The 97430-nt window shown below is 38.4% G+C and carries 92 protein-coding genes and 1 pseudogene (1 of these 93 only partly in view); 21 read left to right on the plus strand and 72 right to left on the minus strand.

Translation table 11 applies throughout. The features are described 5' to 3' along the window. The 16 genes from AB3I34_RS11910 to AB3I34_RS11985 all read right to left on the minus strand — a co-directional run. Nucleotides 1-90 carry the beginning of a KDGP aldolase family protein gene (locus AB3I34_RS11910; protein WP_010712844.1) on the minus strand. The gene continues 651 nt to the left of window position 1, outside the view, so the window shows 90 of its 741 coding nt (coding positions 1-90); the start codon lies at nt 88-90; its stop codon lies off the left edge, out of view. Between the two features lie 3 nt (nt 91-93). Then, nucleotides 94-1197 (minus strand): DgaE family pyridoxal phosphate-dependent ammonia lyase, encoded by a 1104-nt coding sequence (locus AB3I34_RS11915; RefSeq protein WP_085444075.1) that lies wholly within the window; start codon nt 1195-1197, stop codon nt 94-96. An 11-nt stretch (nt 1198-1208) separates the two neighbouring features. Then, nucleotides 1209-2060, minus strand: a complete 852-nt coding sequence (locus tag AB3I34_RS11920; protein WP_002359140.1) for a PTS system mannose/fructose/sorbose family transporter subunit IID — start codon at nt 2058-2060, stop codon at nt 1209-1211. Then, nucleotides 2060-2809 (minus strand): PTS sugar transporter subunit IIC, encoded by a 750-nt coding sequence (locus AB3I34_RS11925; RefSeq protein ID WP_002355079.1) that lies wholly within the window; start codon nt 2807-2809, stop codon nt 2060-2062. Before AB3I34_RS11925 ends, AB3I34_RS11920 begins: the two co-directional genes overlap by 1 nt. A 23-nt stretch (nt 2810-2832) precedes the next feature. Next, entirely contained in the window at nt 2833-3327 is a 495-nt protein-coding gene (locus AB3I34_RS11930) for a PTS sugar transporter subunit IIB (protein WP_002355078.1), read from the minus strand. Between the two features lie 19 nt (nt 3328-3346). After that, nucleotides 3347-3748 carry a PTS sugar transporter subunit IIA gene (locus tag AB3I34_RS11935; RefSeq protein WP_002365282.1) on the minus strand — a complete coding sequence of 134 codons (402 nt, stop codon included), beginning with the start codon at nt 3746-3748 and terminating at the stop codon, nt 3347-3349. Nucleotides 3749-3819: 71 nt separating this feature from the next. Next, entirely contained in the window at nt 3820-6633 is a 2814-nt protein-coding gene (locus AB3I34_RS11940; protein WP_105223179.1) for a sigma 54-interacting transcriptional regulator, read from the minus strand. 120 nt (nt 6634-6753) lie between these two features. Continuing rightward, a complete protein-coding gene (locus AB3I34_RS11945) occupies nt 6754-7281 on the minus strand; it encodes a histidine phosphatase family protein (RefSeq protein ID WP_010712849.1) in 528 nt (175 codons plus the stop codon). A 65-nt stretch (nt 7282-7346) separates the two neighbouring features. Beyond that, a complete protein-coding gene (locus tag AB3I34_RS11950) occupies nt 7347-8795 on the minus strand; it encodes an amidase (RefSeq protein WP_010712850.1) in 1449 nt (482 codons plus the stop codon). A gap of 96 nt (nt 8796-8891) precedes the next feature. Next, nucleotides 8892-9557: a helix-turn-helix domain-containing protein gene (locus AB3I34_RS11955; protein ID WP_010712851.1), complete on the minus strand. Its 666-nt coding sequence runs from the start codon at nt 9555-9557 to the stop codon at nt 8892-8894. A 382-nt stretch (nt 9558-9939) separates the two neighbouring features. After that, the gene (locus AB3I34_RS11960) at nt 9940-11148 is read right to left on the minus strand and encodes an ABC transporter permease (protein ID WP_010712852.1); all 1209 of its coding nucleotides are present in this window, start codon (nt 11146-11148) and stop codon (nt 9940-9942) included. Further along, the gene (locus AB3I34_RS11965; RefSeq protein WP_002365285.1) at nt 11145-11819 is read right to left on the minus strand and encodes an ABC transporter ATP-binding protein; all 675 of its coding nucleotides are present in this window, start codon (nt 11817-11819) and stop codon (nt 11145-11147) included. Before AB3I34_RS11965 ends, AB3I34_RS11960 begins: the two co-directional genes overlap by 4 nt. Beyond that, the gene (locus AB3I34_RS11970; RefSeq protein WP_002361088.1) at nt 11812-12978 is read right to left on the minus strand and encodes an efflux RND transporter periplasmic adaptor subunit; all 1167 of its coding nucleotides are present in this window, start codon (nt 12976-12978) and stop codon (nt 11812-11814) included. The genes AB3I34_RS11965 and AB3I34_RS11970 overlap by 8 nt, the downstream gene beginning before the upstream one ends. Before the next feature lie 170 nt (nt 12979-13148). After that, the gene (locus AB3I34_RS11975) at nt 13149-13448 is read right to left on the minus strand and encodes a rhodanese-like domain-containing protein (protein WP_010712853.1); all 300 of its coding nucleotides are present in this window, start codon (nt 13446-13448) and stop codon (nt 13149-13151) included. Next, nucleotides 13441-15090 (minus strand): FAD-dependent oxidoreductase, encoded by a 1650-nt coding sequence (locus tag AB3I34_RS11980; RefSeq protein ID WP_010712854.1) that lies wholly within the window; start codon nt 15088-15090, stop codon nt 13441-13443. The genes AB3I34_RS11975 and AB3I34_RS11980 overlap by 8 nt, the downstream gene beginning before the upstream one ends. Next, on the minus strand, nt 15091-15405 hold the full coding sequence (locus AB3I34_RS11985; RefSeq protein ID WP_002365287.1) for a rhodanese-like domain-containing protein: 315 nt from the start codon (nt 15403-15405) through the stop codon (nt 15091-15093). A gap of 168 nt (nt 15406-15573) precedes the next feature. Here AB3I34_RS11985 and AB3I34_RS11990 point away from each other — a divergent pair, with 168 nt between their 5' ends. Then, nucleotides 15574-15834: a metal-sensitive transcriptional regulator gene (locus AB3I34_RS11990; protein WP_002355063.1), complete on the plus strand. Its 261-nt coding sequence runs from the start codon at nt 15574-15576 to the stop codon at nt 15832-15834. Between the two features lie 48 nt (nt 15835-15882). On the opposite strand, the gene AB3I34_RS11995 is transcribed toward AB3I34_RS11990, so the two are convergent. Both AB3I34_RS11995 and AB3I34_RS12000 read right to left on the minus strand, forming a co-directional pair. Next, a complete protein-coding gene (locus tag AB3I34_RS11995) occupies nt 15883-17142 on the minus strand; it encodes an MFS transporter (protein ID WP_002368361.1) in 1260 nt (419 codons plus the stop codon). 97 nt (nt 17143-17239) lie between these two features. Continuing rightward, nucleotides 17240-18448, minus strand: a complete 1209-nt coding sequence (locus AB3I34_RS12000; RefSeq protein WP_002355061.1) for an alanine--glyoxylate aminotransferase family protein — start codon at nt 18446-18448, stop codon at nt 17240-17242. A 171-nt stretch (nt 18449-18619) separates the two neighbouring features. On the opposite strand from AB3I34_RS12000, the gene AB3I34_RS12005 reads away from it, so the two are divergent. Then, complete coding sequence (locus AB3I34_RS12005) at nt 18620-20245, plus strand: PucR family transcriptional regulator (protein ID WP_085444072.1); 1626 nt, start codon at nt 18620-18622, stop codon at nt 20243-20245. A 117-nt stretch (nt 20246-20362) separates the two neighbouring features. Here the strand turns inward: AB3I34_RS12005 and allE are convergent, their stop codons facing one another. The 6 genes from allE to sylA form a co-directional block, all read right to left on the minus strand. Further along, complete coding sequence (allE, locus tag AB3I34_RS12010) at nt 20363-21148, minus strand: (S)-ureidoglycine aminohydrolase (RefSeq protein WP_085444071.1); 786 nt, start codon at nt 21146-21148, stop codon at nt 20363-20365. A 21-nt stretch (nt 21149-21169) separates the two neighbouring features. Beyond that, on the minus strand, nt 21170-22393 hold the full coding sequence (gene allC, locus AB3I34_RS12015) for an allantoate deiminase (protein ID WP_010825522.1): 1224 nt from the start codon (nt 22391-22393) through the stop codon (nt 21170-21172). 181 nt (nt 22394-22574) lie between these two features. Then, a complete protein-coding gene (gene allB / locus AB3I34_RS12020) occupies nt 22575-23939 on the minus strand; it encodes an allantoinase AllB (RefSeq protein WP_002367359.1) in 1365 nt (454 codons plus the stop codon). After that, nucleotides 23940-25436, minus strand: a complete 1497-nt coding sequence (locus AB3I34_RS12025; RefSeq protein WP_002375657.1) for a putative allantoin permease — start codon at nt 25434-25436, stop codon at nt 23940-23942. 594 nt (nt 25437-26030) lie between these two features. Continuing rightward, entirely contained in the window at nt 26031-26543 is a 513-nt protein-coding gene (locus AB3I34_RS12030) for a GNAT family N-acetyltransferase (RefSeq protein WP_162784113.1), read from the minus strand. 18 nt (nt 26544-26561) lie between these two features. After that, on the minus strand, nt 26562-27014 hold the full coding sequence (gene sylA, locus AB3I34_RS12035) for a transcriptional regulator SylA (RefSeq protein WP_085444318.1): 453 nt from the start codon (nt 27012-27014) through the stop codon (nt 26562-26564). A 192-nt stretch (nt 27015-27206) separates the two neighbouring features. Between sylA and AB3I34_RS12040 the strand changes: the two genes are divergently transcribed. Next, nucleotides 27207-27899 (plus strand): hypothetical protein, encoded by a 693-nt coding sequence (locus AB3I34_RS12040; RefSeq protein WP_104807237.1) that lies wholly within the window; start codon nt 27207-27209, stop codon nt 27897-27899. Between the two features lie 164 nt (nt 27900-28063). Here the strand turns inward: AB3I34_RS12040 and AB3I34_RS12045 are convergent, their stop codons facing one another. Continuing rightward, entirely contained in the window at nt 28064-29725 is a 1662-nt protein-coding gene (locus AB3I34_RS12045; RefSeq protein ID WP_162784114.1) for a SulP family inorganic anion transporter, read from the minus strand. 176 nt (nt 29726-29901) lie between these two features. On the opposite strand from AB3I34_RS12045, the gene AB3I34_RS12050 reads away from it, so the two are divergent. Further along, on the plus strand, nt 29902-30969 hold the full coding sequence (locus tag AB3I34_RS12050) for a choloylglycine hydrolase family protein (RefSeq protein ID WP_002367364.1): 1068 nt from the start codon (nt 29902-29904) through the stop codon (nt 30967-30969). Nucleotides 30970-31020: 51 nt separating this feature from the next. On the opposite strand, the gene AB3I34_RS12055 is transcribed toward AB3I34_RS12050, so the two are convergent. Continuing rightward, a complete protein-coding gene (locus AB3I34_RS12055) occupies nt 31021-31677 on the minus strand; it encodes a glucose-6-phosphate 1-dehydrogenase family protein (protein WP_002387340.1) in 657 nt (218 codons plus the stop codon). 269 nt (nt 31678-31946) lie between these two features. Further along, on the minus strand, nt 31947-33605 hold the full coding sequence (locus AB3I34_RS12060) for a PucR family transcriptional regulator (RefSeq protein WP_162784115.1): 1659 nt from the start codon (nt 33603-33605) through the stop codon (nt 31947-31949). A 127-nt stretch (nt 33606-33732) separates the two neighbouring features. Here AB3I34_RS12060 and AB3I34_RS12065 point away from each other — a divergent pair, with 127 nt between their 5' ends. From AB3I34_RS12065 to AB3I34_RS12085, 5 genes are all read left to right on the plus strand, one after another. Then, entirely contained in the window at nt 33733-34599 is an 867-nt protein-coding gene (locus AB3I34_RS12065; RefSeq protein ID WP_010817665.1) for a DUF2877 domain-containing protein, read from the plus strand. Beyond that, complete coding sequence (gene fdrA, locus AB3I34_RS12070; protein WP_010817666.1) at nt 34577-36136, plus strand: acyl-CoA synthetase FdrA; 1560 nt, start codon at nt 34577-34579, stop codon at nt 36134-36136. The genes AB3I34_RS12065 and fdrA overlap by 23 nt, the downstream gene beginning before the upstream one ends. Then, nucleotides 36123-37547: a DUF1116 domain-containing protein gene (locus AB3I34_RS12075; protein ID WP_085444176.1), complete on the plus strand. Its 1425-nt coding sequence runs from the start codon at nt 36123-36125 to the stop codon at nt 37545-37547. The genes fdrA and AB3I34_RS12075 overlap by 14 nt, the downstream gene beginning before the upstream one ends. A 42-nt stretch (nt 37548-37589) precedes the next feature. Next, nucleotides 37590-38771, plus strand: coding sequence for a hypothetical protein (locus tag AB3I34_RS12080; RefSeq protein WP_002372884.1), 1182 nt, complete (start codon nt 37590-37592; stop codon nt 38769-38771). Nucleotides 38772-38871: 100 nt separating this feature from the next. Further along, nucleotides 38872-40311, plus strand: a complete 1440-nt coding sequence (locus AB3I34_RS12085) for a helix-turn-helix domain-containing protein (protein ID WP_002396642.1) — start codon at nt 38872-38874, stop codon at nt 40309-40311. A gap of 5 nt (nt 40312-40316) precedes the next feature. On the opposite strand, the gene AB3I34_RS12090 is transcribed toward AB3I34_RS12085, so the two are convergent. From AB3I34_RS12090 to gst, 9 genes are all read right to left on the minus strand, one after another. Next, nucleotides 40317-42869, minus strand: coding sequence for a cation-transporting P-type ATPase (locus AB3I34_RS12090; protein WP_085444177.1), 2553 nt, complete (start codon nt 42867-42869; stop codon nt 40317-40319). Nucleotides 42870-43018: 149 nt separating this feature from the next. Beyond that, complete coding sequence (sstT, locus tag AB3I34_RS12095) at nt 43019-44281, minus strand: serine/threonine transporter SstT (RefSeq protein WP_002355037.1); 1263 nt, start codon at nt 44279-44281, stop codon at nt 43019-43021. Nucleotides 44282-44409: 128 nt separating this feature from the next. Continuing rightward, nucleotides 44410-44793: a potassium channel family protein gene (locus AB3I34_RS12100; RefSeq protein ID WP_002355036.1), complete on the minus strand. Its 384-nt coding sequence runs from the start codon at nt 44791-44793 to the stop codon at nt 44410-44412. Between the two features lie 116 nt (nt 44794-44909). Continuing rightward, a complete protein-coding gene (locus AB3I34_RS12105) occupies nt 44910-45869 on the minus strand; it encodes a restriction endonuclease (RefSeq protein ID WP_002395860.1) in 960 nt (319 codons plus the stop codon). A 23-nt stretch (nt 45870-45892) separates the two neighbouring features. Then, nucleotides 45893-46633 (minus strand): tRNA pseudouridine(38-40) synthase TruA, encoded by a 741-nt coding sequence (gene truA, locus AB3I34_RS12110; RefSeq protein ID WP_002355033.1) that lies wholly within the window; start codon nt 46631-46633, stop codon nt 45893-45895. A 111-nt stretch (nt 46634-46744) separates the two neighbouring features. After that, the gene (locus AB3I34_RS12115) at nt 46745-48526 is read right to left on the minus strand and encodes a DNA-binding protein (protein WP_085444178.1); all 1782 of its coding nucleotides are present in this window, start codon (nt 48524-48526) and stop codon (nt 46745-46747) included. A gap of 151 nt (nt 48527-48677) precedes the next feature. Then, a complete protein-coding gene (locus tag AB3I34_RS12120; RefSeq protein ID WP_002406041.1) occupies nt 48678-49604 on the minus strand; it encodes an anti-sigma factor in 927 nt (308 codons plus the stop codon). Between the two features lie 2 nt (nt 49605-49606). Next, entirely contained in the window at nt 49607-50071 is a 465-nt protein-coding gene (locus AB3I34_RS12125; RefSeq protein ID WP_002355030.1) for an RNA polymerase sigma factor, read from the minus strand. A gap of 137 nt (nt 50072-50208) precedes the next feature. After that, a complete protein-coding gene (gene gst, locus AB3I34_RS12130) occupies nt 50209-50718 on the minus strand; it encodes a DinB family glutathione transferase (RefSeq protein WP_002370068.1) in 510 nt (169 codons plus the stop codon). A 329-nt stretch (nt 50719-51047) separates the two neighbouring features. Here gst and AB3I34_RS12135 point away from each other — a divergent pair, with 329 nt between their 5' ends. Continuing rightward, entirely contained in the window at nt 51048-52451 is a 1404-nt protein-coding gene (locus AB3I34_RS12135; RefSeq protein WP_002387350.1) for a dicarboxylate/amino acid:cation symporter, read from the plus strand. Nucleotides 52452-52520: 69 nt separating this feature from the next. Here the strand turns inward: AB3I34_RS12135 and AB3I34_RS12140 are convergent, their stop codons facing one another. Both AB3I34_RS12140 and rlmH read right to left on the minus strand, forming a co-directional pair. Next, nucleotides 52521-57272 carry a polysaccharide lyase family 8 super-sandwich domain-containing protein gene (locus AB3I34_RS12140; protein WP_105223226.1) on the minus strand — a complete coding sequence of 1584 codons (4752 nt, stop codon included), beginning with the start codon at nt 57270-57272 and terminating at the stop codon, nt 52521-52523. Between the two features lie 582 nt (nt 57273-57854). Beyond that, complete coding sequence (gene rlmH / locus AB3I34_RS12145; protein WP_002355021.1) at nt 57855-58334, minus strand: 23S rRNA (pseudouridine(1915)-N(3))-methyltransferase RlmH; 480 nt, start codon at nt 58332-58334, stop codon at nt 57855-57857. A gap of 400 nt (nt 58335-58734) precedes the next feature. Here rlmH and AB3I34_RS12150 point away from each other — a divergent pair, with 400 nt between their 5' ends. Further along, nucleotides 58735-60033, plus strand: a complete 1299-nt coding sequence (locus AB3I34_RS12150; RefSeq protein ID WP_002368406.1) for a S1C family serine protease — start codon at nt 58735-58737, stop codon at nt 60031-60033. 45 nt (nt 60034-60078) lie between these two features. On the opposite strand, the gene ytpR is transcribed toward AB3I34_RS12150, so the two are convergent. From ytpR to pepA, 10 genes are all read right to left on the minus strand, one after another. After that, entirely contained in the window at nt 60079-60699 is a 621-nt protein-coding gene (gene ytpR, locus AB3I34_RS12155; RefSeq protein WP_002407823.1) for a YtpR family tRNA-binding protein, read from the minus strand. Nucleotides 60700-60802: 103 nt separating this feature from the next. After that, nucleotides 60803-61627: a PTS system mannose/fructose/sorbose family transporter subunit IID gene (locus AB3I34_RS12160; protein WP_002385250.1), complete on the minus strand. Its 825-nt coding sequence runs from the start codon at nt 61625-61627 to the stop codon at nt 60803-60805. Beyond that, entirely contained in the window at nt 61611-62381 is a 771-nt protein-coding gene (locus tag AB3I34_RS12165; RefSeq protein ID WP_002359088.1) for a PTS sugar transporter subunit IIC, read from the minus strand. The genes AB3I34_RS12160 and AB3I34_RS12165 overlap by 17 nt, the downstream gene beginning before the upstream one ends. Nucleotides 62382-62402: 21 nt before the next feature. Next, nucleotides 62403-62876 carry a PTS sugar transporter subunit IIB gene (locus AB3I34_RS12170; protein WP_002359087.1) on the minus strand — a complete coding sequence of 158 codons (474 nt, stop codon included), beginning with the start codon at nt 62874-62876 and terminating at the stop codon, nt 62403-62405. Between the two features lie 2 nt (nt 62877-62878). Continuing rightward, nucleotides 62879-63622 carry a BtpA/SgcQ family protein gene (locus AB3I34_RS12175; RefSeq protein WP_002359086.1) on the minus strand — a complete coding sequence of 248 codons (744 nt, stop codon included), beginning with the start codon at nt 63620-63622 and terminating at the stop codon, nt 62879-62881. 11 nt (nt 63623-63633) lie between these two features. After that, on the minus strand, nt 63634-64044 hold the full coding sequence (locus AB3I34_RS12180; RefSeq protein WP_002359084.1) for a PTS sugar transporter subunit IIA: 411 nt from the start codon (nt 64042-64044) through the stop codon (nt 63634-63636). Between the two features lie 14 nt (nt 64045-64058). Then, nucleotides 64059-64790 (minus strand): GntR family transcriptional regulator, encoded by a 732-nt coding sequence (locus AB3I34_RS12185; protein WP_002359083.1) that lies wholly within the window; start codon nt 64788-64790, stop codon nt 64059-64061. Between the two features lie 103 nt (nt 64791-64893). After that, nucleotides 64894-65349, minus strand: a complete 456-nt coding sequence (locus AB3I34_RS12190) for a universal stress protein (RefSeq protein WP_002385249.1) — start codon at nt 65347-65349, stop codon at nt 64894-64896. Nucleotides 65350-65496: 147 nt separating this feature from the next. Then, nucleotides 65497-65811 (minus strand): thioredoxin family protein, encoded by a 315-nt coding sequence (locus AB3I34_RS12195; RefSeq protein ID WP_085444060.1) that lies wholly within the window; start codon nt 65809-65811, stop codon nt 65497-65499. Nucleotides 65812-65822: 11 nt separating this feature from the next. Beyond that, a complete protein-coding gene (pepA, locus tag AB3I34_RS12200) occupies nt 65823-66899 on the minus strand; it encodes a glutamyl aminopeptidase (RefSeq protein WP_002355013.1) in 1077 nt (358 codons plus the stop codon). Between the two features lie 306 nt (nt 66900-67205). Between pepA and AB3I34_RS12205 the strand changes: the two genes are divergently transcribed. Together AB3I34_RS12205 and AB3I34_RS12210 are read left to right on the plus strand one after the other, a co-directional pair. Then, nucleotides 67206-67547 (plus strand): PepSY domain-containing protein, encoded by a 342-nt coding sequence (locus AB3I34_RS12205; RefSeq protein ID WP_002355012.1) that lies wholly within the window; start codon nt 67206-67208, stop codon nt 67545-67547. 318 nt (nt 67548-67865) lie between these two features. Continuing rightward, nucleotides 67866-69521 carry a peptide ABC transporter substrate-binding protein gene (locus AB3I34_RS12210; RefSeq protein WP_085444061.1) on the plus strand — a complete coding sequence of 552 codons (1656 nt, stop codon included), beginning with the start codon at nt 67866-67868 and terminating at the stop codon, nt 69519-69521. Nucleotides 69522-69587: 66 nt separating this feature from the next. Here AB3I34_RS12210 and AB3I34_RS12215 read toward each other — a convergent pair whose 3' ends face one another. The 7 genes from AB3I34_RS12215 to AB3I34_RS12245 all read right to left on the minus strand — a co-directional run bounded on the left by AB3I34_RS12215 (nt 69588) and on the right by AB3I34_RS12245 (nt 75474). Beyond that, nucleotides 69588-70424 carry a PTS system mannose/fructose/sorbose family transporter subunit IID gene (locus tag AB3I34_RS12215; protein WP_002387358.1) on the minus strand — a complete coding sequence of 279 codons (837 nt, stop codon included), beginning with the start codon at nt 70422-70424 and terminating at the stop codon, nt 69588-69590. Beyond that, complete coding sequence (gene agaW / locus AB3I34_RS12220; protein ID WP_002365326.1) at nt 70396-71169, minus strand: PTS N-acetylgalactosamine transporter subunit IIC; 774 nt, start codon at nt 71167-71169, stop codon at nt 70396-70398. Before agaW ends, AB3I34_RS12215 begins: the two co-directional genes overlap by 29 nt. Before the next feature lie 24 nt (nt 71170-71193). Further along, the gene (nagA, locus tag AB3I34_RS12225; protein ID WP_002409180.1) at nt 71194-72345 is read right to left on the minus strand and encodes an N-acetylglucosamine-6-phosphate deacetylase; all 1152 of its coding nucleotides are present in this window, start codon (nt 72343-72345) and stop codon (nt 71194-71196) included. 45 nt (nt 72346-72390) lie between these two features. Beyond that, nucleotides 72391-72867, minus strand: a complete 477-nt coding sequence (gene agaV / locus AB3I34_RS12230; RefSeq protein ID WP_002355007.1) for a PTS N-acetylgalactosamine transporter subunit IIB — start codon at nt 72865-72867, stop codon at nt 72391-72393. A 26-nt stretch (nt 72868-72893) separates the two neighbouring features. After that, nucleotides 72894-73331 (minus strand): PTS sugar transporter subunit IIA, encoded by a 438-nt coding sequence (locus tag AB3I34_RS12235; RefSeq protein WP_081115800.1) that lies wholly within the window; start codon nt 73329-73331, stop codon nt 72894-72896. Nucleotides 73332-73477: 146 nt separating this feature from the next. Continuing rightward, nucleotides 73478-74572 carry an acyltransferase gene (locus tag AB3I34_RS12240; protein ID WP_002370074.1) on the minus strand — a complete coding sequence of 365 codons (1095 nt, stop codon included), beginning with the start codon at nt 74570-74572 and terminating at the stop codon, nt 73478-73480. Between the two features lie 86 nt (nt 74573-74658). Next, a complete protein-coding gene (locus AB3I34_RS12245) occupies nt 74659-75474 on the minus strand; it encodes a carbohydrate deacetylase (protein ID WP_162784116.1) in 816 nt (271 codons plus the stop codon). 144 nt (nt 75475-75618) lie between these two features. Between AB3I34_RS12245 and AB3I34_RS12250 the strand changes: the two genes are divergently transcribed. Further along, the gene (locus AB3I34_RS12250; protein ID WP_002365331.1) at nt 75619-76371 is read left to right on the plus strand and encodes a MurR/RpiR family transcriptional regulator; all 753 of its coding nucleotides are present in this window, start codon (nt 75619-75621) and stop codon (nt 76369-76371) included. 68 nt (nt 76372-76439) lie between these two features. Here the strand turns inward: AB3I34_RS12250 and AB3I34_RS12255 are convergent, their stop codons facing one another. Beyond that, complete coding sequence (locus AB3I34_RS12255; protein ID WP_002378947.1) at nt 76440-76991, minus strand: DNA-3-methyladenine glycosylase I; 552 nt, start codon at nt 76989-76991, stop codon at nt 76440-76442. A 76-nt stretch (nt 76992-77067) separates the two neighbouring features. Further along, a complete protein-coding gene (locus AB3I34_RS12260; RefSeq protein WP_002372856.1) occupies nt 77068-77844 on the minus strand; it encodes a peptidase C39 family protein in 777 nt (258 codons plus the stop codon). A gap of 216 nt (nt 77845-78060) precedes the next feature. On the opposite strand from AB3I34_RS12260, the gene AB3I34_RS12265 reads away from it, so the two are divergent. After that, nucleotides 78061-78423 (plus strand): hypothetical protein, encoded by a 363-nt coding sequence (locus AB3I34_RS12265; protein WP_002354999.1) that lies wholly within the window; start codon nt 78061-78063, stop codon nt 78421-78423. A 119-nt stretch (nt 78424-78542) separates the two neighbouring features. Here the strand turns inward: AB3I34_RS12265 and thiT are convergent, their stop codons facing one another. From thiT to AB3I34_RS12280, 3 genes are all read right to left on the minus strand, one after another. Then, a complete protein-coding gene (gene thiT, locus AB3I34_RS12270; protein ID WP_002354998.1) occupies nt 78543-79118 on the minus strand; it encodes an energy-coupled thiamine transporter ThiT in 576 nt (191 codons plus the stop codon). Between the two features lie 162 nt (nt 79119-79280). Beyond that, on the minus strand, nt 79281-79934 hold the full coding sequence (locus tag AB3I34_RS12275) for a PepSY domain-containing protein (protein ID WP_002398897.1): 654 nt from the start codon (nt 79932-79934) through the stop codon (nt 79281-79283). A gap of 77 nt (nt 79935-80011) precedes the next feature. Continuing rightward, entirely contained in the window at nt 80012-80797 is a 786-nt protein-coding gene (locus AB3I34_RS12280) for a hypothetical protein (protein WP_002354996.1), read from the minus strand. A 233-nt stretch (nt 80798-81030) separates the two neighbouring features. Between AB3I34_RS12280 and AB3I34_RS12285 the strand changes: the two genes are divergently transcribed. Next, nucleotides 81031-81765 carry a class A sortase gene (locus AB3I34_RS12285; RefSeq protein ID WP_002354994.1) on the plus strand — a complete coding sequence of 245 codons (735 nt, stop codon included), beginning with the start codon at nt 81031-81033 and terminating at the stop codon, nt 81763-81765. A 47-nt stretch (nt 81766-81812) separates the two neighbouring features. On the opposite strand, the gene AB3I34_RS12290 is transcribed toward AB3I34_RS12285, so the two are convergent. From AB3I34_RS12290 to rpsO, 8 genes are all read right to left on the minus strand, one after another. Beyond that, the gene (locus tag AB3I34_RS12290) at nt 81813-82043 is read right to left on the minus strand and encodes a hypothetical protein (protein ID WP_002385239.1); all 231 of its coding nucleotides are present in this window, start codon (nt 82041-82043) and stop codon (nt 81813-81815) included. A gap of 88 nt (nt 82044-82131) precedes the next feature. Further along, nucleotides 82132-82602, minus strand: a complete 471-nt coding sequence (locus AB3I34_RS12295) for a low molecular weight protein-tyrosine-phosphatase (RefSeq protein ID WP_002365336.1) — start codon at nt 82600-82602, stop codon at nt 82132-82134. A 40-nt stretch (nt 82603-82642) separates the two neighbouring features. Beyond that, entirely contained in the window at nt 82643-83212 is a 570-nt protein-coding gene (locus AB3I34_RS12300) for a TetR/AcrR family transcriptional regulator (protein ID WP_002354991.1), read from the minus strand. 177 nt (nt 83213-83389) lie between these two features. Next, nucleotides 83390-84811 carry a CHAP domain-containing protein gene (locus AB3I34_RS12305; protein WP_002394023.1) on the minus strand — a complete coding sequence of 474 codons (1422 nt, stop codon included), beginning with the start codon at nt 84809-84811 and terminating at the stop codon, nt 83390-83392. A 331-nt stretch (nt 84812-85142) separates the two neighbouring features. Beyond that, a complete protein-coding gene (mreD, locus tag AB3I34_RS12310; RefSeq protein WP_002354987.1) occupies nt 85143-85652 on the minus strand; it encodes a rod shape-determining protein MreD in 510 nt (169 codons plus the stop codon). Beyond that, on the minus strand, nt 85649-86509 hold the full coding sequence (gene mreC, locus AB3I34_RS12315; protein ID WP_002383273.1) for a rod shape-determining protein MreC: 861 nt from the start codon (nt 86507-86509) through the stop codon (nt 85649-85651). The genes mreD and mreC overlap by 4 nt, the downstream gene beginning before the upstream one ends. Before the next feature lie 181 nt (nt 86510-86690). Further along, the gene (gene pnp, locus AB3I34_RS12320) at nt 86691-88805 is read right to left on the minus strand and encodes a polyribonucleotide nucleotidyltransferase (protein ID WP_002367402.1); all 2115 of its coding nucleotides are present in this window, start codon (nt 88803-88805) and stop codon (nt 86691-86693) included. Nucleotides 88806-88991: 186 nt separating this feature from the next. Further along, the gene (rpsO, locus tag AB3I34_RS12325; RefSeq protein WP_002354983.1) at nt 88992-89261 is read right to left on the minus strand and encodes a 30S ribosomal protein S15; all 270 of its coding nucleotides are present in this window, start codon (nt 89259-89261) and stop codon (nt 88992-88994) included. A gap of 288 nt (nt 89262-89549) precedes the next feature. Here rpsO and def point away from each other — a divergent pair. Beyond that, nucleotides 89550-90023: pseudogene (gene def / locus AB3I34_RS12330) on the plus strand (peptide deformylase); the annotation flags it as partial. A gap of 4 nt (nt 90024-90027) precedes the next feature. After that, nucleotides 90028-90078, plus strand: a complete 51-nt coding sequence (locus AB3I34_RS12335) for a hypothetical protein (RefSeq protein ID WP_349832524.1) — start codon at nt 90028-90030, stop codon at nt 90076-90078. Nucleotides 90079-90150: 72 nt separating this feature from the next. Here AB3I34_RS12335 and AB3I34_RS12340 read toward each other — a convergent pair whose 3' ends face one another. From AB3I34_RS12340 to AB3I34_RS12350, 3 genes are all read right to left on the minus strand, one after another. Further along, the gene (locus AB3I34_RS12340; protein WP_002361040.1) at nt 90151-90927 is read right to left on the minus strand and encodes an HAD family hydrolase; all 777 of its coding nucleotides are present in this window, start codon (nt 90925-90927) and stop codon (nt 90151-90153) included. Nucleotides 90928-90936: 9 nt separating this feature from the next. After that, nucleotides 90937-91590 carry a DNA alkylation repair protein gene (locus AB3I34_RS12345; RefSeq protein WP_002354978.1) on the minus strand — a complete coding sequence of 218 codons (654 nt, stop codon included), beginning with the start codon at nt 91588-91590 and terminating at the stop codon, nt 90937-90939. A 71-nt stretch (nt 91591-91661) separates the two neighbouring features. Continuing rightward, entirely contained in the window at nt 91662-92465 is an 804-nt protein-coding gene (locus AB3I34_RS12350) for a formate/nitrite transporter family protein (RefSeq protein ID WP_002375588.1), read from the minus strand. 323 nt (nt 92466-92788) lie between these two features. Between AB3I34_RS12350 and rpsD the strand changes: the two genes are divergently transcribed. The 3 genes from rpsD (at nt 92789) to lepB (ending at nt 94706) form a co-directional block, all read left to right on the plus strand. After that, nucleotides 92789-93400 carry a 30S ribosomal protein S4 gene (gene rpsD, locus AB3I34_RS12355; protein WP_002365342.1) on the plus strand — a complete coding sequence of 204 codons (612 nt, stop codon included), beginning with the start codon at nt 92789-92791 and terminating at the stop codon, nt 93398-93400. Nucleotides 93401-93559: 159 nt separating this feature from the next. Next, nucleotides 93560-94108, plus strand: coding sequence for a biotin transporter BioY (locus AB3I34_RS12360; protein WP_002354975.1), 549 nt, complete (start codon nt 93560-93562; stop codon nt 94106-94108). Nucleotides 94109-94169: 61 nt separating this feature from the next. Next, a complete protein-coding gene (gene lepB, locus AB3I34_RS12365; protein ID WP_033657886.1) occupies nt 94170-94706 on the plus strand; it encodes a signal peptidase I in 537 nt (178 codons plus the stop codon). 68 nt (nt 94707-94774) lie between these two features. Here lepB and AB3I34_RS12370 read toward each other — a convergent pair. Further along, a partial coding sequence (locus tag AB3I34_RS12370) for a WxL domain-containing protein (protein ID WP_262231405.1) occupies nt 94775-97430 on the minus strand: 2656 nt, incomplete at its 5' end.

A 97430-nucleotide genomic window follows, 5' to 3' on the forward strand; every position in this document is an offset into this window, starting at 1 on the left:
TGCTTCATAACAGGCTTGGGCATTTTCTACTGAATTGGCTAAGACGTTTAAACAAATGCGTTCTTCTAAATAATTAGGTTTTAATGACATGGCTTATTTCTCCTTTGTGTCCATAATTTCTTGTAATCGTTGCACGATTTTGTTCATTTCTTCTTGATTGACAGAACGAATGTCAAACTCAATAATGCCATTGTTGGCTTGATATTCTCGCGTATAAATGGCTGGACTTTTTGCTTTTAATGCTTGGATGACTTCCTTGGCAGTTTTTCTGCCGTCCACTTTAACACTGGCGCGATAAATGTCTCGGCCAGCGCCATCTTGGACGATTTTGGCGGTTAAATCTGACAAGTTGTTGATGGCTTCAACAAACGGTTTTAAGCGTTCTTGCATCGAAGCCCCTGACTCACTGCCATGCGCCAAGTATTCTTCCACTGCTTGCGTAAAGCCCAGGATATTGTCTTTGCCAATTTTCATTGCTCGACCAATGCCTTTTCCTTGTAGGCGCACCCAGTCAATGTATTCTTTTTTCCCGACCACTAAACCGGCACTTGGCCCTTCAATTGCTTTGGCGCCGCTGTAAATCACCAAATCAGCGCCTGCTTCAGTGTATTTGAAAAGATCTTCTTCTGCTGCCGCGTCAACAATTAGCGGCACCTTGTGGCGTTGCGCCACTTTAGCCGCTTCGGCCACCGTCAGCATACTTTTTTGCACGGTATGATGGCTTTTGATGTATAGAATGGCCGCTGTTTTTTCAGAAATCATCATTTCCACGTGTTCTGGACTACACATGTTGGCGTAGCCAGCTTCCACCACTTGGCCGCCACCTTGCGCTACCATAACTTCTACAGGCGTGCCGTAGTCCACGTTGTGCCCTTTAGGTAAAACAATCTCTCGCTGTTCAATTTTTTCTGTATAAGGATGATACGCGTGGTACAAGCTGCCTTTTCCAATCAAGGCAGCCACCGATTGGGCAATCCCCGCCGAAGCCGAGGAAACGATTTGGGCATCTTCTACCTTCAACAAGTTGGCTAAAAAGGCCCCTGTTTGCACACTAAGTTCACTCATTTCAAAGAAATGTTCGCCGCCGAATCGTTGAGCCGCGAGGACTGCCTCCGAAACTTTGGAGACACCTAGAATGGTCATTTTGCCAGAAGCATTGATGACTTCTTTTAAGTGAAATTTTTCGTAACTATTCATTATTTTCTCCTTTATAACAAACCAAAGAATGAAGTGACCAAACTAACTAAGACAATCGTGCCGATAATGATACCGTAACGTGGGCCTTTTTTTACCATGAAGAAATAAATAGCCATGACTGCTGCTAAAGGAAGTAACCCTTTCATAATTTGATCTAGAATATCTTGTAAAACAATCGTGGCACCGCCAGTAACTTTAAACGTCATCGGGCTAGCAATTTTAACATAACTCGCACTTAAAGCGCCCATCATCATCATTCCTAAAACATTCGCTGAATAAATGACTTGCTTAATTTTGCCGTCTTTTAACAAACTTAAGATTGAATTACGCCCTAATGTATAGGACTTATTCACTAACGTCCAACTGATGTATAATGTAATGGCTGTGTACAGAACCAACGGACCGATACTTCCAATCACGTTACCTCCTTTAGCCATTGGAATAAAAATGGAAATGATTAACGGCATTAATGCTGCCCAAATAATTGAATCGCCAATCCCAGCCAGTGGACCCATCAGCCCAGTTTTAATCGATGTGATCGCCGTATCAGAGATCGCTGCACCATTGGATTTTTCTTCCTCCATAGCAATTGCAATCCCTTGAATTGAAGCCCCTACTGTTCCTTCAGTATTAAAAAAATTCAAATGACGTTTCAGAGCTTCTCTTTGTTGTTCTTCATCGTCTGCGTAAAGTTTTTTAATTGCAGGAATCATCGATGCACAAAAAACTAAACTTTGGAGACGTTCATAAGAATTTGATAATTCACAGCCTAGTTGATAAATCCAAAAGGCTTTGGATAATTCTTTTTTAGTAATTTTTTTCTGTTCCAATTGTTGTTCATTTGCTTGTGTCATTTGTTCCATTATGCTGCCTCCTCACTCAATGCCTTATTTCTAACTAAAAAGGCAATACAGATTCCTAAAATAGCGACGGCCATAACTTCTGCGCCAAAATATACTACTGCAACAAAACCAATTAAAAAATAAGGAATCAAATTTTTCTTGCCAATTACCATAATTGTTAAGGCGAATCCTAACGCTGGTAAAATACCACCCATTACTTCAAAGCCGTGCATCAACCATGCTGGGATAACTTCTAAGACTTTATTCACCACGGATTGACCAAAAAAGTTCGCCGCAAAAACCAACGGAAAGCGAATTAAAAATCCCGCTAAAGCTGGATAAACAAACGCAGCTCGGTAAATCCCCCCATAATTTAACTCTTCTGCATATTTATCAGCCATATGCACCCAAGTCGCATTGATGGTCCGCCGTAATTGATCCATAAAGACGCCTAACACACCAAAAGGAACAGCTAGTGCAACAGCCGCCTCGGCATTCATTCCCACACCTAAAGCAATCGGAATCGCGATTGCTGAAGCTAAAGCCGGATCACTAGGCACATTGCCGCCCGGTGTGGAGGTGACTCCTAGATAAACAAGTTGAATCCCCGCACCTACAACCATTGCTTCACTAAGTTTTCCTGTTGCTAAACCAGCCACCAACGCTGCACCTAATGGCTGAGACAGCATGCCTGAAAATGTGTACCCAAAACGCAAACGTGCAAACCAATAATAAAGTCCCATAATAATTGAAACACCTAAAACGCCCATATGATTCTCTCCTTTTTCTCTGATTATAGTGATTGATATTTTTCAATTAATTTTTGAATTGGTAGGGGATTTTCTTCGGGAATCGCTTGGAAGAAAACATGGATGCCCTTCGTTAAAAGTTCAGTCAAAATTGCAACATCTTCTTCAGATAAATTGATATTTTTTAAAACATTTTTCCGATTTGGTCCGCCACCTAAGCCACCAACTTGAATCTCCTCTTTAATAATTTCTTGGTCCACCATCGCTTTTAAGGTCGTTAAATCTGGCACTAAAAATAACACCTTTTTCTCTTCCTTTTCTTGCGATTCCCAATATTCTTTGGCACTTTCAATCCCTTTAATTACTACAGAAACCCCTGGAGGCGCCGCCATTAAATAAATACTTTGTAAAAATTCATCTTGCTCTAGTTCATCACTCACTACCAAAATTTCATTTGCACCTGATTGTTGTAACCATTTAGTCACTACTTGTCCATGGATTAAACGGCTATCGACTCTTGTTAATACGATTTTTGACATTCTGTTCACCTGTACTTTCTTATTTTGGAATTTCTAAAATTTGACAACTGTCTACTGCTGCTTGTTGAATCATCTCTGCATCTTGTAAACGAAACCCAGGACCACTTTGTTTCATGACGGATTCTAATAATAACGATGTGCATAATCCTGACACAATCAGGAGGTCATAATCTTTTGATAAACGTAATGCAACGTTACTAGGTGTGCCGCCTTTAACATCTGTTAAAATTAGCAACTGGTTGTGCCACGTTAATTGGTCAATTTTTTCTGTGACTCGTTCTAAATAATCCCCCAGTGAATCCTCTGCTTGTAATGCAACTTCATGTACATTTGTGACTTCTCCAACAATCATCTGGACGCTTTTGACTAATTCCAAGCCCCAACCATTGTGTGTTAAAAGTAAAATTGGTTCATTTTCCATAAACAAACTCCTTTGCTAATTAATCATTTTATTAAAAGCAATAAGTGTGCCAACTTTCATTTCCGTTTGAATTAAGCCTTTTCAAAGAGCAATTCATAAATATAGCGCACTTCCAAAGGTGGAATCAACAGATTATAGGACACTTCAAGCGGTCGAAACGCCATTTTTATGACAGATACAGCTTCTGGCAACTCTCGATATGACACTTCATAAGCTGTCGGGTCATATTCTGGATTCAACAATTGCCGTTCTAACATACAAGCACAATGAATGATAAAACGAAGTAAAATCTTTTCGTCACTTTTTATTTTAGTTTGCAAGCAAATGTCTGAATAAATCTTAGCTAATTCGATTGAAATGGTTGTAGGATTCAAAACCGTTAGTAAGTCTGTAATAGCTTCGATTGATAATCCTTGAATATATTTAGCTGAAACTTTTTTTAGTAACTCTTGGTTTTGTTTTTCTTCTAAATGATGGCCTAATAATTCGAAAACTAGCTGAATGCCCCGCTTCGATAGTAAATCTTGTAAAGAAATAAACGGAATATCTGGCACTTCTGTCTTTACGGTGCCAATGATGCCAACGATTTTCTCTTCTTTCCGAACAAAAGAATGCAAGCGATCAATGTCTTCCACTTCTCTTTTCTCTAAAGTAATGATGCGTACATTCGTTAGTAATTCATTGGGAAAAGTTTTTAGTAACAACTGTTCAATTTTAATAGCAGTCCCCATGCCAGTTAGACAGGAAATAATGAGAACTTTTGCCTCGTTGAAGCGACCTTTACTGCAAATCAAGGCGCGATGATTTTTTTCTTTTAAGACTGGTAATAGATACTCAAATGCCGTCGATTCATAAATGACTTCTCGGGCCACTTCTAGCAATGTTAAGAGATTGATATTGCTAATTAGCAGCACTTCCATTTGAAACGTTTGACTGATAGCATTACCAAAGTAAACCAGGGAACCGATGTCCACCATTAAAATAATTTTTTTATACTGATTTTGCTTTACAATTGCACGGACTTTTTCTAATGTTTCTTCCACTGATTGATTAATCGGCATATCAACTGCACGCATGACCGTTGTTGAAAACAGAAGGTTGGTGTACTCAACCATGCTGCTGGCCGTCGCGGCACCATGTGCAACGACGATAACGCCACAGTTTTCTTCAACTGAGTGCGCTCTTTTTTTAGCTGTGACTTTACGAATAAATAGATCAAAAAAGAGGATTTCCGTATCAGCAAAAGAAATCCCAAACAATGTTTGTAGAAAGTCCACCATGGTCTTAGCAGCTTGATACTGGGTTACTTTGCCAGAATAGATATTTTTGGTATCTGAATAAAATGTTTCATTCATTTGTGCAGAATAAAAAACAGCAGAATAAAGGTGGACAATTAAAATATTCTGGAAATCCTCTGTCAATTTTTCTTGGATTAATTGTTCAAAAAAGACAATGGCTTCTTGAATTTTTGGCTGCAATGTTTCGTCAATGGCCTCTATGGCTAGCGGTTCTTGAGCAAAAATATCCATATCATAAAGTTGCTCGACTTTGTTTTGCATGATTGCTAGCGCATCCTCTGTCGAAAGAGTTAATTTTTTCAAATCCGCATATTCTTTCAATAGAAAATTATAAAAACGATCATTTTTCAGACTTTCCGATTTGAGTAACTCTTGACTGCTTAAATAAAAATGGTTGTATTGAATCGTGAGGCCATCGTTAGGTATCCACTCATTAAAAGCCAGCAGACTTTCTACATCAGGTTGCTCTTTGACTGTTCCCTCGTTTGCTTCAATGCAAATAGTTTCCGTTAATTGATCGAACACTTCTAAATAGGCTTGTGCGCTCATAAATTGAATCGCCGCTTTCAATTCGCCAACGTTGGCTTCAAAATGAGTAAATGTTAATTGTTTCAACGCCTCATAACGAATATGGATATTCTTTTGAATCCGTTGACTTTCTTCTAAGAAAAAGGACAAAATCAATTGAATTTTTTCTTTCAAAGAGCGCTCGGCTAAAGCTGGAATGGCTAATGTCACAGGGATCCTTCTTAAAAACGTTTTCAAAAAATGTTGATTGACGGCTTCGGTTGTTGCAAAAATAAATTTTATCGATACATTTCTTTGTTTTTCGGCTTCGCCCATCCGTGTAAAATACCCTTTATCCAAAACTGTAAACAATTTTTCTTGGCCTTCGCTCGTTAATCGATGGACTTCATCTAAAAATAAAAAACCGCCATCTGCCAACTCTACTAAGCCTTTTTGGTCATTGGCGGCACCAGTAAAACTGCCTTTTTTATAGCCAAACAGATGCGAAGTTAATAATTCTGGATTGTTGAAATATTCTGCACAATTAAAATAAATAAACGGGACTTCTTGGTTCATTTTAACTTGATAAAATTGGTGTAATTGTTCTGCAATTAAGGTTTTGCCCACCCCAGATTCTCCAGTAAGTAAAATATTCAAGCCATTAGGCGGATATAAAATAGCGGCTTTCAACTTCTTGATGGCGTCTGCTAAGCTCCCATCAAAACCAATTACGTTCGCAAATGGATTCATTTTCAGTAACTGCTTTTTCTTATGTATCTGTTCTGTCTGTTGATAAATGTCCTCTTGCAGCGAAGTGAGGGAATCGTAGCACGTGCTACTTTTAAAAAAAGGAAACTGTTCCTCTAAGTAGTCTTTATCAAAAAATAACACCGGTCTTGATTTAACTTTAACGACTTGGTCTTTTCTCACTAATTCTGAAAGCTCTTCACTAACAGCGGTTCGGGTATAACCAGAGGCCTGACTTAATTGCGAAGCCGTTGCGGGCAACAAGGTTGCTTTGCTACTTGGATTTTGTACGTGAAACTGTTTTAACGCTTGATGAATATTATCAATTCTCATAGTCTTTTCCCCATTTCTTTTTTGATCCAAAAGTTAATTTATTATACATTAAAACGGAAGCGGTTTCTTATTTACCATAAAAAAATCAAGTCTTTAACCAAAAGATTAAAGACTTGATTTTTATTCTCCGTATTGTACAAGTTGTGTATTTTCACAATGAAAGTCCAAGAAATCTTGGATTTTTTTACCATTGAAGTAGTTATCAATGACTCGCATGACCGCATTGTGGCAAACAAATAGGTAAGTTTCCTCTGAAGCCACGGCTTCCTCAATCAAGGGATAAATTCGACCCGCAACATCTAGGACCGATTCCCCTTCTGGAAACGGCAAGGAAATCTCAGAACGATTTTCTTGGAAAGCCGTTGTTTCAATCGGTTCACCATCATAAATGCCAAAATTCATCTCAATTAAACGAGGTTCTGTTTCAATCGTCAATTGATTTCGTTCCGCAATTTTACGTGCTGTTTCTTGCGCCCGTTTTAAAGGCGACGCCAGTAAACGGTCGATTTGAATTCCTTGTTTGGCAATTTTTTCAGCTACCAATTCCGCTTGTTGATAGCCTTTTTCGGTCAATTGCGCTTCCGCATGACCACAAATTCTACGGGCCACATTATAATCTGTTTCACCATGTCTCACTACGTACAGCATTTTTCCACCTCAGTTTTTTGTCTTGTGTCTATTTTATCTGAAATTTGGTCACAATAACACCCTATTTAGCGGTAACTTTCTGGTAATTTAAATTTGCCTTCTTGCTCAAACTGTTCGCCAACTTGGAATAAGAAATCCTCGCGGCCACGAGCAGCCATTAATTGAATACCTAAGGGCAACCCAGCTGCCGTAATATGTGTGGGCAAGCTGATGGCTGGTTGTCCTGTCAAGTTCGCTAGTTGAGTATAAGGTGTTAGCTGTAAACTTTTATCAAAATAATCATAGATTAATTCAGCCAACTCTGCTTCTGTTAATTCAGCTGCCTGTTCCATTCGTTGACGAATGTGTTCACTTTGCAAATCTTCGTTAATTTTTGGTGCTGAAAAAGCCGTTGTTGGTGATAAAAACAGATCAAATTTTTGAAAAAGTTCTTCCATCGTTACTGCTGCTTGATCCCACAACTGCAATGAATGAACATAGGTGGCTGCTGGAATCTTTTGGCCAAATTGATGCATGGTCCATGAAAAAGGTTCGATTTCTTCTTTACGAATTGGGCGCCCGAGCCCCTGTTGAATGCTGTTCATCATCGCTGTAGTTTCTGCGCCGTTCATTTGATAATAGGAGCGAATCAGCGCTGCACCATCGACTGGATAAGGAATCTCAATGATTTCATGGCCAGCGGCTGCCAGAAAATCAGCCGCTTGTTTCGCCGCTTGTGTTGCTTCTGGCGAAATCAGTGAGCCGATAGGCGAAGCGGTACACAGAGCAATTTTTAGCCGTTGTTTTTTAGGGTGTGTTTGCCATTCTGCCAAGGGTGCTTGGTATGGGGCGCCACTGTGGCTACCACGTAGGCCATAAAATAACGCTTTGGTGTCTCTCATAGAAATAGTCAACGCAAAGTCAATCGAGGCACCTTGCCAGCCTCGCCAGCCTTCTGGGCCGACAGGCATGGAGCCACGGCTAGGTTTTAAGCCAATTAAGCCACTAAAAGAGGCGGGAATTCGGATGGAGCCACCGCCATCGCTAGCGCCGGCTATAGGAACAATCCCGCTAGCGACAACTGCGGCAGCGCCGCCACTGGAACCGCCTGGCGAATGTTCCAGGTTCCAAGGATTGCAGGCTGGCCCGTAAAGCGCAGGATCCGTAATATTTTTAAAGCCAAACTCTGGGGCGTTGGTTTGTCCTAAGGGCATCAAACCAATCGTTTCTGCTTGTTTGACAAAGTTAGAGGTCGTTGTTGCAGTACTATTTTTAAAAAGTTGCGAACCAGCCGTTGCTGACCACCCCGCTTTTTCTTGGCCTAACATTTTCAAAGGAAATGGCAAACCAGCAAATAGTGTGTCCTGCTGTTTATTTTTTTGATAAGTTGCTTCTGCTTCTTGGCTGTCAAAGGTTACAAAGCCATTGATCTTTGGATTTAACTTTTGGACTTTTTTCTCAATATCCTTTAAGAGTTCTGTGTGACTTACTTTCTGTTCTTTTAATTGTTGTACCCAATATAGTCCGTCTTTCATACAGACCCACCTCCTATACTATTCCTTATTAGTATAGCATGGTTTTTAGGGGTCATCCTGTGATGGTGATTTTCATTCGTCAAGTGCTTCTCTATTTTAAGTAAATAATTCGCCAATGTAAGGAAGCAACTGCGGATGCAGTTTGTAGCCTTTATACCGTGTATTTTGGATACCTTGTTTTTTAAAGCCCCCTACTTGAATTTTTTTATTTAATTTTGTCAGCTGCTTGGTCATTTTTTTTCGATTATTGGCTGTTTCTTCTGTGTCATATATTAATTTACAAAGGCGCTCCATTGGTAAGTGTTCTTTCGGCGTACTATATAAGATAGCGAGTAGTGCACGTTCTGTAGCTGTTAGCTTTATCCCCTCTACATCTAACTTTTCATCTTCTCGTTGGATGGGTTTATTTAATTCCGCCAAAAGGAGATTTTCTCTTAATGTATCCAAAGTCGCATCCAATCGTAGCCAATTGAGAATGCCATATTGATAGCTAATGTTCAATTCTTCCGAGGTAGGAATGTCTTCGGAGCGAAGAAACAACGGCGTTTTAACTCTGGCTAATTCCTTTAGATATAAATATTGTTCTTTGCGAGGAATCGTTTCGCTGAGAATGATGGCATCAAATTTCCGATAAAACAAATGACTTTCCTTAATTTCACCAATCAGACACGTCGTACAAAAAACTTGGTGATCTAAATGCTGTAAGCGGTTTTGAAAAGCAGTTTCTGCTAAGATATTTTTTGTGATGACCATTATTTTCATTCTTGATTCCTCCTTAATTCTTTTTTGGTTCAAAATTTTCTCAATTCTCGTGTTTTGTTTTGATATATTTAGTATACTGGAATTTTTTCGAATTAAAATTTAGAAATTTACAATCAAATCAGTCATTAACAGTCATTCCTGTAATCCCCGATTTATAAAGGATTTCCAATAGTCTTATTTAAAAAAATATTTGTTATTTAATCCTCAACATGCTATTTTTTTAATTTTTTCTTTTTTTATTTAGCTAACAAACATCAAAAGGTTGGTAGCTAATATCAACCTTTTGACGTTTGTTAGCTATTTTCTCTTGAAATCTTTGGATTTTTTTCTACTTTTACTAAAAAAAAACAGCCAAAAGTGGCTGTTTCTTTGCTATTTATATTTATTTCATAATATCGATTAAGTCTTTTTTTGAAGCGGCCGAGGCAGGGAAATAGCTAAATACAACCCCGATAAAGACAGAAATCCCGATGGCTAATGTAACCGTCATTAAATCTGGACGAACAGAAAACGGTAGTGCCATTGATGCTAAGTAGGCAATAATCATTCCTAAAAGATAACCAGTAATTCCGCCGATTAAGGTCAAGGCAATTCCTTCTGTTAAGAATTGCTTTTTAATATCACTGGCTGTCCCGCCCAATGCACGGCGGATACCAATTTCCTTAATCCGTTCTGAGACCGAAATGTACATCATATTCATAACGCCGACCCCAGCAATTACCAGTGAAATAGCCGCAATTGCGGAAATAAACAAGGTTAAATTATTTAATAAAGAGCCCATTTCTTTGATGGTATCTTTAACATTATATTCTTGATACGTCCCGCTGTTTTTCATGGTTCCTTGTTGAGAGAGAGTTTTTATTGTTTCTTTCAATACTTGATCTGGTTGGTAGCCAGGTGCTACTGTTAGCTTCAACGTAGATGTATCTTTTAGCTTGCCGAAATAATGTTCATAGGTCTTTTTGGGAAAATAAAGCAATGAGTCATCATTACCTGGACCAATGGCACCGCTGGTATTGGTTGTCACGCCAACAATGGTAAAAAGTTGCTCTTTATATGGAAAAGTTCGATTAACTGCTGCAGTCGGGTCTTGGTAGAGTTCTTTGGCAACCAGTTCATCCACCACCACTGTTTTATCCAGTTTTGCATTGTCTCCATCATTCAGTTGGCGTCCCGCCAACAATTCTTTGGTGGTTTTGTCGGCAAGTTCATAGGTTACAGAAAGATTTTTCGGTCCTGCTTGAAAATTCAGTGTACCTTTTTGGGCGCCATCAACTTCTCTTTGATCAAAATCAATTTTTTCTACGCCAGGAACCATGCGCACGATCCCTAAATCATTGTCGGTAAACATCGCTTGGTCACTAAACATATCCGAAGTGTTGTAGGCCGAAAAAGAAATCTTTTTCACATTTTCTTTTTGTTTTTCAGCAGATAATTTATCGACCATGTCTTCTTTAAAGCCGTTACCGATAGCCACGATGGTAATCACCGAAGCTATCCCGATGACAATCCCTAGCATCGTTAACAAGCTGCGTCGCTTATTTTTCAAAATGGAACGGAAGGCGGTTTTCCAAATAATTGAACGTTTCATGTCAGCACCTCCTCTAAAATCTTTCCATCACGAACTTTAATCAAACGATTGCAGTATTCAATTGTTTCTTCATCATGTGTCACTAAAATAATGGTGACACCTTCATTGTTTAATTGCTGAAAGAGCGTTAAAATTTCTTCCGATGTTTTACTATCTAAAGCCCCAGTTGGTTCATCTGCAATAATAAAACTTGGCCGATTGACAATCGCACGCGCAATGGCAACACGTTGTTGTTGTCCGCCCGAAAGTTGTTTTGGATGCTTCTTGCCTTTATCTGGCAAGCCGACTTTTGTCAGAACTTCGTGGACACGATCTTTGGCTTCTTTTGGGGTTAACCCACTATATAAAAGAGGCAATTCAATGTTTTCTTCAACTGTTAGTGTTTCAATTAAACTAAAATTCTGAAAGACAAAGCCGACTGCTTCATTTCTAATTCGGGATAGTTCCTTATCAGAAAAGTCGCCAATTTCACGGTCTTCAAATAAATACGTTCCTTCAAACTTTTTATCAATAAAGCCTAGCAAATTAATCAAAGTCGATTTTCCAGAACCAGAAGGACCCATAATCGCTAAAAATTCTCCAGCATCTACTTGGAGGTTAATATCATCTAACACATGCAGTGTTTCTTCTTCGGAATAATAATATTTATGAATATGGGCTAGCTTAATCATTGGCAGCTACCTGAACATCTTGATTATCTTTCAATTCTTTATTGGGATTGGCAATCACTTGGTCTTTCCAGTTCAAGCCACTTTTGACAACTTTACGACCTAAATTTGTTTCTGTTTCAATCGGTGTTTTTTTCGCTTTGCCCGCTTTGTAAACATAGACAAATTCTTTTTCGCCTTCTTTTTGGATTGCTGCTGTCGGTATAATCATTTGCTTTTGCGGCACAGCGATACTAGTAGACAAGCCTTCTGCCCAAGGAAAATCACCTTCTACTGTAAATTGATAACTCACTACTGGATTGCCTTCATTTTTAGCTATTGGGGTTTGCGCAATGGAAACAATTTTGCCTGGCGCTGATTTGCCTGAACCAACGGTCGTCACTGTTACTTCTTCCCCTGTCTGTAATTTATCGTAATCATATTCGGTTACTTTTCCTTGAATATTTTTCTTTTGTGTTGCAATTTTAATGACTGGTTTGTCAGTACTACTCATGGCACTAGCATCAACAGTGACTTGGCCATCAATTGGTGCTGTAACGACTGTGTTGACTTTGCCACGTGTTTGTTCAAGCGTGTTTGCTGCTCCGACGGCATCACTGTTGGCTAATTGAAGGGCTTGGTTAGCTTGGGCGACTTCACTATTCGCAGCACTAACAGCTTCATTCAATTGCTGAATTTCCGCATTTAGTGTTTCTTTCTCTTCAGCCTCTTTTGCGGTGTTTAATTTTTGCTTGGCTGCAGCAACTTTGTTTAAGGCTTCATTGTATTTTTGAGTGGCTAAGTTAACGTTCTCTTGTGCTTGTTGGACTTGAAGATTATTCCGATTAACGGCATTCGCTTGTTCTGTTTCTGTGGCTTGGATGTCTGAGTTATTGTACGTTAACAATGGACTATCTTTCTTGACTTCTTTACCATTTTCAACATTTATTTCGGCAATTTTTCCTAAAGAAGGATCAAAGAAAATATCCCGAGTATCTAGAAAACTCACTTGACCATCTAATTTTAATGAGGCCATTTCTGTAATGGTATACGTTGTGTATTCAGGTTCAACTTCTTTTGAAGAAAAAACTGTTTTTGCTCCGATAAATCCGACGACGACCACTGCGGCACCAATACCGAACCACACTTTTTTATTTCGCTTCTTCTGGCCTGACTTTTTCATTTATTTGTTCCTCCTGATTTCTGTTGACGAGTTTGTCATTTTATTTAGTATATAATGAATAAAAAAATCGGTCCCTTCATCTTCCTATCATTCCTCTTACAGTTTTGACACATCTTTATCTAACAAAAAAACGTTTATCCTGTGTAAAAGGATAAACGTTTTTTGTTATTTTATTGTTCTAATTGACCCAACCAGCCAGATGTACCACCTAGAACATTGGTTACTTGATACCCTTGTTGACTGAGAAACGCACATGCTTGTGCGGAGCGCGATCCCATTTGACAAATCAGATAATAGGGTTGTTTTTTATCTAATTGCTGATAATTTTCGGTTAAAGTACTTAAAGGTAAGTTGATGGCCTGGGGGACATGCCCCAGTTGGTATTCCATTTCTTCTCGTACATCAATAATCGGTAATTTTTTTCGTTTTGCTTCCTGATAAAATTCAGGCATGCCAATCGTGTTATACATTTTCTAGTTCCTCCGGTTTTACCATTCTATATAGCGCAAAAGCACCATCTAAATTTTTGGCTGATATGCCCGCTTGTTTTAGCATCCGTTCTGCGATATAACTACGCAAACCGCTGTGACAACTAACAATGTACTCCGTTGACTTGTCTAATTCCTCCAAACGTTCTCTTAACTCATTTAAAGGAATAGACACAGCATTTTTAAATTGACCATTGGCTCGTTCGGCGGGATTACGGACATCTAATAAAACAGCCCCATTAGCTAATTCGTTGGATAACTCATACCATTGAACGTTTTCACTCAATCCTTCTACAAGGTTCATCGCTGCATAGCCTAACATGTTCACAGGATCTTTCGCTGAACCAAACGGCGGAGCATAGGTAAACTCTAATTCAGGCAAATCAAAAATAGTTAACTGTCCTTTAATAGCGGTCGCAAGAATATCAATCCGCTTATCTACGCCCTTTGCCCCAATTCCTTGTGCGCCATAAATTTCCCCTGTCGTAGGATGGAAAATTAATTTTAACTGAAGATCTGTCGCGCCAGGATAATACCCCGCATGGTCTTTTCCACTGATATGCACAACAGCTGTTGTTAGTCCAGCAGCTTTAGCAGCCCGTTCGCTTAAACCAGTTGAAGCAGCGGTTAAATCAAAGACTCGCACAATGGCGGTCCCAATGCTTCCTTGATTTTTTCTCTCTAACCCAGCAATCACATCCGCTACTTGACGTCCTTGGCGATTGGCAGGAGAAGCTAAAGAAATCAGCGCATCTTCTTGAGTGATTTGTTGTTTCACTACAATAGCATCCCCAACCGCATAAATATCGGGTTGATTCGTTTGATAGTGTTCATCAACAACAATACCGCCACGTAAACCAGTTGCTACACCTGCTTCAACTGCTAAGGTATTTTCTGGTTGGACCCCCACCGACAAAATGGTTAAATCAGAATCTAATGTTTGACCGTCTTCTAAGCGAATCACTTGCCCTTCTTCTTCAAAAGCAACCGCAGATTGTCCCGTAATTCCTTGAACATTGTTTTTGCTTAATTCAGCTTTGACAAAAGCGGCCATTTCTTCGTCTAATGGCGGTAAAACATGGGGTGCCTTTTCCACGAGAGTGACTTCTAATCCGCGTTTTTGTAAGTTTTCTGCCATTTCCAAGCCAATGAAGCCTGCGCCAATCACGACGGCTCGTTTTGTTTCTGGCGTCAGGGCTGTCATAATTTGATCTAAATCAGGAACATTTCTTAATGAAAAAACATTTTTGGCTTCTGCCAATCCTGTAATTGGTGGCACAAAAGGTTTCGCCCCTGGTGATAAAATTAATTTGTCATAGTGTTCTGTTAAAATTTCTGTTTCATGTTTCACTGTGATCACTTTTTCTATTGGATCAATCGCCACGACTTCATGGTGAGGACGAACATCTAAATTAAACCGTGCCTTTAACGCTTCGGGTGTTTGAACAAGCAGTTGCTCTCTTTCTGCGATTTCGCCAGAAACGTAGTAAGGCAAACCACAGTTTGCAAATGAAACAAAAGGGCCTTTTTCCATGACAACAATTTCAGCATCTTCCATTAAGCGACGTAAACGTGTCGCTGCTGACATGCCACCAGCTACGCCTCCGATAATTACAATTTTCATTTATTTTCCTCCTTTAATTTGACCAGACCATTGGGACATCCCACCACGAACGTTAATCACGTGATAGTTTTTTCTCGCTAAAATTTTGGCCGCATTTTTACTGCGCATGCCGGACTGGCAAATCACATAGACCTCGTTAGCGGATTTGTTGTAGGCGGGAATTTTGTTAAGTGGGACATTAATCGCTTGTGGAATATGCCCTGCGCGGTATTCGCTAGGTGTTCGGACATCTAATAACGTTATCTCTTTAGATAAACGTGACTGCAATTCCTTTGTTGAAATACTTGGCGTTTTTTTAAACAATTGAAATAACATCTTTTTCTCCTTCTCTTATATACCTTATGGGGTATATTTAACATGAAAAAGTTAGACTTGTCAACTGAAGAGATTTCTGCCATTTTTAGATTCAAAGAAAAGATAGTTGACAAAAATACCTAGTGTAGGTATATTTTAAACCAATCACTACTCTTAAGGAGGGGCAAAATGACTGAAGAAAAAAAGAAAGTGCTGAATCGTTTACGCCGCACAGAAGGTCAAATTCGCGGGATTCAAAAAATGATTGATGAAGAAAAAGAGTGTATCGATGTTATCACTCAGTTGAGTGCGGTCCGTTCTAGTATTGATCGCGTAATGGGGATGATTGTTGCGGAGAATTTAAAGCATTGCTTTGAAAATCCTGAAAAAGATCCTAAAGAACAAGAAGAGCGATTAGCACAAGCGATTAATATGATTGTCAAAAAGTAAAACAACGCAAACTTATTCAACGAAAGATAAGTTTGCGTTGTTTTATTTTTATTTATTAGAGGAATCTGCCCCGCGTTTTTTTAAATTGACAAGCATAAAAAGAATCGTGCCAATTAGTAAAATCACGACGGCGATATAAAAGCCCATGACTTTCGAACCAGTTGTGTCAGAAATTTTCCCAGTTAAAGCTGGGGCGATCACAGATGACATCATGCCGAAAAAGTTAAACACACCCAAAGTAGTACCAATTCCAATTTTTGGTGCATTTTCACCTAGCCAAGAAATAATAATCGGTTCTACAGCTAATTTCCCTAAGAACCCATACATAATTAAAGCAATTAATAACAACGTTGCATTACTTACTTGTACAGTTAACAAAAGCATGGCTGTTGCTAAAAATTCTAAAACAACGATGAATTGAACTTTTTTATGCATGTACTTATCCGCCAACCGACTAAAAAATAACGCTCCTGGAATAGAGGCAAATGCGACCAGCGAAGAGGACAATCCAATTGCCGCTCCTTGGAAACCACGTTCGGTACTTAAAAAATTAGGTAACCAAGTCACAATCATATAATATGCATAACAAGTGCCAAAATATAAAATATACGCAAATAGCATATGTGGCGCAAACAGTTTTTTAAAGGGCACTTTTTCTTTTACCGCTCCGTTATCTTTTTCATCAACAACGGTTGGCTGAATCAAGGCCATGTCTTCTTTATGATTGCGAATAATCACTTGAAAAGCCACTAACATACAAATAATCATAAAGGCGGAAATGTACATCATCACTTGCCAAGGTAATCCTTTTTGGGCAACTAAATAACTAGATAAAATCATTCCTAAACCTGAACCAACTGCTGAACCACTGTTGACAATAGCTGTTGCAAAACTTTTTTTGGCTTGAGGAATGTTTTGGGACGTCAACGAGTAAGCCGAGCCATAGAAAGAACCACATCCTAAGCCTGCCAATAAGCTACCTAAGTAAATTGTTCCAATCGTTTGTGCTTGGGCAATCAGTAACGCTGCCAGCGCAAACAAGATAAAGCCTGGAATTAATACACGTTTTTTCCCAATTTTGTCTACCAAGAAGCCTGCAGGAATCTGCATGACTACGTAACCGAGAAAATAAAAGCTAGAAATGGACCCTAGGGCCGTATCGGAAGCGTTACCATTTAGAGACGCACGAATTTGCGGATAAACAGGAGAAAGCGCGGAACGATAAATCCAGATTGTTACCCAGCCCATACATAGTAAAATAACGATTTTTTTCCAATAAGCCAACGAACTTTTTGTCTTGTCTGTCATTTTCTTTTCCTCCACCAATCATTTTTTTGGTTAACGTTTCACAAGGAACAAAAGCACTACGCTTTTTTACGTAGTGACCTTTGTCCTACCTTCTTTTTTAGTTTAAATACTCAGCCAATGCATGAGTACTACCGCTACCGCCTTCAAATTGATAACCTTGGTGTTTCAATACAGTCTCAAAGGCACTCAAGAAATGCAACACATTGTCTTCGCGACTGCTGTACCCCATATTACCGACCCGCCAAATTTTTCCTTTTAAATCACCGAAGGAAGAGGCAATTTCAACTTTAAAATGATCCAGTAATAAGCTTCGCACCTTTTCACCATCAATTCCTTCTGGAATGACCACAGGAATGACTGTTGGTGTTTTTGTGTCTAACTTCCCGAAAATTTCTAAGCCCATTTTTTGCAGACTTTCAACTAAAATACGATCGTTTTTCCGATGGCGTGCGTAGACATTTTCCATGCCTTCTTGAAGTAACAAGCGTAGCCCTTCATGTAGCCCATAAATCATTGTAGTCGCTTCTGTATGGTGATTTAAGCGCTCTGGTCCCCAATATTTTTCTAATTGCGATAAATCCAAGTAGTTACTTTGAATGAACCGTTCATTCCGCGCATCTGCGCCAAGTCCTAACTCTTTTTGGTAACGGCCCGCCAGATAATCGGCTACACGTTGGTTGTAGGTAATCAAAGAAAGGCCTGAAGGTACGCTGACACATTTTTGAGTGCCTGCTACCGCAATATCAATCTTCCAATCATCGACCTTTGTTTCGACACCGCCGTAAGTCGCCACCATATCTACTACGAAGAAAATTTCATTTTCCCGACAAAAGGCGCCAATTTGATCCAGTGGTTGCATTTGTGCATTCGCCGTTTCGCCGTGGACCATCGCAACAATTTTTGGTTGATGTTCTTTAATCGCTTCAATCACCGTTGTTTGTTCAAACGGTGCGAGCCAGTCCTTTTCTAAATAAATGACTTCGGCCCGGGCGCGTTCGCAAATTTCACCTAATAAATAAGCAAACCGGCCATACGCAGGCACAAGCACTTTGTCGCCTGGCTCAATCAATGCAAATAACCCCGCTTCCAAGCCTGAACGTGACGTGCCATCAATGGCAAAGGCTTGTTGATTCTTTGTGGCAAAAGGTACTTTAATCATTTCCCGAACTTCATCCATAATTTGTAGAAATTCTGGATCGAATTGCCCTAAAATTGGTTGACCCATTTGACGAAGTACCGATGGATGGGCTTCGACTGGTCCCGGCGTCATGATTGTTCGCCGTACAAAATTTGGTTGTTGATACATAGTAATCCCTCACTTCATTTTTAATTCTTCTCTTTTATTATCTTTGGAAAAACTCAGAAATTCATTGTTCAATTTGCACTATTTTGACTTTGTTTTTTAGACATATTCAATAACTATCTTTTGTACTCCTTTTTATTCTTCGCTATACTATAAAAAAAGGAGGTTGTTGTGATGAAAATATTAGCTGAGGTCTTGGCTTTACCAAGATTTTCTGACTTACAATTATTATCGTCTCACTCAAACTTAACACAGCCCTTGGAAAGTGTAGAAATCACGGAAACACCTGATGTGGCTGATTTTATCCCTAAAAATGTCATGATTTTAACAACGGCAATGATTTATAAAGATGATCAAGAAAAATTGAAACCTTTTATTGACTCGCTAAAACAAGCAGAGTGTGCGGCTTTAGGAATCAAAGTTGGGCGGTTCCTTGACGAAATTTCACCAGAAATTGTTGCCTATGCCAGTGCCGTTGATTTGCCCCTGATTAAAATTCCTAGCACACAGCCACTAGGCGGGTTGTTGCATGAAATTGTAGGCTATCTTCGTGATAGCAAAACCGAACAGATGTCTGTAGCATTTGACATCCAAAAGCGTTTTTCAACATTATTAATGCAAGATGTTGATGCTACGCGTTTCATCGCTGAATTTGCGAAAATTTTAAATGCGCCAATTATTTTATTAAGTCCTTGGCAACAGGTGATTGCCCACTCGAATTATTTTTATGGCAATCAAAAATCGGCGGAGTTTTTCATCGAACAATTATCAAAAGACCACTTTCAACAATTGGCACAAGAAAAGAAAATCTTTCGTTTACAGGATGAGCGACAAGAAAACATTCAAGTAGCTGGCTTTCCAATTCGTGTGAACGATTATTTTCCCTATTATTTATTGGTCTTATCTCCTGAACAGATTCCTTATCCTATTTCTGAATTTGCCATTGATCAGGCCATTTTAGTTTTGACTTTTATGTTATTTAAAAACCAGAAAATTGCTGAATCTTTTGAGCATCTCAAAACAGACTTTTTGGACCGCTTGCTTGATACACATCAAGAAGCGCTGAGTAAACATCAAAATTGGTTGGAACTTTGGAAAAATTATCGTTTAATCAACAGCGATTATTATCAAGTAGCGATTGTCTACGGCGTGACTAAACCAGAAAATGAAACCCATATTCGTTATCAGCAAGCGGAAGGGCAACTAATTTTCCAATGGCTCAAAGAACAATTGCCGGAAATCCTGCCAGATGTCGCCTTGTTTAAATTAAAAAATCAAAATAAAAGTATCTTGATTTTTCAATCTAAGAAAAATGACCATTTGATGATTTTGCAAAACCTCGCTGAACGTTTGCAACAGGCTTTGCCTATCACCATTCGCTTTGCTTTAGGCAATGCTTATGAAAACCTAGAAGATTTGCCTAATTCTTATATTGAAGCTTCCTCGACATTAGAGGCTTCTTTACACGCTCAAAAACCAGCGACTGTGCAATTGTTCCATCCCAAAGGCCTAGCTGGACTTTTTGAAAAGATTGGCACTGAAGATGTTGAATACTTTTGCCAGCAACAATTGAAAGAGTTGGCCTATCCGACGGAACCGACGTTACAAGAATTACGAAAAACCTTGAAAGTTTTTTTAGATTTCAATTGCGAAATTACTAAAACGGCCAACGCTCTTTACATTCACAGAAACACCATTAAATATCGCATGAATCAATGTGAAAAATTATTAGACACCTCTATTCAAGAGCCTGAGACGAGTTTACTCTTACGGGTAGCGCTAGAGCTTTCAGAAAAATAATTAACAGGAAAATAGCCGAATAAAAGTAACGTCTACCAAGAAAAAGGACTCTACCGTTCACCACTGCGTGTTCAAATCCTATTGTTCCGAGGTCATTACTTTACATTCGGCTTTTCTTTATAATTCTGGTTCACGATTGGCATCTTTGGAATAAACGTACATTAGCGGTTCTTCACGGCCAACCGCATAGGCTGCTTGTGGCACATAGGCACTCATGAAAATATAGTCCCCTTTTTCCACTGGATACCATTCATTGTCCAAATTGTACATCCCTTGGCCACTAATTAAATACGCACCATGCTCTTGGACATGCGTTTCAATGTAGGCATGACTAGCACCTGGTTCAAAAGATAAGATATGCATATTCATATCAAAGTCAAACTCTTTCGGCAATAAACTCCAAAGTAAAACGTCTGTCATTCCTTCATATTCTTCGGGTTGTTGGTCATGAATTGACCCAACCACTTTATAAGGTTGATGGCCTGCCAACGGCTGATAGCGTTTTTTATATAAGAAAACTTCTGTGTCCGCTTCCTGTGCGTTCGCTAAATACATTTTCATTTCAGGCGTAAAGTAGGCATAGCCCCCGGCTTCAAGCTCATGGGTTTCTTGACCATCTGAAACGTGCAAACGACCGTCAATGACATAAACCAACGTTTGGATCCCGTCGCCACCAAAACCGGTTGTTTGTTGACCATTTTTATGAAACGTAGCAATGTAGTCCACAAATGTCGCACCTAATTTAGGCGATCCCAAAATGGAAATATCGACATTTTCAAAACCAGGTACTGCATTTTGCACCAAACCATCATGGGGAATAATGGCGTAATTGTCTTTTTTTATCACAGCTCTTGATGTTAACAATTCTTTTTGGTAACCAACTCGATTATTTTTATAACCCATCACAATTCTTCCTTTTCTATCTTATTTATACGCTAATTCATATAAGGTATCTGCTAAAAGCTTGACGCCTTCAACCAAATCTGGAAATGCCGTTGCTTCTGCTGGATTATGACTAATCCCACCAATACTTGGCACAAATATCATCGCTGTCGGGTAATGGGGCGCAATAATTTGCGAATCATGCCCAGCGCCACTATGCATCATACGATACTGATACTTGCCTTCTTTGGCTTTTTGTTCAATAACTTCTACAATTGCTTGATTCATCGGTACAGGGGCTTCATCCATCCAACGGTCAATTGCAATCGTCAAGCCTAATTCTTGAGCAATTGTTTTCATCCGTTCTTCTAATTCACCGGTAAAATGTCGTAAAAAAGCAGCGTCGGTATGACGGCAGTCAATTGTAAATTCCACTTCTCCAGGCACCACGTTGACTGTATTGGGTTTCGGAATAACTTTGCCGAATGTTAAAACTAACGGATCCCCAATTTCGTTCGCACGATCAATGGCTTCTGCACAAATTTTAGCAAAGCCATATACCGCATCATGACGGTAACTCATTGGCGTAGTGCCTGCATGATTGGCTTGCCCTTTTAAGTTAACCGTGTAGCGACGTTGCCCTACAATACTATGAACAACACCGACTTGGAGCTTTTCGTTCTCTAAAATATTGCCTTGTTCAATATGAATTTCGACAAATGCTTCAATGTCCTCACGTCTAGTTTGCTCCTGCCGAAAATCAAAGCCTTGGCGATGCATCTCATCAACAAACTTTTTACCTTCGTTGTCAGAGATATCGACTACTTCTTCACGTTTGGCTTCACCAACGACATTTTTGCTTCCCCAGAAAACCGTTGGAAAACGACTCCCTTCTTCTTCAGCCATGGAAAGCACTTCTAAAGAACGCCGTGGTTTCCCATATTTGTCTAATAAATATTGAACAGCCGTCATGGAAGCAATAACACCATATTGACCATCTAAGGTCCCACCATTAACCACGGTGTCGATATGTGACCCAGTTAAAATCGTTTCCTGAGAAAATTCCGTTCCTGCCACTCGACAAAACAGATTCCCGACTTCGTCAAATTGCGTTTCCAGTCCAAACGCCTCAGTTTGGCTTTGCACATACTTTTGTGCTGCCAACCACGAATCTGTATAAAGTAAGCGTGTCATCCCTCCTGCAGGATCACTCCCAATTGCTGACAACTCTTCGATTCTTTGTTTTAAAACTTTTTCCAAGTCCATCACAAAACCTCCTGACTGATTACACTCTGATTGTAAACGTTTCCCTAGTTATCTTCATTGCACTTATTAAACAAAATTAAGCCTTTTTTTGTGCAAAACAACCAATGAACATCCTCTAACTCGTGGACAGAGGCGCTAATTCAATCACGCTTCTGTCCCTTTTCATTTCTAAAATAGGTGTTTAATTTTTGATAAATACGCCGTTAAACGCCTCGGTTACCCCAGTTTCTTGTGCGTAAATTGTTTCGCCTCTTAAAATTGTTTGAATCACTTGGGCCCCAATTTCACGACCAATGTAAGGACTAATTTTATTTCGGTATTCTAAATCTTCTGCTTTTAAGATATACGGCGCATTAGGTTTAATTAGTACAAAATCGGCATCCTTACCAATGCTGATGCGGCCCTTTTGTGCTAAGTGATAACGGTCAGCTGGGTTTGCTGCAATCATATCCGCGAATTGTTTCAAGGATAAACCACGTTTTTGGACGGCTTCATCGAATAACACATCGACGTTATTTTGAACACCAGAAATGCCGCCCCAAGCTTCAAAAGCATTGGTTGTATCTTTTAAGTCTGGCGTACAAGGAGAATGGTCAGAGGTTACAAACGCGATTCCGCCTGTTTGCACGTGGTTCCATAAGGCGGCTTGTTGGTCCGCGTCACGAATCGGCGGCGAACATTTGACAACTGGACCAATGGCATCAAGTTCATCCGTGGTAAAATATAAATAATGCGTACATGTTTCACAAGTCACATCTACCCCTTCTGCTTGGGCTTTTAAAACTTCTTCCACGCCTTCTTGACAAGCCACATGACAAATATGAATCCGACAACCTGTTTCTTTGGCAAATAAAATGGCTTTTTGAATCGCTTCAACTTCGGTAAACACAGGACGTGTAGCTACATATGCCGCTAAAGTCGTTTCACCATTTTGATAAGCTAACGCGCCTAATTTATCCGTAATTGGCGCATTTTCTGCATGGATTGCTAGCACTTTGCCAGTCTTGGCGACTTGTTTCATTCCTTCATATAGTGAATAATCGTCGACATTTTGAAAATCTCCTTCAATTGAACGATCGCCGCACGTTCCTAAAAAGCATTTATAGCCGGAAACGCCTCCTTCATCAAGTTCCTGAATCCCGCCAGCCAAGTTGGTCGGGACCACGCCGCCAAATGACCCTACATCTACTTTTAGTTTATTTTCTCCTGCCTTGTATTTGATCTCAAGAGAGGTCTTATCCACGGTTGCTGGAATCTGATTTAAAGGCATTTCCATAAAGGTCGTCACGCCCCCTTTGGCACAAGCGGCCGTTCCTGTGACATACCCTTCCCATTCATCGCGGTAACCACCACCAGGATCGGTAATATGAACATGGGCATCCACCATCCCAGGACTAACGACTAAACCCGTCGCATCAATCACACGTTCTCCTGACAAGTCTTGCCCAATCGCTACGATTTTTCCTCCTTGAACGGCGACATCCGTAATGACTTCTCCAGTTTCTAAAATAACTAACCCGTTTTTAATCACTAACTCTGCTTGCATTTATTTTCCCTCCTGATAAGCTGTTTCTTTCACTTTTTTTGAATCCCAAGTCCATTTTTTTAACACTAAGTACAGCACAAAACCTGTGGCAAAGCCCACAAACCACGAAATATCAGCAATGATTTTAACCTGTGGAATAAATTGACCACTTAAGGAAAGAGCCAACGCCAGAATAGTAGCGACATATGCCGGCTTGTTTAATCCGTAAAAAGGATTGGCTTCCTCTTTTTTGTGTTTATCTACGTATAAAGCATTTAAGTCAATTTGTTGCTTTTGAACAAAATAATAATTCGCAATCATCACACCAGCGACTGGTCCTAAAACAGCCCCAATTGCGTTCAGAAAAATAAAAATACTATCGGCGTTTTCCATCAGTTTCCAAGGCATAATAAGAAAGCTAATAACACTGGCAATCATGACGCCTTTTTTATACGTCATTTTTTTAGGAAACAGTGCTGCCAATTGATAACCTGCCGGAATGATGTTCCCTGTTGCATTCGTTGAAATAGTCGTTAATAAGAAAACCGACATGGCTAAGACCACCACCGCCACATTATCTAAACGATCAATAATGTTTAAAATATTCCATTCTTGAATCCCAAAATACAGCGAACCACCTAACAGAATAACCACACTGGAAAAAGCGAAAATCCCATAACCAACAACTAAACCTGCTGTTTGCCCCACAACCTGAGCACGTGTCGAGCGCGCATTCTTAGTAAAATCCGCCACACTCGCACCAGGCGCTGACCAAACGGCCACAACCGAGTTAAAAATAATCAGATACGCCACCAGTGGATTGACTGAACGAATCGCACCAGAAACTTGATAGGACAAAATTGGTGTTAAACCGCCCCCAGCTCGAATGGCCCAAATCGTTAATCCAATAATAACGACATAAATCAACGGACTTAAAATGGCGGTAAAACGGTTCAAAATTTTGCTACCACCGAAACCTATTGCCACATTTAAGAGCCAGAAAAGAGTAAACGCCATTAATTCAGGTAGCCTGAGACCAAAAAACTGGAATGACCCACCAATTTCTAAAAAGTTCGGCCAAAATTTCCCGAGAATAATTAATAAAGCGAGCGATCCTGTAAATGTTTGCAGACCAAACCAAGCAATCGCGGCCACACAACCTCTTAAGAACCCTGGCAGTTTTGCCCCGAGACTGCCGTAAGTAGACTGTAAGTGCATCGCAAAAGGAATGCCATATTTAGAGCCAGCCACGCCATTCAAATTCATAAAAGTTGCTACAATGAATGAGCTTAACACAACTGCCAACATAACTTGCAGCGGCGATAAACCTAAGAAAATAAAGCCGCCCACTGCTGCATAATTCGGGATATTATGAATCGAACCCATCCATAATGTAAAAAAATTGCGCGCGCCCATCGTCCGTTGTTTCGGGCTACTTGGCAACAAATCCTCATTGTAGCCACGTGCTTTCATCGCTGTTTCTTCTTGAGCTGTTACTTGAGACACATTTTTCTCCACGACAAACTCTCCTTTTTATTAAAAAATTTTTTCTATTAAAACACCCTGCCTTCTCTTTTTTGTCACTTTTGCACAAACATGCGTACTACTCTCATCACACGAATTGTAAGCGCTTTTTATAACAAGAATCATTAGTTACCCCAACTAAATAACAAACGATTCTTTGTTCACTTTGAACGAAAAAATAGCAACCTTTTTTATATCGCCCTCTCACTCTAGAAAATAAGAAACAAATCTTTTTATTCACATATTATGTACAACTTCTCTTTTCAAATGCTAAAATACGCTTATTATTAAAAATGACATAAATAAATTATACATTTAAATGAAACCCAACACAACATTTTTTAATCAAACACACACAAAACAGATAAACTGAAGTGGATTTTCAGGAAGAGACCCATCCTGAAAAAAGACACTGACAAAAGAGTTTTCTCACAAGATCGACAACTTTTCACAGATTCAAAATCTTCTTTTTCAATTTTTACGTTTTTAAAAATAACATTTTGAAAATTAAAAAATGCTTAATTTTAATCAAAAAAATAAACAAAGATTTCTGATTTTATCAGAAATCTTTGTTTCTAAATTTTCTTGCTATAATTCCTTTAACAAAATAAAATCCGTCTGTTCATCGTCTCCCATAAAAAATGAATGTTGACTATAATAGCGGTAGCCAATCGTTTTATAAAATGCCCGCGCCGCATCATTGTGTTCCCAGACACCTAGCCACAGTGCGTTTTTACCAAATTCACGAGCTTTCTCTTCCGCCAGTTCTAACAATTGTGTCCCCAGCTTCTTTCCTTTAAACGTAGGCAAAATATACAATCGCTCAACCTCGAGCTTTTCTGACCCCATCGGTTCCGTTTGTGCCCTCTCACGATTTAATTTCATGTAGCCAGCCAATTGATTATCGACCAAGATAAAATAAAAGTAAGAGTGGGGATTAGCTAATTCCTTTTGTAATTTTTCTAAATTGTAGGCGTCTACTAAATAGGCTTGCATATTTTCTGGCGTATTGTACGGTCCAAAAGTATCTGTATATGTTTCAATGCTGATTTCTTGTAACGCTGGTGCATCTTCTATTGTTAATTGTTTTATTTCTCCCATCAATCAGTCGTCCTTTCCTTAATAATTTCGAGTGTTCCCTTTTTTGACAAATTCCCAATCTTCACTGACATTTTTACGCATCCGGACTAAGTACTCTGCCAATTGTGAAATTTCCACTTCTGACAAGCCTTGCAAAGCAACTTGATTCGAGTGTTGATTTTCGCGCACAATGATTGGATAAACGTTTTTCCCTTTTTCTGTGGCATAAATCCGCTTAATTTTTTTGTTGCTTGCATCTTCTTGACGATAAATAAAGCCTTGTTCTTCCAAACGCTTAATCGCCCGCGCCGCTGTGGTTCGATCAACTTTAATCAGTTCGGCGATCTTTTCTTGGATAATCCCAGGATTTTCACAGATCCTGACCAAATAAAGATATTGTCCTCGTGTTAAAGATAATTCCTTAAATTCGATATTACTGATTGAATCTAAGGCCCGCGCAATCATGCCAATTTCTCTTAAAATATCTGTCACTAGGACACTTCCTTTCGCTAATATTTTATGATTGTCATTACTTTAACTCATTTTTGTTGCAAATGCAACAAAAATGAGTATAAAAACTACAGATTTAAACAATTTGAGCATTCGTGAAAATAAAATAATTATTTCTTTTGTTATATTAACAAGTAAGATAAAATTAGTTATAGCGTCTATAGGAGGAATAGTATGAAAAAATTAGTTTGTGTTATTTTAGTTATTTTTTTAACAGGTTGTAGTTCTCAGAAAGCGAATGAACCTAAAAAACAAGAAAATTCTACCAATCATACAACATCAATAAAAAGCAGTACTAATCATTACAGTTCTAGCACAGAAACAAGCTCTAATAATAAACTAAAAGAAACTTCAGAAAGTGCCAGCACCACTCAAACTTCGTCAAAGTCGAAAAATGAAGTATCTACAAATGTCGGAGAAACAAATTCTTTAGAAGCAACACCTTATGCTGTCGATCTTAGTAGTTTAAACAATCCACTCGTATTTAATTTTAAAGGAATGAATGTGCCAACTTCAATTACGTTAGAGAACTTAAATTCAACACCAACTGCTACCTTCCGAACTAAATTGTTTGGGGCTGAAAATGGTCAAGTGAAAGAAGCCATTAATAAATATGAGCTATCTATAAATACAATTCCTACAAAAGAGATTAGAATATTTTCGGCGGGCGATAACAGTATTCGCACCGTTAAAGTAAATACAGAATTAATTTTAGGAACTAATATTTCTTCAAACGATGAACAAAATAGATCGGGTACTTTATACTTATTCAACAATAAAAATGGTTCGATATCTTTAATCACTCCTAACTACGCTGGCAATGTTACGGATGATCAAAAAGACGTTATGCTAGAAGTAATTCAATAAATAACCTAAAAAAATAATAAAGAGAAAACTTCATACTTAGAAGTTTTCTCTTTATTATTTTTTAGGAACTCCTCTAGAAACTCGTTTTAGTCCCCACTTATTTTTCTTATTTCTTCACACATTAAGCCCGCAATAGAAAATAGAACATTTCATTTGAAAATGACTTATTGTTCTGCAACATGCACCGTTTGTAAAAATTCTGCGACTGAGAAATGGTATTCCTTCTCATGATTTCCTTGAATGGTTCGAATCATTTTTTCAACTTCTGGTTGCAGAGCGGCAAATTGAACTTGTTGTCCACGACCTTCTGCTGCGAGACAAAATTCTTCTAAAATATCTAACGCTGTACTATCAATGCTAGGAACTCCTCGCATTGAAAATACTACACCACTTTTTGTTTCCAATTGCAGTAACGTTTGTTTCAATCGTTCAGAAGACATGAAAAATAACGGGCCACTCAAATAAACTACCACCCAATTTTCCGTACAATCGGTCGGTACTAGCCCCATTCTTGACCAATCAACTTCCTCGACATTAATCGTAATCACGGCACTTTTCGCAATGAAAAACAGGCAACCAGCTAAGACCCCTAAAACAATCGCTAAACTCAAGTCAAAAATAACGGTCGCTATCATCGTTAAAAAGAATAAACATAAGGCTGTGTGGAAACGTTTCTGGAAGAATTCTTTAATCACCGACCATTCATTCATTCGCCACGCTGTCACCACTAAAACACCAGCTAACGCAGGCATGGGAATTTTAGACATGACTGGCGATAAAAGCAACATCGATAACAATAAAAAGACCGCATGAAAAATACCCGCTAAACGTGTTTGCGCACCAGATTTAATCACTACGCTCGTGCGGGCAATCGCTGCTGTCGCAGGAACGCCACCGAAAAATGGCAAAATTAAGTTACCAATTCCTTGTGCCACTAGTTCCTGATTACTGTCTAATGGCTTCCCTGTCATGCGACCAGCCGAAGCGCCACAAAGCAAACTTTCAATCATACCTAACATAGCAATGCTAATCGAAGGCACCAAAATATCCTGAAACGCACTTAATTGAAGCGAACCAAGTTCCAAACGTGTATCACTAAAAATACTTGTCGGAATTTTCCCTACAGTGGCCACTGGCAGTTGAAAAACCACTGTTGCTAAAGTAGCTAAAATAATCATTACCAATGAAGCTGGTATCATCGCATTCCACTTTTTCGGAAAGAATACTAATCCAAGCACCACTAAAATCGACATAACCGTCGTTGGTATACTTAAATCAAAGCCCAATGAACGATAACTGCTGATTTTCTCAATTAAATTGTGGCCTTCTGAACGAACCCCAAAGAAATTATCAAGCTGCCCCAACGCAATAATAATAGCAATTCCTGAAGTAAACCCGGTAATGACCGGTGACGGAATAAAAGAAGTCAAGCTCCCTAAACGCAAAATCCCTGCCAAAAGCAAGAAAATTCCCGCCAAAAAGGTGGCCAACAAAATCCCTTGCATGCCATGCACTGCCGCAATTGACATTAAAATAGCTGCCATCGCACCTGTTGGTCCTGAAATTTGATAAAACCCACCTGAAAGGCTTCCAATCACAATTCCAGCGATAATCGCCGTGATCATGCCAGCTGCTGCAGTGGCGCCGCTAGAGACCCCAAACGCTAACGCTAACGGCAACGCGACGGCTGCGACAGTCAAACCTGCCAAGAAATCTTTTTTCAATTTTTTTTGATTATACCCTTTAAATTCATCCCTTATCATTTGTGTGTACTTTTTAAACATTCGCATCCTCTTTTCATGAAATTTCCATTCTAAAGATATCATATTTTCGGAAAGATAATAAGGTGTTTTGTGAAGGAAATCGCTAAAAAATTTTTTTCACCTCATTTAGACAAAATTGTCTAATATTTTAGGAATTTAGCCACCGCTGTTTCCTAGAGTATGATATGCTTAACTAGTAAACAGGCTTCACAAACTTACATTAATTGGGGGAAACTATTATGTGTACAGGCATCAAGATTATTTCCAAAACAAATGATATTTTTTATGGACGTACGATGGATTTTACGTTTGACTTTTTTGGCAACGAAGATCCAATTGCACCAAAAATCCCTACTCTAATTGCTCAATTTCCAAAAGGTACCGTTCTAAATAGCCAACTAAATCCTTGGACGGCAAAATATGCCTTTATGGGACTAGCAATGTCAGGCACAGATCAACCAGCGAACGATGGTAAAACCGTCAGCCTTGCTATCACAGATGGTATCAACGAAGCCGGCTTATCTGGTGATATTCAATATTTAATGGAATCTTCAACAGCACCTGCTGAAAGTTTAGCAGATCGTGGTTTAACACCTCATATTGCAGAAGAAGTACTTGCTTATATTTTGAGTAATTTTGAAAGCGTTGACGAAGTAAAAGTAGCTTTTGAAAAAATCGGCCTGTTAGATCAAAAATTCCAACTTGATTCATTGGGGGAAGTTCATTTCACCTTACACTGGACCATTAATGATAAAAATAATAATAGTATCGTTTTGCAACCAACAGATAACGGAGCGTTCGTCATTTATGATTCGATTGGCGTAGTCACAAACAGCCCAGAATACAATTATCATTTAACCAATGCACGAAACTATATCGGAATGCGCAACTACGCTATTAAAGAACCTTACACTTTAAAATCAGGCGCAACACTTGACCCAATTGAAGGTGGGACTTCTTACGGACTACTAGGAATCCCAGGAGACTTCACTTCGCCGTCACGCTTCATTCGTGCGTTATACTATTCTGACAATCTCCAAGAATTTGATAGCTCTGAAGGGATTATGCAACTCTATCGCGCCTTCCAAACAGTGATGATTCCTCGGGGGATTGGCCATTTAGGTCAAAGTAATTCTCTGTCTGATTTCACACATTATTGGTCAGGATATGATGTGACTAATCTAACCATGTATGTCCAACCAGAAAGTACTACCTCATTTACAAAATACACTTTGGATCCAGCTTTAACAGAAGTTACTACTTTTGCTGTTTCTAACGAGCTACTACTAACAGATTTAAATCAATAAAAACACAAACAACGTCTCTGACCAGGTCCTTGGTCAGAGACATTGTTTCGTTCATTTTTCAGATAATGCGTTATACAATGGCGCTAATTCTTGAAGCGCCTGACAACTTTTTTCTTCAATCGTTTCAAGCTTTTCCGTCGCAAACCACAACTTACCGATCTGAAATGAGCGATTGCCTATCCGCTCTTCTAAAATTTTCCGTTGTTTTTCATCTGCTAAATAATCTTTTAAAGGCAAATGGTCCACTAGTTCATGCTCTTCCTGCGGCCAAATATAATAGCCTTCGCAGTCGATGGTTTGACTCCAAGCTTCTAAACGATTAAGCAATTGATTGTAAGCGACGACTGAGCCTGTCCGCTCCTCACTTTTGTAATGTTGAAACATCAAATATACTTGAAATTGCTTTTTATTTAATAACAACGCCAGACAAGCATTTTCCGCTTGGCGTTGCTCACTGCGATACGCAGCCCAGAAATGACTGCGTAAATTCCAGCCGTTGGTCCAGCTTTCGATTTTCGGCTTAGTGATGCCGAGTTCAGCTGGTAAACCTTGAGCGATTGCGAGGTTTAAGGCTTTCCACTTTTCCCAATGTTGCTTGTAGGTTTGCTTTAAGGCATCGATTTCTGCTGATGTTTGTTGCTCTTTGAGTTGTTTAAATGTGAAGATTTCTCGGTTGAATAGATTGAAGTCTTGATGGGTTAGGTTCATTTTTGGGCTTCTTTCTAGATGATTTTTTTGTTGTAGTTGTTGGTTCTTATTATATATAGCATGATGTAATTTTTGATTGTATATAGCAGAGGTATTTGTATAAAGACGAGTGGGAACAGTGTAAGTGTAATGAATTACCCCAACTTTTTCAATAAAAAATGGAATCTTTATTGAAAAGATTCCATTTTTTATTGATTAAATTATCCTTCTTGTATAATCGTTTCTTTTATATATTCTATTAAATTAAAAACCACCACTTATATTGCATCTTAAGTTCCCACAAACAACGCCACTTCCAGCGCCAACAAGTCCACTTCCTTATCAAAATCCAACAGCACTAGCTGTTCAATTTTCTCCAATCGTTGTAACAAAGTATTACGATGAATAAAGAGCTTTTTGGCTGTTTGAGACAAGTTTCGTTTTGATTGAAAATAGACATTCAGTGTATGGACAAAGTCGGTATGTTGCTGTTGATCACTTTTCTGCAATGGTTGAAGATATTTTTTTCTGAGGGTTGCTTGTCCTTCTTCTAAAAAATAACGTTGTAGTGTCTGTCTAAAATGAAAATTCGCGTAGGAAGCAATCCTCATTTCAGGTTTTTCTGCAACGAATTGGCGTTGAAAGGCTAAAACGTCAATCGCTTGTTGATAAGATTCATGAATCTGGGTCAGACCCTGAATCTTAGGTCCTATTGTTAGGAAAAGTTCCACATCTTCTTGTACTTTCATTAACTGATTTATGCTGCTTTTTGCTAGGCGTTGCATCATTTTCAGATAATCGCCTTCTTTTTCAGGTGGATCTTCAACTAATAAGACAAAGGAACTGTCAATTTCAATACAAACAATTTTTTGTTTGTCCCCTAAGATAACTTGGTTTAGCTGGTTGCCTAAAATAGACATTCTTTCTTGCCTTTGGCGTTCATTTAAGGTTAATGAAATTAGCAAAATCGCATAGGGCTTATCTATTGCCAAGCGATAATATTGTTGAAATTGTTGGAAAACAGCTTGGTCCCTCTTTTCATGCGCAATCAGCTTAAAAAATAATTCGTTTCGTTGTTGGTATTCTTCAAATTTCCGTGAGTATTCCAATTGCAATTGTAAAAGTAAGTAATGGGCTGTGATTTTAAAATGAGCCACGTCGACTGGTCGTAATGGGGCCAAGGTGTTCCAGACGAGTAAATAATATAAAATAACATTTTTCTTTTTAATTGGATAAATTTCAATTGGCACCACTTGGTTCTGGAGTTTCAACTGTAAATGAATCGGTTCTTGATAAAAGCGTAATAATGGATGACTTTGTTCTAGTAATTGTTTTTGGAAATCTGAGGTTTCTTGTCTATCTTCTAAAATGCTAGAAATACGAATTGGATTTTTAGGCAAGTCAAAAAAATTAACTCCTTCAAAGTGGTCATCCAATAACAAGACAGGATTTTGAATGGTTTCTGCTAGATCCTGCAGCAAATGAAAACTGCTACTTCCCGTTTCTAAGATTTGATAAATTTTATTATGCAATGCGGTTTCTTGCGCATTCATGTCAAATTGTTCTAACGTGACACGACTTTTCAACACGTCAGCAATTTGCGAAAAGGTGTAATTGTAAGGAATTGCTAAAATAGGTACATTCATTTCATTTGCTAGTTTGATTAAGTCTGGTGGAACTTCTTCAAAATAACGTTGGGTTTTAAATCCTAAGGCAGCACAATGGTGTTTGGCTAGTTCTTTCAAAAAATTTTTCTGTAATTTCCGATCATCTTTAAATATGTACCCTGTCGTTAACAGCAGCTCACCTGCTGTTAGCCAATCTAAAATATCAGGATTTTCTAAAATATTGACTTTTAAAATCGGTTGGTCCTGATTTTTATGTCCTGCCACTAAGGTAATGCCAGGTAATTCTTCTAACGTTAATAAATCACTCACTTTTAACATCATTTTTCCTCCCAATGTACAAATTGTCCATTCAAACTTGTAAATCAATGTCATTTTTAGCAATTGTTTAGCGTGCTGGATTCTTTTATTATGAAGTCGTGAAAGCGCTATTAAAAAGGAGGTCGTTGGAATGACAAAAATTTTAGCTTATGACCAAACGATTTTATCGAAACTCCCTCATCAAACATTGACTAGTTTGCAATGTTTTACGCACGCTATTAATTATGGTCATGTAGACACCCAAGAAATTCTCTTGACCATTTCAACGCATCCCGAACATATAGCACCTAACACGATTATACTCGATGAAAAAAAACTTAGCCATTTCGCTGATTTACCTGTCCAAATTGAGCCCCTGTTTATCCGGTTAGGCCGACGACAATTAACCCTAGCCGATGCCCAAATTTGGCAACCAACGCCACTTTATTTAACACCCAGTAAAACAAAGATAGCTATTTTTTTAACGTATATTCAGCAAACTCGTTTCAATCCTTGGCAAGCGCTTTTTCCTGCTTCGCCGTCAACCTTTCTTTTTGATTCTTATAGTCGGACCCAGATTCAAAAAGAAATGATTCATTTTCAACAGGCTTGGGCGCAAAAATCTTTTAAAATAGCTCTTGATTGTTTAACGAAGATTTTGGGATTGGGGATTGGTTTAACCCCCACTGGCGATGATTTTATCACAGGATTACTTGCTAGTTTTTCTGCATTACAGCAACTTCCCTCGAATTTCCAACAGCTGGCTGTGCTAGCCAAGGAACGAACGAATGCGGTCAGTTATGCGGAAATCCATGAAGCAGTGAACGAACGGTTTTCTCAGCTAGTTCAGCGTGTTTTTTTATCAATTGAAAGTGGAAATACAAACGAAATGGCTCAAGCGGTTTCAGCTTTAGAGGAGGTGGGCTCAACTTCAGGAAGCGACATACTTTGCGGCATTATTTTTGGTTTAAAACTATTTTGTGAGGAGAATAATCATGACAATTCAAACAGTAATTAAAGAGAACGCCTATTTTGATTCAGTTACTTTAATGACCATTTCAACACGAGCCAATGAACTGGCTGGAGTTAAAACTGCAATGATTGGGATGGGAACCGACATGAATCTTGAAGTGATTCGGAATGTTGGTTTATATACACCCGCCTTGGATCATGTTACAACGGGTGATTTATTAATTGTTTTAGATCTTGATGACCAAGCGAACTCAGAAGAAATTTTACAGCAAGTCGACGAGTTATTTACGAAGAAAAAGAAAACCGCTTCTTCTGAAGTAACCTATAAGACGTTAGATTCAGCCCTTCATGAAGAGCCTGATGCCAACTTAGTTGTAATTTCTGTCAATGGAAAATTTGCTGCACGAGAAGCGCATAAAGCTTTAGATCAGCAAAAACACGTCATGCTCTTTAGTGATAACGTGACGGTTGACGAGGAATTAGCGTTAAAACAAAAAGCACACGAAAAAGAACTGTTTGTGATGGGCCCTGATTGTGGAACAGCGATTATTAATGGCGTTGGGTTATGTTTTGCTAACGAGGTACGTTCAGGAGATATTGGAATTGTCGGCGCTTCTGGTACAGGCAGCCAAGAAGTTAGTGTTCAAATCCATAAATATGGTTATGGGATTTCACAATTAATCGGTACTGGCGGCCGTGATTTGTCTGCTGAAATTGGTGGGCTGATGATGCTTGACGGGCTGGATGCTTTAATGGCTGACGAACAAACTAAGGCAATTTTACTTATTTCTAAACCGCCTGCTCCAGAAGTAACAGAGAAAATTTTAAAAAAATTAGCTGTTTCAACTAAACCAGTTGTTATTTACTTTATCGGCAGTGAACAAACGGAACGAAAAATAGACAACGTCACTTTTGCTACTTCTTCTCTGGATGCAGTTCAAAAGGTGATTCAATTTAGTCAAACACAGAAAGCGGAAACCAGCCTCTATCAAAATCCGACAGGTGCAACGTTAACAGCCATCCAACAGCAACAAGCCCCTTCTCAAAAATTTGTTCGTGGGTTGTTCTGTGGTGGCACTCTTTGTGATGAACTTTTATATGCTTTAACAGAAGTCTCTGATGATGTTTATAGTAATATTCATAAAATTCCTGAACGGCAATTAGCAAATCCTGACCACAGCCAAGCACATACATTGATTGATTTCGGTGATGATCGTTTCACAGAAGGCCGCCCACATCCAATGATCGATCCGACTTCTCGGATTACTCGCATTCTTCAAGAAGCCAAAGATCCTGAAGTGGCAGTTTTAGCGTTAGATTTTGAATTAGGTTATGGTTCTCACGAAAATCCTGTTGGCGTGTTAGCTGAGGCGTTAAAGGAAGCCAAAGCAATAGCGAAAGCAGATGGTCGTGAGTTAGCCATTATTGGCTATGTTTTAGGGACCGAAGAAGATCCACAAGATATTCATGAACAGCGGAAAATTTTAGAAGATTTAGAGGTTCTCGTTGTCGACAGCAGTCATCAACTTTGCGAAGCCACCAAAACTTTTGTAAAAGGAGCGAACGAACATGAGCAGAAATGATCTTTTTAAGCAGCCTTTAGATACGATCAATGTAGGCATTGACTTTATACATGAAGATATGAAAAAACAAGGGATTCCTTCACATCAAGTAAATTGGGCACCGCCAGCCAATGGTGACCCAGAGCTATTGAAATTATTGGATCAATTAAAAAATCCAACACTTTATGAAAAAATCCAACAAGCCAACGAAGAAGCGGTTACCCGCATTATTCAATCAAAACCTATTTTAGTAGGATTTGATAAAGCAATTAATGTCATGCCCGATATGACTGAAACGACCATTTTACATGCTGGGCCACCCATTACTTATGAAAATATGTGCGGACCGATGAAAGGTGCCGTTCAAGGAGCGCTTGTTTTTGAAGGATTAGCAAAAGATCTAGCTGATGCTGATCGGGTTGCTCGTTCTGGCGCGATTACGTTTTCTCCTTGTCATGAACATGATGCCGTTGGTTCTATGGCTGGCGTGACTTCTCCGAATATGTACGTTCATATTATCAAAAATGAAACGTACGGCAACACGGCTTTTACTAATTTAAGTGAACAATTAGCGAAAGTTTTACGATTTGGTGCAAATGATCAATCCGTCGTGGATCGCCTGATTTGGATGCGCGATGTTTTAGGTCCATTACTTCATGATGCCATGACTTTTTGTCCAGAAGGCATTGATTTACGCTTAATGCTTTCGCAAGCCTTGCATATGGGCGATGAGTGTCATAATCGCAATGTAGCTGGAAGTACGTTGTTAGTCCAAGCATTAACGCCTTACATGGTTCAAACTGATTTTTCTCGTGAACAATTAAAAGAAGTATTTGAATTTCTTGGCAGTTCTGACTATTTTTCTGGTCCAACTTGGATGGGCGCCGCTAAATGTGCGTTAGATGCTGGGCATAATGTGGAGAATAGTACAATTGTCACCACCATGTGTCGCAATGGGGTCGAATTTGGAATTCGTGTCAGTGGGATTGGCGGAAATCACTGGTTTACAGGGCCTGCCCAACGGGTGATTGGTCCGATGTTTGCTGGTTACACACAAGAAGATGCTGGTTTGGATATGGGCGATAGTGCTATTACAGAAACGTATGGTGTTGGCGGATTTGCCATGGCAGCTGCACCAGCAATTGTCCCATTAGTTGGCGGAACAGTGGCAGAAGCATTGAATTATTCAAAAGAAATGCTGGAAATTACTACGAAAGAAAATCCCAATATCACGATTCCTGTTTTAGATTTTATGGGGATTCCTTCAGGCATCGATGTCTTAAAAGTCTTAGAAACAGGGATGCTGCCTGTCATTAATACTGCTATTGCTCATAAAGAACCGGGGATTGGTATGATTGGCGCTGGATTGACTAATCCGCCAGCAAATGTCTTTAACGAGGCACTAAAAGCTTTAGTAGCTAAAATAAACTAATTTCAAAAACTTAGTAAAATGTCATTTTTTTGGAGCGATCATATGAAAAATAAATCGATCAATTACGAAGCCGTTTTAGCTCTTGTTGTAAAAATTTTTTTGGGAATGTTCCTGTATTGGATCATGAATGGCTTTCGACATGTGTCTAACTTTTTTCCTTACAATGACGTAGTTATCAAAGTGAATCAGCAGGGATTTTACAAATTTATCTATTTTGTTATGAACTTCACGGAAGGGGAATTTTACGGTGGACTTTTTACAACGCTTTTCTTACTAATCGGCGGTCTGATTGCTTGGCAACTTTATCGGAAAAATTCAAAATGGCAGGGATTTGCAATTGCTGGTGGCTCTGGTGCTTGGCCTTGGGTACTTGCTTCTCAGCTACTTTCCCTCTTTTTAACTATTTATGTTTTTGATTTTACACGCTTTTTTACAAAAGAAGTGTTGTGGTTACCAACGTTTATTGTGGTGGTCGGCACGCCGCCAGCTTTAACGCTCGTTTATGGTCCTGGCTGGAAAAAATTAGGAACGATTTCTCTGTTGAGTGCGCTTTTCACCTTTCCGTTTGCCAATTGGCTGAATGCGCAATTGATGCCCCTTTTAAATGTACCTGGGACAGTTTCCAACGTTACCACAATGGCTTTTGTTGGCTGGATTGTTTCAGCCATCTGTCATCAACTTCCTTGGATGGTTCCTTCTGTTGCACCAATCGCTCAGAAGCGGCAAAAACAACCTAAAATTGAAAATACGCAAACCTTTCAATGGTCAATACGACGCACTTTTGCTGACTTCTCCGAAGCTTGGTTTTATGGAAATGAGTTAGTTGGGGGTTTGGTAATTCTAGGCGTTTTAACAGATTGGTTTGTCAATATTAATCATATTACAAATGGTTCTGGCTTGGTTCCTGACATTTTAATGGGACAAATGATTGCTTCGGCTGTTGGTGTTTTTCTTTATCGAAAACATTTCGCTGAAGAAGGTTGGTATCCAACGTTTATGCCACTGGTCAGTATTGTTCCTGGTGTGATTTTAATGATGGGTGGTGGCTTTTGGCTTTCCCTGACCATCGCTGTTTTAGCAGGAATCAGTGCGGCCCCTGTCGGTAGCTATATTGCTAAACGATTACCTCCGTTTGTTCCTGGTGCTGTCGGCTTTGTATCAGGAATGGCTGTTGTAACCATTTTATTGTCAGCCGTTTTGCATACATTTGATATTTTTGTATAGTGAATAAAAAGAAGCGAATGACGATTCGCTTCTTTTTTTAATTGACCAATCCCCTTTTTATCCGTATTCTTAAGCAAAAGGAGGTTTTGCCATGTACTCCATGTTAAAACGTGTGATAACGGAAAAAGATTTGCTTCGGCAAATTCGTTTGTTGGAACAGTTATTAAATGTTCCTCAGCTGACAGCCAAGCGTTTAGCCACGCAAATCCAGACGACAGAGCGAACCGTTTTTTCGGATTTACAGTATATTCGCAGTCAATTACCCGCCGACTGGTCCATTGAAACCGATAGCAGTGGTATTCGGTTACGTAATCAGGGGAATGCGCAAACCAATGAGCTTTGGTCATTATTTTTACCTCAATCCATTAGTATTCAGCTATTAAAAGAGCTACTATTTACGAAAGAGTTAGTAACAACTTCTTTTTTGAGCACTAGTGGTGTTTCTTATGAAACTTTGAAGCGACATATCAAAAAAATGAATCAGGCCTTACGTGATTTTCATTTAACGATTCAATTAACCACAACGACCATTCAGCTAATCGGGGCAGAAAGCAATATTCGGATTTTTTATCACCGTTTGTTGGTGCCTTTTACTCATAATAATTATTTTTTTGACGATTATTCTATTCATGAGGAGCATTATTTTCAATTTTTGAAACAAGTTTACAGTAGTGAGTTGACGGTGGAAACGGAAGAAATTTTTGGCGCTTGTTGGTTTTTTATTAACACGATTCGCAACAAAGCCAATTGCCGAGTGAGTCAATTTTCTTTTGACTCAAAAGATGTCTTGTTTCAACTTTATCAACCATCCTTGGCAAAGCTTTATGCTTCTGAAGGCATCTATTTGCAAGGAGAAGAAAGTTTTTTTGCCTTCTTTTGTTTCTTAGAAAGCTGGAATTACGATAATGTCTATGGCGAAACGTTGGCTTCTGCGCTCCACACTCATTACAGTCAGCTGCGAAAGTCGTTACAACAGTTTGTCACTAATTTGTCCACTGAAGAAGCCCGGCCTGATTTAATCCAAACAAATTTATTGGATAATCTGTTATTGTTATTCATTAAATATACCGAGTCCCCAACACTTTCTGAGCAATTTCAATTGGAATATCAAGAATTAATGACCGAACAAGCCGCGGAGGACCTTGCGTTATCAAAGAGCAACCAAGAACTTTTGGAGATTTTATCTCGCTACACCACGATTGAAGAACCGACTTATTTTCTTAGTTTGGCTTCTTTGTTAGAAAAACAAGCCAGTTATTCCATTCAGGCGCAAACGATGACTGCCTATTTCCTCTTTCAAGGGGAACCTGCTTGGAAAGCTTTTTTGCAACAAGAATTAGCTGCTTATTTAGGTACTCGTGTGAAATTACAAGCTATTGAATATGTGGAACTAAGCCAGTTGACGTTAAATGAAGCCGACATAATCATTTCCAATTTTCCCTTGGATCATCTTGATCTTCCTGTCTTTTATCTCTCTTTAATACCAACAAAAAATGAACTCCGCCGACTAGCAGAGCTCACTCTTCATTCTTATTTTTAAAGGAACTAGCGAGGACATTCGCTAGTTTTTTGGCTTTCTTTCGTCATGAATCGTTTGGTTATATATTTTTCCCCTTCGACAAGGAAAAACAGACTCACAACATGGACGAAAATCATTGCTAATTGAAGGCCATTTAAAGAAGTTGTACCAATTAATTGCTGCGCTACTGGCCAGTAAACTACTAGCGCTTGTAGTAAAAAGAGGATTCCTAATGAAGCAAACAACACTTTATTTTGGAAAAAACCTGTGCTTAACGACGGATCAACCAACTTACGACAGTTGATCATATACGCTGCTTGCGCTAAGACGATACTTTGTAAGAGGAACGTTTGCTGTAAGGCTTGGCCCTCAAATTGTAACGCCATGAGGTAACCTGGTACCATAATGAGTACCGACACATAGACGATTCTAAAAATACTGTACTTTGTTAAAATGCCTTCATTGACATCTCTTGGTGGTCGTTTCATAGTATCAGCACTCGCTTTTTCAAAACCTAATGCATAAGACAAAGTAATCGTAGTTACCATGTTTACCCATAATATCTGGACAGGTGTCAGCGGTAGAGGATGATTCATTAAAAGCGCCCAGACAACAATTAAACCTTGTGCTAAAGAGGTTGGCAAGAAGAAAGTAATCGTCTTTTTCAAGTTATCAAAAATGCGGCGTCCTTCTTTCACGGCCTTAGCAATCGTATGGAAATTATCATCTGCCAAAACCATATCTGCGGCTTGTTTGGTTACTTCACTTCCTTTAATTCCCATGGCAATTCCGACATCAGCTTTCTTTAGTGCTGGCGCATCGTTTACACCATCGCCGGTCATTCCGACAATTTCGCCATTGTTTTGTAACGCCGTGACAATTCGTAATTTATGTTCTGGCGTCGTTCGTGCAAATACATCGACTTTTTGAACATGCTGAGCTAATTCTTCATCTGACATAGCATCAATTTCTAATCCTTCAAGGACTTTTTTCGTATGCTTTAAACCAACTTGCTCGCCAATGGCTTGCGCTGTATCTTTATGGTCTCCGGTAATCATTTTGACGGAAATACCTGCTTCTTGAGATTCTTTGACGGCTTGAATGGCACTTTCTTTTGGCGGATCGATGATGCCTGCCAGTCCAGCAAACGTCAATCCTGACAATACTTCATGTGTCAGTTCCTGTTGTGACGTAACTGTCTTATAAGCGAAACCTAATACCCGTTGTCCTTTTTGCGCTAATTGCGCAGCTTGTGCTTGCCAATCACCTTTTTGATTATCAGATAACGTAGAAAGTTGTAACAATACTTCTGGCGCACCTTTGACATAAATAATTGAACCTTCTGCTTGCGGATGGCGAGTGGCCATGTATTTGTAACTTGAACTAAACGGAATTTTCTTTTCTACAGGGCGTAAAGACAGTTGATCCTGATCAACATATTGTAATAAAGCTAACTCGGTAGGATTCCCTTGTAAGTCGGCGATTTTTTGTTGGTCTTGTAATTTCAATTCTTGACAGTTGGCCATAATCTCTTTGACAATGGTCATTTCTTCAGTCACTACATCCATTACCGTCATTTCATTTTTAGTTAGCGTTCCTGTTTTGTCTGAACAGATAACTGTCATTGAACCTAATGTTTCAACGGAAGGCATGCCTTTAATAATCGCATTTTCTCTAGCCATCTCATGAACACCCATCGATAAAATCATCGTTAACACAGCAGGTAAGCCTTCTGGAATCATTGCTACAATTAATGCAATCATCGCAGAAAATAAGAGGCTCCATTCCATGCCATGACGAAAAGTGGTAAAGAAAATCAGAAACACGATCAAGACCATAATCCCTTGGAAAATTTGCTTGTTTAATTGGTGCATTTTCCGCACGAGCGGCGTTGTTTTTTGATCTACTGACTGCAACGCGTGATTAATTTTTCCAACTTCAGTGGAATCTCCTGTTTCTACTACAACACCTAAGGCTGAGCCCGCTTGGACAAGTGTTCCTGAAAAAGCCAAATTCTTTTGATCGCCTGTTGGCAATTCCTCATTCAAGGAACCGGTAATTTTCTCCACGGCTTCTGATTCACCTGTCAAAATTGATTCTTCAATCATCAGATTATGAACATCAAATAAGCGCAAATCTGCTGGAACTACATCGCCAGCTTGTAACGTGACTACATCTCCCAGAACCAATGTTTCAGAAGAAACGGTTGTTTTTTGTCCATCAATTAGAACGACTGCCTCTTGGCCCATCATCTGTTTAAGGCCGTCTAATGATTCTTCTGCTTTACGCTCTTGCCAATAACCGACAAAGCCATTGACAAGCACCACTAGAAAAATGATACTTCCTTCGACCACTTCGCCTGTGGCAAATTTTAGAATTGCGGCAGCGAGTAAGACCATCATTAGTAAATCTGTAAAATGTTTGGCTAGCTTTTGCCACGTTTTCAGTTGTTGTTTTTCTTCAATTTTATTTGGACCATTCGTTTGTAAACGTTGCTGACGTTCTTCGCTAGAAAGACCCGTTTGCTTCGTCTTAGTCTGCTCGATTACTTTTGTTGAGGAAAGTTGATACCATTTCATTTCGTGTACCTCCTATTTACTTGATACCTTTATTATAGAGAGGATTTTCTTCACAAAATGGTCGATAATTTCAGTGGCCCCTGAAAAAAATGGGGCCGAGATTATTAAAGAAAAGAACAACCAGCATTTTAGCGGGTTGTTCCTTTCTTTTAAATATTTTCTTGTTCGACCACCAATTGACTTTTGCCAATTAATGCTTTGACATCAATAATTTCACCATTTTTACGTCGGTCTGCTAACTCAACTGAGGTGGTAAACAACAAGTCACTAGAAGAGTTCAACGCTGTTTCAATGGAATCTTGGACTACGCCGACGATAAAGCCAACGCCGACGACTTGCATGGCAATGTCATTGGAAATGCCAAACAAACTACATGCAAGCGGAATTAACAACAAGGAGCCGCCAGCAATTCCTGAAGCCCCACAAGCAGAAACAGCGGCGATGATGCTCAACAATAAGGCTAAATAGATTGGCACGGACATGCCTAATGTGTGGACTGCCGCTAATGTCATAATGGTAATCGTAATGGCTGCGCCACCCATATTAATCGTTGCGCCTAGCGGAATAGAGACCGCATAAGATTCTTCATTTAAATCCATTGCTTTCGCCAATTCCATATTAATGGGAATATTGGCCGCAGAACTGCGTGTAAAGAATGCGGGAATCGCACTTTCCTTTAATACAAAAAAGACTAACGGATACGGATTTTGCCGAATATTCCAAAAAACAATCGCTGGATAAACGACTAAAGCAACCACGGCCATCGTACCAATTAACAATAATAGTAACTGACCATACTTGGCTAACCCTGCAATGCCTGTTGTTGCCACCGAATGAAACACCAAACCTAGAATTCCAATTGGCGCAATGCCGATAATCATTTGAACGACCGTGGTAATCCCTGTTGAAAGATTGGCAATCACATCCTTGGTAGCGACCGAACTTTGACGTAACCCAATACCGATTAATGAGGACCAAAATAAAACAGATAAATAATTGCCTTCAATCATCGCTTGAATCGGATTTTGGACAACGCTTGTTAACACATTGCTTAAAACATCACTAAGTTGCGTTGGGGCTGCTTGCGCTTCCTGCGCCGCCTCCAAGACAATCTTAACGGGAAACAGATAGCTTGCCGTGACGGCAACAACAGCTGCCAAAAATGTCGCTAACAGATACACAACTAAAATTGATCCAACATATGTTTTCGCCCCAGCCTTTTGTTGGGCTAGCGACGCAATAATTAAGACAAAAACTAAAATCGGCGCAATTGCTTTTAAGGCGCCCACAAACAATTCACCAAGAACGCTGATGAAGGTCCATTCTGGCACCAAGAAACCCAAGGTGGTTCCAATCACAATCCCTATCATGATTTTTTGAATTAACGATAATTTCCGAATCGCTTTGACCATTCACTTCACGCTCCTTTAAAATAAAATACAGTTTGGGACATACTACCATAATTATTAAGATAAAAAAAGAGTGTTTCTCAAAAAACTTTCATTTTTCGAGAAACACTTGGTCAACTCATCAATTTCGTCTATTTTTCTGAAGACTTTTCCGCTGAATGCTCTTTGTTTTTATGGTGATGGTGGTGATGACTTTGTTTAGAATACAAGTAGGATTTTGCTACGACCGAAATAAACATAGCCATAATCCCCAAGCCTACTGTAGCATAAACCATAGTGAAGATTTTTCCCAAGTCAGTAACTGGATGAACATCTCCATAACCAATCGTGGTTAACGTCATGAAACTTAAATATAACGAATCTAATGGCGACAATTTTTCCACTGTTGAATAAAAAATAGTCCCACTCAACAACGTGGTTGCCAGTAAAAAGAACAAGGCACGAGTGTCTTCTTTTTTTAAGATACCTAAAAAAGATGAAAATAGTTTTTTGACAGAAATAAGTAAAGATAGCAAAAAAATGACCTCTTTCTATTGTTAATCTCTTCTTAACGTTAGCACTTTTTAGATAAAGTTCAACTTTTTAATTGGTGTGGTTAAAGAAAATTTATTTTTTTGTTATTTATAATAAGCTAAAGCTCATCTTCAAAGTAATCATTATCAATTCTAAATAGCTTGTACGTCTTGGCTATTTCTACACCAACACCAAACTCTAACATGAGCTCTGTTAATTTAATACCATCTATTAAAACTATCCCTTGATTTTTGGCAAATTCGTGCGCATTAGCACTAAAACTAGAAGTTGTTATAAAAACTCCTCTATCTGCATTTACAGCAGCTAAAGCGCCATAAAATCCTTGTATAGCAGGGCGACCAATGGTATTAGTTTCGTGATATCGCTTTGCTTGAACATAAACAGTACTAGTTCCTAATGGATCCTGATTGATGATACCATCTATTCCACCATCATTTGATTTGGATGTAACAACTGCCGTTCCGTGTTTTCCACTATATCCCATTGTCTCCAATAAATGTATAACTAGCTTTTCAAAAAATACTGGCTCCACTTGTTGAACTTTATTTAATAGTTCAATCGCAATTTGATTATTTTGATTGTTGATCATATCCTCAATGTCTATTTTAGCACTTTCAATTGGTGCGCTTGCTTCGATAGTAGTCGTTCCAACACGATTATTCCGTTCGACTAATTCTTGCATATATTTTTGATATGCAGGTTGTTGTTCCAAAAGTTTTCTATTGATTTTTTCACCATAATTATTTAATAAATCCAAACCTAGTTCTGTTATTTGATACATACCTCGTTTAATCCGTTCAACAGCTCCAGCTTTATACAAATCGCTGATAGCAAAGCTGAAACGATTTGCTAAAATCCCATCTCCTTGAGGGTAGTTTGGATACATCATTGAGGCAATTTCATCCGGAATATCTAAGAACTGAATAATACGCTTTAAAATGATCTTTCTGTTCAGTACATCTCCATCTTTCAAAACTTCTAAAGTATATGGCATTAATGATTCAAATGTTGGAATACCTTCATTAGACGCTTTTAGTTTTCTCCAATCTTTATTCACTTTTCCCCCACCTCTAAAGTTGTTTATTTATAATACACTTCATCTAAAAACAATCCTTGTGCAGGAGCCGTTTCACCTGCGCCTTCTCGGACTTTTGTTGCGAATAATTCGTCAATTATCGCTAATTCTTTGGTGCCTGCACCAATTTCTAAAAGTGTCCCAACGAGGATGCGGACCATTTTATGCAAGAAACCATTGCCCACAAAAGTGAACTGTAACATTTCGCCGTTTCTTTCAATCGTAATCTTTTCAATCGTTCGAGTAGTCGATTTTTTGGTTTTTTTCAATGCTGAAAAACCAATAAAATCATGGGTCCCTATTAATTTTTGGCAAGCTTGTTCCATTTTTTCTTGATCCAACGCTTTGGGAAAGTGAAAACTATGATACCGTTCAAAGGCATTAGGAATTGGGCTATTCCAAACATAGTAGCTGTATTGTTTGCCTGTGGCGTTATACCGTGCATGAAAACGTTCAGGCATTTCTGTAACTTCTTTAACAACAATATCGCCAGGTAAATATCGATTTAAAAAGGATAACATTTCGGTTGTTGTTAGTGAACTAGTCGTTTTAAAATTCGCTACTTGACCACGTGCATGTGTGCCGGCATCCGTTCTGCCTGAGCCAATAATTTCAATCGGTTCACCTGTCATTTGTGTTAAAATACTTTCAATTTTCCCTTGAATCGTTTTCTCTGAATTACCTAGTCGTTGCCAACCTGAGTATCTTTTACCATCATATTCAATGGTTAATTTTATGTTGCGCATGGGCGAAGCTCCTTCGTATTCTTTTTCTCTCTTATCATAGCAGAAATAGGTGGATTTTTCTTCTTTTCCAAGAATAAAACACCTCTTTTCCATAGAAAAGAGGTGTTTTATTTAGTTTAATCCTGCAATTTTCAATTCTTCAACATTCGCTGCTTTAGCATTTTCAGTCACTACGGCTTTAAATGTCACTTGGTCGCCCTCTTTTAAGAATAGCGCCAGCGGACTGTTATTAGTCGTTACGCTAAAAATGGTTTTTTCATCTTCTAGTAAAAATGAAACTACCGTTTGCGCTTCCCCAGCTACTACTGAGACACGAGCTACTTTACCTTGCATCGTTTTCAAGTTGGCTTTGTCTGTATTTTCATTGTTACTTCCTTTGGTTACTAACTCAATTCGATAAGCGTCTAATGCGCCTTGTGCCGTGTCTGCATCAATCACAATATCATTATCTACGGCGTTTATATAGACATATTTTTTGAAAATCCCTTTACTGTCCATTAACGAAACAATCCACGTTGGCACGCCATCAATGTTATAAAGGACTGGCATACTAGCTTTCCATTTCTTTTCTGGATAAATTTTTGAGGCGATAGAAATGGCGCCATCACTATCCATAATGCCGACTTTAGTATCACGATAATACGTAACTTGACCTGTTCGGGCATTGATTAAGGAGTAACCTAAAGCGGAATCTTGGTCTTTTTCACTACTTGTAAAGTCCGTAAAATAAAGCAACTGATTCCCTTCCTTGTTCATCATCGGCGTAATTTGTCCTGATGCATAAATACCATTTTCAGTTGGAATTTTAACATCTTTTTTGGCACCAAACATTGTCTGGTTCCACCAGCCTTGACTGTAACGACCAAAGAATTCATTTAAGCTATTCGCCGCTGAACTAGTAATCGGCGCATCAACGAAACTTGGGGCTTTTTGACTGTCATAAACGTTAACTTCTCCTGTTGTAGCATTTAATACCGCCGTTTTAAATTCATTATAGTGCATGCGACCAGAAACCCCATACTCTTTGTAAAGCGTTTGAATATAATAAGGATTCCCTTGGTCGTCCAGCTCTAAATTGATTGTGCCAGTTGCTGCATAACCTGGATAAGCGGAATAAATTTTTCGTGCAGCATCTTTGCCAAAGTAAGCTGAAGGAGTATAAACAATTGGTTTTTCTACAAATTCTGGCTGTGCGTTGATATCTGTCGCACTAATGATGAAATAGCCAGGTACTTCCCCCAGTTTTAGCCATTTAAAGAAGCCATTAAATTCGACTGTTGCTACATATACATACTCGCCATTGACAACTTGTGCCGTTATACCATCCAAAGTAAACATATTGGAATTGGGAATGACAGAAAATTTCTGTAACATTTTTCGTTTCGCCGTTTGTGGTGCAATCGCAATGGGTGTTTCTTTCGCCGAAGTTAAAACTTCAGCTTTTTCTTCCGTTTTTAAAGGAATTGTTTGATAAATTTCATCAATGGAAGAAATTCTGGTAATACTACTGACAATGGTCAACAAAATCATTGCCAAAACGGCAACACCCAAAATTTTGCCAGACCAGTCTTTGTTAGCCGTTTTGTTGGTATTCTTGCCTACTTCTTTGCGGCCCTTTTGGATACCAGGAACTTCGACTTTACTAGCTAAGCGTGTACTTAATAACACCCCACTAGCAATCACTGCGCCAATCAAATTAATCCACAACACAGTTGAAAGATTTTTACTTGGCAAAGTCACAAATAAAAAGATACCTAACAAGAGCAGTTCCATCACCATTAATAGAATAGTCCCTTTACTCTTTTTCCCTTTATTCGCTACAATGTTGGCGCCATTCGCAACTAAGATCCCGATACCAAAAAATAACGTTAACCCAATAAAATTAAAAAACATTCACTTGCCCTCCTCATAGATAAGTAAAAAAAGTGCTCCCACGCATTGTAGAAGCACTTCCTGTGATCCATTCTATTATAACGTTTTCTATTTTTACTGACAATATCGTTGAAGCAAAATCAGTCGGAAGGCTTAGAGTTCTGAAGAACATTTATTTCTCTGGCTGAATATAAGGAACGATAGGTGCGGTCACGCCAATTGAAGCACCACGAACAAAAGGTTCATTTTGTAAGGCTTTGAAATTTTTGGTTTGTCCGGTGAGCATGACTCCCCAAATAGGTAATTTTTCGACTTTTTTATTTTTATTTTGTTGGATAAACTTTTGGCCTTCTTGGTTGTCAGCAAACAACGGGGATTTTTCTAAGGTTTCAAAAAAGTGTTGCTTGTTATTTTCAGGATCAAATATTTCGTTGTGATCGTCCATGCTTAATTGAAAACCATAAGGCAGCGTACCAGAAGGACCTTCTGCTTCATTAACCGTTTCGGAGTAAACATAGAGCCAAACTAAGTTGACATTGCTCGGTAACATTTTGCGGACTTCTTCATATGGATAAGGTTTATCAAAAGAAATCGCCACTTCCGCTACTTGGTTTTCCATTTTATCTAATTCACTTAATTCGTTTTTGATACCACCATAGTAATTGGTAATCGCTGGGTTATAAAAAGATGCTACTTTCTGCTTGGTTTGTCGGTTGTATTCATAAAAATTCTTAGAAGAATAATAGCTACCAGGATAGACTTCATTCCAGTCAATCGAATTTCTGAAAAAGCTATATCTGCTACGTAAATTACTCCACTCCACCGTGTAACCATCAATATTTTTTGAACGATTAGTTACAACTTCGCCCCCAAAAGGCGAACTATTAGCAATTACTTGGGAATCTAATTGAGTGTTTGGTGAAGCAATCATTTCTTGATCATTAATTACTTCTAGTAGGGTATGATAGTTTTTCGTCGAAAGTTTATCCATTCCCACAAAAAAACCGACAAACAATACAGCAAAACTAACAACGGTTATGGCACCAATCACGATAAATTGTTTTCTTTTCGCTTTACGAATACTTTTTTTTAAATCCACTTCTATTCCTCCAGTTCTTTTTTTAATTTTTGACGTGTGCGATACAATTTTTTGCGAACATTTTCAACAGATAATTCTAAAATCAACGCAATCTCGGCATACGATAATTGATAATAATATTTCAAAAGTACTAGTTCTTGTTCCTCATCTTTTAAGGAATCGATCAATAATAATAACTCTTGCCCTTCCATTTTTTCTATTGATTGTACAGGATGGCTGTTTGCCACAAAAGTGCGTTCTCGTTTCTTTTTTCGATACATCGTAATGTAGTAATTAAATGTTACTCGAAAAAACCACGGGCGTAGATTTTCTGATGTAATTTCAGGTAATATTGAAAAAATCGTTGTATACGTTTGCGACACTGCATCTTGTGCATCTTCAAGACTTGCTCCTCGGCGAATCAAGACTTGGATGACTTCTTGCCCCAAAGAAAATAGTACTTCGTCAAAATTTGCCTCCTTTTTCATCTGATTTCTCCTTTCACTTATACAACGTTTCAACTAGGGAAAAAGTGGACAGTTCTTCGTTCATTATTTTTATGTATTTTTCTCTCAATAAAAAATGCTCCTGCTTAAGCAGAAGCATTTTTGTTTTTACTTATTTATCATTTTCCAATGACTAATCTTCGTGTATAAACGGCTTGCCCAGAATGCATCACTGCATCATCAATCACTGAAACTAAACGCACTTGTCTAGTCACCGGCGGGGTCCAATTTTTATCAATTACGTCTGACAATTGTTCTTCTTTGATTTGGTCTAAATAGCTTTTGGTAAGTGCCACACTAGCAGCCAAATAGTCACTAAGCAATTGCTTTTCTGCCACCACGACTTTCGCCGCTTCTTCTGGTGTGTGATGCCAGTCTTCTGTCTCATCTGGCAAATCCAAGGCAAATTTTTCTGTCCAGTGTTGGCTAAGCCATAACGGCTCACTATGATTAAGTGCGGAAATTTGTAGGTCTAATTCTCTGGCTGTGTGCCACATCAGCCAAGTAACAGACTTGATTAATGGAGCGGGCATCGTGTTTGCTTCGGCAACGGTCATTTGCGCAAGTGTTTCTTCAAAACGTTCATGCGCTCGGTCAAGGGTTTCACTAGAAAGTTGAGTGACTTTCATAAAAATACCTCCTTTGTGTTGGTGCCTGTTCTTTCGTTTCTATTTTCTATTATACTGCAAAAGAATCCGTTGTAGTTCTTTTTTGGCTGCGGTATCTGCGGAAAGGGTAAAGATCACTTTCTTTCTTCAAAAATAACCCCCCTAAGTAAAAAAGAATTGACAATTCTCGTAGTTTCCCTTAGTATGTGGAAAAGTACCTTTAAGATAGTCCGAGAGGCTAACAAGGCAAAGTTCTGTAAAATTCTGTATTTTTGTATAGTGAATGATACGAGACGTCTTGCCCTTTTTTGTGTGCAAGGCTTTTTTTGCGCGGTGCTTAATCAATTTATTTGGGAGGCAACAAAGTGGAAAAGAAAAAACGTGAAGTGAAAGGTATCTCATTTACCAAAAAAATGGTGATTTCATTGGTGGGAGGATTAATCGTTGGGCTCGGCTTTTTATTTTTAAGAGAGCACCTTATTCGCAGCAATCAAGGCGCCGTGTGGCAGACAATCAATCAGATTCTTTTCCAAGATATTTCAGATCCTGAAAAAGGACAATCTGCAATTGGACTTTTCTATATTATTGGTCAACTATTTATTAACGGCCTACAATTAGTGATTGTGCCGATGGTCTTTACTTCAATTACTTTAGCCATTTGTCATATTACCGATACGCAAAAATTAGGACGAATTTCCTATAAAACAATTTTCGGCTTTTTATCGATGTCACTGATTGCTCTATTAACGGCTGGAATTGTGGGCTATAGCGTATATTTAACTGGCGCTTTTAATGTGTCGTTATCTGAAACGCTAGCTCCTGTCGAAGTAAGTACGAGCGGCAACCCATTAATGGTGATTGTCAATGCTGTCACGAAAAATATTGGTTCTGCATTTAGCGACAATGGTGCGATTTTAGCCGTTGTTGTGTTGGCAGTGATTACTGGTTTATGTATTAATGCATTAGGAGATAAAATTCGTGTTTTCAAAAAATTAATTGAAGAAGTCAATGCGATGGTCACGTTATTTTTAACCTTTGTAATTACTAAATTTGCTCCTATCGCCGTCTTTATGTTGTTAGTTCGGACGTTTGCTTCTTACGGGATTGATTATTTAAAACCAGCGTTAGTCTACGTCGTAACAACGACAGCGACGCTCTTAGCCTTTTTGATGATCGGTTACCCATTATTTATCTTATTTGCGACAAAATTAAATCCTGTTCCTTTTATTAAAAAGATTATGAAAGTTGTGGTCTTTGGATTTTCTACTTCTTCTTCGGCGGCCACTTTACCGTTAAATACAAAAACAACGGTTGAAGAGTTAGGTGTCGACAGCGATGTTGCCGCCTTTGTCTTGCCGTTAGGAATGACTATCAATATGAACGGCACAGCGATTATGCAAGTAATTGCGGCTATTTTTGTGGCGGGCGTAGCTGGTTATGAAGTGACACCAGCTAATATTGCCTTGATTGCCATTTTAGCTTTAATGTCATCCATCGGTACACCGGCGGCACCTGGCGCTGGCGGGATTATCCTTTTCACTATTTTAACTGGTTTAAACTATAACAATGAGATTGCGATTGCGACGTATTCATTGATTTTAGCCATTAATCGTCCAATCGAAATGCTCGTTACTAGCCTAAACGTGGTTGGTGATAGCGCCACTGCGATTTATGTCGCACATTCGGAAGATTTGTTGGATGAAGCCACTTATCTGACTGATGTCGCTGACTTGCAAAACGCGGAAGCGGAGTAATTAATGAAAAAGCAGACTTCTTGTATGGAAGTCTGCTTTTTCTTATGTTTTTAGTGACTCCGTAATTTTTTACTTCTTCGATTTACTTTTACGAAAAACTAGAAGACACCCACTGGCTATAACTAGAAGGCCAATAATCACAAGCGCGATCGATTTCTTTTCTCCTGTGCTCGGTAAAAATTGGCTAGCTTTTCTGAAACCACCTTGGCTTGATGGCTTAACTTGTTTCGTACTAGTTTGATCAACTCCCGCACTAGTATTTAAGTGTCCATTATTCCCCCCATTTTTTTGCTCCTTTTTATTTTCCCCACTATTTTTCAATGTTAATTGCTTCACTGCCGAGCGTAGTTTTGCTTCTGCTTGGTCTACTTCTGCTTGCGTTGCTGTTGTTTGATCTGCCACAGTTTTCGCTTGCTGCAATGCTTCGCTGTAGACTTTCCAGCTGCTTGCGGTGTAGTCTTTTTCTTGATGTTTCTCGTTTTCTTTGATGATTTTCAACAAGTTGGTTTTATCTACTTCTTTAGTTGGCACTTTTACCAATTGCTTCACCGCCGAACGTAGTTTTTCTTCTGCTTGGTCTACTTCTGCTTGCGTTGCTGTTGTTTGATCTACCACAGTTTGTGCTTGCTGCAATGCTTCACTGTAGACTTTCCAGCTGCTTGCGGTGTAGTCTTTTTCTTGGTGTTTCTCGTTTTCTTTGATGATTTTCAACAAGTTGGTTTTATCTACTTCTTTAGTTGGCACTTTTACCAATTGCTTCACCGCCGAACGTAGTTTTGCTTCTGCTTGGTCTACTTCTGCTTGCGTTGCTGTTGTTTGATCTACCACAGTTTGTGCTTGCTGCAATGCTTCACTGTAGACTTTCCAGCTGCTTGCGGTGTAGTCTTTTTCTTGATGTTTCTCGTTTTCTTTGATGATTTTCAACAAGTTGGTTTTATCTACTTCTTTAGTTGGCACTTTTACCAATTGCTTCACTGCCGAGCGTAGTTTTTCTTCTGCTTGGTCTACTTCTGCTTGCGTCGCTGTTGTTTGATCTGCCACAGTTTGCGCTTGTTGCAATGCTTCGCTGTAGACTTTCCAGCTGCTTGCGGTGTAGTCTTTTTCTTGGTTTTTCTCGTTTTCTTTGATGATTTTCAACAAGTTGGTTTTATCTATAGTTGGTACTTTTACCAATTGCTTCACTGCCGAGCCTAGCTCTGCTTCTGCTTGGTCTACTTCTGCTTGCGTTGCTGTTGCTTGATCTACCACAGTTTGTGCTTGTTTCAATGCTTCGCTGTAGACTTTCCAGCTGCTTGCGGTGTAGTCTTTTTCTTGGTTTTTCTCATTTTCTTTGATGATTTTCAACAAGTTGGTTTTATCTACTTCTTTAGTTGGCACTTTTACCAATTGCTTCACTGCCGAACGTAGTTTTTCTTCTGCTTGGTCTACTTCTGCTTGCGTTGCTGTTGCTTGATCTACCACAGTTTGTGCTTGCTGCAATGCTTCACTGTAGACTTTCCAGCTGCTTGCGGTGTAGTCTTTTTCTTGATGTTTCTCGTTTTCTTTTATGATTTTCAACAAGTTGGTTTTATCTACTTCTTTGGTTGGTACTTTTGCCAATTGCTTCACTGCCGAGCGTAGTTTTGCTTCTGCTTGGTCTACTTCTGCTTGCGTTGCTGTTGTTTGATCTGCCACAGTTTTCGCTTGCTGCAATGCTTCACTGTAGACTTTCCAGCTGCTTGCGGTGTAGTCTTTTTCTTGGTGTTCTTTTTGTTCCTGAATTAATTTTTCTAACGCTTCTTTCGTTACTTCAGGAGTTGTTTTAACTGTGATTGAACGCGAGCTGCCATTTAACCCCGCACTATTTAAAGTGATAATATTTTGGTCAACAGAAATTTCTGGGTCCGCTATGACTACTTCAAGAATGCCCTTATCAAATTCAATAGAAACGGATGCATTATTTTGTAAAGGATTCGCAAGAGTTAAGCGATAAACACCGTTATCAATTTTTTCTGAAATAACCGACATTGGATCATACGCATACAGTCCTGCAATTTCTTGGTCATTATTCCATGTATTCATCATGACATAATTACCTGCTTCGATGGCTTGTAAGCTTGCTGTATTTTCTAGAACAGTATAGCCTTTGTTTTTAGAAAGAGCTGCGATTTCTTCATTCGTTTTCCCAACCACTGTTAAATATTCGTAAGTACCATTTTCAACAGCCTTGCCATAATTTTTACTAATTTTAGCAAATGTATTTGTATAGGTTTTATCATTAACAAAGTATTCGTTAATATCTCCGTAGCGACCAGAGCGTTCTTCTATTTGAACATCAAGGGTATTCATTGAATTAGGAAAAACATAGCCAATGTTATTCAATGGATTCGCTGCGCTTAAACTAATCCAAGAATTATCTTTGTCTGAACCTTGGTTAAGCTTCACTTCCTGTGGATGAATCATCCGATTATCGAGGATTGTTTCAATCGAAGCATCTGTCGTACCAGTAATGCCACTTCCCAAATTAATGATTTGACCATCTAATAGGAACCAAGATTTTTTAGCAACTAAGTTCATTCCTTCATTACTTTTATCTAAAAACATTCCTATAGAGGCAACCTGTCCATTATTTGAGCCACCTACCCATGACTGGGGACTGCGTTTCCCTGTATAAGCACCATTTGCCAATTCTCTTGTGTCAACTGTCGTTCCTGGTAATCGATATGGATCGATCGTTGCCCAGTATCCTTCATCAAACTGAGCAAAGTCTTGATTGTATAAATAAAGCATGCCGTCTGCTGTATGCCAGCCTTTTTTATTTTCCGTATTCCCAAATTCATAGTTTCCGACACGTTGTGAATACATACTAATACCCACCGCATATTCGTTATTTTTCTGTAGGACTCGATCCATCGAACCATATACATTTAAAGATTGCATTGGTGTCGCTTGGGCAGGTAACGCACTATTCACCACATTTTTCAAGTCAATTAACGCTTCAAAATCTCTTGGTTTTTTAAAGAAATGATAGTATGACCCACTTTGTTGAAGCCACGTTTGGATAGATGTATAAATGTCATTTCTTAAATTTTCTGGTGCAAATTTTGCAATTAAGGTTAAATTAGCTATTGTTTCTTTACCCGATTCAAACTCTGTAGTAAAAGGATTCGTTTCTGGCGCTCTGGAAATACTTCTACCAGAAACCATCGATGGCATTTTTCCATTTACCATCAATTGTAAGTAACCTTTATCAACAACATTAAATAAATTACTAATGTTAGGGTCATTCATCTCCCAGTCGGAACCTTTTAAAATAGTCTGAATTCGTCCAAACCCTTTTAGCAACTCATTCCCGTAACTGCCGTTGTACGGAAAATAACCATGTTGAATCAAGGAACCATCAGGATATAAGCCATCACCAGAGGAAACACTTTTTAAAACGGACGGAACAGCTTCTTGTACTTGTACTAGGCGTTGATTATCTTCTAACAAAAGTCCAGTACCTAAAACGGTGATTGAAATATCTGTTAAGTTAGCCCCTGTTGCACGATAAATTGGCCATTGTATGTTTGGATCTTTTGCATACAGCATCAGCGGAGCAGTAAATTTATTTAATTTTTCTGCATCTGTATTCAATAGGTCATCATGTAATAAAATCAATGTATCTGTTAGCGGCTGCGCGGAACCAATTTGCCAATCCCACCAGTTACCTGTGTAATACGTTCCATTGTATTTTTTTGTATCAATCATAAATTCAATGCCTTTAACAATCGCATCATAAACTTCCGGTTTTTCAAAAAGCTCACTTGATGGTTCATAGTAGCCTAACGCTAATTTTTTAATATTGGTAAATTGAGTCGTGTAATCAGCAGACACTGTATCCGATGGTTTTCGTTCCCACAAATACCCACGATCTGCTGCTTGATTAAGCGTTTGCCACAATGCTAAACTCTCCGTAGCAATCTGGGCACGATACTGTTGCACATCTGCATCGTTATCATACTGCGTTGTACCCAACAATCGCATTTTCCATTTTGCTCGCATTTCCGCATATTGTTTATTTTCTGCTACAACAGTCACAGGAATTGTATCACTAATTTCTGTTCCTTTAATTTTGACTGTTACTTTCGCTTCACCACTCTTAACTGCTGTTAAATTACCCGTTTGGTCAACCGTCACAATGGTAGGATCACTACTTGACCACTCAATCTGATCCTCTGTGATATCTACTCCAGCTGGTGACACTTCAAAGGCTAGCTGTTGCTTTCTTTTTTCACTAATAGTCAGGTTCTCTGTTAAAAGTTTAATCGCTTCTGGCAGTCGTTTTTTTTCATATGCTTCAAACGAAATAATACTTGAACTGTAAAATTGCTTATTTGTGTGTTGCCACATTTTCATCTGCTGATATTTTACAAAACGTGCTTGTACATTATTGCCATCAATATATTTTTTAGTAGGTTGGCCACCTTTCCCATTCTCTTCTTTAAAGATAGATTGATAGCTTTCACCATCTGTTGAAACTAAGATTTCATACACAGGACTTTCTGCATGCAACTGTAAAACGAGTTCGCCAATGTTTTTTACTTCACCCAAATCAACAATTAACCATTGTTCATCTTGCTTATCAGCGGACCAGCGTGTTGTTTCATCGCCATCGACAGCTTTTTCGCCAACAAATTGAGGGTATTTCCAATTCTCTCCAATTTTTCCTCCTTCCACACCAGAATATGTCACTTCTTTTTGTAAAAATAAATCAGTTATTTCTTCTGCAGAGGCACTCATCGCAGTTAGCGAGAAGCCTGTAAGCATGAAAGCAACAACGACTATTATTTTTTTAATCATATTTTTCCCCATATCTTTCTATTTTTAAGCAACCAATCCGACTTTTCCAAACACTTTTTTCTGATAATTTAATCAACTTCCTCCTCTACTAAGTATTCTATATAAAAATTAGGCATGAAAAGACAACCTAAAGTAATTACTTCAGACAGACTTTTCATGCCTAGTTTTCCCTAGTCACATGAAATATTATACATGTTTACGCTTTCACTTTAAGGTAATTTTTGGTTACTGTCAATAGCGTTTTCTTCATTAAAGAGCTTATTCAACTTTTCACGTTAAAAATATTGATTTTTATGATAATCCCTTAATTTTTTCTCATTTTAAAATAATAATTATGGGTGCTGAACCTGTTTCTGAGGCACAACAATCGGACAATTTTTTTGAAAAAACGAGAGGAATGACCATTGTTTTTTGCCATTCCTCTCATTTTTATTTATTGTTTGAACGGTAACATTGCTCTCAAACCAGTTTGATTGAATTTTTTTATTTTCTATCAGACAAACAGACTAAAGATATTTTACTTCATATATTTTTCAAGCAATGACTTGATTCATAGAACTTCCTGAGCAGCCAGTCTACTTCCTATTTATGATACGGTTCCCCTTTCATAATCCGAAAACCACGATAAATTTGTTCAACTAATACCAAACGCATTAACTGATGTGGATAAGTTAAGCGGCCAAAAGAAATTTGTTGGTTACTTCGCTGAAGGACTGAATCACTGAGACCTAAGGAGCCACCAATGACAAAGGTTAGATTACTTTTGCCACTAATCCCTAATTGTTCAATTTCTTTTGAAAATTCTTCACTAGATAATTGTTTGCCGTTAATGGCTAAAACAAAGACGTATTCGTTGTCATTAATTTTCCCCAAAATACGTTGGCCTTCTTTTTCTTTGACTTGAAGCATTTCAGCGTCACTGAGTTTTTCTGGGGCTTTTTCATCTGGTACTTCAATGATTTCCATCTTGGCATAGCTATTTAAACGTTTCAGATATTCATTAATGCCTTGAATCAGGTATTTTTCTTTCAGTTTTCCGACTGTTACTAGTTTAATTTTCACCTATTCCACTACTTTCTCGTTTTCTCTTCTTTCTTATTTTAGCACGAAGTTTGGCTACTTTCCACAACATTTCCACATACTTATACACATATACACAGAGTTATCCACAGAACAAACTAAAAAATTACTTTATTTAACAGCTTTTTCAATACAAACACATATTCGCCACTGATTTGTCCACATTATCCACATTCTGTGGATAACTTTCTTAAAAACTATACACAGAGTTATTCCCGATTTGTTCACATTTTTCTGTGTATAACTTTTTCATTCGTATTTTTTCTGTAATTTTTCCCTAAGTTGTTCATAAAAAATTCAAAGCTATTCGATAGACTAAAGGAGTAGGAAACAGATATACTTAATATAGAAAATTCAGATGCACTTATTGGGAGGTTATTTTATGCAACGAAAAGATGTTACACCTAATTCAGATAAAAAAAGTTTATTGCAAAAATTTGGGATTGGTTTAGCTGGCGGCTTACTTGGTGGCGCCCTTATTCTAGGAGGCGCTTATTCTGGGATTATTCCCACACCCAACGGCGGAAATAATGCGGCGACGACGACATCCACTAATCACGGCGACACAAAAGTCAGCAATGTAAGTTACAATGTGTCTAGCGATGTCACAAAAGCCGTGAAAAAAGTTCAAAATTCTGTGGTTTCTGTCATTAATATGCAAAGTGCTAGCAACAATTCTTCGGCAGATGATCCTTTTGGGGGATTGTTCGGTGGGAATGAAGGTACTCAAGACTCTTCCGGCAACAATGGCAACGATTTAGAAGCAGCCAGTGAAGGTAGTGGGGTTATTTATAAGAAAGATGGTAAAACGGCTTATGTCGTGACAAATAACCACGTCGTAGATAAAGCGCAAGGATTGGAAGTTGTTTTATCTGATGGTACCAAAGTGAAAGGCGAATTAGTCGGAACCGATGCTTACACGGATTTAGCCGTGATTAAAATTTCTTCCGACAAAGTTGATCAAGTCGCTGAGTTTGGAAATTCTAGTAAAATCACAGTCGGTGAGCCTGCTATTGCAATTGGTTCCCCTCTAGGCTCTGATTATGCTAACTCTGTCACACAAGGAATCATCTCTTCTGTGAATAGAAATATTACCAATAAAAACGAGTCTGGTGAAACCATCAATATTAATGCCATTCAAACCGATGCTGCCATCAATCCAGGAAACTCTGGTGGTCCACTAATCAATATTGAAGGACAAGTCATTGGAATTAACTCAGTAAAAATTGTGCAATCAACTAGTCAAGTGAGCGTTGAAGGGATGGGCTTTGCCATTCCAAGTAATGACGTAGTCAACATTATCAACCAATTAGAAAAAGATGGTAAAGTGACGCGGCCAGCTCTCGGGATTACGATGTCTGATTTAACAGGTATCTCTTCACAACAACAAGAACAAATTTTAAAAATTCCAGCTTCTGTAAAAACTGGCGTAGTGGTTCGTGGTGTTGAAGCAGCGACCCCTGCTGAAAAGGCTGGATTGGAAAAATACGATGTTATCACGAAAGTTGACGGCCAAGACGTAAGCTCTACTACAGATTTACAAAGCGCGCTTTACAAGAAAAAAGTTGGCGACAAAATGGAAGTGACTTATTATCGTGGTTCTAAAGAAATGAAAGCAACCATCGATTTAACCATTGATAAATCAGCTTTAACACAACAAAATAATCGCAGCAATCAATAAAAGAAAGAAACGACCTGTTGTCTGAACAACAGGTCGTTTTTTCTTTTATTCTCCTACCGCAAATGCAGAACCAACTTCTGCATCAAAAGGCAATTCTAAGATTCCTTTTTTAGCAGGTGCATTTGGTAAACGTAATTCTTTTGCTGAACAAATCATTCCAAAACTTTCTTCACCACGTAAAACCCCTGGCCAAATCATTAAACCATCAGGCATCATTGCGCCTGGCTTGGCAACAACTACTTTTTGTCCTGCTTTGATGTTCGGTGCGCCACAAACAATTTGTAAGATTTCGCCGTTCTCTACTTCTGTTTGTGTGATAGATAAATGATCTGAATCTGGGTGTTTTTTACATGATTTGACAAAGCCAACCACAATTTTAGGGGTGTCGTCTTTTTCAAGGGTTTCTGAAAATCCCGCATCTTTAATCGCTGTATTGACTTTTTCGATTTGTTCGTCTGTTAAAGTCACTTGGCCGGTGCCATTAATGTCACCTAGAAGCGCTGAAGCATTGAAAATATTCCAAGCTACCACTGTTTCTGGCGCCTCAACTAAACTTACACGTGCCACATCGCCGACACGTTTTACTTGGTTTTCCGCCCCTTGATCGTCCGCAACGATGACAAGTAAGACATCGCCAACGTGTTCTTTGTTATATGCAAAAATCATTTCTGTTCCTCCTAAATTTGAAAGCTATAGGCTGGATAGCTAAATTCTCTCCTGTCCTATAGTAACAAAAAAAGTGGAAAGTTGCACTTACAATTATTGAATTTTAGGCAATCCCTAATGCCGCCAAAAAAATAGATAATAGAATAACCCCAACTAAAAGTGTCGTTGTTTTCACTTTTTTCCCTAATAACCAGTAAATAACTAAGAAGAATAAAGCCGGGAAAAAACCTAACATGATTTGGTCGATATATTCTTGTAATGGCGTGGCGATTTTTCCAGAGCCAACTTTGGCAGTTAACTCAAACACGACATTAGAAGCCGTCATCCCACCAATAACCATTAACCCTAAAATAGAGGCAGCTGTGGTAACTTTTTCGATTACGCCGCTATCTTCAACATCACTAAAAAATTTAGCACCTAATTTAAACCCTTTATCCAAACAGATATACCGTAAAGCAAAATGCGGAATATTGATAATCAGTAAAAAGGCAATCGGACCAAAAATATTTCCTTGTTTAGACAATGAAATAGCTACACCTGTTGCGATAACTTTTAAGGTCCCCCAAAAGAAAGAATCCCCAATCCCAGACATTGGTCCCATTAAACTAGTTTTCACTGCATTAATACTAGCTGAGTTAAATTCATGATTTTTAGCATTTTCTTCTTCCATTGCTCCAGAAATTCCTAATAATAAGGTAGAGATATGCGGAGTGACAGACATAAACTCTAAATGTCGTTCTAAGGCCGCTTTCTTCTCTTCATTATTTTTATACAACCTACGTATAATTGGAGCCATTGCATAAGCATAAGCTAAATTTTGCATCCGCTCATAATTCCATGATGCATCTAACGTTAAAGAGCGAAAAAATACAGACCAAAAATCTTTTTTAGTAATGACAGATTTTGTGTTTTTAGAATTCATTGTCATCGACAACAGCCTCCCTTGTTTGACCATCACTCATATTCATATATAGTAGGACAATCACGATGCCAAACAAAGCAATCCCCACTACTGAAATTTTTAAATAAGCAGCGAATAAAAAGCCTAATAATAGAAATGGAATCATCTTTTTTGTTACCATCATTCTTGCTAACATCGCAAAACCAATTGCTGGAATAATACCTGCCGCAATATCTAATCCATGCGTAATAAAGTCTGGGACATAAGACAATACCTTTTCAATAAACGGCACGCCTAAGTAAAAGCCTAATGCCACAATTAGAGCTAACAAAACTTTATTGCCAACTCCTGCAATTAGTTGAATTCGCTCTACCCCTTGAATATTGCCTCGTTTTGCTTCCTTATCAGCTAAATGGCTAGCGCCTGTAAGTAAAAATGTCATCTGAAGATTATCGATTAAAAGTACTAATGTAGCGATTGGAACAGCTAAAACAACCGCACTAGAAATTGATTGCCCACTCATAATTACATAAGCTGTTGCAATAATCGTTCCTGAAACAAAATCTGGTGGATTACTTGCGCCAACAGGAAATGCACCCATAAATACCAACTCTAATGTTGCGCCAAGCTTAATTCCCGTATCTAAGTCTCCTAAAGCTAACCCTACTAGCGGAGCGACAACAATTGGACGGTTCCACATCGTTGAACCAAACCAGCTATGCATGTAGGCAAAAAAGGCAATTAAAAACATTAATAGAACCTTGATAAATGTCACTTCCATCTATTTGACCCTCCTATTTATTTAATTTAATAACTTGTTTATAGCAACCTTTTGATCGTCAGGGACTAATTGAACGGTTAATTCGATTCCTTCATTAGTTAGTTCTTTAATTTGTGCAATGTCGGTTTCTGATAAATGAACAGCTTTTGAAATTTGTTTGCGCGTTTCCCCATTTTTCATTCCACCTAAATTAACTTCCTTAATTGTTGGCACTTCTTTGACCAATTGATACATATCAGCAACTGATTCACATAAAATAAATAGTTTATATTTATCTGTCACCCCAGAATTTAACGCCTTAATTGAATCATCAATCGTTTTCATAACTAATTTAACACCTGAAGGTTTTGCCATTTTCATAGCGCTCATTCTTAATGGATCCTCAACCAACGTATTACTAGCAATCAAAATACAATCTGCTTCTAAAAATTTTGTCCAAGTAAACCCGACCTGACCATGAATCAACCGATGGTCCACTCTTGTCATTTTAATCATCCTTATTCACCTCTCAGTTCTTTCACAATTTTCATAAACGAATCAACATAAGGAGCATAAATATCTCCCGTATCTTTTCTTGTATCTTTGAAGTTACTCCCTACAATTGCTGCATCGCAAATCGCCAATTGTTCTTTCACATTCTTGTCATTTAACCCCGCTGCGACAATTAACGGAAACTCAGGTAATTGTTTTCTAAACAACTTAATCTTTTCTATTGATGTCTCTTCACCCGTTGCATTTTCTGTCACTGCAATAGCATCACAACGTTGCTGTGCAATTTTCAAATCTTCTTCGACTGATTTTTCAGACAACATTGGTTGATATTTGAAGCGCACGCCACCAATTAATTTTGCTGTTGTTTTTGCACGATATAAATCAAAAAAAGCTTGTAAGGATGCTTCATCCCGCGGTTTCACATGACCAACCACAGAATCAATCTGTAAAAATTGTAAATGATATTTATTGGCTAAATGAAAACCTAATGGGTCAACATTTAACACATTTACACCAATAGGAATCGGTAAATCTAATGAAGTAACATATTGGAGCGCTTTTTCTAGCTGAACATAATCCCCATAATAGTTCTCCATCAAAATTGCATCTATCCCATGTTCACTGTAAATTTGAATCTCTTTTTTTGCTCGCTCTTGAATCTCTTGATCTGTTTTACCTTTTAAATGAATCACCCCAATAATTGGTTTTTCAACAGCAAACAGCTCTAAAAAATCAGCTTTTTTCTTCATTAATACCCCTCCTAGAAATCATCATTTTCTATCTCTTCGATATGAACGCGTTGAATTCCTTGTCGTGCATTTCGAATAATTACCTGAATCTTTTCATCTGTTAATTTTTCTGAACCTGCTAGCATAAGCTCTAGTGCCAAATTCAAATTAACGCCAGAGAAAACGATTACATTTTCAAGTACAGTTAGCCCCATCATAGCTGTAACCACACTTGCACCAAATAAATCACCCATGAGGATAAATTCATCTTCTGGCGCTTGTTCGGCTTTCTTTTTTAACTCTCCAAAAAAATCAACTGCACTTTCACCTGGATACAGACTATATGTATGAACGGCAGCTGCAGAGTGTCCCGCAATCATTTCTAACGAGTGTTTAATCCCCTTAGAAAAATCACCATGTGAAGCAATGTAAAACCTTCTCATTTCATAAACCTCCTTTATTTATTATATGAACGAATGGCTACTTTGTAGGATTCGCTACGGATATATTGCTCATTAAAATATAAAATTTGATTATCATTATCCACAACTGTTTGATTAATTTTGACCAACGCTTCTTCTTCACTAATCGCTAATGCTTCTGCCAACTTTTCATCGGCCAAGGCAATTTCAATGATATTATCAAAATAGCTAGCAATTACTCCTCTATATTGCCGTAAAATATCTAATAATGAAGTATCTGTTAATTCTAAGTCCAACATAAACTGATCTTCTTTTCTAAAATAATCAATCTCGAAAATTGCAGGCATGTTATCTAACGAACGGAGGCGCTCAATAACAATAACTTCTGTCGCTTTTTCAACACCCAATGCTTCTGCAACATGCCCTGTTGCTTTTTTCAAACAAATTGATATGATCTTAGTTGTTGGTTTACGATTCATTTTTAAACCTGACTCAGTAAAACTCCCACCAGCTGTCATGCTCTCAACATAGGATGGCATTGAAACAAATGTCCCTTTTCCATGCCGTTTAATTAAAATATTTTCATCAACTAATTGTTTAATCGCATTACGAACGGTTACTCGGCTCACTCCGTAAATGGCCATCAATTGTTCTTCTGAAGGGATTTTTTCTCCTACTTGATATTCACCACTTCTAACTTTATTTAAAATAGCATCGTATAATTGTTGATAAAGCGGTGCTTTTTTATTTGATTCTAATTTATCCATTAATCATACACCTCATTTTAATACGTCTTAATACGTCTTAAAAATAGCAAATAAAAAAGAGAATGTCAAGAAAGAGTTTCCTTTCTTGACATTCTCTTTTTACTTATTTTTCTTCAGAGTGAACAATTAAGACATCGCAAGGGGCTTGACGAATAATGTAGCTACTGACGCTTCCCATGACCACACGTTCGACTGCGTTTAATCCTGATTGTCCCACCATAATTAAATCAACATTGTATTTTTCAGGTAATTCATGACTCATGACTTCTTTGGGTGAACCAAACATGGTAACTGTTTCAACATTATGAAAATCAACGCTTTCAGCATACTTTTTACAATCGGCCATTAATTCTTCCGCAGCGGCTGTTTCTTGATCAATTAATTGATCATTTAACGTCGAATACCCCATCATTGTATACACTTGATTTTCTAAAATATTTGCAACAATGACTCGGCTTCCGTTTCGACGAGCAACCTCAATTGCACGTTCATAAGCTAAATTGGCTTGATCACTACCGTCTACGCCGACAAGAATATTTTTATACATTTGTTCTTCCATTTTCGTCACCTTCCCGATGGAGGCTGATCTAAAAGGCTTCTTTGACTAAGAAACTAGAGTCAAAAATGAATTTAGGACCCTTGCGCAGAACGCCCTTTTGTCCAGCTGATTCTCTCTTAATTTAATGGTTCCTCTGGTTCATGAAAATTAGCCTAAGCTAGTTAAAAATGCACTGATTTCTTCTTTTGTTTTTCGGTCTTTGTTTACTAAGCGTCCTAACTCTTGACCGTTTTCAATTACGACAAAACTCGGAATACCAAAAATATTCCACTCGGCAGCCACGTTAATAAACTGATCACGGTCAACTTCGATAAATTGAAACGCTGGAAATGCTTCTTCAATTTCAGGCATGACTGGTTTAATGAAACGACAGTCTCCGCACCAATCAGCAGTAAAGAAGAAAACATTTTTACCTTTTTCAACATAAGTTGCTAGTTCTTCTAATGAATTGGGATAAATCATTTAAACATCCTCTACTTTCCGTAAACAATTGTATTAACTGTTGATTTATCCAAGCCACGTAATGCTTGTAACAACATTTCCCGCGCTGCTTCATAATCCGCAATACTAAACATTGTTTGATGCGTATGGATGTAACGACCACAAACGCCGATGACTGTACTTGGTACACCATTATTAGTTGTGTGCGCTGCCCCAGCATCCGTTCCGCCTTTAGAAACAAAATATTGATACGGAATATTGTGTGTCGCTGCTGTATCCAATAAATATTCACGCAAGCGAGGCAATGTGATTAAACCTGGGTCGAAAATCCGTAATAACGTTCCTTCACCTAAATGACCATATGTCCCTTTTTTCGTGTGAATATCATCTGCCGCTGAACAATCCACCGCAAAGAAGATATCTGGATTAAATTTATGAACAGATGGTTTAGAACCACGTAAACCAACTTCTTCTTGTACGTTTGCTCCAGCAATTAATGTGTGGCCTAATTCTTCATTTTGTAACGTTTCCAATGCATCTAATACCAACGTACAACCATAGCGGTTATCCCATGATTTACTGATAATATTTTTGCCATTGGCTGTTTTAATCGTTTCTGTTTGTGGAACAATGGAATCCCCTGGACGAACGCCAAAGCTTTCAGCTTCTTCTTTTGAAGAGAATCCTGCATCAAATAACACATCAGAGACTTCTAATTGTTTTTGACCACTCGTACCACGCAACAAGTGTGGCGGAATAGATGAAGAAATACATGGATAGTTCCCTTTACTTGTTTTTAACGTAAAACGTTGTGCTGAAACAACATAGGGATTCCAGCCACCTAAAGGAACCACTTGGAATAAACCATTATCGTTAATTTGAGTTAACATGAAGCCAACTTCGTCCATGTGAGCTGCTACCATTACGCGTGGCGCTGCTTCCACTTTTGAACGTTTAATCCCAAAAATACCACCTAAACCATCATATTGGACATCGTCCACTAATGGGGTGATATGTTCTTTCATGTACGCGCGAATGTCGTCTTCAAATCCGCTGGTTCCTTGTAATTCAGTTAATTCCTTGATTCGTTGAAATGTTTTTTCTTCCATAGATGTATGTCCTATTGCTTTTGATTTGTTGGAAATTACGCCAACCAAGCGTCACTTTTTCTCTAAAAAGTCACTTTATCCTGTCGATAAAAATAGGTACTCCTTTCATATGATTTCACTCTTATTATAACGCAAATACTAGAAAATGCACATCGCTTTCTCTTTTTAAACGTGACAATGAGAATGCCCTAAAAGAATGATTGAAAAACTTTTTTTATTTCTCAGCGGCCCCTTCTCTATGGTAAAATAAGAGTGATACTGACAAAAGTAATAGTAAGCAGAAACCGACCAAGGGAGGTCATACAAATGAACGAAGAAAATGAGTTGACATACTTTAAAGGCGGCTTAGCGCTAGGCGTTGGTCTTGGTTTAGTAGGCGGCATTGCCTCAACCTTGTTCTACCATAAGAAAAAAACAATCTCCGCTGATCTCGTCTTAGAAAATGTAAAAGCTGCTTTTTTAAAAGAAGGACCGATTGAAGGTTCGTGGATTGAATTTGAGAAAAAGCCCTTGCGGAAATTCGCCATCCACTCCAAAACATATACTGGAGGAATTTGCCGCATTGAAGACGACGGCATTGTTCAATACGAATTCACTGCAGATGCCTACACAGGAACTGTCATTGACATCCAACGATTAAAAGATTAAAAAGATTGTTACAAAAGCACTTATTTGCTTTTGTAACAATCTTTTTTTCTTCTCATTTGTTTTTTGTAAAAGGGATGTTTATTTTATGTCAAAAAAATCAAATCAATGATGAATAAATACTCAAAAATCGAATGTTTTCTGTATGGAAATCACCTCAAATCTTTACTTATCAACGTTTGTCCACTTTTTCCATAAAAAAGATTAGACATTTTTTAAAAATTGATAAAAGAATAATCATTTCTAACGATTTTTTAATTTCTCCTTTTCATTTTTACATTATACTGAGAGTATTGCTAAAAATGAAAAGGAGCGTGTCAAATGAAGAAATCTGTTTTATTTACTTCATTACTTGTATTATCAAGCTTAGCTTTAGCGGCCTGCGGCGGTGGCAGTGACGATAAAGGAGCAAGCAACGGCGGCAGCGACAACCAAGTATACACAATGGTTGAATCCCAAGAAATGCCTAGTGCCGATCCGTCCCTTGCGACAGATGAAGTGAGTTTTACCACTTTAAATAATGTCTACGAAGGAATCTATCGTTTAGATAAAGACAACAAACCCGCGCCTGCTGGTGCAGCCGAAAAAGCGACTGTTTCAGAAGACGGTTTAGTTTACAAAGTTAAATTACGTGAAGAATCAAAATGGTCTGATGGCAAACCAGTTACTGCTGCAGATTACGTTTACGGTTGGCAACGAACAGTGGCTCCTGCTACTGCTTCAGAATATGCCTACATGTTTGAACCAGTAAAAAATGCTGAAAAAATTTCTAAAGGGGAACTACCTAAAGAAGAATTGGGCATTAAAGCAATCAATGATCATGAATTAGAAATCACTTTAGAAACAGCAACACCATATTTTGACGATTTATTGGCTTTCCCTTCTTTCTTGCCGCAACGTCAAGATATCGTTGAACGTTTTGGTAAAGATTATACAAAGAGTAGCGATAAAGCAGTCTACAATGGTCCGTTTACGCTAACTGAGTTTGATGGTCCCGGAACAGATACTAAATGGTCTCTAACTAAAAATGAAGAATATTGGGACAAAGAGACTGTCAAGTTAGATAAAGTCGCTATCAACGTGGTGAAAGAAGCCCCAACTGCCTTAAATCTTTATGAAACTGGTGAAGTGGATGATACGTATTTATCTGGCGAACTGGCCCAACAAATGCAAAACTCGCCTGACTTGGTCCAATTGAAAGCCGCTTCTTCTTTCTATTTAGAAATGAATCAAGCAGATGAAAAATCACCATTGACCAACGCAAATTTACGTCGTGCTATGTCTTATGCCATCGATCGCGATTCATTAGCTAAAAACATTTTAGCCAATGGCTCTCTTCCTTCACAAGGCTTCGTCCCTGTGGATGTCGCGAAATCACCAAAAACGGGTGAAGACTTTGTTAAAGAAGCTGGTAGTGACAAATTAGTCAAATACGACAAGAAAAAAGCTGTGGAATACTGGAACAAAGCGAAACAAGAACTTGGTGTTTCCAACTTAACGGTTGATTTAATGGTAGACGACTCTGAAGGCGCTAAAAAAATGGGCGAATATCTTCAAGGATCACTATCTGATACTTTGGAAGGCTTAAAAGTAACTGTGACGCCTGTCCCTATGGCTGTTCGCTTAGATCGTACCTTAAAAGGGGATTTCCAAATCGCTGTTCGTGGTTGGAGTGCCGACTATTCAGACCCAATTAACTTCTTAGATTTATTAGAAAGCTCAACTTCTAATAACCGTGGACGTTACAGCAATCCTGAATACGATAAATTCATTGCTGCGTCCAAAACCACAGATGTTAACGATCCTGAAAAACGCTGGGAAGATCTAATCAACGCTGAAAAAACAGTAATTGCTGATATGGGTGTTGTGCCAATTTACCAAAAAGCAGAATCACACTTACGTGCACCAAACGTGAAAGAAATTATTTATCATCCAACAGGTGCTAAATACGACTTCAAGTGGGCGTATAAAGAATAATCACTCGATTAAATTTAGAAAAAGATTTGGAACAATAGCGATTTTGGCTATTGTTCCAAATCTTTTTTATATAATCCCGATTAAAGAACCTAACAACCCAAAAATCACAGTAAAAATAATTAAAGCAATCGGCGTGCGTCCTTTTTTCAACATAATAAAACAAAACAGCGTAAACACTAACGGTAATAAATTGGGCATGATTGTATCAAACAATTGTGTTTGAAGGTCTAACTTAGTATCTTTCAAGCGAAAAACAAAAGTTGTCGTTAATTGTACACTCTTCGGAATCAACGCGCCCACCACGGAAATTCCTACAATTGTTGCTGAACGAGATAATTTTTTAGTACTTTCGCTTAAAACTGAAATTGCTTTGACGCCCATTTTATAACCTAGATTAATTAACCCAATTTTGGCAGCCATATACGGAATATTAAATAACAACAAGAAAACAATTGGTCCTAAGATATTGCCTTCTAATGATAATTGTGAACCAATCGCTGCTGCAATCGGTAAAACGGTTAAATAAAATAGCGCATCCCCAATTCCGCCTAACGGGCCCATCAACGCTGTTTTAATCGCTTGAATGGATTTTGGTGATTCTTTTGACTCTTCCATTGCAATAATCACACCATGCATGAACGTCACCAATTGTGGATTCGTGTTCATAAATTGTAAATGATTTTCCAAAGAAAGAGCTAAGTCTTCTTTATCACGATGAATCTTTTTCAATCCTGGAATTAATGAGTAGGTCCAGCCGCCTGCTTGCATTCTTTCATAATTAAATGAAGATTGTAGCAGATACGAACGGAACATTATTTTTTTTAACTCTTTTTTTGTTATTACTTTTTCGGATATCATATCATTATATGTTTCTTCAGATGCCATCTTCTTCAAACCCTCCATTATTATTTGATGCAGTGACTGTATTATTTCTTTGTGCGTAAAATTCATATAAAGCAATTGCGACAGCTAAACCTGCAACCGCTAATGTATCTAATCCTAAATAGGCAGCCATAACAAACCCAAAAATAAAGAACGGCACGTAGGATGTTTCCCACATCGTTTTTAATAACATGGCGAAACCTACTGCTGGCATCATACCACCTGCAACGCTCAAGCCATGAATACTCCATTCGGGTAGAATAGAAATGAAACTAGATGCTTTATCAGCACCAAAGAAAATACATAAAAACACTACAAAAAAATAACAAATGAATAAAACGATTGGTAAAAAACTAGACATTCTTTCGATGCCTCTTGTATCTGCTTTTTTTGCATAAGCATCAAATTTATGCATAATTGGTGACATCGCTGTATATAACAAGGTAATTAACGCTTGCGCTGCAACTGCGAAAGGAACAGCCAAACCTACGGTCACTTGTGGGTCAGATTTTGTGATAATTGCTAACGCTGTTCCAATAACTCCCCCAATTACTACGTTGGGTGGTTGCGCACCGCCGATTGCTACTGCACCAATCCAAACTAACTCTAGCGTTGCTCCAGTGATTAACCCTGTGTTGACATCTCCCAATATTAAACCAACAATCAGCCCTGTAACAATCGGACGATGAATATGTGTCTGTAAGACAAGCTTATCAACCCCTGCTATCCCAGCCCAAATTCCTACCAAAATTGCCTGTACTAACATTTTTTTCCTCCTATTAGACTTCGTCTACTTTTTATAAACTGTTTCACCATTTACTAAGGTTTCTAGCACTTCGTATTTCTCATCAATAATTGTAAAATTACCTAAAAGCCCTAGTTTGATTTCTCCCATAGATTCGTTCACATTCAACAAACGAGCTGGATTTTTCGTGACTGAATTAATAGCAATCACTTCTGGAAGTAATGCTTTTTCAACAAGGTTGCGAACCATATTATTTAAATGGTTCGTACTTCCAGCTAACTTGCCATTGGCTAAACGGACCACATTTTGTTCATCAATAACCATTTCGATCCCTTTTTCTGGTTTTGGATAAACGCCTGGTTGACACCCTTTGGCCCAGATAGAATCTGTCACAGCAATTAAATAGTCCTTGCCTTTTAGTTTGGCTAACACACGTACTAATGAATAATCAACATGTACCCCATCAGCAATAATTTCAGCAAACGTTTCCTCACTATCCAAAGCAGCAACTACTGCGGTTGGTTTCCGGTGACTGATATCTTCCATTCCATTAAACGTATGGGTAAAACTTTTTGCACCTGCTTCGACAGCTGCCATTGCTTGTTCATAGGTTGCAGCCGTATGGCCAATTGAAATGACTACATCATGTTCATGACAATATGTAGTCAAGGCATTCTCTACATCATTTTCTGGTGCCAACGTCATTAATTTTATGTGCCCTTTTGCTAACTCTTGCCATTTTTTAAATGTCTCAACGGATGGTTTTACTAATAACTCTGGATTATGAGAGCCACGAAATTCTTCAGAAATCATTGGGCCTTCCGCATGAATCCCTAAGATTTGTGCCCCGTTGGTTCCTTGGTCTTCCTCAATAAATGAACCAATCACTTCAAATGAATGTTCCAAGTCTTTTGGAAATGTGGTTGACGTTGTTGGTAAAAAAGCTGTAATCCCTTCTTCTGGAAGGTAAGCTTGCCACTCTTTGATAAATTCATGATTGGCATGATTGGCATCCCCACCATGCCAACCATGATCATGAATATCAATAAATCCTGGAAGAATGCGATTTTCTCCGTATTCTTTGTCGACAGCTTTTTCATTGTACGGTAGAATTGCAACAATTCGTTGTTCTGACACTTCAACTTGAGCTGGTTGAAATTGTTCGTTAATCCATACGTTTTTACTTTGAATAATCATTCTTCCCACTTCTTCTCTTCAAAATTATTGTCCAACATTACTTTTTTATGAAAATAATGCATCTAAACTTTCTTCTGGCGTTGACGGTACACGTTGAATCGAAAGTTTAACACCTAATTCTTGTAGCTTTTTAAAGGCGTCTACATCTGTTTTATTAACCGCAACAGCGGTAGCTACTTGTTTTTTGCCTTCTTCCATATGCATATTACCAATGTTTAATTTTTCGATTGGCACACCACCTTCTACCAAGCGCAATGCATCAACAGGATTATCAACTAACAGAAAAATCTTTTGTCTTTCTGAGGCTTTATGAATGACCTCAATCGTTTTCTTAATGGAGAAAAAACGGGTTTGTACTTCTGCAGGGGCCGCCATGTTTAACAATTGTTGGCGCATTGTATCCTCAGAAATTGCATCATTTGCGACTAAAATTAAGTTGGCGCCTAAAGAACCGTTCCATTGTGTTGCGACTTGACCATGAATCAAGCGATTATCAATTCTTGTTAATAAAATATTCGGCATAGTGCTTCCTCCTCTTTTCTAATTGGTTAGATTCCGTCTGCTTCTTCTTGAGCATTTGCTTGTGGTTGTTCTAGTTTTTTATGAACAATCCCGTCTCTGGCTGAATCTGTGACCATTGAAACAAAATCTTCTACGTTCGTGCTGATTGTGCGTAATGCAAGCCCTTCAAGAACCATCGGTAAATTTGTTCCTGCTAGCACTTCAACATTTGGATAATTACTTGCGACAGTCATTGAAATTCTAAACGGTGTGCCACCTAAAAGATCAGTTAAAATGACCACTGCTGGACACGCCTCCAGCATAGAGTCAACGGCTTTACGGATGTTTGACTCTAATACATCAAGCCCTGTATCATTGAAAAAAGGGACCGCCTGAATATTTGGTTGTTCTCCTGCAATCATACTAACTGATTGATGCATTCCAGTTGAAAATACTCCATGTCCCGTTAAAATAAGACCTATCATTTATTCTTTCTCCCCTAACTATTTACTGAACTTACTATTTAATTGGATAAGCAGAACTTATTCCTCAAAGAGTGTAACAATTCTTGTGACAATTGAGTATGCTTTCCCATGATTTTGGACGATGATTTCTATTTAAGAACATGTCCCTATACAGATACAAGGCGTCCCAACTTAAATATGCTTTTGAAAAAATGCTCGATTACAACCGTTAACCCAAATGAGCCAACAAATGTACCCATATACAACACAAGAATAACCAAGCTGACTGGTTGATTGGTTAAAAACGGGTGGACCAGTTTCAAGACCACTTGAAAAATAAAAACATTCGCTAAATAACTGCGATACGCATAAGTGGCTATCCATTTAACCATTGGTAAAAGACGAATCTTTTTGGCTATTCCTTGCGTTCCCAAATAAAAAACCAACCCGATAATCAGTAAACTATAGGCACTTTGAAGAGGATCCAAATAAGGTAGATCGTTCGGTGTCATCTGTGTTCCATCAAATAAATTCCCTTGGACTGCCTGCCAAAAAATAAAAAGAAACAACAGAAATAGCACCACTCTCGTCTTTTTCAAGAAAGTAAAAATTCCCCCCTGATACTTCGCTGCGATGACCCCGAAAATACCATAAATGAGATAACTAAGCCCTGAACGATCTATTAAGTACCAAAGAGAAGTTTCTGCATATGGAAAAATCATTTTCTGGTACCAGAAGCACCAAAGGATATGCGCACCGATTGTAAAAAAGACAATTGGTAAAATCACTTTTTTGTTTTTTGTAATTCTGGTTGCCAACCAAATAAAATACGGCATAAATAATTGGAATTGCAACATCATTACGGCATACCATAGATGTGCCGCGCCATCACCACTGAGAACTTTTCCTAGAAATCCTAGGGGCGTTTCATAGGGCATTCGTTGTTGTAAACTAGGAAAAGCATATAGATAGAGACTGGACCAGACCACATAAGGAAGCACCAATTCATAAAATTTTTCCTTTAAAAATTCAAGATACGATTCAGCTTGACTCTTTAACACCATGTTGTAAATAATTGCAAAAATAAACATGGGTGCCGAATATTTAGACATTCGGTAAAAACTACCGATTGAATTCATTGCTTCCGTTTGCGGAGAATGTGTCAACACATATGATAAAACCGTTTGTAAAATAACTGATGCTACAGCGAAAACTTTTAAAAAATCGCTGATATTCAGATTTATTGGTTGTTCTTTACTCATGTACGTCCTCTTTCTTTCAATAATTTAGCGTGTAAGTAGGCGCTCTGATTAAGAACTTACTCACACGCTATTCACGCTTCTTTGATTTACATTGCTAGCGATTCATAATTGGCTAACAAGATGCCGCGTTCTTCAATCGCTTCTTTGACTTCTTGAGACGTTAATATTTCCACTTCACGAATTCGAGGCATACAATACCCTGATTGCTTTTGTAAAATAGTATCGATAAACGCAGGATGACAATTGATTTCAAAGACCTCTCCTTCACTACAAACAACCATATCAAGCAATTGCAAGATGGTTTCAGTTGAAATCGCTTTGTCATAAAATTGGTACAACATTTCATCTGGCGTGCGAACATCCTGATATAACTCTAAATAGTCTTTTGTTTCAATACTTCTTGAAGCGTTACGTAAAGGTAATTGATATTTGCGAGCAAGTGCCAAAGCCACACCTAATAACTTTTCATTTTTTCCATGAACGTTATGATGAGAATCAATATGATCAGGGCGTCTACCACTTTTCATAAATGAAATAATTTGAGCATCCCATTCGTTATAAACCTCTTCTAAATTGACTTTTTCTTCAAAAATCGATTGATGCCAAAAATAACCAGCTTCATCTACTAAGGAAGAAACCATTTCTCGAGGTAAAATAGGTTTTGCTTGGTTCAATGTCAATGTTAAATGGACACCGATAGCTAAAGTCGGTGCACTGATTCGAGCACTCTCCATGGCCTCTAAAAAATAAGGAGAAGTTGGTAATGCAGTTGTTGAAGTAACCACGCCACGTTTGTGTGCTTCAATGATTCCTTGCGTTACCGCTGGCGTGTAACCAAAATCATCAGCGTTGATAATTAATTTTTTATTGCTCATTTTTCCCCACTCTCTCTTCTGTTTCATGAATTTTTAGTTGTTTCTCTAATTGATTGTAGCTAAGTAGCGCCTTTTTTTATAGCTAGTTTTCTGATTGAGTGCTATAATCTACAAATAAGACCATGTCCCTAAAAAAGGACATTACGTTCACAAATGACAGGAGGGATCAGCATGCTGTTTTTAACCTATGATCCACAATTAAATCCAACAGAATTAGAGATTTACAAGTATATTAGCCACAATATTGAAAAAGTTCCTTATATGACAATTCGAGAATTAGCAGATGAAATTCATTTCAGTAAAACGGCAATCTGGCGTTTTTGTCAAAAATTCGAGTGTGAAGGCTATACAGATTTTAAATTTAAATTGAAGAATTATCTAAGCGAACGAAAAAAAACAGCCCAACCAAAATCTTTAGATGAAACAATGCTGATTCATTTTTTACAACGCTCATCAGAAGAATTATTAGAAGGACGGATTGTTCAAGCCGCGGAATTGCTGGCAAAAAAAGAATTTGTTCTTTTTATTGGCGAAGGAACGTCCAAAGTCCTAGCTGAATTTGGTGAAATTTATTTTTCCAGTATCTACAATTTATCTGCTTCTGTATCCCACCTTTTTTCCCATCCCGTTAGCAAATTATCCGAAGAAACGGCTAAAAAAGTGGGTGTTATCGCCTTATCAGTTTCGGGTGAAACACAAAAAGTTCGGCAAAATATTGATTATTTTATCGAAATGGGGATTGATGTAATTGCTATTACAAATAGTGAAAAAAGCACGATTGCTCAACTTTCAACAGTCACGATCCCCTACTATATAACAACCGAGAAAAGTTCCATTGCAGACGTAACGTCCCAACTACCTGCACTATTCTTAATAGAAAAGTTGGCGAAAACTGTTTCAACGATGTTAAATGAGTGTCCATAATCACTGCAAAAAAAGGAAGGAACTAGCCATTCGTTTTGCTAGTTCCTTCCTTTTTAATTCTTCTATACTTATTTATACTGACACGTTTCTAAATGATCATTCACCAATCCCGCCGCCTGTAAAAAGGAATAGACTGTCGTGGCACCTAAAAATTTAAATCCTCGTTTTTTTAACGCTCGACTAATCTGTTGCGATAATTCCGTGGAGGCTGGAACCTCTTCTGGGTGCTGCCAGTGATTAACGATTGGTTGCTGATCGACAAAGTTCCAGAGGTAGCGATCAAAGGACCCAAATTCTGCCTGAACTTCTTGAAAAACTTGCGCATTCGTGATGGTCGCTTGAATTTTTAAACGATGACGAATCACACCAGGATTTGCTAGTAAAGCTAAAATTTTTTCCTCATCATATCGTGCAATTTTCCGATAATCAAACGCATCATAAGCTGCTCTGAGCGTTTCTCGTTTATTCAAAATAATCGCCCAGCTTAAGCCCGCTTGCATACTTTCCAAGGTCAATAACTCAAATAACTGTTGCTCTTCATGAACTGGACGTCCCCATTCATCATCATGATAGGCTTGCATCTCTTCAGTTGTATTCGTTGCCCAAGTACATCGCTCCATTGTACTGCCTCCTTTTATTTGCTAAAAAAGATGCGAACAAAGGGTACTGCCTGTTGTTCCACACCTTTTCTTATTCCTAATAAAATGCCCAGAAGTTTAACGCTTCATTCATCACTTCTTCGGCTGTAAATGTCCGTTTTGAATGGCCCTTTTCTTCTGAATCGTTTGGATCATTAATCCAGAAATCGCCTTTTTCATCCACACCACTCATCACCATAATGTGACCAGTTGTAGTGAAATAGCCCGGTTTTACAGAAATAATGACTGGATGACCTTCCTTCAAGAAAGCTGCCACTGTTTCAATATCCCCAATTTCTTGACAGTTATAGCCTTTCATTTCAGCATATGCACTAAAAATAGACCACGCCGTCCCTTGTCCTTCCATAAAGAAGTCATTTTTTGCCCAAGCTAACACATCCAGAGGGGTAACTTCTTGGTGATCCATGTATGAACCAACCATTGCAAGCGACACAATCGCACAGCCATTAATTTCGATTGTATTCGGCTTATCCACATTGCCAAATCCGTATGCGGTGTCTTTCCATTTAGCATCTGTCTGCAATTCTAACGGCAAATCCAGATGTCCATCATATTGCTTCTTTTCAATTTCTTGATTGACCTGTTGTCCATAGCTTAAAGGTTTGACTTTTTTCTCAATTTTAACTGGTGCTGGTTCTTTTGTTTTACTTGATTCAGCACTAGCTTTAACATATGAATCATCAAACCAACTTGAAAACCCACCTGATTTCATCGGCGAAAACTGCGCTAACAATCCGCCAAAGCCAAACGATACCAACAACACCGTGAGAACTTTTTTTTGGTAACCTGATGGTTTTTTTGACATACTATTCATCCTTTTCTATCTATTGACTACATCCGATAATCTTATGTATTTCTTATATGCTCACACATTATACTACTTTCTTTTTCGAAAAACAGAAACGTTGGTAAATTCTCATAATTATTGAAGGCGAACATATTTTCTTGAATTTTATCACAAAATTAGGTAAAATACAGGTAATTAGTCATTTGAGTTTTATTCTATTTTATTCGTAAAGGAGGCAGAAGAATGGATCAACATAAAGCTACCATCAAGAGCATTTCTAAACTGATTACGCTCTCTTCCCAACATTTCTTTTCGGCATTTTTAGAAGATTCTCAAGATCAAAAGAATAAAGAAAAGGAACGCAGTGCGCTTTTACAAGAGCTCCAAGTCGCTGCCGCCCAAAAATCCTTAGTGGTCTTACAATTGAAAGAAGTCCCTACAGCGCATAAATTCGAAACGGTGATCGGCTGGATTGTCTCAAAAAATATTTCGGACAATATCGTTGTTCGTTTACAAACGGATGAACAACAGTTGCGCATGATTCCTGTTGCCTCTGTCATGAAAGTCAGCACGTTAGCCAATCGTCACCAACGTCAAATTCACTAGAATATTGAAGTCTTTATAAAATAAATGGAAACCACCAACCCTGGCGATTGCAGGTTGGTGGTTTCTTTTATTTATGACTTTAGTCAAAATCCCATGAAACTTCTGACTTAGGACTCAACTTATTTCTTAGGAACAAATAATTGCGGTGCTACTTTTGCCAATAAGCCTAGAACTAGACTTACATACAAACAATTGACGACGGTACTTGTACCGTTTAGAACAAAGGAATAGAGATATGGGCTCATTCCTTCTGGTGCATACATGCCCCAAACCAATACACCCGCCCAAAAATGCCAAAACCAGCGGGCGAAGACTGCGACAACACTTCCTAAAATAATCGTACGAATGGCTGATTTTAAACGATTCGCTTGAAAATACAGTTGAATTTTTCTAGCGAATACGCCACCCATTCCTCCAAACGCAAAAGCAAAGGGATATTCAAAAATAATCTGCGGAACGGACAAGAAATTTTTCATGGCTGTACCGAGAATAATATTTAACATGCCCCAAACAAAGCCTGCTGCAACTCCAGGAAGCAACCCACGACGAAACGAATAAAGAACTAATGGGACCATTCCCAACGATAGGTCCAAGCCACTATTGGCAAATTCAATCGGTAAAAAAGAGAGGGCCATTGCCATTGCTGCGACGACTGTTCCTTCTACCCAAATACGTAAATCCATTTTTCTAGCCAAACAAATTTCCTCCTATGTTCTGACGCTCTCAACCACTAATACATCGTTATTTTACCATAGGGACTTTAGAAAAACACGTTTGTCGAACAAGCAAAAAAATAGCTGATCAGCATTTAAGGGAATCAACTCCTACTCAAACGCATGCCAGCTACTTTTTATCCATTAATTGTCCCGCTCAGTTGTCAAAATTTCACCAGAATGAGCATCGATTTTTACCTCTATTTTTTGTTGGCCCTCTTTCACTTTCACTTCCCAATAAGTGATTCCTAATTCTTTCTCTAACTTCCAATCTGTTGCCTGGCCGACTTTCGCTTCTTTTTCAGCCAAGGTTGTGGCTTGTTCTCTGGAAATGATATTTGTTAAATCAAGTGCCTCTTCTTGCATTTTAACGCCATTTTGTTCATCGGCATCCAAGGTTTCGACTTTTTCTTTTGTGAATTCGCCTGTTTCTGCGTTCACTTCAACTTGATATTCTTTTTGCTGATCCACGCCTTCTATTTCATAAAAATAACGTCCAAAATCTGTATCTAACTGCAGACTTGTTATTTTAGCTTCTGGATATTTTTTCTCAAATGCTGTCGTTACTTTTTCTAAAGAGACAGCTACCGCACTTGTCTTCTCTGATGTCGTCGTTGCTTCTTGTTGTACGGATGAACTTGTTTCAGTAGTTGATATTACTGTTTCTTTTTGTTCATTTGTTGATGAAACAGCTGTGGGTGTTTTGGATGTACAGCCAGCTACCAAAAAGAGTGCCAAGCCAGTCATAGAGCCATAGAGTATTTTTTTCATTAAACAACCTTCTTTCCTTTTTATCATTTTATTATACTTGATTTCTCATCCAAATCATAGCTACAAAAAAAAGCCCTACTTTAGTTGATAAAGTTAGAGCTCTCTCAGCCTTCATGGGCCAACATAAAAATTTCACCGAAATCATTCTCTTGTTCAATGTGCCAAATGCGTTTTTCACTATTATAGACAAGCGTTGCCAAAATTTCTTCTTTTTGGTAAGAGGTATTTTTCATCTTGCTAAGTGAATCTTCCACTAAGTAAATAGGAATCCGATATTCTTCTTTATCCACTTCCGTTTGTTGGAAGCAAAAAATAACACCTTCTTGCAAGATACCTTTCATATTTTTAAGTAATTCAGGACTTAATTTTTCGACAGGTGTATTTCGTTTAAAGAAGGCCTTTTTCTGGTTCACTTTCTCTAAAACAACACGTGTAATTTTATCAGCAAAGATTCGATAAAATTCATCAATATAACGATAATAGACACGCGTCATCTGATCTGCAAATTCAAAAAAGACAAAATCATTTTGTAGCTTATAAAAGAAAGGCGAATGCAAACTATTCTTCATGTGTCCAAAATAAAGAAGTTCCGAAATTTCTAATGGCGTTAGCTCTTTTAGCATCGTCACATCGGAAAAGTCAATCCATTTAATCTCTTCAGTCATCCAACGACGTTGTAGCGATTGAAAATAGCGATTGACGCTTTCTTCTCCACGAATAATTTTCAAGCCTGAATGCATATCGTATTCGCCAGCTTCGGCAGAAGGATCTAATAATAGTAAGTTCTGTGGATGATGCACAATTGAACGAACAAAATCGGAATGGGTAATTCCTTTAGATAAAACCGCGTTGCTGGTTACATCTATATGTACATAAATTAAATCAAGCAAATTCCCATCTCCCCTCTACTAGCCTCCTTACCATTTTACAATATTTTCAAAAGAAAAGCTTGTTTCTTTTACTTTAAAATTCCATTACAAAATGAGGATTTTTTTGAAAAATCAATCGATTCAGTTGTTTTTTATTAAATCAAGGCCCGGCCAGCTTACCTATTCCCCAAAGAAAATAAATAGGTTTTTCAAATAAATTGTGGTAAACTTGATACATTAAAAGGAGGGAGAATATGCGCCCAAAAGAGAAAAAAAGAGGAAAAAATTGGTTAATCAACAGTTTATTAGTTTTACTATTTATCATTGGCTTAGCCTTAATTTTTAACAATCAGATACGTAGTTGGGTGGTTCAACAAAATAGCCGCTCGTACGCCGTTAGCAAGTTGAAACCAGCTGATGTGAAGAAAAATATGGCTCGTGAAACGACGTTTGACTTTGATTCAGTTGAGTCCTTGAGCACAGAAGCCGTGATGAAAGCCCAATTTGAAAACAAAAACTTACCTGTGATTGGTGCCATTGCGATACCAAGTGTCGAAATTAATTTGCCCATTTTTAAAGGATTGTCAAATGTCGCTTTATTAACTGGTGCCGGGACCATGAAAGAAGATCAAGTCATGGGGAAAAACAATTATGCCTTGGCTAGTCATCGAACGGAAGATGGCGTTTCCTTATTTTCACCTTTAGAAAGAACCAAAAAAGACGAACTCATTTATATCACTGATTTATCTACTGTTTATACATACAAAATAACTTCTGTAGAAAAAATCGAACCAACCCGTGTTGAGTTAATTGATGACGTTCCTGGTCAAAATATGATTACCTTAATTACCTGTGGCGATTTACAAGCAACGACGCGAATTGCTGTTCAAGGAACATTAGCAGCAACGACGCCTATTAAAGACGCCAACGACGATATGTTGAAGGCTTTCCAATTGGAGCAAAAAACCTTAGCCGATTGGGTGGCTTAATAAAAAAATCCTTGAAAAGTGTCAAAACTTTTCAAGGATTTTTTGCTTTATTTCATCACTTGGCGTTCTTGCTGTTTCAAACGAGCAAAACCATAACGAATACCTGCAAATAATAAAACTAACGGAGATAAGAAAACAGAGATCATTAACCATTCACTTGTATACATACTACTAAAAGATAAATGATACGTGACAGCATACACTAGCGGCAGACTCATTATCAACAATAAATAATACAAACTCAATTCAAAAACATAGGATAAATAACTACTGTTCATCTTACTTCCCTCCTGTCTCTTTTTCCCTGAACAATTTGTTAACACTATTGTACCAAGGGGAAACAGAAAGTACTATCGGACTATAGTCCTAATCTTTCAGCTGTGCTTTTATTTTTTTCAACCATTCTGAGGTACCTGCTTCCACTAAGCGGTAAGTTTCCTCAAAATCACCAGTATAATAAGGATCAGGTACGTCCATGGTTTCTTTACCAACCACAACTTCCATAAATAAATGAATCCGCCGTTGCTCTTCTTGAGGAGCTAATGCTTTTAAATCTGCCACATTATTCGCATCCATCCCAATGATATAATCATATTTTTTAAAATCACTTGGCTGGATTTGTGTCGCCCGCATTCCTTGATAGGAAATTCCTTGTTGTTCCAAAATTTTTCTGGTTCCCTTATGTGGCTGACTGCCAACTTCCCAGTGGCTAGTAGCTGCTGAAAACACTTGAATAGTCGATTCTAAACCAGCTTGTTGGACTTTCTGACGAAAAATCGCTTCTGCCATTGGCGAGCGACAAATATTGCCTAAACAAACAAATAACACAGTTACCACAACATTTCACTCCTTCATAAGACTTTTTATCCGTCACACATTACTCATTGGCTTCTTGTTCATACAAATGATAAGCCATAAATTCTGTATCTTTCGCTAAACGGAATAATTGCGTCGCCATTTCCAAAGGAGTCTGAGGATATTCCTCAAGAATCCATTTCGTTAAGACTCCACTACATCCATAGGAAAAGAAATTCGCATAAAATTGTTTGTCTTTATCTGTTAAATGGTTCTCAACATCGACTTGTTCAAATAATGAAATAAATAAGCGATTGGTCGAAGCGGAAAAAACATTAAGAAGAACTTCTGAATCTGAGGTCACCGTTGTATAGTAGAAATGGCTCTTCTCTTTAATCGCTTTTAATAACTTCAGGGCTTGTTCCTCCCAGTTTTCCAAACAAATATCTGTTTCCAAGTAAATCAATGCATCGTGACGATAAATCCAACGTAATAAATCATATTTATCTGTAAAGTGATAATAAAATGTTTGACGATTCAAGCCCACTTTTTTGGTAATATCTTGGACACTTATTTTACGAAAATCCTTTTGTTCACATAATTCTATTAAAGCTGAAGCGATTGCTTGTTTTGTATCGTGCGTTCCGCTCATGCTGATTCCTCCGCTCCTAATATGTATATACCTCTATAATTGCAAAAAAATGGCCAGATTACAATATTTTCAGATACATTTTATGCATATATTTAAAATTAAATGAATAAAAAAAGCGGCAACTAACGATTTTTGTTAGTTACCACTCCTTGTTATCAATTATTAATAGATGACTATTTAGCCTGGAAAACGCCATACAACAGCGCGGAATCCTGCTGGTGGTGCTGGTGACCAGTTAGAGTTAGAAGAAACATAACCAGAACCTCCTGGGTTGTTCGCTTCAACGATTTGGACACTTCCACCACTTACACCTGTAACTAAGACAGTATGCACGCCACCAATCCAGCTATCTGGACTATAGGCACTTTCATATTGAACAACATCGCCTGGTTGCACGTTACTCCAGCTAACTTGTGTTGCGCCAGAAGCAACATAGCCACTGTTTGGACCACCATAACCGAAGTTAATACCGCCTGCCGCTAGCCAGCGACGAACAGATACTAAACATTCGCCTGGTTGATTCCAACCTGTTGCATAAGAATTACCAACATCTGCTAAAGCTGCATTAATTGCGGCTTGTTTTCCTGAAGTCACGCCACCATTCCCTGGTTTTGCTTCATTACCTTTTTCAGGAGTCGTTGGGTTAGTTACAGGAACTTCTTTTTCTTTTTCAGGTGCTGCTGCCACAGGTGTTGTTACAACACTTTCTGTTTCAGTACTTGAAGTTGTTGTTTCTTGCGTTGTGGTACTTTCAGTAGTTGTTGATGATTCTACTGCTGGTGTTGCGGCTTTTTCTTCAGCGGCTGATGCTGCTGCCTCATTGGCTGCTTTTGTTGCTTGCGCTTGCTCTGCTGCCGCTTTTTGTGCTGCGGCTTGTGCTTGCGCTGCCGCTTGTTCTTCTGCTTTTTTAGCAGCTGCACGTTGGCGTGCTTGTTCTTCTGCTAAACGTTTTTCCGCTTCTTTTTTCTGTTTAATGAAGCCGTCTTTTTTCCCTTGTTCTTCAGAACGTTGCGCTTCTAAATCATTTTTAGCCACTTCTTGTTGAATCTTCAATGTTTTTAATGATTCTGTTTTGTCATTTAGTTCTTTTGTTGCTGCTTCTAATTCAGCAATTTGTTTTTCAACATTCTTTGTTTTCTTTTCAACAGTCGCTTTGTCTTCTTTTTGTTGTTCTAGTAATTCATTGTTGGCGCTCATCATTGTTGAGACCGCTTGAACGCGACCAATTGCATCTGCTACTGAATCTGCATCTAAGACAGCATCAATAATTGAATCACTTTGACCATTCACTTGGACATCGCGTGCTTGTTTTGTCATTTGTACTTCACGTTTTTGAATACGGACATTCAAATCAGAAATTTCACTATATAATTTAGATACTTCTGATGATAGCTTGTTCTTTTTAGCTGTTAATGTATCGATTTGTTTGGCCGTTTCAACCATATCATTTTCAATCGCGGCAACTTTTGCTTCTGCATCTGACATTTGGCTAGTTAACGCATTAATTTTTTGATCTTGTTGTTGAATCTTTGTATCGTATTCATCTGCAAATGCTGCGGATGGCAACGCTACGCTTGTTAATGTAATGGAACATACCATTAGAGCCGATAATACACTTTTCTTCAATCTGTTGTCCTCCGAAAATCCTTTTTTGTTAAGCTTTTTTATTATTTATTAAAATTTGAATAAATTTCTCTTTTTCAACGATAGAGCAATTGTAGCATAGCTGTATGTCACTGAGATAATATGGATGTTACAGTAATATTTCAATTTTCTTCTTGTAAATGACAAAAAAAAGCTTCACTTTTTTCACAACTTTCTTCAAGGCTCCAGGGTAAGCTTCTCATCGTTTTGTTATTTAAAGAAAATAAAAAAAGCGAAAAATGCTAACAAATGAGCATTTTTCGCAAACGAACAAAATTTCCAATTTTTATTTTACGGAAAACAGTTTTTTCAGCGGATAAGATAAAATAACATACCACACCATGTTCAATAGCAGTGTAGGGCCCAACACACGTGTAATAAATAAAATCGGGCTGACATCCGCTAAATGAAAGGCCACTTGAATCAGTACCGCAATCAGTTCATACAACGTGGTAAAAATAACGATCCCAAAAAAACCAGTTAGTAAATTTGTTTGAATTACTTCTTTAAATGTATACATCAACATAACCGAAAGTGTCAGTGCGACTGTATAAATCCCGATAATGCCAATGTAGTAGCTATCGCAAATAAAGCCTAAAATTAACGAAGTAATTAATAAATAACGTTTAGAAAAATTAGGAACGGCAAACATAAACGCAAGTAATAACAGATGAGAACTGGCGAAGTAAACATTACTTGTCCACGTTTCAAAAGACTTTGTTAAATGAGCATCAATTAACATTAAGAAAAACAAGAGAATAGGCGTGACGTATTTTAAATACTCTTTCCGAATCATTCGCTTTCCCCTGCCGATCTTTTCACGACCGTCACAACGGAGATCCCATAGACATCCGCATAAGGTTTCACATACACTTCACGATCTAAACCAAAACTATCTGGTTTCACTTTAATAACTGTCCCTACCGCTAAATCGGCTGGGGAATTACCACCTAAGCCAGAAGTCTGAACGACATCGCCTTCTTTCAGAGTGGCATCGCCAGTTAATTGTGACACAATTAATGCATTCGTCTTATTGTCGTAATTTTTAAGTAAACCAAATGATTCGCCATTTGCGGAAGTTACTCGCACAGGGAAATGGTTCGAGTTAACATTTTTAGACGTTAGTAGTTCCACTTTTGCAGTCGTTGCATTGACTTCAATAACACGCCCCACTAACCCTTTTTGCGCCATGACCGCCATGCCCGCTTCAATGCCGTCATTGGTTCCTTTATCGATAATTAATAAGTCTTGCCAAGTATCCGGCGAACGCGTAATGACATTCGCAGTTACTTTTTCATAGTTGGCTAACGTTTCGTTCAGATTCAATTCTTGTTTTAAACTATCAATTTCGCGTTTATAGTTATTGTTTTGGACAGCTAATTCATTATAGCTATCAATTTTTTCTTTTAGACGTTCGTTTTCTTTAAACGTGTTAATTAAATTGCCCATTGAAGACAAGCCGTTTTCCACCACACGAGCTGGAAAAGAAATCACACGATCCACCATACTAACGCTATTATTGACGCCACCTTGAACGACATTGGTTTTGCCTTTTTCAGAACGTTGCGCAGCAGTTAAACTAATAATAGTTACTAAAATAATGACTAAAATTAAGGTAATGATTATATTTTTATTTGGATTAAATTTTTTCACAAAGACACCCCAGATATTCTTCAGACTGATAGTATTAATTTTACCACTAATTGACTATAAACAAAAGAGTTGGCGATCGTCTTTAGCTTTTTTTATCATTTCTTTTTTAGGGCTTGTTTTCGACGAAAAAACCAACGAAAAGAAAGGAAGCTTCCTTGGTTTTCGTTGGTTTAAAAAGAAATTATTTTTCTTTGTTTTCTTCGTTTAATAATGCTTTTCTTGACACGTTGACACGGCCTTGTTTGTCAATTTCAGTTACTTTGACAAGGACTTCGTCGCCTAATTTCACGACATCTTCAACGTTGTTCACACGTTCGTTTGCTAATTGAGAAATATGGATCAAGCCATCTTTGCCTTTAATTAGGTTAACAAACGCACCAAATTTTTCAATGCGGACAACTTTTGCTAAGTAAACTTGACCAACTTCGACTTCTTTGGTTAATTCTTCAATAATCTTGATGGCTTTTTTAATCATTTCGGCATCTGATGAAGCAATACTTACGTTACCGTCTTGATCGATATCAATCTTAACACCAGTTTCATCAATGATGCTGTTGATTGTTTCGCCACCTTTACCAATGACATCTTTAATTTTCGCTGGTTTAATTTGAATCATTTCAATTTTCGGTGCATATTGACTTAATTCTTCACGAGGGGCAGCAATCGTTGTTGTTAATTCTTCTAGAATTTCCATCCGTGCTTTCTTCGCTTGGTCTAATGCTTCCGTTAAAATTTGTTCTGTAATTCCTTGGATTTTGATGTCCATTTGTAAAGCAGTGATTCCGTCTTTCGTTCCCGCTACTTTAAAGTCCATATCGCCAAGGTGGTCTTCTAAACCTTGAATATCTGTTAAGATTGTATAGTTCTCACCATCACTAACAAGACCCATTGCAATACCTGCAACTGGCGCTTTAATTGGCACACCCGCGTCCATTAATGCTAATGTTCCCGCGCAAATACTTGCTTGTGAAGAAGAACCATTTGATTCTAACACTTCTGCTACTAAGCGGATTGTGTAAGGGAAGTCTTCTTCTGATGGAATAATTTGTGCTAAGGCACGTTCACCTAACGCACCGTGACCGATTTCACGACGACCTGGTGAGCCCGCGCGTCCTGTTGAACCAACAGAGAATTGTGGGAAGTTATAATGATGGATGAAACGTTTGCTATCTTGGACACCCAGCCCATCGATAATTTGATGTTCCCCTAAAGGCGCTAATGTACAAACGGATAAAGCTTGTGTTTGACCCCGAGTAAATAAGCCAGAACCATGCACACGTGGTAAAATACTTACTTCTGATGATAAATGACGAATTTCGTCTAATTTACGGCCATCCGGGCGAATCTTATCGATCGTGATTAACTCACGTACGACATCTTTTTCAAGATCTTCCGCAATTTGTTTCACTTCTTTTAGTAATTGCGCTTCTTCTTCGTGTTCCGCAAATTTTTCAGCGTAAACTTCTTTGACTGTATCTTTTACTTTGTCAATTTCAACTTCACGCGCTAATTTTTCTTCCGTCATTACGGCTGTTTTCATTGTATTGTAGTACGCATCAAAAATTTCTTTTTTAAGATCAGCGTCCACTTGTAATAAGTCCACGTCCATTTTTGGTTTACCTACAGCGGCAACGATTTCTTCTTGGAACGCCACTAGTTCTTTGATGGCATCAAAACCGAAAAGTAAGGCACCTAACATATCTTCTTCTGATACTTCTTTGGCACCACTTTCAACCATATTGATGGCTTCTTTTGTTCCAGCAACAGTTAATTCAATATCTGTTTGTTCCGCTTGTTCTACCGTTGGGTTTAAAACATATTCGCCATTAATACGACCAACGTCAACACCAGCAATTGGTCCATCAAACGGAATATCTGAAATTGCTAACGCTAAGGAAGACCCAAACATTGCAGCCATTTCTGGTGTACAATCTTGATCCACACTCATAACGATGTTCGTAATTTGGACTTCGTTACGGAAGCCTTCTGAGAACATTGGACGAATAGGACGGTCGATTAAACGAGCGGTTAATGTCGCACGTTCACTTGGACGACCTTCACGTTTAATGAAGCCGCCAGGAATTTTTCCTACCGCATACATTTTTTCTTCATAGTTTACAGTTAATGGGAAAAAGTCTACATCTTTTGCTTCTTTAGAGGCAACAGCAGCACTTAAAACGACCGTATCGCCGTAACGTACTAAGACAGCTCCATTGGCTTGTTTGGCTAATTGGCCGATTTCTACTTCTAGTGGGCGGCCGCCCCAAGTTGTTTTAAAGACTTGTTTTTCTGTCATAATTCTTCTCCTTTACTCTTGCTCTTTGGAAAAGTCAGACGGCTACTAAACAAATGAAAAAGTAACAAGTCGTTGTTGCTCTTTCATTTGGTTAGTAGTTCCTAAAAACTTTCCAAAGAGGACCTTCAATAGTGACAATAAGATAAAAAGCGAGATTCTGATTGAACCTCGCTTTATACGTAATGATTAACGACGTAATCCTAAACGTTGGATCAATTCGCGGTAACGTTGGATGTCAGTTTTACGTAAGTAAGCTAACAAGTTACGACGGTGACCGATTTTTTTCATTAAACCACGGTAAGAATGGTGATCTTTTTTGTGTGTACGCGCATGTTCGTTCAATTGGTTAATGTCTTCAGTTAAGACAGCAATTTGTACTTCTGGAGAACCAGTATCTCCTTCATGACGTGCGTATTCTTTAATGATTTCGTTTTTTCTTTCTTGTGAAATTGCCATTTGTTCCACCTCTTTCTCTATTATTCGTCTGATCACTGAGTGAAGCGTTGGTGACTCGCTAAACCAAGTGATAGATGGTGTGTTTCCACACAAGCTTACTTTACAGGAAACACCGCTAAAATGCAAGCTTAATCTCTATTATTCGATAGTTTTTTTAAACAATCTAGCCCCTTTTTTGGTGATTTTGTGATACACTAAATGGTGGTAAACAACTGATTATTTCAGCGCATGAATAAATAAAAGAAGAATTTTTTTATGTTTCAAAGGAGGAACCATTGAATGATTACAATGAAAGATATTATTCGTGAAGGGAATCCCACACTTCGTGCTGTGGCAGAAGAAGTGCCTGTCCCTATCACTGAGGAAGACCGACAATTAGGTGAGGACATGTTGACTTTCTTAAAAAATAGTCAAGATCCAGTCAAAGCCGAAGAATTACAATTACGTGGTGGCGTTGGTTTAGCTGCACCACAATTAGATATTTCTAAACGAATTATTGCTGTCCATGTTCCTAGTAACGACCCAGAAAACGAAACGCCTTCATTAAGTACGGTAATGTACAACCCTAAAATTTTGAGCCATTCTGTGCAAGATGTCTGTTTAGGTGAAGGGGAAGGCTGTTTATCTGTCGATCGGGATGTACCTGGGTATGTCGTTCGCCATAACAAAATTACCGTCAGTTATTTTGACATGGCTGGCGAAAAACACAAAGTTCGTTTAAAAAACTACGAAGCGATTGTGGTTCAACATGAAATTGATCATATTAATGGCATCATGTTCTACGATCATATTAACAAAGAAAATCCATTTGCTTTAAAAGAGGGCGTTTTAGTCATCGAATAAAGAAAAAAACTGGGCCGTTTGTTTTCAGACAAACGGCCCAGTTTTTTTAAATGGCCTTCATTTCTTTTAAGGCTTTCCAAATCCCATCATTATCATTTGTATCTGTGACCATCGTGGCCACTTTTTGAATGGAAGGACTCGCGTTGCCCATTGCGACGCCAATCCCTGCATGGCTTAACATTTCTCGGTCATTTTCGCCGTCCCCAAAGGCAATGATATTTTTTGCATCAATGCCCACACGTTTAGCTAAATACGTTAACGTAGCTGATTTTGAGCCATCTTTAGGCACAACATCTACGCTATGTTGATGCCAGCGAATAAAGCGAAATTCCGGGTATTCTTCTTCAAACGTACACTGATCTTCTGCGTCATAAAAAGCCAGCGCTTGGTAAATATCATTTTGACGATAAAAGTGTTCATCATAAGCAGGTGAATGAAAATGAAAAGAGTTCATCGCAATTTCCATTTTTTCAGCACGGTGCTGGTTGCTCTTCTTAATATCATCTAAGCCCACACAAGCAAACCCTAAGCCGCGTTGATCACTGTCTTGTGCCAAACGTTCCAACGCTTCAGCGTGCAATAAATTTTGATAATATTGCTCATGATCCACAAAAGCCGCGGCGCCATTACATAATACGTAATTAGTAAAATCTAAATCCCAAATCACCTCTTGCGCCATATAACGACTTCTGCCAGTTGCCAGCGTAACTAAGTGTCCTTGCTCCCGCAATTTTGCTAGCGCTTCTCTCGTGCTATCCAATGCTTTCTTCTCCGAATTTAACAACGTCCCATCAATATCAAATGCAAAAAGTTTTCTTTCCATCATTTCTCCTTATTCGCTCGCTTTCGCTAAATATTTACTGCCTTCTCGTTGTGCTAAAGGACTCAACACTAATTCTTTCATCAATTCCTCGACCCATTGCGGATTCGTTTTACTATATTGGCGTAATGACCAGCCAATCGCTTTTTGAATGAAGAACTCCTCTGTAGTTCTATCATAAATAATCGCCTTTTTCAACAGGTCCTGATTGGTCTTTTCTTTCAACATCAACTGTAAATTCAGCGCAACACGCCGATTCCAGAAATTTTCAGCGCCATAAAAAAGGGCAAAAATCGTTGGCAATTCAGTCAGATGCAACGCCACCCACGACCCAAAAAATTTTCGCCAAGCATCCACACTATCCCACCACGCTTTTTGTGGAACATAGGCTTTAAACGCTACGACCTCTTCTAATGAAAATCTCCGAACATTTTGAAGGGCTAAATCAATAGCGACATACTGATATTCTCGTTCTGTTTTTTGATAATAAGCCTCAATCTCTTGGCATAATTTTTCCTTTGGCCACGTATGACTTTCTTTTAAAAGTTGTTTACTTAACGCTTGACGTTCTGGGGCGGGGATGCCTGCAAAAACAAATTGGTGTTTCATATAAGCAGACATTTTTGCTGCTGTTTCTGGGTTCTTCTGAAATTGAAGTGTGTCCATTCCTTCGCTCCTTATAATAAAAAAACTATACTAAAACAGTGTACCATGTTTTAGTATAGTTGGTTGGTCAATTAATCAAAATACGTTAAGTTTTTGTTGTCTTTATCTAACCAGGCATAGCCGAGACCCATAATTAAGCCACCACCGATAAAGTTACCAATAAAGGCCCAGAAAAGATTATGAATAACATTACCAGCTGTGAAAGCTTCAATTGCGCCGTTTGAAGCAAAGTAAGCTAAACTGAAGGCTGGGAAATTGGCAATCACGTGTTCAAAACCAAGGAAAGCAAAGATAAAGATAATGAAAATAATGGCCGCGACTTTGCCGGCGTCATCTTTCATTCGCATACTCACTAATACGGCTGTATTAACCACAATATTGGCGAACATAGCTTCAACTAAAATCTGTAGGGTAGTTTTTTCTAATTTTCCAGCAATCGATGTAAAGAAGAAACTATCTTTTGGCAAATCTTGGAACGGCACCGTAAGTGATACCAAGAAACCAAACAAGACGCCACCAATTAAATTGAATAAGATACAGGTAAATAAAATTTTTGCAGCTAAGGAAAAGTTGACTTTTTTACGATAGACCCCAACAGTCATGTACAACATATTCGAGGTACCAAGTTCGGCATTCATATATAAAATCATTACAAGTGACCAACTGAACATGAAGGCGTAAAGCATTTTCCCTAAACCATGAGAAATTCCTTCTCCTTTAATTGCGATTGCAAAAGCAACGGCTGTTCCCAACGTTAAAAATAGGCAAGCAAGCATTGCACGAACAGCGTAGCGGGAAAAGCTGTTTGAGAATAAATTCACTTTCTTGTCGATAGATTTATCAATTTGTTCAAACAATGGTGAACCAGACTTCATTGTAAACTCCCTTTCATTCCGTTTTCAACTTATATTTTCAAAACATCTCCCCTTATTCTAATGAGGAAAAGTGTTTTTGTCTACCTTTTTTTCAGATTTCACTTTAAAACCTTGACGTTTCCTATCCTATTAAGTATACTAGACTTTGTGTAAAATAATTGCAGCAGAAGAATAATAACTCGTCAACAGTTCATTGCCAAACTTGGTTCAACTGCGTAACCGCGGCTGCAAAGGCGAAGGTTGAAGAATGAACTGAACGAATATGAATTTTTCATCTAATTATTTTACTCCAAAAAAACATTTATTTATTGGAGGAATTTTTAATGTCTCGTTATACTGGACCATCATGGAAAGTATCTCGTCGTCTAGGTATCTCTTTATCAGGTACTGGTAAAGAACTAGCTCGTCGCCCTTACAAACCAGGACAACACGGACCTAACAGCCGTGGTAAAGTTTCTGAATACGGAATGCAATTAACTGAAAAACAAAAATTACGTCATATGTATGGCATGAACGAACGTCAATTCCGTACGTTGTTCATTAAAGCAAGCAAAATCAAAGAAGGTAAACACGGTGTTAACTTCATGGTTTTACTAGAACAACGCTTAGATAACGTTGTTTACCGTTTAGGTCTTGCAACTACTCGTCGTCAAGCACGTCAATTAGTTAACCATGGCCACATCACTGTAGACGGCAAACGTGTTGATATTCCATCATACCACGTTGAAGTTGGTCAAGTGATCGGTGTTCGTGAAAAATCTCAAAACATCTCAACAATTAAAGAAGCGGTTGAAGCAACTGTTGGACGTCCAGCATTCGTAAGCTTTGACACTGAAAAATTAGAAGGTAGCTTCACTCGTTTACCAGAACGTGATGAACTTTACCCAGAAATCGACGAAGCACTTGTCGTTGAATACTACAACCAAAAACTTTAAGATTTCAAAAGGTCGAACTGCGGTTCTTACCTTCTTTCAAAACCTTGCCTTTCTTGGCAAGGTTTTTTTCTTTGCCCTCTTTACAAAATTGTTTACTTCCGCTAAACTATTGTTAACCAAATAAAAATAATTGGTTAACAATAGAAAGTGAGGCTTCTTATGAATAAAGCATCGTTACGCTCCTTAATTTTAGCAGCAGAATTCGCTGTGATTATTGCTGTACTTTCACAATTTACAATTCCATTGGGGATTGTCCCCTTGACTGGACAAACGTTTGCCATTGGCTTAACCGCTACCGTTTTGGGTAAGCGAACGGGGACCTACGCTATTTTAATTTACTTCTTATTAGGATTAATTGGTTTACCCGTTTACGCGGGGATGTCTAGCGGGTTCGGTGTACTCTTCGGACCAACTGGCGGCTATTTAATCGGGTTTATCTTCAACGGCTTATTAACTGGTTATATTTTAGAAAAAACAACCTTTAACTATACTTGGGCCATTATCGCAAATATTGCCGGCGCCTTAGTTACCTTAGTTTTCGGTATGATTTGGTTGAAATATTCCGCAAATCTGCCGTGGCCAAACGCTTTTGCTGGCGGGTTTGCTCCGTTTATTATTCCTGGTATCATCAAGGCTGTCGCAGCTGCTTATGTTGGTATTTTAATTCGCCAACGCTTTATGAAACGTTTTTTAGCACACCTTTCTTAAGGGGAAAACTTTTTTCTTTTCCTTGTCTGTAGTACACTAAAAGGACAAAGGAGTGAAGTCCATGTCCTCATTATTAAAACGATTGGTTCAGTTGGTTTTGTTAGTCAGCGCTGTCTTGCTGATTCGACACTATGTTTTCTCCCCTGCTGCGGTGAACGGCTCTTCAATGGAACCAACACTTCATAACAACGACCGTTTATGGGTGACCTCGATTAAAAAGCCACAGCGCTTTGATATTATCGCTTTTCCTAGCCCGCGCAACGGCCAACGAGTAGCCAAACGTTTAATTGGTTTACCTGGCGAAACAGTCGAGTATCGCGATGATACCCTTTATATTAATGGTGTATCACTCAGTGAAGATTACTTAGCAAGTGCTAAACGAAATGTCTCTAAAAATGAAAATTATACCCAAGATTTTACGCTAGAGACCTTAGAAGCCACCCAATCCCTGACCGTTCCAGAAGGCATGTATTTTGTCTTGGGGGATAATCGCCCGCGCTCAGATGACAGTCGTTATTTTGGCTTTGTTAAACAAGAGAGTGTGGAAGGTGTTTTGACTTTTCGTTATTATCCATTAGATAAAATTGGCTTTCCATAAAAATAATAAACCGCCCTCAAAAAGTCTAACTTTTTTGGGGGCGGTTTATTATTTTATTTACGTATTTTTTAAGGTCCAGTCACAAGATTCCACGTAACTGCGGCTTGGTATTGTTGCCCTTTGACGCCTTGATTGGCTGGCACTTCGAGTTTGACTTTGTCAAATTGGAAATCCAACTGATAAACATCGGCGCCGCTAAATTCTTGGTTACCAATAATGCTCACGCTACTATTGTCGGCTGTTAAGCCAAGTGATCTCGTAACGCCCACACTGGTCATTAATTCCGTGGGCAGGTTATAATTTCCTACGCTGTAAATAGGGACTTGCCCCAAAATCAAGCGAGTCGCTGTCGGTAGACTATCAGTAGCTGATTTTGGTTGTGACAATTGTGCGGTTAAACTCCAATTCGGTTGGGTTTTGCTAATTCGTACATAGGGATTACGAGTACCGTTGCCATAGTAATCAGCGGCTTTCTTCAAACCATGTTGCTTCGTAACGCTAGCAACGCCAACTTGACCAAAATCGAAAGTTGGTACACTGATAAATCCTTCCCCAGTTGGTTCCTTTGTTTCTTGATCTAAATCTTTGATCCGAACAGTATCTGAGGCCGTCAGTTTGTTAAAGTTTCCTGACACTTCCACAGCGGCTTTTAGCACTTGGTTTGGTTGTCCAGTAACTTTTGTTCCTATGAGATTAATTGTTAGTTGCCCACCAACAGGAAGACTTTTGTCTAAAGGAATCTCAAAACCTGCTTTCCACTGTTCTTTCGTGATTGGTCGAACTTTCGTATTTTGACCAGTACCTAAAATAAACAGTTCCGTGGGTGTACTAATTCCAGCCGCCCAGTCAGTGGTTGGTTTAATCTTAATTGAAGTTAAAGGTGCCTCTCCCGTATTTTTTAAAAGCACTTCCCAATATTCCATGGTTCCACCATTATCAATGACATCGACTGCACCACGCATCGTTAAGTTAGCGCTGATGCTTGCTTCTTTGTAGACTGCTGTCATATCGTCATTGTCATCAAAAGTTGTGTTATACGTTGGCGTAGTGCTGGTGGTCAACGTGTTCGGTTTCGTTTTGCCTTTGTACCAACCTTGGAAGACATAGGTTTTTCCACCTGCTGAATAACTAGCTGGCAAAGCTTTTGCGCTCGTGTACTTGAAAGTGTCACTAGTCATCGGAATCTGGTTGCCTTGGGTGAAGCCTGTTGGTGGTGTGATTTTGGTACCGCTGGCATCGACGAAGTTCTCGGTGACTTTGCGATTGGTTAATTGATAGTAAATCGTCCCTACTGGTGTATAATATTTTTCTAAATTATATTGATTAGATGCTGCAAATAATCGACTGTATCTATAATTGGAACCATTAGTAACTTCGCTTATTTTAAATTGTGTCGCTGTCACTTTACTTAAACCATAATGCAATGGCGGATTATTGACTGGTTTACCGAGTGCATTATTTACAGTTAAATACTCATTCAACGTAGCTTGTGTATAGGCATTTCCTGTGTAAAGAGATATATTTTCATAAAATTTTGGAATAGTGATTCTCGTGTTGGTTGTTCCATAGTTATTCACTCCGCCTAAAGACACATCTGCTCTAATCGTTTTGGCGGGAATCGTCACCTGTTTGGTATTTCCTGAATTAGTTCCAGTAATTGATCCAAGCTTTGTATAAGTGGAGTTAATTTCTTGTTGTAAATCGGTTGTTATTGTAAAAGGCGTTGGCGATATAATCGTTCCTGCTTCATTGACAAATTGGAAATTCACGGTGCTACTTGGGAATTTGTAGTCTTTAGAGGTCTCTTCGTACACTACATTCAAATCATCATTGTTATTGTAGGTAACTTTATACGTTGGCTTCCCAGTGTTTAAAGTCGCTGGTTTGGTATTACCTTTATACCACCCTTTTAGCTTGTAGACTTTCCCATTACTTGTTTTATACGTACTTGGTAGCGTTCCACTTTGCGTAAACGTGTAATCAGTATTCGTGATATTTGTTTTTTTCCCTTGGGTGAAGCCTGTTGGTGCTGTAATTTTTACACCATTGGTGTCAACGAAATTCTCGGTGACTTTGCGATTGGTTAATTGATAGTAAATTGTTCCTACTGGTGTTTGATAAGTATTTAATGAGTTGTTTGCACCTGATGTAAATAACCTGCTGTGTGTATACTTTGATTTCTCTGTAGTAGAAACAATTGGGTTGTATTCATTTAGTTTAAATTGTGTCGCTGTCACTTTACTTAAACCATAATACAATGGCGCATTACTGGATGGTGTACCGACTAGTGCACTTTCCGTAATGTAAGAACGATTCAACGTTGCTTGTGTATAGGCACTTCCTGTATAAACAGAAATATTTTCATAAAATTTTGGAATAGTGATTCTCGTGTTGGTTGTTCCATAGTTATTCACTCCACCTAAAGACACATCTGCTCTAATCGTTCTGGTGGGAATCGTTACCTGCTTGGTATTTCCTGAATTAGTTCCAGTAATTGATCCAAGCTTTGTATAAGTGGAATTAATTTCTTGTTGTAAATCAGTTGTAATTGTAAAAGGCGTTGGTAATAAGATTGCCCCGGCTTCATTGACAAATTGGAAATTCACGGTACTACTTGGAAATTTGTAGTCTTTAGAGGTCTCTTCGTACACTACATTCAAATCATCGTTGTTATTGTAGGTAACTTTATACGTTGGCTTTCCAGTGTTTAAAGTCGCTGGTTTG

Origin of the sequence: Enterococcus sp. C102(2024) (assembly GCF_040888205.1) — a bacterium.
Classification (GTDB): Bacteria; Bacillota; Bacilli; order Lactobacillales; family Enterococcaceae; genus Enterococcus; species Enterococcus faecalis.

Bases quoted from the DNA above. Each gene is read 5' to 3' on its own strand.
- AB3I34_RS11915 (WP_085444075.1), bottom strand. From the start codon at position 1,197: ATGAATAGTTACGAAAAATTTCACTTAAAAGAAGTCATCAATGCTTCT.
- AB3I34_RS11920 (WP_002359140.1), bottom strand. From the start codon at position 2,060: ATGGAACAAATGACACAAGCAAATGAACAACAATTGGAACAGAAAAAA.
- AB3I34_RS11925 (WP_002355079.1), bottom strand. From the start codon at position 2,809: ATGGGCGTTTTAGGTGTTTCAATTATTATGGGACTTTATTATTGGTTT.
- AB3I34_RS11930 (WP_002355078.1), bottom strand. From the start codon at position 3,327: ATGTCAAAAATCGTATTAACAAGAGTCGATAGCCGTTTAATCCATGGA.
- AB3I34_RS11935 (WP_002365282.1), bottom strand. From the start codon at position 3,748: ATGGAAAATGAACCAATTTTACTTTTAACACACAATGGTTGGGGCTTG.
- AB3I34_RS11940 (WP_105223179.1), bottom strand. From the start codon at position 6,633: ATGAGAATTGATAATATTCATCAAGCGTTAAAACAGTTTCACGTACAA.
- AB3I34_RS11945 (WP_010712849.1), bottom strand. From the start codon at position 7,281: ATGCTGTACGTAGTGAGACATGGTGAAACAGATTATAATGTGGCCCGT.
- AB3I34_RS11950 (WP_010712850.1), bottom strand. From the start codon at position 8,795: ATGAAAGACGGACTATATTGGGTACAACAATTAAAAGAACAGAAAGTA.
- AB3I34_RS11955 (WP_010712851.1), bottom strand. From the start codon at position 9,557: ATGAAAATAATGGTCATCACAAAAAATATCTTAGCAGAAACTGCTTTT.
- AB3I34_RS11960 (WP_010712852.1), bottom strand. From the start codon at position 11,148: ATGAAACGTTCAATTATTTGGAAAACCGCCTTCCGTTCCATTTTGAAA.
- AB3I34_RS11965 (WP_002365285.1), bottom strand. From the start codon at position 11,819: ATGATTAAGCTAGCCCATATTCATAAATATTATTATTCCGAAGAAGAA.
- AB3I34_RS11970 (WP_002361088.1), bottom strand. From the start codon at position 12,978: ATGAAAAAGTCAGGCCAGAAGAAGCGAAATAAAAAAGTGTGGTTCGGT.
- AB3I34_RS11975 (WP_010712853.1), bottom strand. From the start codon at position 13,448: ATGTATAACACGATTGGCATGCCTGAATTTTATCAGGAAGCAAAACGA.
- AB3I34_RS11980 (WP_010712854.1), bottom strand. From the start codon at position 15,090: ATGAAAATTGTAATTATCGGAGGCGTAGCTGGTGGCATGTCAGCAGCG.
- AB3I34_RS11985 (WP_002365287.1), bottom strand. From the start codon at position 15,405: ATGTTATTTCAATTGTTTAAAAAAACGCCAAGTATTTCAACAAAGGAA.
- AB3I34_RS11990 (WP_002355063.1), top strand. From the start codon at position 15,574: ATGACTGAAGAAAAAAAGAAAGTGCTGAATCGTTTACGCCGCACAGAA.
- AB3I34_RS11995 (WP_002368361.1), bottom strand. From the start codon at position 17,142: ATGACAGACAAGACAAAAAGTTCGTTGGCTTATTGGAAAAAAATCGTT.
- AB3I34_RS12000 (WP_002355061.1), bottom strand. From the start codon at position 18,448: ATGTATCAACAACCAAATTTTGTACGGCGAACAATCATGACGCCGGGA.
- AB3I34_RS12005 (WP_085444072.1), top strand. From the start codon at position 18,620: ATGAAAATATTAGCTGAGGTCTTGGCTTTACCAAGATTTTCTGACTTA.
- allE (WP_085444071.1), bottom strand. From the start codon at position 21,148: ATGGGTTATAAAAATAATCGAGTTGGTTACCAAAAAGAATTGTTAACA.
- allC (WP_010825522.1), bottom strand. From the start codon at position 22,393: ATGGACTTGGAAAAAGTTTTAAAACAAAGAATCGAAGAGTTGTCAGCA.
- allB (WP_002367359.1), bottom strand. From the start codon at position 23,939: ATGCAAGCAGAGTTAGTGATTAAAAACGGGTTAGTTATTTTAGAAACT.
- AB3I34_RS12030 (WP_162784113.1), bottom strand. From the start codon at position 26,543: ATGGGAGAAATAAAACAATTAACAATAGAAGATGCACCAGCGTTACAA.
- AB3I34_RS12040 (WP_104807237.1), top strand. From the start codon at position 27,207: ATGAAAAAATTAGTTTGTGTTATTTTAGTTATTTTTTTAACAGGTTGT.
- AB3I34_RS12045 (WP_162784114.1), bottom strand. From the start codon at position 29,725: ATGATATCTTTAGAATGGAAATTTCATGAAAAGAGGATGCGAATGTTT.
- AB3I34_RS12050 (WP_002367364.1), top strand. From the start codon at position 29,902: ATGTGTACAGGCATCAAGATTATTTCCAAAACAAATGATATTTTTTAT.
- AB3I34_RS12055 (WP_002387340.1), bottom strand. From the start codon at position 31,677: ATGAACCTAACCCATCAAGACTTCAATCTATTCAACCGAGAAATCTTC.
- AB3I34_RS12060 (WP_162784115.1), bottom strand. From the start codon at position 33,605: ATGATGTTAAAAGTGAGTGATTTATTAACGTTAGAAGAATTACCTGGC.
- AB3I34_RS12065 (WP_010817665.1), top strand. From the start codon at position 33,733: ATGACAAAAATTTTAGCTTATGACCAAACGATTTTATCGAAACTCCCT.
- fdrA (WP_010817666.1), top strand. From the start codon at position 34,577: ATGACAATTCAAACAGTAATTAAAGAGAACGCCTATTTTGATTCAGTT.
- AB3I34_RS12075 (WP_085444176.1), top strand. From the start codon at position 36,123: ATGAGCAGAAATGATCTTTTTAAGCAGCCTTTAGATACGATCAATGTA.
- AB3I34_RS12080 (WP_002372884.1), top strand. From the start codon at position 37,590: ATGAAAAATAAATCGATCAATTACGAAGCCGTTTTAGCTCTTGTTGTA.
- AB3I34_RS12085 (WP_002396642.1), top strand. From the start codon at position 38,872: ATGTTAAAACGTGTGATAACGGAAAAAGATTTGCTTCGGCAAATTCGT.
- AB3I34_RS12090 (WP_085444177.1), bottom strand. From the start codon at position 42,869: ATGAAATGGTATCAACTTTCCTCAACAAAAGTAATCGAGCAGACTAAG.
- sstT (WP_002355037.1), bottom strand. From the start codon at position 44,281: ATGGTCAAAGCGATTCGGAAATTATCGTTAATTCAAAAAATCATGATA.
- truA (WP_002355033.1), bottom strand. From the start codon at position 46,633: ATGCGCAACATAAAATTAACCATTGAATATGATGGTAAAAGATACTCA.
- AB3I34_RS12115 (WP_085444178.1), bottom strand. From the start codon at position 48,526: ATGTTTTTTAATTTTATTGGGTTAACGTTATTTTTTGGTATCGGGATC.
- AB3I34_RS12125 (WP_002355030.1), bottom strand. From the start codon at position 50,071: ATGAAAAAGGAGGCAAATTTTGACGAAGTACTATTTTCTTTGGGGCAA.
- gst (WP_002370068.1), bottom strand. From the start codon at position 50,718: ATGAAAGTCACTCAACTTTCTAGTGAAACCCTTGACCGAGCGCATGAA.
- AB3I34_RS12140 (WP_105223226.1), bottom strand. From the start codon at position 57,272: ATGATTAAAAAAATAATAGTCGTTGTTGCTTTCATGCTTACAGGCTTC.
- AB3I34_RS12150 (WP_002368406.1), top strand. From the start codon at position 58,735: ATGCAACGAAAAGATGTTACACCTAATTCAGATAAAAAAAGTTTATTG.
- ytpR (WP_002407823.1), bottom strand. From the start codon at position 60,699: ATGATTTTTGCATATAACAAAGAACACGTTGGCGATGTCTTACTTGTC.
- AB3I34_RS12160 (WP_002385250.1), bottom strand. From the start codon at position 61,627: ATGACAATGAATTCTAAAAACACAAAATCTGTCATTACTAAAAAAGAT.
- AB3I34_RS12165 (WP_002359088.1), bottom strand. From the start codon at position 62,381: ATGGAAGTGACATTTATCAAGGTTCTATTAATGTTTTTAATTGCCTTT.
- AB3I34_RS12170 (WP_002359087.1), bottom strand. From the start codon at position 62,876: ATGATTAAAATGACAAGAGTGGACCATCGGTTGATTCATGGTCAGGTC.
- AB3I34_RS12175 (WP_002359086.1), bottom strand. From the start codon at position 63,622: ATGAAGAAAAAAGCTGATTTTTTAGAGCTGTTTGCTGTTGAAAAACCA.
- AB3I34_RS12180 (WP_002359084.1), bottom strand. From the start codon at position 64,044: ATGAGAAGGTTTTACATTGCTTCACATGGTGATTTTTCTAAGGGGATT.
- AB3I34_RS12185 (WP_002359083.1), bottom strand. From the start codon at position 64,790: ATGGATAAATTAGAATCAAATAAAAAAGCACCGCTTTATCAACAATTA.
- AB3I34_RS12190 (WP_002385249.1), bottom strand. From the start codon at position 65,349: ATGGAAGAACAAATGTATAAAAATATTCTTGTCGGCGTAGACGGTAGT.
- AB3I34_RS12195 (WP_085444060.1), bottom strand. From the start codon at position 65,811: ATGATTTATCCCAATTCATTAGAAGAACTAGCAACTTATGTTGAAAAA.
- pepA (WP_002355013.1), bottom strand. From the start codon at position 66,899: ATGGAAGAAAAAACATTTCAACGAATCAAGGAATTAACTGAATTACAA.
- AB3I34_RS12205 (WP_002355012.1), top strand. From the start codon at position 67,206: ATGAACGAAGAAAATGAGTTGACATACTTTAAAGGCGGCTTAGCGCTA.
- AB3I34_RS12210 (WP_085444061.1), top strand. From the start codon at position 67,866: ATGAAGAAATCTGTTTTATTTACTTCATTACTTGTATTATCAAGCTTA.
- AB3I34_RS12215 (WP_002387358.1), bottom strand. From the start codon at position 70,424: ATGGAGGGTTTGAAGAAGATGGCATCTGAAGAAACATATAATGATATG.
- agaW (WP_002365326.1), bottom strand. From the start codon at position 71,169: ATGTTAGTACAGGCAATTTTGGTAGGAATTTGGGCTGGGATAGCAGGG.
- nagA (WP_002409180.1), bottom strand. From the start codon at position 72,345: ATGATTATTCAAAGTAAAAACGTATGGATTAACGAACAATTTCAACCA.
- agaV (WP_002355007.1), bottom strand. From the start codon at position 72,867: ATGCCGAATATTTTATTAACAAGAATTGATAATCGCTTGATTCATGGT.
- AB3I34_RS12235 (WP_081115800.1), bottom strand. From the start codon at position 73,331: ATGATAGGTCTTATTTTAACGGGACATGGAGTATTTTCAACTGGAATG.
- AB3I34_RS12240 (WP_002370074.1), bottom strand. From the start codon at position 74,572: ATGAGTAAAGAACAACCAATAAATCTGAATATCAGCGATTTTTTAAAA.
- AB3I34_RS12245 (WP_162784116.1), bottom strand. From the start codon at position 75,474: ATGAAACAGAAGAGAGAGTGGGGAAAAATGAGCAATAAAAAATTAATT.
- AB3I34_RS12250 (WP_002365331.1), top strand. From the start codon at position 75,619: ATGCTGTTTTTAACCTATGATCCACAATTAAATCCAACAGAATTAGAG.
- AB3I34_RS12255 (WP_002378947.1), bottom strand. From the start codon at position 76,991: ATGGAGCGATGTACTTGGGCAACGAATACAACTGAAGAGATGCAAGCC.
- AB3I34_RS12260 (WP_002372856.1), bottom strand. From the start codon at position 77,844: ATGAATAGTATGTCAAAAAAACCATCAGGTTACCAAAAAAAAGTTCTC.
- AB3I34_RS12265 (WP_002354999.1), top strand. From the start codon at position 78,061: ATGGATCAACATAAAGCTACCATCAAGAGCATTTCTAAACTGATTACG.
- AB3I34_RS12275 (WP_002398897.1), bottom strand. From the start codon at position 79,934: ATGATAAAAAGGAAAGAAGGTTGTTTAATGAAAAAAATACTCTATGGC.
- AB3I34_RS12285 (WP_002354994.1), top strand. From the start codon at position 81,031: ATGCGCCCAAAAGAGAAAAAAAGAGGAAAAAATTGGTTAATCAACAGT.
- AB3I34_RS12290 (WP_002385239.1), bottom strand. From the start codon at position 82,043: ATGAACAGTAGTTATTTATCCTATGTTTTTGAATTGAGTTTGTATTAT.
- AB3I34_RS12300 (WP_002354991.1), bottom strand. From the start codon at position 83,212: ATGAGCGGAACGCACGATACAAAACAAGCAATCGCTTCAGCTTTAATA.
- AB3I34_RS12305 (WP_002394023.1), bottom strand. From the start codon at position 84,811: ATGGTATGTTCCATTACATTAACAAGCGTAGCGTTGCCATCCGCAGCA.
- mreD (WP_002354987.1), bottom strand. From the start codon at position 85,652: ATGATTCGGAAAGAGTATTTAAAATACGTCACGCCTATTCTCTTGTTT.
- pnp (WP_002367402.1), bottom strand. From the start codon at position 88,805: ATGACAGAAAAACAAGTCTTTAAAACAACTTGGGGCGGCCGCCCACTA.
- rpsO (WP_002354983.1), bottom strand. From the start codon at position 89,261: ATGGCAATTTCACAAGAAAGAAAAAACGAAATCATTAAAGAATACGCA.
- AB3I34_RS12340 (WP_002361040.1), bottom strand. From the start codon at position 90,927: ATGGAAAGAAAACTTTTTGCATTTGATATTGATGGGACGTTGTTAAAT.
- AB3I34_RS12345 (WP_002354978.1), bottom strand. From the start codon at position 91,590: ATGGACACACTTCAATTTCAGAAGAACCCAGAAACAGCAGCAAAAATG.
- AB3I34_RS12350 (WP_002375588.1), bottom strand. From the start codon at position 92,465: ATGAAGTCTGGTTCACCATTGTTTGAACAAATTGATAAATCTATCGAC.
- rpsD (WP_002365342.1), top strand. From the start codon at position 92,789: ATGTCTCGTTATACTGGACCATCATGGAAAGTATCTCGTCGTCTAGGT.
- AB3I34_RS12360 (WP_002354975.1), top strand. From the start codon at position 93,560: ATGAATAAAGCATCGTTACGCTCCTTAATTTTAGCAGCAGAATTCGCT.
- lepB (WP_033657886.1), top strand. From the start codon at position 94,170: ATGTCCTCATTATTAAAACGATTGGTTCAGTTGGTTTTGTTAGTCAGC.